This window comes from Pseudomonas sp. ANT_H4, from assembly GCF_008369295.1.
In the GTDB taxonomy this organism is placed as follows: Bacteria; Pseudomonadota; Gammaproteobacteria; order Pseudomonadales; family Pseudomonadaceae; genus Aquipseudomonas.
Genome location: NZ_VOBG01000006.1, coordinates 170497 through 284896 on the forward strand (window position 1 = coordinate 170497; position 114400 = coordinate 284896).

The 114400-nt window shown below is 59.0% G+C and carries 103 protein-coding genes and 7 pseudogenes (1 of these 110 cut by a window edge); 55 read left to right on the forward strand and 55 right to left on the reverse strand.

Annotated features, from left to right (window positions below; translation table 11 throughout):
- The first annotated feature begins 359 nt into the window (after positions 1–359).
- The 4 genes and pseudogenes from FQ182_RS10110 to FQ182_RS10125 all read left to right on the forward strand — a co-directional run.
- Positions 360–1946 (forward strand): BCCT family transporter, encoded by a 1587-nt coding sequence (locus FQ182_RS10110; protein WP_149411502.1) that lies wholly within the window; start codon positions 360–362, stop codon positions 1944–1946.
- Positions 1947–2039: 93 nt separating this feature from the next.
- Positions 2040–4049 carry a CocE/NonD family hydrolase gene (locus FQ182_RS10115; RefSeq protein WP_149411503.1) on the forward strand — a complete coding sequence of 670 codons (2010 nt, stop codon included), beginning with the start codon at positions 2040–2042 and terminating at the stop codon, positions 4047–4049.
- A gap of 84 nt (positions 4050–4133) precedes the next feature.
- Complete coding sequence (locus FQ182_RS10120) at positions 4134–5069, forward strand: LysR substrate-binding domain-containing protein (RefSeq protein WP_149411504.1); 936 nt, start codon at positions 4134–4136, stop codon at positions 5067–5069.
- A 21-nt stretch (positions 5070–5090) separates the two neighbouring features.
- A pseudogene (locus tag FQ182_RS10125) lies at positions 5091–5267 on the forward strand (MFS transporter); the annotation flags it as partial.
- 233 nt (positions 5268–5500) lie between these two features.
- On the opposite strand, the gene FQ182_RS10130 reads toward FQ182_RS10125, so the two are convergent.
- A complete protein-coding gene (locus tag FQ182_RS10130) occupies positions 5501–6631 on the reverse strand; it encodes a catalase family protein (protein ID WP_149411505.1) in 1131 nt (376 codons plus the stop codon).
- A gap of 30 nt (positions 6632–6661) precedes the next feature.
- Positions 6662–8470, reverse strand: coding sequence for a di-heme-cytochrome C peroxidase (locus FQ182_RS10135; RefSeq protein WP_149411506.1), 1809 nt, complete (start codon positions 8468–8470; stop codon positions 6662–6664).
- Positions 8471–8728: 258 nt separating this feature from the next.
- Here FQ182_RS10135 and FQ182_RS10140 point away from each other — a divergent pair, with 258 nt between their 5' ends.
- The 5 genes from FQ182_RS10140 to FQ182_RS10160 all read left to right on the forward strand — a co-directional run bounded on the left by FQ182_RS10140 (position 8729) and on the right by FQ182_RS10160 (position 11489).
- Positions 8729–9448 carry an FKBP-type peptidyl-prolyl cis-trans isomerase gene (locus tag FQ182_RS10140; protein ID WP_149411507.1) on the forward strand — a complete coding sequence of 240 codons (720 nt, stop codon included), beginning with the start codon at positions 8729–8731 and terminating at the stop codon, positions 9446–9448.
- 391 nt (positions 9449–9839) lie between these two features.
- A complete protein-coding gene (locus FQ182_RS10145; RefSeq protein WP_149411508.1) occupies positions 9840–10295 on the forward strand; it encodes a YkvA family protein in 456 nt (151 codons plus the stop codon).
- Between the two features lie 97 nt (positions 10296–10392).
- A complete protein-coding gene (locus FQ182_RS10150) occupies positions 10393–10731 on the forward strand; it encodes a helix-turn-helix transcriptional regulator (RefSeq protein ID WP_149411509.1) in 339 nt (112 codons plus the stop codon).
- A complete protein-coding gene (locus tag FQ182_RS10155) occupies positions 10728–11099 on the forward strand; it encodes a hypothetical protein (RefSeq protein WP_133099000.1) in 372 nt (123 codons plus the stop codon). The genes FQ182_RS10150 and FQ182_RS10155 overlap by 4 nt, the downstream gene beginning before the upstream one ends.
- Complete coding sequence (locus tag FQ182_RS10160) at positions 11100–11489, forward strand: tetratricopeptide repeat protein (protein ID WP_149411510.1); 390 nt, start codon at positions 11100–11102, stop codon at positions 11487–11489.
- A gap of 5 nt (positions 11490–11494) precedes the next feature.
- Here FQ182_RS10160 and FQ182_RS10165 read toward each other — a convergent pair whose 3' ends face one another.
- The gene (locus FQ182_RS10165; RefSeq protein WP_149411511.1) at positions 11495–13273 is read right to left on the reverse strand and encodes a bifunctional diguanylate cyclase/phosphodiesterase; all 1779 of its coding nucleotides are present in this window, start codon (positions 13271–13273) and stop codon (positions 11495–11497) included.
- Positions 13274–13391: 118 nt separating this feature from the next.
- Positions 13392–15473: a carboxy terminal-processing peptidase gene (locus FQ182_RS10170; RefSeq protein ID WP_178114424.1), complete on the reverse strand. Its 2082-nt coding sequence runs from the start codon at positions 15471–15473 to the stop codon at positions 13392–13394.
- Between the two features lie 138 nt (positions 15474–15611).
- On the opposite strand from FQ182_RS10170, the gene FQ182_RS10175 reads away from it, so the two are divergent.
- On the forward strand, positions 15612–16574 hold the full coding sequence (locus tag FQ182_RS10175; RefSeq protein ID WP_149411513.1) for a zinc-binding dehydrogenase: 963 nt from the start codon (positions 15612–15614) through the stop codon (positions 16572–16574).
- A gap of 62 nt (positions 16575–16636) precedes the next feature.
- Here the strand turns inward: FQ182_RS10175 and FQ182_RS10180 are convergent, their stop codons facing one another.
- The 6 genes from FQ182_RS10180 to FQ182_RS10205 all read right to left on the reverse strand — a co-directional run bounded on the left by FQ182_RS10180 (position 16637) and on the right by FQ182_RS10205 (position 21939).
- A complete protein-coding gene (locus FQ182_RS10180; RefSeq protein WP_149411514.1) occupies positions 16637–17290 on the reverse strand; it encodes an HAD family phosphatase in 654 nt (217 codons plus the stop codon).
- A 38-nt stretch (positions 17291–17328) separates the two neighbouring features.
- Positions 17329–18318: an ABC transporter ATP-binding protein gene (locus FQ182_RS10185; protein WP_149411515.1), complete on the reverse strand. Its 990-nt coding sequence runs from the start codon at positions 18316–18318 to the stop codon at positions 17329–17331.
- Positions 18315–19115 (reverse strand): ABC transporter permease, encoded by an 801-nt coding sequence (locus FQ182_RS10190; protein ID WP_149411516.1) that lies wholly within the window; start codon positions 19113–19115, stop codon positions 18315–18317. Before FQ182_RS10190 ends, FQ182_RS10185 begins: the two co-directional genes overlap by 4 nt.
- Complete coding sequence (locus FQ182_RS10195) at positions 19102–19947, reverse strand: ABC transporter permease subunit (RefSeq protein ID WP_149411517.1); 846 nt, start codon at positions 19945–19947, stop codon at positions 19102–19104. The genes FQ182_RS10190 and FQ182_RS10195 overlap by 14 nt, the downstream gene beginning before the upstream one ends.
- A complete protein-coding gene (locus tag FQ182_RS10200) occupies positions 19944–20750 on the reverse strand; it encodes an alkaline phosphatase family protein (protein WP_149411518.1) in 807 nt (268 codons plus the stop codon). Before FQ182_RS10200 ends, FQ182_RS10195 begins: the two co-directional genes overlap by 4 nt.
- Positions 20751–20862: 112 nt before the next feature.
- Positions 20863–21939: an ABC transporter substrate-binding protein gene (locus FQ182_RS10205; RefSeq protein ID WP_133098990.1), complete on the reverse strand. Its 1077-nt coding sequence runs from the start codon at positions 21937–21939 to the stop codon at positions 20863–20865.
- 350 nt (positions 21940–22289) lie between these two features.
- Here FQ182_RS10205 and FQ182_RS10210 point away from each other — a divergent pair, with 350 nt between their 5' ends.
- Positions 22290–23003, forward strand: a complete 714-nt coding sequence (locus FQ182_RS10210) for a UTRA domain-containing protein (protein WP_133098989.1) — start codon at positions 22290–22292, stop codon at positions 23001–23003.
- Between the two features lie 713 nt (positions 23004–23716).
- Here the strand turns inward: FQ182_RS10210 and FQ182_RS10215 are convergent.
- The 8 genes from FQ182_RS10215 to minC all read right to left on the reverse strand — a co-directional run bounded on the left by FQ182_RS10215 (position 23717) and on the right by minC (position 31820).
- Positions 23717–25063: an amidohydrolase gene (locus FQ182_RS10215; protein ID WP_149411519.1), complete on the reverse strand. Its 1347-nt coding sequence runs from the start codon at positions 25061–25063 to the stop codon at positions 23717–23719.
- Positions 25064–25113: 50 nt separating this feature from the next.
- Positions 25114–27273 carry a mechanosensitive ion channel family protein gene (locus tag FQ182_RS10220; RefSeq protein WP_149411520.1) on the reverse strand — a complete coding sequence of 720 codons (2160 nt, stop codon included), beginning with the start codon at positions 27271–27273 and terminating at the stop codon, positions 25114–25116.
- 73 nt (positions 27274–27346) lie between these two features.
- Positions 27347–27523, reverse strand: coding sequence for a hypothetical protein (locus tag FQ182_RS29720; RefSeq protein WP_178114425.1), 177 nt, complete (start codon positions 27521–27523; stop codon positions 27347–27349).
- Positions 27524–27630: 107 nt separating this feature from the next.
- Positions 27631–28920 (reverse strand): M18 family aminopeptidase, encoded by a 1290-nt coding sequence (locus FQ182_RS10225; RefSeq protein ID WP_149411521.1) that lies wholly within the window; start codon positions 28918–28920, stop codon positions 27631–27633.
- A 150-nt stretch (positions 28921–29070) separates the two neighbouring features.
- Entirely contained in the window at positions 29071–29706 is a 636-nt protein-coding gene (locus FQ182_RS10230; RefSeq protein WP_133098985.1) for an RluA family pseudouridine synthase, read from the reverse strand.
- Between the two features lie 96 nt (positions 29707–29802).
- Entirely contained in the window at positions 29803–30057 is a 255-nt protein-coding gene (minE, locus tag FQ182_RS10235; protein WP_003175252.1) for a cell division topological specificity factor MinE, read from the reverse strand.
- Positions 30058–30060: 3 nt separating this feature from the next.
- Complete coding sequence (gene minD / locus FQ182_RS10240; protein ID WP_133098984.1) at positions 30061–30873, reverse strand: septum site-determining protein MinD; 813 nt, start codon at positions 30871–30873, stop codon at positions 30061–30063.
- Between the two features lie 209 nt (positions 30874–31082).
- Positions 31083–31820: a septum site-determining protein MinC gene (gene minC / locus FQ182_RS10245; RefSeq protein ID WP_149411522.1), complete on the reverse strand. Its 738-nt coding sequence runs from the start codon at positions 31818–31820 to the stop codon at positions 31083–31085.
- A 121-nt stretch (positions 31821–31941) separates the two neighbouring features.
- On the opposite strand from minC, the gene FQ182_RS10250 reads away from it, so the two are divergent.
- Positions 31942–32877 (forward strand): lipid A biosynthesis lauroyl acyltransferase, encoded by a 936-nt coding sequence (locus FQ182_RS10250; protein WP_149411523.1) that lies wholly within the window; start codon positions 31942–31944, stop codon positions 32875–32877.
- A gap of 32 nt (positions 32878–32909) precedes the next feature.
- Positions 32910–34058 (forward strand): patatin-like phospholipase family protein, encoded by a 1149-nt coding sequence (locus FQ182_RS10255; protein WP_149411524.1) that lies wholly within the window; start codon positions 32910–32912, stop codon positions 34056–34058.
- A 44-nt stretch (positions 34059–34102) separates the two neighbouring features.
- On the opposite strand, the gene FQ182_RS10260 is transcribed toward FQ182_RS10255, so the two are convergent.
- From FQ182_RS10260 to FQ182_RS30185, 9 genes and pseudogenes are all read right to left on the reverse strand, one after another.
- Positions 34103–34888, reverse strand: a complete 786-nt coding sequence (locus tag FQ182_RS10260) for an outer membrane protein OmpK (RefSeq protein WP_149411525.1) — start codon at positions 34886–34888, stop codon at positions 34103–34105.
- On the reverse strand, positions 34869–35279 hold the full coding sequence (locus FQ182_RS10265; RefSeq protein ID WP_149411526.1) for a hypothetical protein: 411 nt from the start codon (positions 35277–35279) through the stop codon (positions 34869–34871). Before FQ182_RS10265 ends, FQ182_RS10260 begins: the two co-directional genes overlap by 20 nt.
- Before the next feature lie 59 nt (positions 35280–35338).
- On the reverse strand, positions 35339–36694 hold the full coding sequence (locus FQ182_RS10270) for a nucleobase:cation symporter-2 family protein (protein ID WP_149411527.1): 1356 nt from the start codon (positions 36692–36694) through the stop codon (positions 35339–35341).
- Between the two features lie 188 nt (positions 36695–36882).
- Positions 36883–38172 carry a urate hydroxylase PuuD gene (locus FQ182_RS10275; protein WP_149411528.1) on the reverse strand — a complete coding sequence of 430 codons (1290 nt, stop codon included), beginning with the start codon at positions 38170–38172 and terminating at the stop codon, positions 36883–36885.
- A 51-nt stretch (positions 38173–38223) separates the two neighbouring features.
- Positions 38224–38727 carry an ureidoglycolate lyase gene (locus FQ182_RS10280; protein ID WP_149411529.1) on the reverse strand — a complete coding sequence of 168 codons (504 nt, stop codon included), beginning with the start codon at positions 38725–38727 and terminating at the stop codon, positions 38224–38226.
- Between the two features lie 84 nt (positions 38728–38811).
- Complete coding sequence (alc, locus tag FQ182_RS10285; RefSeq protein ID WP_149411530.1) at positions 38812–39807, reverse strand: allantoicase; 996 nt, start codon at positions 39805–39807, stop codon at positions 38812–38814.
- Positions 39808–39883: 76 nt separating this feature from the next.
- Positions 39884–40399 (reverse strand): 2-oxo-4-hydroxy-4-carboxy-5-ureidoimidazoline decarboxylase, encoded by a 516-nt coding sequence (gene uraD, locus FQ182_RS10290; protein WP_149411531.1) that lies wholly within the window; start codon positions 40397–40399, stop codon positions 39884–39886.
- Entirely contained in the window at positions 40396–41322 is a 927-nt protein-coding gene (gene puuE, locus FQ182_RS10295) for an allantoinase PuuE (protein ID WP_149411532.1), read from the reverse strand. Before puuE ends, uraD begins: the two co-directional genes overlap by 4 nt.
- Before the next feature lie 207 nt (positions 41323–41529).
- Positions 41530–41619: pseudogene (locus tag FQ182_RS30185) on the reverse strand (outer membrane lipoprotein carrier protein LolA); the annotation flags it as partial.
- Between the two features lie 174 nt (positions 41620–41793).
- On the opposite strand from FQ182_RS30185, the gene uraH reads away from it, so the two are divergent.
- Positions 41794–42147, forward strand: a complete 354-nt coding sequence (uraH, locus tag FQ182_RS10300; RefSeq protein ID WP_149411533.1) for a hydroxyisourate hydrolase — start codon at positions 41794–41796, stop codon at positions 42145–42147.
- A gap of 70 nt (positions 42148–42217) precedes the next feature.
- On the opposite strand, the gene FQ182_RS10305 is transcribed toward uraH, so the two are convergent.
- From FQ182_RS10305 to FQ182_RS10315, 3 genes are all read right to left on the reverse strand, one after another.
- Positions 42218–42844 (reverse strand): LysE family translocator, encoded by a 627-nt coding sequence (locus FQ182_RS10305; protein ID WP_149411534.1) that lies wholly within the window; start codon positions 42842–42844, stop codon positions 42218–42220.
- Between the two features lie 63 nt (positions 42845–42907).
- Entirely contained in the window at positions 42908–44239 is a 1332-nt protein-coding gene (locus FQ182_RS10310) for an NCS2 family permease (protein WP_371923871.1), read from the reverse strand.
- A gap of 224 nt (positions 44240–44463) precedes the next feature.
- Positions 44464–44898: a MarR family winged helix-turn-helix transcriptional regulator gene (locus FQ182_RS10315; RefSeq protein ID WP_149411536.1), complete on the reverse strand. Its 435-nt coding sequence runs from the start codon at positions 44896–44898 to the stop codon at positions 44464–44466.
- Positions 44899–44980: 82 nt separating this feature from the next.
- On the opposite strand from FQ182_RS10315, the gene FQ182_RS10320 reads away from it, so the two are divergent.
- A complete protein-coding gene (locus FQ182_RS10320; protein ID WP_149411537.1) occupies positions 44981–46147 on the forward strand; it encodes a PLP-dependent aminotransferase family protein in 1167 nt (388 codons plus the stop codon).
- Positions 46148–46157: 10 nt separating this feature from the next.
- Positions 46158–46760 (forward strand): glutathione S-transferase family protein, encoded by a 603-nt coding sequence (locus FQ182_RS10325; RefSeq protein WP_149411538.1) that lies wholly within the window; start codon positions 46158–46160, stop codon positions 46758–46760.
- On the opposite strand, the gene FQ182_RS10330 is transcribed toward FQ182_RS10325, so the two are convergent.
- Complete coding sequence (locus FQ182_RS10330; RefSeq protein ID WP_149411539.1) at positions 46761–47672, reverse strand: LysR family transcriptional regulator; 912 nt, start codon at positions 47670–47672, stop codon at positions 46761–46763.
- Between the two features lie 129 nt (positions 47673–47801).
- Here FQ182_RS10330 and FQ182_RS10335 point away from each other — a divergent pair, with 129 nt between their 5' ends.
- Genes FQ182_RS10335 through FQ182_RS10345 form a run of 3 tightly spaced genes read left to right on the forward strand, consistent with a single transcriptional unit; the run spans position 47802 to position 50747 of the window.
- Positions 47802–49094, forward strand: a complete 1293-nt coding sequence (locus FQ182_RS10335; protein WP_133098965.1) for a CitMHS family transporter — start codon at positions 47802–47804, stop codon at positions 49092–49094.
- A 1-nt stretch (position 49095) separates the two neighbouring features.
- Complete coding sequence (locus FQ182_RS10340; protein ID WP_149411540.1) at positions 49096–50427, forward strand: acyclic terpene utilization AtuA family protein; 1332 nt, start codon at positions 49096–49098, stop codon at positions 50425–50427.
- A complete protein-coding gene (locus FQ182_RS10345; protein ID WP_133098963.1) occupies positions 50424–50747 on the forward strand; it encodes a hypothetical protein in 324 nt (107 codons plus the stop codon). The genes FQ182_RS10340 and FQ182_RS10345 overlap by 4 nt, the downstream gene beginning before the upstream one ends.
- A gap of 9 nt (positions 50748–50756) precedes the next feature.
- Here FQ182_RS10345 and FQ182_RS10350 read toward each other — a convergent pair whose 3' ends face one another.
- The 5 genes from FQ182_RS10350 to FQ182_RS10370 form a co-directional block, all read right to left on the reverse strand.
- Entirely contained in the window at positions 50757–51128 is a 372-nt protein-coding gene (locus FQ182_RS10350; RefSeq protein ID WP_149411541.1) for a glutathione S-transferase N-terminal domain-containing protein, read from the reverse strand.
- Between the two features lie 104 nt (positions 51129–51232).
- Complete coding sequence (folE, locus tag FQ182_RS10355) at positions 51233–51778, reverse strand: GTP cyclohydrolase I FolE (RefSeq protein WP_003204506.1); 546 nt, start codon at positions 51776–51778, stop codon at positions 51233–51235.
- A 78-nt stretch (positions 51779–51856) separates the two neighbouring features.
- Positions 51857–52414 (reverse strand): Smr/MutS family protein, encoded by a 558-nt coding sequence (locus tag FQ182_RS10360; RefSeq protein ID WP_133098961.1) that lies wholly within the window; start codon positions 52412–52414, stop codon positions 51857–51859.
- A 76-nt stretch (positions 52415–52490) separates the two neighbouring features.
- Positions 52491–52811: a hypothetical protein gene (locus tag FQ182_RS10365; protein ID WP_149411542.1), complete on the reverse strand. Its 321-nt coding sequence runs from the start codon at positions 52809–52811 to the stop codon at positions 52491–52493.
- Positions 52812–52950: 139 nt separating this feature from the next.
- Complete coding sequence (locus FQ182_RS10370) at positions 52951–53541, reverse strand: cysteine hydrolase family protein (RefSeq protein WP_149411543.1); 591 nt, start codon at positions 53539–53541, stop codon at positions 52951–52953.
- Positions 53542–53780: 239 nt separating this feature from the next.
- Here FQ182_RS10370 and prmB point away from each other — a divergent pair, with 239 nt between their 5' ends.
- Positions 53781–54689 (forward strand): 50S ribosomal protein L3 N(5)-glutamine methyltransferase, encoded by a 909-nt coding sequence (gene prmB / locus FQ182_RS10375; RefSeq protein ID WP_149411544.1) that lies wholly within the window; start codon positions 53781–53783, stop codon positions 54687–54689.
- 427 nt (positions 54690–55116) lie between these two features.
- On the opposite strand, the pseudogene FQ182_RS30190 reads toward prmB, so the two are convergent.
- The 3 genes and pseudogenes from FQ182_RS30190 to FQ182_RS10400 form a co-directional block, all read right to left on the reverse strand.
- A pseudogene (locus FQ182_RS30190) lies at positions 55117–55194 on the reverse strand (outer membrane lipoprotein carrier protein LolA); the annotation flags it as partial.
- A 463-nt stretch (positions 55195–55657) separates the two neighbouring features.
- Positions 55658–56461: a hypothetical protein gene (locus tag FQ182_RS10395; RefSeq protein WP_149411545.1), complete on the reverse strand. Its 804-nt coding sequence runs from the start codon at positions 56459–56461 to the stop codon at positions 55658–55660.
- Between the two features lie 101 nt (positions 56462–56562).
- Complete coding sequence (locus tag FQ182_RS10400; protein WP_149411546.1) at positions 56563–57525, reverse strand: alpha/beta hydrolase; 963 nt, start codon at positions 57523–57525, stop codon at positions 56563–56565.
- 142 nt (positions 57526–57667) lie between these two features.
- On the opposite strand from FQ182_RS10400, the gene aroC reads away from it, so the two are divergent.
- From aroC to FQ182_RS10415, 3 genes are all read left to right on the forward strand, one after another.
- Positions 57668–58759, forward strand: a complete 1092-nt coding sequence (gene aroC, locus FQ182_RS10405) for a chorismate synthase (protein ID WP_149411547.1) — start codon at positions 57668–57670, stop codon at positions 58757–58759.
- 13 nt (positions 58760–58772) lie between these two features.
- A complete protein-coding gene (locus tag FQ182_RS10410; protein WP_149411548.1) occupies positions 58773–59921 on the forward strand; it encodes an MFS transporter in 1149 nt (382 codons plus the stop codon).
- A 97-nt stretch (positions 59922–60018) separates the two neighbouring features.
- Complete coding sequence (locus tag FQ182_RS10415; RefSeq protein ID WP_149411549.1) at positions 60019–60564, forward strand: acireductone dioxygenase; 546 nt, start codon at positions 60019–60021, stop codon at positions 60562–60564.
- Between the two features lie 129 nt (positions 60565–60693).
- Here the strand turns inward: FQ182_RS10415 and FQ182_RS10420 are convergent, their stop codons facing one another.
- Together FQ182_RS10420 and FQ182_RS10425 are read right to left on the reverse strand one after the other, a co-directional pair.
- On the reverse strand, positions 60694–60972 hold the full coding sequence (locus FQ182_RS10420) for a DUF3509 domain-containing protein (protein ID WP_149411550.1): 279 nt from the start codon (positions 60970–60972) through the stop codon (positions 60694–60696).
- 110 nt (positions 60973–61082) lie between these two features.
- Positions 61083–61316 (reverse strand): hypothetical protein, encoded by a 234-nt coding sequence (locus FQ182_RS10425; protein WP_149411551.1) that lies wholly within the window; start codon positions 61314–61316, stop codon positions 61083–61085.
- A gap of 66 nt (positions 61317–61382) precedes the next feature.
- Here FQ182_RS10425 and FQ182_RS10430 point away from each other — a divergent pair, with 66 nt between their 5' ends.
- From FQ182_RS10430 to FQ182_RS10445, 4 genes are all read left to right on the forward strand, one after another.
- On the forward strand, positions 61383–63209 hold the full coding sequence (locus tag FQ182_RS10430) for a long-chain-acyl-CoA synthetase (RefSeq protein WP_149411552.1): 1827 nt from the start codon (positions 61383–61385) through the stop codon (positions 63207–63209).
- Positions 63210–63305: 96 nt separating this feature from the next.
- Positions 63306–63821 carry an ankyrin repeat domain-containing protein gene (locus FQ182_RS10435; RefSeq protein ID WP_149411553.1) on the forward strand — a complete coding sequence of 172 codons (516 nt, stop codon included), beginning with the start codon at positions 63306–63308 and terminating at the stop codon, positions 63819–63821.
- A 633-nt stretch (positions 63822–64454) separates the two neighbouring features.
- Positions 64455–64985 carry a hypothetical protein gene (locus FQ182_RS10440; RefSeq protein WP_149411554.1) on the forward strand — a complete coding sequence of 177 codons (531 nt, stop codon included), beginning with the start codon at positions 64455–64457 and terminating at the stop codon, positions 64983–64985.
- Between the two features lie 67 nt (positions 64986–65052).
- Positions 65053–65244 (forward strand): PLDc N-terminal domain-containing protein, encoded by a 192-nt coding sequence (locus tag FQ182_RS10445; RefSeq protein WP_010176042.1) that lies wholly within the window; start codon positions 65053–65055, stop codon positions 65242–65244.
- Between the two features lie 114 nt (positions 65245–65358).
- Here the strand turns inward: FQ182_RS10445 and FQ182_RS10450 are convergent, their stop codons facing one another.
- Entirely contained in the window at positions 65359–65829 is a 471-nt protein-coding gene (locus tag FQ182_RS10450; protein WP_149411555.1) for a methylated-DNA--[protein]-cysteine S-methyltransferase, read from the reverse strand.
- Between the two features lie 316 nt (positions 65830–66145).
- Here FQ182_RS10450 and FQ182_RS10455 point away from each other — a divergent pair, with 316 nt between their 5' ends.
- A complete protein-coding gene (locus tag FQ182_RS10455; protein ID WP_149411556.1) occupies positions 66146–68233 on the forward strand; it encodes an LTA synthase family protein in 2088 nt (695 codons plus the stop codon).
- 69 nt (positions 68234–68302) lie between these two features.
- Here FQ182_RS10455 and FQ182_RS10460 read toward each other — a convergent pair whose 3' ends face one another.
- Positions 68303–68455 (reverse strand): DUF3309 family protein, encoded by a 153-nt coding sequence (locus FQ182_RS10460; protein WP_003216767.1) that lies wholly within the window; start codon positions 68453–68455, stop codon positions 68303–68305.
- 330 nt (positions 68456–68785) lie between these two features.
- Between FQ182_RS10460 and FQ182_RS10465 the strand changes: the two genes are divergently transcribed.
- On the forward strand, positions 68786–69601 hold the full coding sequence (locus FQ182_RS10465; RefSeq protein WP_149411557.1) for an SDR family oxidoreductase: 816 nt from the start codon (positions 68786–68788) through the stop codon (positions 69599–69601).
- 127 nt (positions 69602–69728) lie between these two features.
- On the opposite strand, the gene FQ182_RS10470 is transcribed toward FQ182_RS10465, so the two are convergent.
- The 5 genes from FQ182_RS10470 to mnmC form a co-directional block, all read right to left on the reverse strand.
- Positions 69729–69956, reverse strand: a complete 228-nt coding sequence (locus FQ182_RS10470; RefSeq protein WP_149411558.1) for a YheU family protein — start codon at positions 69954–69956, stop codon at positions 69729–69731.
- 59 nt (positions 69957–70015) lie between these two features.
- Positions 70016–71200: an osmoprotectant NAGGN system M42 family peptidase gene (locus FQ182_RS10475; protein ID WP_149411559.1), complete on the reverse strand. Its 1185-nt coding sequence runs from the start codon at positions 71198–71200 to the stop codon at positions 70016–70018.
- A gap of 25 nt (positions 71201–71225) precedes the next feature.
- Positions 71226–72971 carry an N-acetylglutaminylglutamine synthetase gene (gene ngg, locus FQ182_RS10480; protein ID WP_149411560.1) on the reverse strand — a complete coding sequence of 582 codons (1746 nt, stop codon included), beginning with the start codon at positions 72969–72971 and terminating at the stop codon, positions 71226–71228.
- A 3-nt stretch (positions 72972–72974) separates the two neighbouring features.
- Complete coding sequence (locus tag FQ182_RS10485; RefSeq protein ID WP_149411561.1) at positions 72975–74747, reverse strand: N-acetylglutaminylglutamine amidotransferase; 1773 nt, start codon at positions 74745–74747, stop codon at positions 72975–72977.
- Positions 74748–74938: 191 nt separating this feature from the next.
- Positions 74939–76936, reverse strand: coding sequence for a bifunctional tRNA (5-methylaminomethyl-2-thiouridine)(34)-methyltransferase MnmD/FAD-dependent 5-carboxymethylaminomethyl-2-thiouridine(34) oxidoreductase MnmC (gene mnmC / locus FQ182_RS10490; RefSeq protein WP_149411562.1), 1998 nt, complete (start codon positions 76934–76936; stop codon positions 74939–74941).
- A gap of 139 nt (positions 76937–77075) precedes the next feature.
- Between mnmC and pap the strand changes: the two genes are divergently transcribed.
- From pap to FQ182_RS10515, 4 genes and pseudogenes are all read left to right on the forward strand, one after another.
- Positions 77076–78596, forward strand: a complete 1521-nt coding sequence (gene pap, locus FQ182_RS10495; RefSeq protein WP_149411563.1) for a polyphosphate:AMP phosphotransferase — start codon at positions 77076–77078, stop codon at positions 78594–78596.
- 149 nt (positions 78597–78745) lie between these two features.
- Positions 78746–79930: a thiolase family protein gene (locus FQ182_RS10500; protein WP_149411564.1), complete on the forward strand. Its 1185-nt coding sequence runs from the start codon at positions 78746–78748 to the stop codon at positions 79928–79930.
- 395 nt (positions 79931–80325) lie between these two features.
- Positions 80326–80400 (forward strand): annotated as a pseudogene (locus FQ182_RS30195) (outer membrane lipoprotein carrier protein LolA); the annotation flags it as partial.
- A 125-nt stretch (positions 80401–80525) separates the two neighbouring features.
- Positions 80526–81479 carry a DMT family transporter gene (locus FQ182_RS10515; protein ID WP_149411566.1) on the forward strand — a complete coding sequence of 318 codons (954 nt, stop codon included), beginning with the start codon at positions 80526–80528 and terminating at the stop codon, positions 81477–81479.
- Positions 81480–81580: 101 nt separating this feature from the next.
- Here FQ182_RS10515 and FQ182_RS10520 read toward each other — a convergent pair whose 3' ends face one another.
- A complete protein-coding gene (locus FQ182_RS10520) occupies positions 81581–82957 on the reverse strand; it encodes a class II fumarate hydratase (RefSeq protein WP_149411567.1) in 1377 nt (458 codons plus the stop codon).
- Positions 82958–83149: 192 nt separating this feature from the next.
- Between FQ182_RS10520 and FQ182_RS10525 the strand changes: the two genes are divergently transcribed.
- The 7 genes from FQ182_RS10525 (at position 83150) to FQ182_RS10555 (ending at position 90898) form a co-directional block, all read left to right on the forward strand.
- On the forward strand, positions 83150–83668 hold the full coding sequence (locus FQ182_RS10525; RefSeq protein WP_133098935.1) for a DUF2059 domain-containing protein: 519 nt from the start codon (positions 83150–83152) through the stop codon (positions 83666–83668).
- A 12-nt stretch (positions 83669–83680) separates the two neighbouring features.
- A complete protein-coding gene (locus tag FQ182_RS10530) occupies positions 83681–83974 on the forward strand; it encodes a BolA family transcriptional regulator (RefSeq protein WP_149411568.1) in 294 nt (97 codons plus the stop codon).
- 122 nt (positions 83975–84096) lie between these two features.
- Positions 84097–85038, forward strand: a complete 942-nt coding sequence (locus FQ182_RS10535) for a rhodanese-related sulfurtransferase (protein WP_149411569.1) — start codon at positions 84097–84099, stop codon at positions 85036–85038.
- A gap of 36 nt (positions 85039–85074) precedes the next feature.
- On the forward strand, positions 85075–85677 hold the full coding sequence (locus FQ182_RS10540) for a DsbA family protein (protein WP_178114429.1): 603 nt from the start codon (positions 85075–85077) through the stop codon (positions 85675–85677).
- Complete coding sequence (locus tag FQ182_RS10545; RefSeq protein WP_149411571.1) at positions 85670–87490, forward strand: ABC transporter ATP-binding protein; 1821 nt, start codon at positions 85670–85672, stop codon at positions 87488–87490. Before FQ182_RS10540 ends, FQ182_RS10545 begins: the two co-directional genes overlap by 8 nt.
- Before the next feature lie 95 nt (positions 87491–87585).
- On the forward strand, positions 87586–90060 hold the full coding sequence (locus FQ182_RS10550; protein WP_149411572.1) for an EAL domain-containing protein: 2475 nt from the start codon (positions 87586–87588) through the stop codon (positions 90058–90060).
- A gap of 79 nt (positions 90061–90139) precedes the next feature.
- Entirely contained in the window at positions 90140–90898 is a 759-nt protein-coding gene (locus tag FQ182_RS10555; RefSeq protein ID WP_371923872.1) for a TenA family transcriptional regulator, read from the forward strand.
- A 24-nt stretch (positions 90899–90922) separates the two neighbouring features.
- Here the strand turns inward: FQ182_RS10555 and FQ182_RS10560 are convergent, their stop codons facing one another.
- From FQ182_RS10560 to FQ182_RS10580, 5 genes are all read right to left on the reverse strand, one after another.
- Positions 90923–91849, reverse strand: coding sequence for a GGDEF domain-containing protein (locus tag FQ182_RS10560; protein ID WP_149411574.1), 927 nt, complete (start codon positions 91847–91849; stop codon positions 90923–90925).
- 338 nt (positions 91850–92187) lie between these two features.
- Positions 92188–92928: a YciK family oxidoreductase gene (locus tag FQ182_RS10565; RefSeq protein ID WP_149411575.1), complete on the reverse strand. Its 741-nt coding sequence runs from the start codon at positions 92926–92928 to the stop codon at positions 92188–92190.
- A gap of 34 nt (positions 92929–92962) precedes the next feature.
- Complete coding sequence (gene mupP, locus FQ182_RS10570) at positions 92963–93634, reverse strand: N-acetylmuramic acid 6-phosphate phosphatase MupP (RefSeq protein WP_133098926.1); 672 nt, start codon at positions 93632–93634, stop codon at positions 92963–92965.
- A gap of 4 nt (positions 93635–93638) precedes the next feature.
- Positions 93639–94337 carry a bifunctional 2-polyprenyl-6-hydroxyphenol methylase/3-demethylubiquinol 3-O-methyltransferase UbiG gene (ubiG, locus tag FQ182_RS10575; protein ID WP_133098925.1) on the reverse strand — a complete coding sequence of 233 codons (699 nt, stop codon included), beginning with the start codon at positions 94335–94337 and terminating at the stop codon, positions 93639–93641.
- A gap of 60 nt (positions 94338–94397) precedes the next feature.
- Positions 94398–95726, reverse strand: a complete 1329-nt coding sequence (locus FQ182_RS10580) for a TRZ/ATZ family hydrolase (protein ID WP_149411576.1) — start codon at positions 95724–95726, stop codon at positions 94398–94400.
- Positions 95727–95849: 123 nt separating this feature from the next.
- Between FQ182_RS10580 and mtnA the strand changes: the two genes are divergently transcribed.
- The 12 genes and pseudogenes from mtnA to FQ182_RS10640 form a co-directional block, all read left to right on the forward strand.
- Positions 95850–96926: an S-methyl-5-thioribose-1-phosphate isomerase gene (gene mtnA / locus FQ182_RS10585; protein ID WP_149411577.1), complete on the forward strand. Its 1077-nt coding sequence runs from the start codon at positions 95850–95852 to the stop codon at positions 96924–96926.
- A 302-nt stretch (positions 96927–97228) separates the two neighbouring features.
- Entirely contained in the window at positions 97229–99892 is a 2664-nt protein-coding gene (gyrA, locus tag FQ182_RS10590) for a DNA gyrase subunit A (protein ID WP_149411578.1), read from the forward strand.
- A gap of 213 nt (positions 99893–100105) precedes the next feature.
- Entirely contained in the window at positions 100106–101191 is a 1086-nt protein-coding gene (gene serC, locus FQ182_RS10595) for a 3-phosphoserine/phosphohydroxythreonine transaminase (protein ID WP_149411579.1), read from the forward strand.
- Positions 101191–102285: a prephenate dehydratase gene (pheA, locus tag FQ182_RS10600; RefSeq protein WP_149411580.1), complete on the forward strand. Its 1095-nt coding sequence runs from the start codon at positions 101191–101193 to the stop codon at positions 102283–102285. Before serC ends, pheA begins: the two co-directional genes overlap by 1 nt.
- 9 nt (positions 102286–102294) lie before the next feature.
- Complete coding sequence (gene hisC / locus FQ182_RS10605; protein WP_149411581.1) at positions 102295–103407, forward strand: histidinol-phosphate transaminase; 1113 nt, start codon at positions 102295–102297, stop codon at positions 103405–103407.
- A gap of 28 nt (positions 103408–103435) precedes the next feature.
- Complete coding sequence (locus FQ182_RS10610) at positions 103436–105646, forward strand: bifunctional prephenate dehydrogenase/3-phosphoshikimate 1-carboxyvinyltransferase (RefSeq protein WP_256666148.1); 2211 nt, start codon at positions 103436–103438, stop codon at positions 105644–105646.
- Positions 105643–106332 carry a (d)CMP kinase gene (gene cmk, locus FQ182_RS10615; protein WP_149411583.1) on the forward strand — a complete coding sequence of 230 codons (690 nt, stop codon included), beginning with the start codon at positions 105643–105645 and terminating at the stop codon, positions 106330–106332. The genes FQ182_RS10610 and cmk overlap by 4 nt, the downstream gene beginning before the upstream one ends.
- A 121-nt stretch (positions 106333–106453) precedes the next feature.
- The gene (rpsA, locus tag FQ182_RS10620) at positions 106454–108148 is read left to right on the forward strand and encodes a 30S ribosomal protein S1 (RefSeq protein ID WP_133098917.1); all 1695 of its coding nucleotides are present in this window, start codon (positions 106454–106456) and stop codon (positions 108146–108148) included.
- 330 nt (positions 108149–108478) lie between these two features.
- Positions 108479–108775, forward strand: coding sequence for an integration host factor subunit beta (gene ihfB / locus FQ182_RS10625; protein WP_048731065.1), 297 nt, complete (start codon positions 108479–108481; stop codon positions 108773–108775).
- 23 nt (positions 108776–108798) lie between these two features.
- On the forward strand, positions 108799–109026 hold the full coding sequence (locus tag FQ182_RS10630; RefSeq protein ID WP_149411584.1) for a lipopolysaccharide assembly protein LapA domain-containing protein: 228 nt from the start codon (positions 108799–108801) through the stop codon (positions 109024–109026).
- A 389-nt stretch (positions 109027–109415) separates the two neighbouring features.
- Positions 109416–110765: a Wzz/FepE/Etk N-terminal domain-containing protein gene (locus tag FQ182_RS10635; RefSeq protein ID WP_149411585.1), complete on the forward strand. Its 1350-nt coding sequence runs from the start codon at positions 109416–109418 to the stop codon at positions 110763–110765.
- Between the two features lie 234 nt (positions 110766–110999).
- Positions 111000–111190, forward strand: a pseudogene (locus FQ182_RS10640) (transposase domain-containing protein); the annotation flags it as partial.
- A gap of 5 nt (positions 111191–111195) precedes the next feature.
- On the opposite strand, the pseudogene FQ182_RS10645 reads toward FQ182_RS10640, so the two are convergent.
- Positions 111196–111335: pseudogene (locus FQ182_RS10645) on the reverse strand (IS630 family transposase); the annotation flags it as partial.
- A 278-nt stretch (positions 111336–111613) separates the two neighbouring features.
- Between FQ182_RS10645 and FQ182_RS10650 the strand changes: the two are divergent.
- The 3 genes and pseudogenes from FQ182_RS10650 to FQ182_RS10660 form a co-directional block, all read left to right on the forward strand.
- Positions 111614–112461, forward strand: a pseudogene (locus tag FQ182_RS10650) (transposase).
- A gap of 182 nt (positions 112462–112643) precedes the next feature.
- Entirely contained in the window at positions 112644–113777 is a 1134-nt protein-coding gene (gene wecB, locus FQ182_RS10655) for a non-hydrolyzing UDP-N-acetylglucosamine 2-epimerase (protein WP_149411586.1), read from the forward strand.
- Positions 113778–113982: 205 nt separating this feature from the next.
- Positions 113983–114400: the 5' portion of a hypothetical protein gene (locus FQ182_RS10660; protein ID WP_149411587.1), read on the forward strand. Its footprint extends 875 nt past the window's final position; 418 of the gene's 1293 nt are visible here — the first part of the coding sequence; its start codon is at positions 113983–113985; its stop codon lies off the right edge, out of view.

A 114400-nucleotide genomic window follows, 5' to 3' on the forward strand; every position in this document is an offset into this window, starting at 1 on the left:
GGGACGGGGTATCAAGCTCAGGCACTGATTGCGGGTGCGGGTATTAAGACGGCGTATAGATGAGTGTGCAGAAAGTCACGGTAGTGGGGTTGTTGGCGGTGGTTCAATAGAGGTGACGTAATCGTTATGACCAATAGCCTTTTTATACGCGTTCTTTACGCGGTATTTGGAGCCCCAGTCATGACCTGAGGGAATGCCCCCATACCCATTGGTCGATTGCGCCCGGTTGTGCATAAACGGTTATCTATACCCACGCGAAGACTTCAAGGCGAACCACTCGACGCAGGATGCGCGGCGTTCGCCCTCTAAAAATGGCCTGTAAAGGCAATAAAAATAGTCTGTCTGGGGAATCGCACAACATGAAATACCCATTGCGTCCGTTGGTCTTCTGGCCAACCTTTCTGATTTTGCTGGCGGCGGTAATTGCCAGTTATGTCGACCTGAATGCGTTCCTTGCGGTCAGCAAACAGCTCAATACGATGATTCTCGAAAACTTCTCTTGGCTGTTTAGCGCTGGCTCGTTTGCCATGGTGGTGCTGACGGGCATCGTCTACTTGTCGCCGCTGGGCAAGGTGCGCATCGGCGGTGAAAACGCCAAGCCCCTGCTGAGTAAATGGCGCTGGTTCATGGTCGCGCTGTGTACCACGTTGGCAGTGGGGGTGTTGTTCTGGACCACAGCCGAGCCGCTCTATCACCTGTATTCGCCCCCCACCAGCCTGCCGATCGAGGCCGGTAGCGCGGCGGCCAAGAGCTTTGCGATGTCGACGATGTTCCTGCACTGGACCATCACCCCCTATGCGATTTACCTGGTGCCGTCCCTGGTGTTTGCGTTGGTGTTCTACAACCTGCGCAGCAACTTTTCCATTGGCGCCATGCTGCAACCGTTGCTGGGCGAGCAGCGGGTCAAGCGCTACGCGGGGCTGATCGATACCCTGGCGATGTTTGCCCTGGTGGCCGGCATGGCCTCGTCCCTGGGCACCGGCGCACTAACGTTGTCCGGCGGCCTGAGCCAGTACATCGGCGGCGAAACCACGCCCTTGCGTCTGGGGCTGATCATCGCCGTGATCGTCATCACCTTCGTTGCCTCGGCCGCCAGTGGTTTGCAACGCGGCATCGTCATGCTGTCCTCGTTCAATACCTGGATCATGCTGGCCCTGGGGCTGTTCGTGCTGCTTTGTGGACCGACCCTGTACATGGTCAGCCTCGGCGTCGAATCCCTCGGTGTTTACCTCGATACCTTCTTCAGCCGCAGCCTGTTTACCGGAGCCGCCAGTGGCGACACCTGGCCGCAAAGCTGGACGGTGTTCTACTGGTCGGTGTGGTTCGCCTGGGCGCCGGTGAGCGCGCTGTTCCTCGGCAAGATCGGCCGGGGCTACACGGTGCGCGAATTTATCCATATCAACATGCTGTACCCGGCGTTGTTCACCGCAGCGTGGATCTGCATCTTCTCCGGGTGCAGCCTGTATTTCGATGCGCTGGGTGATGGCAGCTTGAACCGCGTGCTCAATGAGCAGGGCATCGAGCATGTGCTGTACCAGATGTTCCAGCAGTTGCCGGCCAGTGGCCTGATGATCGCGTTCCTGTTGTTCGTCGCCTTTATCTCGTTCGTCACCGCCGCCGACTCCAGCACCGATGTCATTGCCAACCTGTGCAGCAAGGGCGTCACCGCCGATTCCGACCTGGACGGCAACCCGGCGCTCAAGATCGTCTGGGGCGTAATCATCGGCACCGTGTCGTGGGTGATGGTGGCCTTTGTCGGCATCGACGGGGTGAAGATGCTCTCCAACCTCGGCGGCTTGCCGGGGATGATCCTGGTACTGCTGGCTAGCACCTCGTTGATCTACTGGCTGAAAAACCCGGCGTTGCTGGAGGTGAAAAACCTTGCGGTGACGACGCCGGAGCCTGGCCTGCGTGGCGCCAGCCCGTTACCGGATTTTGTCCGCTGACCGACTGATCCTGCGTGTCTTCTCATGCGTTCCAGCTTGAACGCGTGGGAGTCGTTTGCTTGCAATAACGTCTACCCGCTTCTGGAGTTACCGATGGAAATCGTTACCGAGTTTGCCCACAAGGTCCGTGAAATCGAGCATTGCCTGATCCCGCTGAGCGATGGCACACAACTGGCCGCCCGCATCTGGCTGCCGGAAACCGCAGGCGATCAAGCTTTCCCGGCGATCCTCGAATACCTGCCGTACCGCAAGCGCGACGGCACTGCCGTGCGCGATGCACTGACCCATCCGTGGATGGCCGGGCAGGGCTATGTCTGTGTGCGGGTGGACATGCGCGGCAACGGTGAATCCCAAGGCCTGATGGCCGATGAATACCTGCTGCAGGAACAGGATGACGCCCTCGAAGTGATCGACTGGCTATGCCAGCAACCCTGGTGCGACGGCAACGTGGGGATGATGGGCATCTCCTGGGGCGGCTTCAACGGCCTGCAAGTGGCGGCGCGCCAGCCCGAGGCATTGAAGGCGATCATCACCCTGTGCTCCACCGATGACCGCTTTGCCGATGACATCCATTACAAGGGCGGCAACCTGTTGATGGAGAATTTCGGCTGGGCCGCCACCATGCTCAACTTCAGCGCTGCGGTGCCCGATCCTTTGCTGATGGGCGAAGACTGGAAAGCCATGTGGCAGGAGCGCCTGGACGCCATGCCGCTGCTGGCCGAGACCTGGCTGCAACACCAGACCCGCGATGATTACTGGCGCCATGGTTCGGTGTGCGAGGACTACTCGGCGATCAAGGCGGCGGTGTATGCCGTCGGTGGCTGGGGCGATGCCTACAAGAATGCCGTGCCACGGCTGATGGAAAACCTGCCGGGTGCGAAGAAAGCGATGATCGGCCCGTGGATTCACAAGTACCCGCATTTCGCTGTGCCCAACCCGGCTATCGGCTTTTTGCAGGAGGCCAAGCGCTGGTGGGATCACTGGCTCAAGGGCATCGACAACGGGGTGATGGATGACGCCACCTGCACTTTTTACCTACAGGACGTTCTGCCACCCAAGGGCAGTTACGCCGAGCGGCCGGGTGTGTGGGTGCGGACATCGGGCTGGCCTGATCCTCAGGTTCAATGGACCGATTACAGCCTCGACGACGCGGGTCTTGCGCCGGGCCGCCAGCCATTGGCGACTGCACGCAGTGTCTGTTCGCCACTGACCACTGGCCTGCATCAAGGTAAATATTGCGCCATCTGGTTCGGTCCCGACGGCCCGACGGATCAGCGCCGCGACGACGCTCACTCCCTGTGCTTCGACTCCCTGCCGCTGACCGAGCCGCTGGCGCTGCTGGGCGACGTGCGTTTGAACCTGCGAGTGGCCAGCGATACCACCTGCGGGCAACTGGTGGCCCGTCTTAATGCCGTGGCCCCCGATGGTCAGGTCACGCAGATCACTTATGGCGTGCTCAATCTCACCCTTCGCGAAGATGTTTCCCGGGTGACACCGCCGGTGCCGGGCGAACCGATGGACGTGCAATTGAGCCTGGATCACGTCGGCATGCGCCTTCCGGCTGGCTACCGTTTGCGCCTGGCCCTCAGCACCGCCAGTTTCCCGCTGCTGTGGCCCAGTCGCGAATTGACCACCCTGACCTTGCTGCCCGAACTGCAAAGCGTGCAGTTGCCCGTTTTTACCGGCGAGGCTATAGAGTGCCCGTTCGAAGCCCCGCAATCAGCCCCGCCAGCGGCCCTGGAAGTCCTGCGCGCCGCCGTGCCGAAACGCACGCTGATGGAAGATGTCGGCAGCGGTGAAGTCTGCGTGAAGATCGAGGATGACCTGGGCGCGGTACGTTTCACCGATCATGGGTTGTCGGTGGACCAGCGCTGCACCGAGCAGTACCGCACCTTGGCGTGGGACCCGTTGTCGACCCGTGCCGATATCCAGTGGCACTACCGTGTCAGTCGTGATCAGTGGTCGGTGGAGGTGGACAGCAGCCTGCATGTGCACGCCGATGCTCAGTGGTTCTACATCGAGGCCGAGCAAGTGGCATGGGAAAATGGCCAGTGGGTGCATCGTCGCCAATGGAGCAAACGTGTAGCCCGGGTCGCGCTGTGAATGATCAAGTGGCAGGATGCCCATAAACCTGATCACCCGCTGGCGCCAGTTCATCGGTGCCAGCGCTTGCCATTGGAAACCCTCATGTCGCGCCGAAACGTCGATCTTCCACCGCTCAACTGCTTGCAGACATTCGAGGCTGCAGCTCGCCATTTGAGCTTTACCCAGGCCGCCCATGAACTGAACCTGACCCAAAGCGCGGTGAGCCGGCAGATCAAGCGCCTGGAAGAAGACCTGGCGCGCCCGCTGTTCCATCGACTGGCACTGGGCATCAGCCTGACGCCTGCAGGTGAGCGTTACTTTCGCACTATCCAGCGTTTGTTGCGCGAGCTGGATCGCGAGTCGGCCGAGTTGCGCCGCCGAGGGGCGGATCGCCAACTCACGCTGGCCAGCACGCCGACCATCAGTTCAATCTGGCTCGCCGCGCTGTTGCCCGCTTTCCAGAGTCAGCACCCGGACCTGGATATCCGCATCCTGTGCAGCGAGAGTCCGAGCCATCTGGATGTCAGCGAGTATGACCTGGGCTTGTTTTATCACCTGGATGAGCTGCCTGCGCCTCACGGCCTGGAGCTGACGCCGGTATTCGACAGCGAGCAGGTCATCACTGTCTGCAGCCCCAGCTATGTGGAGCGTCACGGGCCGATCCGCGACCCGCAGCACCTGCTTCATGCCCACACCTTGCTGATCGTCGAGGATCACTATCACGACTGGCTGACCTGGACCGACTGGTTCGTCGATGCCGGCGCCCATTACCACGCCCCGCGCCATGCCTTGCGCACCAACAGCTACCAACTGCTCATGCAATCGGCGGTGATGGGCCATGGCGTAGCCCTGGGCTGGAAAAGCCTGCTGGAGGGTGAGTTGGCGGCAGGGCGCCTGCAAATGGCCTTGCCCCACAGCATGCTCAGCCGCGGGCGCCTGCAACTGATGCAACCGCACCATCGCAACCCGCCATCGGCTGCCCGCAGTTTTCGCCAGTGGTTGCTGGCACATGCCTACACCTTGAAAACCACCTCCTGACCTGACCTTTATCGGCCTGCGCCCAAGCAGGTCACTGGCGAATACCTGGTGGACGGCGCACCGCTGCATCACGTCGTAATGCCGGAGCACCCAATGGGCGCCATGGCCGCCATGCTCGATCCGCGCGTGGACGAAATTCCCCAGGAACTGGTGATCGACGAGCCAGCGTCCGCCAGTGATCCAGGCGTGAAGAGCTGATCGGATTACTTGGCTTTTTTCTTTTTCGGTTGGCGCGTGGACAGATGGTCAAAGCAAAAGGACGCGGCGCCGAACAGCGCAATCATTGAAAGTACTATCATGCCGAGTGTTGAGCTTTCCACGGTGACTTCCTACGAGTGTGAGGGGTAGGAAGCCACGGTAGTGGCGGGGCGCCAGTGTCTCAATAGACTCGACGCAATCGTTATGATCGCCCTCGAATCTATATGAAACCTTTACAAGTTACGGCTGTGACGGTAGTCGCTGACCGCTTCGTACACCGCTTTGCGCAGTCGGTTGATCCCGCCAATCGGCCGGTGCTCTTCCAGGCCGAACCACGGGTTGAACGACTGGTTATCGCAGGCCAGGTTCAGCGCCGGCGTATCGAAATCCTGGGCCGGGATCTTGATGTTGGCGACAGTTTTATAAGGTGCATCGCTTTGCTTCCACTCGATGCTGGTGTCTTCGATCGGCATGTATTTCTGTGGATTCTGCCGCTGGATTTGCAGGACAAAACACGCCGCCACACGGTCGGTGGACAACTGCTGATTCAAGGCGCTGCGCAGGAAGTTCGGCAGGTCCTGATTCTGTTTGGGCAGGGAGTACTCCGGGCAGCTTTGCGGGTCGGGTGCGACGCGAAACTTGGCGTTGGCCGTGCCGAACTTGTAGGGCGATACGGAAAAGTAGGTGGTCTGGGTCGTACTGGCAGGCGCTGGGGCCAGGGTCGCCAGGGCGATAAACAGGTGGCGCACCTGCCAACTGCGCGGGTCGAGGCTTGGGAAGAAGGCCATGACTTTTTTGCCATCGGCCTGGGCGCCTACGTTCTGCGCGTACTCAGCAACGTCGCTGACAAAGAAGTTCGGATGACTGAACATAACGAAATCCTGTTCGCTGCGCGCCTGCTGATCGGCCAGCAGTTGCTTGCCCGGTACATCGAGCAACTTGATCGCCATGCCCCGGGCATCGCGAATGCTGTCGAACTGCGGGTAGGCGTTGCCGTTGGACAGGCGCAGGGTCGCCTGCCAGGTTTTGCCCGGCTCGGCAAAAACGCCCTGGCGCAGGGCCGGGTCGAGGTCCGCCAGCACGCTGACCTCGGCCTTCACGCAGCCGTGAGCCTTGGCATGGGCGTCGCGTAAATAACGCGTGCCCTCGCGGTGCTGATCGACGATGCGCACCGCTGTCTGAATGATGCCTTGGGTCATGGCGGCTTCCCCTGGCGGGATTTGTTCATCCGGCGACACCGGGCCGCTGTGTTGCCAGGCGAACCAGATGGTGGACAGCAACCAGCCGAGCAAGCCCAGGCCCACCAGCCACAACAGGGTCTTGCCGAGAAACGTGCCGAGGCGCAGCCAAAGTCGAGCGAGCATTGAAAAATCCTTTTTGACGAAGACGGTTGATCAGGGCAGTTGCTGTTCCAGCGGGCCGCCCAGTACTTTCAAATATTCCAGCAGCGCCCAGCGTTCCTCGGGTAGCAAGCCACGCCCGATCACGCCGTTACCCCGCTTGCCGGCACGGAATTCGTGACCGCTGTTGTGGTTGCCGGTGATCTGCGTATCGAACAGGAAGGCGTTTTTAAAGGCCCAGGTTTGATAGCCCAGGTGACGCGGGTCGTAGTCGAAGGTGCCTTTATAGAAGGTACGGCTGCGCTCGTCCTGGGGAGAGAGCAACTGGTAGATCGTCGGTACCGAGCCGTTGTGCAGGAACGGCGGCGTGGCCCACACACCGGCCAGCGGGCGTGCCTTGTAGGCGCGTAACTCGCGCACGCCAATCGGCAAGCCGTAGCCGTCCAGGCGCGGGCGTTCGGCCGGGGTGACACCGGCAGCGCGATAAGCATGCTCTTCGACGAAGGCGGTGACGTAGGCCAGCCCCTTGGCCACCGATATTTGTCGCAGGTCCAGAGGCTCGGTTGGCGTCGGGTGCAGCTCGACGTTCAACTGCGCCAATTCTGCCGGGTCCCATTGCAGGGCGCTGAGGTCGTAACGCTGGTCGGCGATGTTGCTGGCGGTACCAGGGTCGGTGCCGATCACCTCGACGGGGAGCACTTTCAGTTGCTGCACCGGGCGACCATTGACTTGGGTAACGGTTGGCTCGTGGCAGCCTGCGCAGTTTTTGCTAAACAGGGCGCGGCCTTGAGCCGCCAGTGGCTTGTCGACGACGCCGAACAGTTCTTCAGGCCAGGTGGGGGGCTTGAGCCGTTGCAGGGTTTCCTCAATCAGGTTCAAGTCGCGAACTCGCACGCTGGACGGGTAGCGCGCATCGCCCTTGAGAGGCTGGCCGGCGCTGTCGAAGAAATCCAGGGTTGCGCCCACGCCCAGGGCTTCACCGATATTGCGCGCCATGGGTTGCTGGGCCGAGCCGTTCCATTGCACCCAGTCGAAGTTCCACATGTCCCACAGTTGCGGGTAATCCACCGGGGCGTTGGCGATGCGGTAGTTGTCCGGGGAAATGGCATCGCCGAAGCTGGCATTGGCGATGCGGCCGAAGGCGTCGGTGCGGCCTGGGCCTTCTTCGGTGGGGTAGAGGCCGCGATGGGTGTCGTTCCAGGCGACCTTAAGGAAATTGTTCAGGGACTTTTTGAAGTCCTGGCGCAGCTGGCTATGTTGGGCATCGTATTCATCCCCCAGCACCGAGCGGGCGAAACGCTCGAATTTCCACGGGTTGTAATAGGTGGACGCGAGGCTGGCCACTAACGCCTGGCCGAAACTGCCACCACGCAGGGTAGGGACGCTGGAGGGCAATACGTGCTGGGCTGAACCACCGTCGATGCGTAAGGCCTGGCCCTTGAAGTGCAGCTCGCCGGTGTGGCAGGCGGCGCAAGTGATGTCTAGAAACTCGTCGTTGCTGCCGGCGTTCTTGTGTCGGGCGAAGCCGACAGGCAGGTTGCCGGGGTTTTGGGCTGTGACCTGTTGTCGCGGGTCTACCAGGAAGCCGAAGCGCGCCAGGTATTCGGGCGCGGCAAAACGTTGCTGGGAAAACGGCAGTTCCAGTGCGGTGAACCAGTCATAGCGCAGGCCCTTGACCTGAGTGCCCTGGGGCGTGAAGTAATACGTCTGGCGATCGGCCGCACTCCATTGATTCTGGTAGTGCACCTGCTCCACCGGCACGTACTCCGGCAGTTTCGGGTTGGCAACGTAATAGAGCAGCACTGCAAGGCCGACGCCCAGTAATGCGAGGGCCAGGAGTAAAACACGGGAAAAAATGCGCAAGATAACTATCCTTGTCGAGTGGTAGCGCTGTTATGTCATCACCTAACGGGTGCGGCAAGTAACCATGAGCCCTGCTCATGGACGGTTTCTGGCGGTCCCAGCATCCGTTGCAGAGCGTTGGTATGGATGAAAATGCGTTTAAACACGTGAACTTATCAGAAGTTTCCTGCTCACATGCCGGTAGCCATTGGTCGTGGCCGCCTGATAAGCTCGCGACTTTACTCGAATGCCCTTTTGGCGCATGAACAAGGAAATAGCATGAAACAGCATCGGTTGGCGGCGGCGGTGGCCCTGGTTAGCCTGGTACTTGCGGGTTGTGATTCGCAAACCAGCGTAGAGCTGAAAACCCCGGCGCAGAAAGCTTCCTACGGTATCGGCCTGAACATGGGCAAAAGCCTGGCTCAGGAAGGCATGGATGACCTGGACTCCAAAGCGGTCGCCCAGGGCATTGAAGATGCCGTCGGCAAGAAAGAACAGAAGCTGAAAGACGACGAACTGGTCGAAGCCTTCGCCGCACTGCAAAAACGTGCTGAAGAGCGTATGACCAAGATGAGTGAAGAGTCGGCAACCGCTGGCAAGAAATTCCTCGAAGAAAACGCCAAGAAAGACGGCGTTGTCACTACCGCTTCCGGTCTGCAATACAAGATCGTGAAGAAAGCTGAGGGTGCTGAGCCCAAGCCTACCGACGTAGTGACTGTTCACTACACCGGCAAGCTCACCAACGGCACCACCTTTGACAGCTCCGTGGATCGCGGCAGCCCGATTGACCTGCCGGTCAGCGGCGTGATTCCAGGTTGGGTTGAAGGCCTGCAACTGATGCACGTGGGCGAGAAGGTTGAGTTGTACATCCCATCCGACCTGGCCTACGGTGCCCAGAGCCCGAGCCCGGCGATTCCAGCCAACTCCGTGCTGGTATTCGACCTGGAATTGCTGGCGATCAAGGACCCGGCCAAGGCTGAAGCACCAGCTGCCAAGTAACACGCAGCTGAACACCCAACGCCCCGTCTCGACGGGGCGTTGTTGTTTCTGGTGCAATCGTACCTCTCAATCCCCGCAGCCCTTGTAAGACCGCCGCGATGCCATCGCAGCCTCGCTAAAGCTCGACAGCTCCTACAGTGCTTTGAATCCAGTGCAAATCCAACCGAACGTGTGCGACTGAGGGCAGTCTGATAAAAGACCTGAGTGCGGGTATCCGCAGATGCCCCCCAAGTCAATGAAATCTTGGGTTTTTTTTATATGCGCAAAAAACGCCCGATCTGACCGTGGGCCTTGTAATCCGGGCCTTGCAGCCGCGAAAATGCGCTCTGTTCACAAGGTTATCCACAACTTGTGTGGATAACCTTTTCTGTCGCCTGGAACTGGAGTGACAATGAAAGCACCCTGGAATTTCACCCGTTTCCTGCCTTTGGCCGCACGCCTTCTTGGTCGCGGTCGTTTGCCGACCCTGTTGTTCGCGGTGGCTGCCAAAGGCTCCAGCCAGGGTAACCGGCTGGGAAAGCTCAAGGACGACCTCAAGTTGCTGCAGGCGCTGTGCCTGGCTTATTGGCGCGGCGAGTACCGGGCGATCAGTCCCAAGGCCCTGGTGTCGGTGGTGGCGGGCTTGATGTACTTCCTCAGCCCCATCGATGCGATCCCGGACTTTATCCCCATGTTCGGCATGCTCGACGACATTGCCGTGCTGGCATGGGTCATGAAGACCCTGGACGGCGAACTGAGCGCTTTTCGCGCCTGGCGTGAACGCCAGCGCCCCGAAAAACTTGCGGTGGTTGAGCGCCTGCCTGACACACCGCAGCTTCTGGAGCAGGAAAACCCGAAAAAAAACTGAGCGCGTGGATTATCCCCCTGCGCTCTTTGTGGCTGTTAGGATTACACTCCTAAGGAAAGTACTTACTCAGTAAGTGTTGTGATCCTACGGGGCAGTCATGGATATACAAATAATTTCACGGGATGGCGAACCCGAATACGCGGTTTTGCCATGGGCTCAGTACCAGGCATTGTTAAAAACCGCCGGTCTGCAGCAGCCTACGACGCCTTCATCGAATATCCCCCAGGCCGCTGTCGATCAGGATTTTCGGCCATTGGCGCACCTGTCCAGCTTGCGCGAGGCAAAGGGCCTAGCCATCGAGACTCTGGCCCGCACCGTGGGTATCAGCCCGTCGTACCTGGGCTTGATCGAAAGCGGCGAACGCCAGCCGGATGCCGCCATCCGCCGCAGCTTGGCCTGGGAACTGGGTATCGCCGGTTGGAGGGATGAAGTGTGAGCGTGCGCATCAGCCGTCAACACTGGGATGGGTTGCTCAACGAACTCGACCAGGCTCGCCGCCAGCGACACCTCTTGACCTATCGCGCCCTGTTGGAGCGCCTGCAATTTCCTACCCCGGCCATGCAAACCCTGACAGCCGCCCTGGAGCATTTGGCGGCCCTGGATGCCAAGGCCGATCAACCGTTGCGCAGTTCCCTGGTGATCAGCCAGGGCGCTAGCCGCCTGCCACGTACCGGCTTTTTTGAGTGCGTCGAGCGCCTTGGTCGCTTTTGCGGGCCGTCCGATGGCGTCGCTGCCGCATCATGGCACGCATCGGAAGTGGTCCGAGTGTTTGAGTACGATTATCCTGAATCGGTGGAGGCCTGAGTGCTCTGGAAACTCAAGGCGTATGTCAGCTATTGGCTAGCGCGCAAACTGTTTCATTGGTCCTGGTTCATGCAGCAGCCCCGTGGCTGGCACTGGCTGGAAGGTCAGTTCGCGCGCATGGCCAATCTGGGGAATGTAGAGGCGCAAAGTTTCTACGGGCATATCCTGACCTTTCGCGGCCAAGGCCTCGGCGCCCGTGAAGAGGGGGTGCGCTTGCTGCGCCTGGCCGCTCAGGCCGGTGATGGCAAGGCGGCTTATCAGGTGGGCGTGTTAAGCCTGGCGGGAAGCCTGGGCAAAGCGCCGGACCCGGTGGAAGCGGCCCGTTGGTGGAAAATCGCCGCCAAGGCCGGGCATCCATTGGCGGCCATTCGCCTGGAACAGCTGGGCTGAATCCCCTACAGGGATTCTGGCTCCCCCAGTTCCAACCGCAAGCTATCAATCACATGAATGCTATACCCCGCCACATTCTTGGCGTGGTGCTTGGCCTGCGATGCCAGCTCGGCCAGTTGGCTGGCATCGAGATGCCCACAGCTCTGTGGATGCAAATGCACCACGCCAATGGACAGTGACAACAACGCAAACTCCTGGCGCACCCCTTGCCGATTCAGCGCGATAAAACAGCCAGCTTCCAGGTGTTCGCTGCGGTAAAAACGTCGGCACTGAGTCTGGAAGTCATCCACTAGTTGATTCAGCCGCTTGCGCCAATCCTGGGCACCCAACACCAGCAAAAAATCATCGCCGCCTATGTGCCCGACAAAGTCGCGGCTCGGGTCTACCCGATCGTTCAGGCATTGCGCCAGGCACAGCAGCACTTCATCGCCGCGCCCATAGCCATAGATGTCGTTGAACGGCTTGAAGCTGTCGATATCCACATAGCAGATCACCGATTCGCGCTGCTGCTGCAAGAGCCGCGTCAGGCACTGCTGGATTGGCACGTTGCCGGGCAGCAGGGTCAGCGGGTTGGCGTAGCGGGCCTGCTGGATTTTCAGTTCGGTAATCAATTTGAGCACATCAATCACCCGGCCCAGTCCCAGGTAGTTACCGTTGAGGGTGATGATGAAATCTTCTTCAATCCGCTGCCGCGCACGGCTAGTGAGCAGGCGGCTGACCTGTTGCAAGGACTGGCTCAACTCCACGGCGAGAAAGTCGTCACTCATCAAGCGGCTGATGGGCTTGCGGGCAAACAGGTCGGTGGCAAAGGGCTTGAGCAGCGCGTCCGAGAGCGAATGTCGATGCACGATGCCAATGGGCTGGCCACGCTCATCCAGCACCGCCAGTGAGTTGAGGTTGGCCTGGCGGCGAAAGGCCTCCAGCACTTGGGCGGTGGCTGTGTCTTGGCCCACCGCCGGCTGCTCGTTGAGCAGGGCGCTGAGGTCGCTGGTCTCATCGTTGAGGGGCACGATGGTGTTGTCCGGTTTGGGCAACATTAACCGTGCTTCCTGGGGCGGATGTTCCTGAGGGCGGCAGAGTAGATAACCCTGGATCAGGTCGACGCCCATTTCCGTCAGCACGGCCAGTTCTTCTGATAACTCGATACCTTCGGCGATCACCTGCGCACGGGACGCCCTGGCGATTTGCAGGATCGAGCCGACGAACTCGCGCTTGAGTGCGTCCTGGTGGATGCCATCGATAAAGTGCCGGTCGATCTTCACATAGTCCGGGCGCAACTCGGACCACAAGCGCAGGCTGGAATAGCCGGCGCCCAGATCGTCGAGGGCAATCGAAAACCCCATGGCGCGGTAGTGATGCAATGCGGTTTGCAGCAGTTGAAAATCGTCGGTCGGGGTTTGTTCGGTGAGTTCGATCACCACCTGGCTGGGAGGAATGCCGAAGTCACGCAGTAGTTGCAGAGTGCGTCCCGGTTGGTGGGCGGTTTCCAGCAGGGATTCTGGCGAGACGTTGAGAAACAGCTTGCCCGGCAGTTTCTGTTCGCTGAACCGCCTGCAGGCGCTTTGCCGGCAGGCCATTTCCAGCTCACTGAGACGCCCAGCGTGGCGGGCCACGGAGAACAGTGCGACAGGGGAGTGCAAAGGGCTGTTGGACGGGCCGCGGCTCAATGCTTCGTAACCGAGGATGCGCCGTTCGGAGAGGGAAATGATCGGTTGGAACAGACTGTGCAAACTGCCTTGAGCCAGGATGGAACCCAGGGCATTCAGCTGTTCGGTCATGGTCATGGTGTTCTCTGTCGAAAAAAAAGGACCGGATACGTTACGTATCCGGTCCTTCATTTCACGACAGAATGATGTCTATTTGATGACACTCCGGGGAGTGATCATATTAAATTGCCATCATTTACTGCTTGGCCACTGTCTTGCTGATTTTCAAGTAGTCCAGCAGAATCCGCCCGGTCTCGCTCAGGTAGGCGTCGTCTTCCGGCTTAGTTTTTTCAGGCTCGGTCGGCAGCGCATCTTCATCTTCTTTCTTCAGTTCCTTGAGTGGGTCTTCACCCTTGGCCTTGCGGCGGGTGTTCTCCAGTACAAGTTGCTGACTCTCGATGTCGCTGTGCTGCGCGCGGCGATCCACTTCATTGAGGCTGACGGTTTTCTCGGCCATCAGCTTCTTGGCCAGGGCCAGCTTGTCGCGGATAAACACGAACTCGGCATCCTTGGCGGAGCGGGCGTCATGTTCGGCCTTGAGCTGGGCCAGGAAGGGCTTGAACGGGTCCGATGCAGGCTTGATCGCAGGACGGATGGTGTCCCACGGCATGGCTTCGGGCAGGGCGCTCTCGCCGATTTCCTTGGTGTCGATGATCGACGGGAAATCGATATCCGGCAGTACGCCCTGATGCTGGGTGCTCTGCCCGGAAACCCGATAGAACTTGGCCAGAGTCAGTTTCAGTTCGCCATGGTTCAGCGGCTGAATGGTCTGCACGGTGCCTTTGCCGAAGGTCTGGCCGCCGATGATCAACGCGCGGTGGTAGTCCTGCATCGCGCCGGCGAAAATCTCCGAAGCCGACGCCGAGAGGCGGTTGACCAGCAACGCCATCGGCCCTTTGTAGAAGGCGCCCGGGTTCTCGTCTTCGAGCACGTCGACACGGCCGTCAGCATTGCGGACCAACACGGTCGGACCCTTGTCGATAAACAGGCTGGTCAGCTCGGTGGCTTCCTGCAAGGAGCCGCCGCCGTTGTTGCGCAGGTCGATGACCACGCCGTCGACTTTCTCTTTCTGTAGTTCGGTCAGCAGCTTCTTGACGTCGCGAGTGGTGCTCTTGTAGTCAGGATCACCGGCGCGGAACGCCTTGAAGTCCAGGTAGAAGGCCGGGATTTCAATTACGCCGAGTTTGTAGTCCTTGCCATCCTGCTTGAGGTTGAGCACCGATTTTTTCACGGCCTGGTCTTCAAGCTTCACGGCTTCACGGGTAATCGAGACGATTTTGCTGGTCTGGTCGTTTGGCGCGTTGCTGTGAGGAATCACTTCCAGGCGTACCACGGTGCCTTTTGGTCCACGGATCAGCTTGACCACTTCGTCCAGCCGCCAGCCGACCACGTCGACCATCTCTTTGTCGGCCTGGGCTACACCGATGATCTTGTCAGCCGGAGCGACCTGCTTGGTCTTGTCCGCCGGACCTGCCGGCACCAGGCGCACGATCTTGACCTGGTCGTTATCGCTCTGCAGGACGGCACCGATGCCTTCCAGGGACAGACTCATATTGATATCGAAATTTTCCGCGTTATCTGGTGACAGATAATTGGTGTGCGGGTCGTAGGACATCGCAAAGGTGTTGATGTAGGCCTGGAAGATATCTTCGGCACGGGTCTGATCCAGACGCGCCAACTGATTCTTGTAGCGCTTGGTCAACAGCTCTTGAATCGCTTTAGGTTCTTTACCGGCGATCCTCAAGCGCAGGACTTCATCCTTGACGCGCTTGCGCCACAGGTCATCCAGGGCGGCGGTGCTGGTCAGCCAAGGGGCGTCCTTGCGATCCACCAGCAAGGTTTCCTTCTGGGTGAAGTCGAGCTTGTCGACGCCTTTGTTCAGCTCACCCAAGGCGAAGTCCAGACGCGCTTTGACGCGGTCCAGGTAACGCTTGTAGATGGTGAAGCCGGGCTGCAAATCGCCGCTTTTGAGGAAGTCGTCAAACTGCGTCTTCCACTTATCGAACTCGGCAATGTCGCTGGCCAGGAAGTAGCTGCGCGAGGGATCCAACAGCTTTAGGTAGCTGTCATAGATGATCACCGAGCGCGCATCGTCCAGCGGCGGTTTGCTGTAGTGGTGACGCTTGAGCAACTCGACGACGTTAAGGCTGGCAATCACCTCGTCGCGATCAGGCTGAAGTTTGTCCCAGCTGTTGGCTGCGAACGTATTGGTCGACAGTGGCAACAGGCCGAGGCCAATGAAAAGAGCGAGGGCGGTGCTGGGGAACAAATGCTTCATGCTGATTCGACGCGGGGGCAATTGATAACGCATATTAGGCCGTCTTTGAAGTCGCCGGTTCCATATGGGCCGGTCGCATAATGCAAAAAGCCCGGCGCTACAGCAACGGGCTCAGTCCAGACTCACTATGGAGGCACTGTGAAAGCATTGCAAGGCGTTGACGGTCATGTGGAGTGGCTTGAAGAACCAAGTCCTACGTGCGATGTAGGGCAAGTGCGCATTCGCGTGGCAGCTGCTGGATTAAATCGGGCCGATTTATTACAACGGTCGGGGCTTTATCCGCCACCGCCCGGCGCCAGCCAAGTGCTGGGCCTGGAGTGTTCCGGGGTGATCAGCGAAGTCGGTGCCGGCTCGTCCTGGCAGGTCGGTGAGCGGGTTTGCGCGCTGTTGGCCGGTGGCGGCATGGCCGAGGAAGTGGTGGTCGACGCGCGGCATGTGCTGCCTGTGCCGCAAGGTTTGTCGTTGATCGAAGCGGCGGCGTTGCCGGAGGTGTACAGCACCGCCTGGCTCAATCTGTTCCAATTGGCGGCGCTCAAGCCTGGTGAAAAGGTGCTGTTGCATGCTGGCGCCAGTGGCGTGGGTTCGGCGGCGATCCAGCTGTGCAAGGCCTTTGGCAGCCCGTGCTGGGTCAGCGTAGGCTCGGCAGAGCGTCTGGCGTATTGTGAGGGCCTGGGCGCCCAGGGCGGTGTGGTACGTACTGATGGTATCGAGAGCCTCAATGACTTCGGCCCGTTCGACGTCATCCTTGATCCGGTGGGCGGTAACTACGCTGCGCTGAACCTCAAGCTACTGGCTCGCGACGGTCGTTGGGTGCTGATTGGCCTGATGGGCGGTCGCGAGGCCCAGCTGGACCTGGCCCAGGTGCTGGCCAAGCGTGTGCAAGTGCTGGGGTCGACTTTGCGCAGTCGTGATGATCAGTTCAAGGCCGATTTGTTCAGCGATTTGAGCCAGCATGTCTGGCCGCTGTTTGCCGAGGGGCGCTTGAGCCCGCAACTGGCCAAGACATTTCCGATCAAGGATGCCGAAGGGGCGTTTGCCGAATTGGCGACCAACCAGATTTCCGGGAAATTGGTGTTGGTGATCGACGAAACCTTGAACTGACCCACTAATCGGGAGCCGGAATTATTGTGGCAAGGGGGCAAGCCCCCTCGCCACAGGGGGTTTCAGATCCAGTGATGAATCGGCCAACCGGCCTTTACAGCATGCTCACGTAACACCGGGTCTGGATTCACCACCTGCGGGTGATCCACCTTGAGCAACAACGGCAAATCATTACGCGAGTCGGAATAGAAGGACGCGCCTTCCAGGCTCTCGCCTTCCTTATCCAGCCACTCCAGCAAGCGGGTGATCTTGCCTTCGCGGTAGGTCAGTACACCCACCGTATTGCCGCTGTACACGCCATGTTTGACTTCCAGCTCAATTCCCAGCACTTCATCAATGCCGATACGCGCCGCAATCGGCGTGACCAGATGGGTACCCGAGGCTGAAATCACCAGGATACGGTCGCCGTTCTTGCGGTGTTGGGCGATGGTCTTGGTGGCATCGCTGTAGATCAGCGGCTCGATGATGTCTTCCACCCACGGCTCAACCAAATGCTCGATTTCTTCCGGGGTGCGGCCAATCATCGGCTCCAGGCTGAAGTCCATGAAGACCTCCATGGCCAACTCGCCCTTGCTGTAGGCGTCCATCAGTTCGTTGTTCTTGCGCATGAACGATTCCGGGTCGACCCAACCCAGCCGGCCCATCTGCTCGCTCCAAAGGGTCGCGCAGTCGCCGTGGATCAGGGTGTCGTCCAGATCAAAAATTACCAAAGCCATCAGTCTTTCTTCCTCAAATCGTCCGAATCCTCAATCCCTCAGGCTACCTCACATAGAGCGCTGGGATCGATGGAGAGTGCCAAGCGTACTCCGTCAGGGTGCAAGTCGTCTGCCGAACGGTTGAGCACGTCCACCACCAGTTCCACGCCTCGGGCTTCGACGCGATAGCGGATCACGTTGCCCAACAGGCTATGGCTGCGCACTAGAGCGTCGAGTTCACCACTGCGGCTTAGCTCAATGGCTTCCGGGCGAATGGCGATGCGCCCAGCGATGGGCCGCTGCAAGAGCTTGCTGGCCTTGTCGGCGTCCAGCAGGTTGTAGTTGCCGATAAAGCCGGCGGCGAACACGTCAACCGGCGCGGTGTAGAGGGTTTCGGCATCGCCGCTCTGGACGATCTTGCCCTGGTTCATCAGGAAGATGCGGTCGGACATGACCAAGGCTTCTTCCTGATCATGAGTCACGAAAATCGTCGTCAGTCCCAATTCGCGCTGGATCTGGCGGATCTGCTCGCGCAAATGTTTGCGAATCCGCGCATCGAGGGCCGACAGCGGTTCATCCAGCAACAGCAGGCGCGGGCGAGTGACCAGCGAACGGGCCAGGGCTACGCGCTGGCACTGGCCGCCGGACATCTGGTGCGGATAGCGGCCGGCGAGGTCTTTCAGTTCCACCAATTGCAGCACTTCCTGCACACGTTTGTGGCTGTCGTCAGCGTTGACCTTTTGCATACGCAGGCCGAAGGCGACGTTTTGTTCCACCGTCATGTTGGGGAACAGCGCGTAGCTCTGGAACACCATGCCGATATGACGCTTCTGCGGGCTCAACGGGACGATGTCCTGGCCGTCCAGAAGAATTTGCCCACTGTCTACCGACGTCAGGCCGGCGATGCAACGCAGCAGCGTGGACTTGCCGCAACCTGAGGGGCCGAGCAGCGTGACGAACTCGCCCTTGGCGATTTCGCAATTGATGTCGCTGAATACTGGGGTCCCGGAATAGCCTTTTTGCAGATGCTGGACGCTGACGAAGCTCATTGGCTTTTGTCCTTGTTCAAGATGTTGGCGGCCCAGGTCAGCAGCAGCACGAAGAAGAAATAGGAGATCACCAGAGCGCTGGTGAAATGGCCGCTGCCGTTACGCATGTTGTTGAGGTACACCTGCAGGGTTTCGTAGCGGGTGCCCACCAGAATGTTGGCGAAGACGAATTCGCCGAACAGGAACGAGAACGACAGCAGCAGCGCCACCATCAAGCCCTTGCGCAGGTTCGGCAGCACCACCAGGAACGCCGCCTGCCAGGTGCTGGCACCGAGCAGTTGCGCGGCATCCATCAAGTCTCGAAGGTTGATGGCCTGCAGGTTATTGGTGATCGCCCGGTACATGAATGGCAACGCCACGGTGAAGTAGCAGCCGACCAGAATCCACGGCGTGCCGACCATGGCAAACGGCCCGGAGCCATACAGCTGCAACAGCCCCACCGACGACACCACCGGCGGCACCGCGAAGGGGAGCAGGATCAGGATGTTCATCAGCGCGTCGAGCCGGGGAAAGTGGTAATGCACCACGAACAGCAACGGCAGGATCAGCACCACCGACAGGATCAGCGCGCCAACACACACCAGCAGCGATTGGCCAAAGGCATTGAGAAAGCGCGGGTCGCTCCACAGCTGCAAATACCATTTGAAGGTAAAGCCTGAGGGCAGGATGGTCGCCGACCAACTGCTGGAGATGGAATACACCAGGGTGCCGAGCAGCGGCAGTACCAGGATTGCAAACAGTAGATAGACCACTACCCGATGGTAGAGGGCGGCCGACCCGGCTTCAGCGCGAGACATGGTAGCTCCTCTTGAGCAGCAGTTGGTGCACCACCGTGACCACGGTCATCAGCGCCACCAGCACTACAGCCAGTGCGCTGGCCATGTTCGGGTCCAGGGAGATATCGCCGGAAACCATCGCCGCAATACGGATCGGCAGCACGTTGAAATTGCCGGTGGTCAGCGCATAGACCGTGGCGTAGGCGCCCAGGGCGTTGGCCAGCAGGATCACGAAGGTGCCCAGCAGCGCCGGCGCCAGCACCGGCAAGCCGATATGCCGCCAGAACTGCCAGCCGTTGGCCCCCAGCAACGCCGCGGACTCGCGCCAGTCTTCGCGCAGGGCGTCGAAGGCGGGGTAGAGCAGCAACACGCCGAGGGGGATCTGGAAGTAGGTGTAGAGAATGATCAGCCCGGTCTTGGAGTACAGGTTGAAGTCCTGAATGATCCCGGCCTGCTTGAGCATGATGGTGATGCTGCCGTTGAACCCCAGCAGGATGATGAAGGCAAAGGCCAGGGGCACGCCGGCGAAGTTGCTGGTCATATTGGCGAAGGCGGTGACGAAGTTGCGCAGCGGCCCATCCACCCGCCGCAACGAGTAACTGCCCAGCACGGCGATGATGATGCCGAATACGCTGGAGTAGAAACTGATCTCCAGGCTGTACTGGATTGCCTGCAGGTAGAACTTCGAACTGAAGATCTTGGTGAAGTTGGCCAGGCCCCAGCCGAATTCTTCCGATTGCAAGCTGTTGACCAGCACCCAGAACAGCGGCGCGATCTGGAACACAATAAAGACAATGGCAAAGGGCACCAGACACAAGGCAGCCAGCCACTTGCCACGGATCACTGAACTCACGTCAACAGCTCCCGGCACACAGGTTTGTCATGGGCAACGCCGAGCAGAGCGCAGACGGTACCGCACAGTTCGGTTTGTTTGGGGCGGGCCTGGGGATCGAGACTGAACGCATCGCCCAGGACAAACAGCGGTACTTCGCGCTCTTCGGGCAACAGGCCGTTGTGGGAGCGGTCGTTGTTCATGCCGTGGTCGGCGGTCACCAGCACCTGGTAACCGGCATCGAGCCAGCCTTGCAGGTAGTCGGCGAGGATAATGTCGGCCGAGCGCGCACTGTTGCGGTATTGCGGGGTGTCGAGGCCGTGCTTGTGGCCGGCATCGTCGATGTTCATCGGGTGCACCACCAGGAAGTTCGGTGCATGTTTGAGACGCAGATGCTCAGCGTCGGCAAACAGGTGGGAATCGGGGTAGTGGTCACTCCAGTAGAAGTGCCCGTGCTGGATCGCCAGGGTCTTGTCGTCGGTATGCCGATCCCGTGCGGCGTTGAACGGCGAGCGGTTATACAACTCGCTGACCCAGTGGTAAGCCGCCGCCGCTGTGGTCAGGCCCGCGTCGGTGGCGTAATGAAAGATGCTGCGCTGGTTGGACAGGCGCGAGACGTTGTTGTGGACGATGCCGCTTTCAATCGGTGGCACGCCGGTGAGGATGCATTCGTACAGCGGCCGCGACAGGGCCGGCAGTTCACATTCCAGTTTGTAGAGTGCTGCGCGTCCTGCGCCGATATAAGCCTGAAGGTGCCCCATGGCATGCCGGGCAACCTCGTAGTTCAGGCCGTCGAGCACGACAAGGATGACGTTGTGCTTCATAGGGGCTGGGACTCCGCGACAGATGGGCTTGATTAGGTTTGGCTGCAGGAACTGGATCAAATGTGGGAGCAGGCAAGCCTGCTCCCGCACTGACCGAGTTCCAGGGCAAGCCTTATTGCATATTGATGATGACTTCTTCCTGCCACTTCTGCGGCAGTGCCTTGGAGGTTTTCTCCCAAGCGTCGGCATCCTTGATCGGTTGTGGGTTGGCGGCGGTGTATTGCTCGGAAGGGATCAGGTTCTTGGCAATGTCGGCAGGCAGTTTCAGGTCTGTTTCAGCACGAATCGGGCGGGCGTTGCCGCGCGCCAGATTGAGTTGGCCGGCATCGCTGAAAATGTATTCGCGGGTCAGTTTGGCGGCGTTCGGGTGTTTGGCGTATTTGTTGATGATGGTGGTGTAGCCCGATTTCACCGAACCATCGGAAGGGATCAGCACCACGTAGTCATCCGGATTGGCCATCTTGGCCTTGTAGCTCAGGCCGTTGAAGTCCCAGACCACGCCCACTTCCACTTCACCTTTTTCCATGGTGGCGATGGTCGGGTTGGCCAGCGACAGGCGACCTTGCTTGGCGATATCGGCAAACATCAGCAGTGCCGGCTGGATGTTCTTTTCGTCACCTTTGAAGGCGATGGCTGCTGCCAGTACGCCGTTGGCAGCCTGGGCCGCAGTGCTAACATCACCGATGGAGACCTTGTATTTGCCGGTCTTCAGGTCGGCCCAGCTGGTAGGTACGTCGGAGCCGTGCAACAGTTTTTTATTGACAATGAAAGCGATGGTGCCGGTGTAGGCCAGCGCCCAGTTGCCGTCCTTGTCTTTCGCCCAATCCGGAACCTTGTCCCAGGTGCTCGGCTTGTACGGCTGGGTGACGCCTTGTTTCACCGCAATCGGACCGAAGGCCGCACCGACGTCGCCGATGTCGGCGCTGGCGTTGTCTTTTTCCGCAGCAAACTTGGCAACTTCCTGGGCCGAACTCATGTCGGTGTCGATGTGCTTGAGGCCGTAGGTCTTGGCCAGGTCTTCCCAGGTGCCCTTCCAGTTGGCCCAGTCATCGGGCATGCCGACGCTGTTGATTGCACCTTCCGCTCTCGCGGCGGCTTCAAGGGTTTTCAAATCGGTATCAGCAGCCATGGCGGCGGTGCACATGGCAATGGTCGAGCCTAACAGTGATGCCAGGAAAAGCTGTTTCATCCGAAGCTCCTTTGGGCGTTTTCAACGCTGCGTTTTTATCGACGTTTGCGGTGGTGTTGGTCTAGGTCAGCAATACCTGAGCCAATTTAGGCCCGGTGGATGACAGTTTCATGTCTGTGTCGTTTTTTGCTGCCTAGCATAGGCGGTTTCCGGGTAAGCGTAGACCATGCCCAAGTGCCCGGAAGCCTTGGACTTGGCCGATGTATTGCAGGTCTTGGGGAGGAACGTCGCAAGGCGCTGTCATCTGTCGGTCATGTGCAATGCCTAGGCTTGCTTGCAGTGACAGCGACGAATTTCAGGGATGCTTTTGCACCCAGACAGTGCTGGTCTAGTCCAGATAGGTAACGTTGATGCGTGATGAGGCAACCAAAGCGGTGACGACCATTGGCCTGGCGCTGCAAGAGCAGATCGACCACGGTCTGCTGCCGCCCGCCAGCAAACTGCCCGCCGAGCGCAAACTCAGCGAGTTGTTTGGTACCACCCGGATTACCGTGCGGGAAGCCTTGTTACAACTTGAGGCCCAGGGGCAGATTTATCGCGAGGAGCGCCGGGGCTGGTTCGTCTCGCCGCCCAGGCTTGCGTACAACCTGATGCAGCGTAGCCACTTTCACGCCATGGTCAGCGCCCAGGGCCGGGTGCCTTCCACTGAAGTGATTTCGGCGCGCCTGCAACCGGCTTCGGCGGCGGTGTGTGCGTGGTTGCAGCTGCCGGCGTTGTCCAGCGTGATTCAGATTTGCCGGGGACGCAGGATTGATGGGCGGTTGGTGTTGTATGTCGAGCACTACCTCAACCCGCAATATTTTCCGGGGATTCTGGAGTGTGATTTGAATGAGTCGATGACTGAGTTGTATGCGCGCGATTATGACTTGCACTACGGGCGGGTGCGCTTTGAGATTGTTCCCACGTCTTTGCAGGTTGAAGCTGCGGCTGCTTTACGGGTTTCTGTTGGGAGTCCGGGCTTGCGGATTGCTCGGGTCAATTACGATCAGCATGAGCGGTTGATCGACTGTGACCTTGAATTTTGGCGCCATGATGCGATTCATGTTGGGGTGGATGTGGTTTGAGCGCTGGCCTGGAGTTTGCGGTCGTCCGGGGGGATACATATCTGTTGCTGCGGTAACGGCCACCTAGGGTTACGACCTTACGGCGTGTCACTTTCGAAAAGCCGGAGTGCCGGCCCTGACGAAAGTAGCCAAAACGCTTCTACCCTACCTATCGGCGCCTTGCCTCGCCTAGGCTCGGCGTGCCCTCACTCCGGTTTTATGGGTAGGCAGATCAAGAGCCAGCGCCATCCGCTTTTCTGTAGGCGCGAGGGACGCCTAGTTCTTGCTCGCGAAGAACCTGAGAGCACCGCGGTGATTCAGGAAACCAGCGTCATCGTTAACCACCATCGTCGGAACGCCGTCCGGAGCAAGCTAGCTCCAGGTGGCAGTGAATCCGCTCTTGCTCCTCACCACTCAGGTCGGCTACCAGGCCGCCGTGCTTTTGATCTTGATCTTAGGCGCCCCGTTAACCACGATGGCTGAACGCAGGCATTGATCCGTGGGTAAACCGGCAGGACGCCGGTTTAGCCGCGCTGGGCCAAGGATGGCCATCGCGGCGGCCCACGGAGCAATGCCGGAGTGAAGGCATGCCGAGCCTAAGCGAGGCACCAAGTGGTGGGGGCAAGAGCGCTTTGGTTACTTTGCCGCTTTTGCAAAGTGACACGCCGTAAGGGCGTAACCCTAAGCAGCCGTTACCGCAGCAACGGATATGTCCCCGCAAAATCCCCCACCCCTCAAGGCCGCGCATTCTCATACAGATAATCCGTAGCCAGTGAAGCCAGCGTCCTCACCCCCACCACCAACGCTGATTCATCCACAAAGAACCCCGGATTATGATTCGGCGCCGCCTTGCTCATATCCTGATCCCGCGGCGTCACCCCGAGGAACACAAACAACCCCGGCGCCTCCTTGGCATAAAAGGAAAAGTCCTCGGCCCCGCCTACCAGCGGCCCCTGGACCACATCACCGTTGGCCGCCCAGCGCAGGCTCGGCAGCATCTTCTCCGTCAGCGCCGGGTTGTTGATGGTAGGATCGTACTTCTCAATGATCGTCACCTCAGCCTTGGCGCCGCCACTTTCAGCAATCTTCTCCACGGTCTGGCGCACATCGGCATGCAGTTTCTGGCGGATGCCATAGTCGTAGGAACGAATGGTGCCGCTCATCTCCACGGACTCGGGGATGATGTTATAGCGGGTGCCGCCATTGATCGTACCGATGCTCACCACCGACGGAAATGAAGATATATCGGTACGTCGGCTGACCACCGTTTGCAGGCCGACAATGGCTTGCGCGCCCACGGTGATCGGGTCGATACCGTCCCATGGTCGTCCGGCGTGGGTCTGTTTGCCGAGGATCTTGATGCGCAGGTCGTCAGAGCTGGCCAGGGTCGGGCCCGGGCGATAGGCGATGCGACCGGCGGGAACGCCTGCCCACACATGCAGGCCGAATACCGCGTCTGGCTTGGGTGATTTCATCACGCCTTCTTGCACCATCATTTTCGCGCCCCAGGTGTTTTTGCCGTCGGGGATGAAGTCGCTCGGGCCTTCTTCAGCAGGCTGGAAGTAGAACACCACGGTGCCGGGCAGGCGGTCGCGCATGCCGGTGAGAATTTTCGCCGTGCTCAGCAAGATCGCGGTGTGGGCGTCGTGGCCACAGGCGTGCATCACGTCGACTTCCTTGTCCAGGTACACGCCTTTGGCTTTCGAGGCGAAGGGCAGGTCGGAGACTTCCTTGACCGGCAGCGCGTCCATGTCGGCACGCAGGGCGACGGTCGGGCCGGGCAGGGCGCCTTTGAGGATGGCGACCACGCCGGTGCGGGCAACGCCGGTTTTCACTTCCAACCCCATCTCCCGCAGTTGCTTGGCCACAAGCTCGGCGGTGCGTTTTTCGGTGTTGCCCAGTTCAGGATGGGCGTGGATGTCGCGCCGGGTTTCCAGCAGGGCGGGCTCGAGAATTTTCGCTTGGGCGGCGATTTCTTCCCGGGCGCTGTCCTGGCCGCTGCTGGCGGCAATCACCGCACTGCTGGCGACGCCACAGAGCAGGCCGAATACCCATTGATGTCTAAAACCGGTTAAGCGCATAGGGACTTCTCCATGGTTATTGTTGTTGGTCTGCGGCCGTCTGGTGGCGCTTACTCTTTCTCCTGGGCCCCACCCGCCGCCGTCACCACCTGCACACTCAAGCGCGGTGTCGCCAGGTCCAGCCCGGCTTCGTCCAGATGCCGCTTGAGGGACAGGTTGAATGCCCGCGACACTTCCCACTGCTTGATGGGCGCGGTCTTGAAGCGTGCGCGAAGAATCGCGCTGCCGGACTCGAAACTTTCCACCCCCTGGATCTCCAGTGGCGACCAGATGTTGCGCCGCTGCAGCGGGTCGTTGCGCATTTTCTGGCCAACATCGCGCATCAGCTTGATGGCGTCGTCGATTTCCATGTTGTACGGAATGGCCACCCGGAAGATCGCGTAACCGAACTCTCGGGAGTAATTCTTGATGCTTTTGATTTCACTGAACGGGATGGTGTGGACGATGCCATCGATATCCCGCAGGCGCACGGTGCGGATAGTCAGGCCTTCGACGGTGCCGAGGTGGCCACCGACGTCGACGTAGTCATCAATGGCCAGGGAGTCTTCGATGATGATGAACAGGCCGGTGATCAAGTCTGCCACCAGGGACTGCGCGCCGAAACCGATGGCCAGGCCGATCACGCCGGCACCGGCGAGCAGCGGCGTGACGTTCATGCCCATGTTCGCCAATGCGACGATGGCAGCAATGATAAAGATCGTCACGAACAGCACGTTACGAATCAACGGCATCATGGTTTGCGCACGGGCGTTAGCCAGGCCTTTGCGCGAGCGGGTCAGGGCGTGGTGGATCGCGGTGTCGCTGAGGATCCAGATCAGCCAGGCGAACAACAGTGTGCCGGCGAGGCCGAACAGCTTGACGCTGACTTCATGGCCATCGCCTTCGGTAAAGCGAATCAGCGATAAGCCCCAGACCCGCAGGCCCAGTTCGATAAACACCAGCCACACCAGCAGGTGGGCGAGGGTGTAGACGAAGCTTTTCAGGCGCTCGGAATACAGTGCGTGGCGTTTGTGCCCGCGCTGCGGTTTGAGTGAATGACGGCGCACCAGGCCGTTGATCACCATGCACAGCACCAGCAACACTGTGCAGAGCAAGGATTGGCGCAGCGCGGTACTGGTATCGCCCGCGGAGACGAAGGTGGCAAACAGCGAGATGCCCACCAGCAGCAGCGCCGGCAGGTACCAGAAGGTGCCGATGATTGAGAGGGTGTCGCTCAGGGCGCGGCGGGTCAGGCGCCGGGACAGTGGCTGGTTGCGGATCAGGTGGGCGATGGGGCGGCGAAAGCGCAGGATGAACACGCCGGTGGACAGCGCGGCCATTACATTGGCGACGGTCGAAGCGGTATGGGCCAGGTGCGCGCCCAGGCTGTCGGTCAGGCGCGGGTCGCTCAGGGCTTCGCCGAAAGCAGCAAAGCTACCGATCAGCCACAGCGGGCGAAAGGCCTGGTGGCGCAGGATGTACAGTGCCCGACGGCGGTGTGGGCCATCCAGTACGGAAAACGCTACCACGCAGATCGCCGAGAAACAGGTGCCCACCACCAGGGCGTAGGCCAGCACCATCGCCAGGGATTTACCCAGGGACGACGGCAGCGCGTAGCTCAGGTAAACGGTGATCACCAGGGCGATCATCCACGGACCCAGCTTGCGCAGGGCAAAGCGCAGCATGTCCCAGGTCTTGGGGTGTTGCGGCAGTTCTTCGGTAAGGCCGAAGCGCATCCGCACCCGAGAGCTGAGCCAGATCAGCGCGGCGGCCAGCAGGCTCCAGAGCATCAGAATCATGGCAAAGCCAAAGATAATCGGCAGCCACTCACTGGTCGGCAGCATCAGTGCGGCCAGTTCATCCTCGGCCTGGTTAACCTCGTTGGACCAGCGGCTCAGCGGGCTGTTGGCACCGGAGAACTGTTGCTCAAGGCTCGCCAGGGTGCCGCCAATAAGGCCGAGCACGCCTTGCTCGACGGCGGGTTGGGCTTTTTTTGTGGTCTCGCGCAGCTTCTTCAGATCGTTCAGCAGCTTGGTGCGCTGCTGGTCGTTTTCCAGGGTCTTGATGACTTCGTCCAGGGACTGCCCCAGCGGTACATCGGCCTGCGGTTGGGTTTTAGCAGTGCCGCCCAGAATGCCCGGTAAACCGACGGCCTGGGCTGGGGCCATGGGCAATAGGGTCAGCAGGCAAAGAAGCAGGCAGTACGGCAGGGTAAACAGACGGGCAAGCACGAGGCGGTCAACCTTGAAAACGACAGATTGACCGAGTGTACGAGGCGGCTATGCCCAATGCGAGTGCATTTGTTTATTCGGCGAGTTTGGCGAGGATCTTGTAAACCACGGTGCCGAGGATCAGCAGCATGCCGACCCACATGCCAAACACACCGACATTCTTGTCGCGGAAGTTGAAGCCGACGGCTAGCAGGATCATGCCCGTGAGGATAGGGATAAGCATGGCGTGGAAGGCTTGCATAGTGATCATCGGGCGACAGCCTTGTCGAAGAGGGATGCAGATAAGTCTAGGCGGGTTTGTGGTAAGTGGAGTTGATGTGTGTCAGAAAGGAGGGAGCAAGCTCCCTCATCATCCGATCACGGCAAATCGCGACTCGCGTAAAACGCGCTCAACACTTTCACCAGGTGCGCCAAATCATGGCTGCCGCACAACTCACGAATCGAGTGCATGGCAAAGGTTGGCAGGCCGATGTCCACGGTGCGCACGCCGAGGTGACTGGCCGTGATCGGGCCGATGGTTGAGCCGCAGCCCATATCGCTGCGCACCACAAAGCTTTGCACCGGTACTTCTTCGGCCATGCACAAGTGGCGGAAGAACCCGGCGGTCTCGCTGTTGGTGGCGTAGCGCTGGTTGCTGTTGACCTTGATTACCGGGCCTGCGTTGAGTTTTGGGCCGTGGTTGGCGTCGTGCTTGTCGGCGTAGTTAGGGTGTACGCCGTGGGCGTTGTCGGCGGAAACCAGCAGCGACTTCTGGATGGTGCGTACGAATTCATCACCTTCGGGCAGCAGGCGACGCAGGGTCTGTTCCAGCATCGGGCCGTCGGCACCGCAGGCGGAGCAAGAGCCAACTTCTTCGTGGTCGTTACACACCAGCACGCAGGTTTCTTCGGTCTCGACAGTCAGCAAGGCTTGCAGGCCGGCGTAGCACGACAGCAGGTTGTCCAGCCGCGCGCCGGCGATAAAGTCGCCGTGCAGGCCGATCACAGCCGCGCTTTGGGTGTCGTAGAAACTCAGCTCATAGTCGAGGACCACGTCGGCGTTCAGGCCATGCTCGCGGGCCAGTTGGTCGGTGAGCACGGCGCGGAAATCCACGCGCTCGTCACCGGCAAACTGCGCGAGGATTGGCGGCAACTCGGTCTGGGCATTGATCGCCCAGCCCTGGTTGGCTTCACGGTTCAGGTGAATGGCCAGGTTGGGGATGATGGCGATAGGCAACTTGAAGTCGATCAGTTGGCTTTCGACCTTGCCGTCCCGGCGGAAGGTGACGCGGCCAGCGAGGGACAGGTCGCGGTCGAACCACGGTGCCAGCAGCGCGCCGCCGTAGACTTCCACGCCCAACTGCCAGAAGCCCTGGCGTTGTAACTCCGGTTGTGGCTTGACCCGCAGGCACGGGCTGTCGGTGTGGGCGCCAACCAGGCGGATGCCGTCTTGCAGGGGCGAATGGCGGCCAAGCTTGAAGGCGATGATTGAGGAGTCGTTGCGGGTCACGTAGTAGCGGCCATTGGCCTCGGTGGTCCAGGTTTCGCGCTCATCAAGGCGCTGGAAACCAGCTGCTTCCAGGCGCTGGGCGAGGGCGGCAGTGGCATGAAAAGGGGTAGGGGAGGCCTTGAGGAAGTCGATCAGGCCTTGGTTCAACGCTTCGCGCATAAGTAACTCCAGACAGCAATGGCGCGAGTTTACCGTATTGGCCCAGGATTTGGCGCGAAGCTGCTTTTTGAAGGACAACGCAAAATCAATGTAGGAGCTGTCGAGCCTCGCTAAAGCTCGACAGCTCCTACAGTTGATTTCATTTTGACTTTAGAACGGTGCAGGGCACTCAAAGCGCAAGCGCTCGCCGCTTTGCGGATGGGTAAAGCTCAACATACTGGCATGCAGGCACAGGCGCGGCCACGCAGCCAACGCCTGCTCATGGGCATACAAGCCATCGCCGAGCAATGGATGCCCGATGGACAGCATGTGCACTCGCAATTGATGCGAGCGCCCGGTAATCGGCGTCAGTTCCACCCGGCACCAGTCCCCGCAACGCTCCAGGACTTTCCAGAAGGTCAGGGCGTTCTTGCCGAACTCATGGTCCACCACGTGCCGGGGCTTGGTCGGCGGATCGTAGCGCAGCGGCAGGTCGATGCTGCCGCTGTCCAGTTCCGGTTGGCCCCAGCACAGCGCGGTGTAGGTCTTTTCAGTTTCGCGGTCGTGGAACTGGCGAGACAGTTCACGGTGGGTATCGGCATCCCGCGCCAGCAGGATGATTCCCGAGGTTTCCCAGTCCAGTCGATGGACGATGCGGGCTTCGGGGTAGCCGTTTTCCTGCAGGCGGGTGATCAGGCAGTCCTTGTTATCGTCGGCCCGGCCGGGCACGGACAGCAACAGGGTAGGCTTGTTCACCACTAGGACAGCGGCGTCCTGGTGAAGGATATGGACATTGGACAGCGGCATTAAAACAGCCTCGTAACAAATGCCAACGGCGGCTCGGCCACCTCGACCCCGCATGGGGTCAAGGTTTCCGAGCCGCCGTGGCGACCGCCTTTTCGATCAACGATCAGGCAGGGTGATATTGAGTTCCAGAATCGAGCAGCTGCCGTCGTTTTCCAGAGCGACATGCACATCATCGTTGCCGATATTGACGTACTTGCGAATCACCTCTACCAGTTCCTTCTGCAAGGCTGGCAGGTAATCCGGCGTGCTGCGTTGGCCGCGTTCGTGCGCCACGATGATCTGTAGACGCTCTTTCGCTACCGACGCGGTGCTTGGCTTTTTATTGGCGCGAAAGAAGTCAAGAAATTTCATTGTTTAGTTGCCTCCAAAAATACGCTCGAAGAATCCCTTCTTCTGTACATCGAGGAAGCGATGTTCCACGGTCTTGCCCAGCAAACGATCGACGGCATCGCTGTACGCCTGGCCGGCGTCGCTCTGGTCGTCGAGAATTACCGGGACGCCCTGGTTGGAGGCCTTGAGCACTGCCTGGGATTCTGGGATGACGCCCAGCAGGGTCACTGCCAGGATGTCCTTGACGTCTTCAACGCCAAGCATTTCGCCTTTGCTCACGCGCTCCGGGTTGTAGCGGGTCAGCAGCAAGTGTTCCTTGATTGGCTCTTCGCCTTTCTCGGCACGGCGGGATTTGCTGGCCAACAGGCCCAGCATGCGGTCCGAGTCACGTACCGAAGACACTTCCGGGTTGGTCACGACGATGGCTTCATCGGCGAAGTACATCGCCAGGTGAGCGCCGGTCTCGATGCCGGCCGGGGAGTCGCAGACCACGTACTCAAAGGTTTCCTTGAGATCCATCAGGACTTTTTCCACGCCTTCCTTGGTCAGCGCTTCCTTGTCCCGGGTCTGGCTGGCGGCCAGTACATACAGGTTCTCAAGGCGCTTGTCCTTGATCAGGGCCTGGCTCAGGGTCGCTTCGCCGTTGACGACATTGACGAAGTCATACACCACCCGGCGTTCGCAGCCCATGATCAGGTCGAGGTTACGCAAACCGACGTCGAAGTCGACGATGACTGTCTTGTGGCCGCGCAGAGCGAGGCCGGTACCAATAGCGGCGCTGGTGGTGGTCTTACCCACACCACCCTTGCCGGATGTAACCACGAGAATCTTGGCCAAGGTGTTTCACCCCTAAGGAAAAAGGACTTTTAGCCCCTGAAAAACATCTCTTGAAACCCGCTGCAGGCGGACAGTTTGTGTAGGAATAAGCTGAAAAAGGTGCGGTTTACCGGAAGTAAACGCCACCTGCTGATTATTCCCACTCAAGTTTTGCCGTTTTCGCTGTGCTATCAGAGTTTAGAGATGCTTGGAAAATGCGGCAGTATCCGTTAAAGACGAATGATGTTCAACACATCACCCGACAGGCTGATTTGTACCCCGGCCCCCCACAGCGGATCACGGCGCAAATCTTCTGAAACCTTGTACTGGCCTGCGATGGACACTAGCTCAGCGGTCAATTGCTGGCAAAAAATACGGGCCTTGGTGTCACCTTTGATACCGGCCAGTGCGCGACCGCGCATGGGGCCGTATACATGGATGTTGCCATCGGCGAGAAGTTCCGCTCCGGGACTGACCGGGGCGATCACCACCAGGTCACCGCCCTGGGCGTAAATTTGCTGCCCTCCGCGTACGGGGGAGGTGATGATCTTTGTAGGCTTGATCATCGGTTCCGGCGGTTTTTCCGGTTTTTTCTTCACGTCGCCTTCCCGCGGGTCGATCGCGCGCTCGCGGGCACCGGACGGTGGCAGTACTGGCAGTTCAATAGCGATGGCTGCTGCAATGTCTTCAATACGGTTGGCACGAATGGCCAGGGTGCGCAGGCCATGTTGACGGCACACACGCATCAATCCAGGCAGGTCAACCGCGCCCTGGCTGGCTGGCAGTTTGTCCAGGGCCAGCACCAGCGGGGCGTTGTTGAAGAAATTCGGCGCCAGGGCGACCTTGGCGGCGAGCTGGCGGTCCAGGGCATCGAGGTCATTGCGGGCTAGTTCCAGCACGGTAATGGCGAGCATGCTGCCTTTGAGCTGGAACACGGGATCTTGGTCTAGCGGGTCGGTTTGGCTCATGGTCGGCATTAAAGCGGCTTGTCACGAAAAGTGTCGAGACTTATAACGAGAACATCCGCAAGCCGCAAGCCGGGTCGAACCGTTGTAGAATGCGCGGCCCTTGTCTTTACCGGAATCTGTAATGGATCGCCCGCGTTTTCGAGCTGTATTTTTTCACCCGCGGTTTTGGCTGTTATGGCTGGGACTCGGTCTGCTGTGGCTGATCGTGCAGTTGCCGTATCGGGTTTTATTGGGGATTGGCCGCGTCCTGGGGGCGGGGATGTATCGGGTGGCCGGTGAACGTCGGCGTATTGCCGCGCGAAACCTGGAGCTGTGTTTCCCGGAAAAGTCCGCCAAAGAGCGTAAACATTTGCTTAAGGAAAACTTTGCTTCCACCGGCATAGCCTTCTTCGAGATGGCCATGAGCTGGTGGTGGCCCAAGCCGCGCCTGGCGCGCCTGGCCCATGTCGAAGGCCTGGAACACCTCAAGCAGGCCCAGCTTGAAGGCAAGGGCGTTATTCTGATGGCCCTGCATTTCACTACCCTGGAAATCGGCGCCGCCTTGCTGGGGCAGAAGCACACCATTGATGGCATGTACCGCGAACACGGCAACCCGTTGTTCGACTTCGTCCAGCGCCGTGGCCGCGAGCGGCATAACCTCGATTCCCTGGCCGTGGAGCGTGAAGACGTGCGCGGCATGCTCAAGCTGCTGCGGGCCGGCCGAGCGATCTGGTATGCACCGGACCAGGACTATGGCGCCAAGCAAAGCATCTTTGTGCCGTTGTTCGGCGTTCAGGCGGCGACGGTCACTGCCACCAGCAAGTTCGCCCGCCTGGGCAAGGCCTTGGTGGTGCCCTTTACCCAGGAACGCCTGGCTGATGGTAGCGGTTACCGCCTGGTGATCCATCCGCCGTTGACCGACTTCCCTGGCGAAACCGACGAAATCGACTGCCTGCGCATCAACCAGTGGGTTGAAGCCTCCGTGCGCGAATGCCCCGAGCAATACCTGTGGACCCACCGCCGCTTCAAGAGCCGGCCACCGGGCGAACCGAAACTGTACGAAAAGCGCCGCCGTTGATTTGTAGCCCTTAAGCACCATGGAGTGATGCAATGCGTTCAGCGGAACCGGTCACAGGATTGATTCTTTCCGGCGGCGGGGCGCGAGCGGCCTATCAAGTGGGTGTGCTGGCGGCGATTGCCGAACTGCTGCCGCCGGGTGCAGCCAATCCATTTCCGGTGATTGTCGGCACGTCGGCGGGGGCGATCAATGCGGTCAGCCTGGCCAGCGGTGCCATGGACTTCAACACTGCTGTGGAGCGGTTGACCGCGTTTTGGCAGGGCTTTCGCAGCCACCTGGTACTGCGCAGCGACTGGCCTGGGGTGATCCGCCAGGCGAGCCGATTCGTCACCCACAGCCTGTTGGGCCTGGGCGCGCAGGTGCCGGTGGCGCTGCTCGACAGCTCTCCGCTGCGGGATTTGCTGCTCGATAAACTGCAACTGGAAGGCATCGACCACGCCATCCGTCACAAACAACTGCACGCTGTTGCGGTGACCGCCTTCGGTTACGAGTCGGGGCAGGCCGTGACTTTCTATCAGAGCGGCGGCACCATCGATGCCTGGCTGCGTCATCGACGCATCGGCCTGCCCACCCAATTGACCGTTGAACACCTGTTGGCCAGTTCGGCCATCCCGTTGCTGTTTGCGCCGGTCAAGCTCGATCAGGAATATTTCGGTGATGGCGCCGTGCGCCAGTCGGCGCCCATCAGCCCAGCGCTGCACCTGGGAGCGACTCGGGTGCTGGTCGTGGGCGTCAGCGGCAACCCGCGTAGCCCAGACCCGCAAAAGCCCTTACAGCGCAGTTACACCGGTCAGGAACCGACCCTGGCGCAGATCGGCGGGCACATGCTCAACAGCACGTTCATCGACAGTCTGGAAAGCGATATTGAGTTACTGGAGCGCTTGAACCATTTCAGCCATCTGCAACCTGCTGACAGCGCCATCCACGGTCTGTCGCCGGTGGAAGTGCTAGTGATCGCGCCGAGCCAGCCCATCGATGAAATCGCCGCCCGTCATCGCCAGGAATTGCCGGCAGCGTTGCGCCTGTTTTTGCGTGGTCCGGGGGCAACCAAGACCAGTGGGGCGGGGGTGCTCAGTTACTTGCTGTTCGAGGCGGGGTATTGCAGCGAGTTGATTGAGTTGGGAAGGCGGGATGCGCTGGCCAAACGCGAGGAGTTGCAGCGGTTTCTGGGCCTTACCTGATCCCCTGCACGAGCGGGTAGGCTCGCTCCTGCAGGGGGGAACCATCAAAAGTGATACTTGACCAACAGACTCGCCGTGTCCTGATTGGTCTCGAACGCGCCTGAGTCCTGGATTCCGTACTTGTTCTTCCAGTAGTCGTATTCAACACCGACATACAGCTGTTTTTCGCCCCAGCTCATCGCCTTGCCCAGGTCATATTTGATCTGCGGGTTGATGTGCAGGTTGGCGTGGTAAGTGCCGCGGGCGTTCTTGTCGTTGTCCACGACCCAGTCGATAAAGCCGTCGATCAGCACGTTGGAATTGCCCACCGGGATGGTGTAGGCCCATGCCGGGGTGATCTGCCAGATGCCGTCACCTGGGCGATTGCCTTCGGTCTGGCGCTGGTAGAAGTTCAACTGGAAGTAGTCGAAGCCGGGGATCGCCAGGTCGAAACCTGGGCCCAGCAAGTAGGACTCGTTGTCGCCTTCGCCGAACTCGTAAGTAAACGCCAACAGCACATCCTTGATCGGCCCGAATGACAGGTCGGTGTCGAAAATCTTGCCAAACGACAGGCGTGGGCTGAACTCGCCGTAGTAAGTGCTGGGGCCGACGTTGCCGTCTTCCTTGCCGTTATAAAAAATACGGTCGAGGAAGAAGAAGTTGTCGCCGTACTTCCAGGCATCGGCATGCTCGAAGGTGACGGTTTGCTGGATCTGCGGGTTAACGGTGAAGTTCTTGCCCCACAGATAGGTCAGGCTGTTGTTCTGCCACTGCAGCAGATCGCCAGCAAGTGCCTGGCCCCCGGCCAGCAGGGACCCTGCCAGCATCAGGCTATTGACGGTACGTTTCATTCGGTTGCTCCCGAGTTAAAGTTTTGTGTTTTTTTTTAGGTAAAACGCTCTGGTTTGGCGTTTTTTTGGGTGCTGCAAAAATCGTCTGTTCGGTCAGCTTTAATGCTTTTAGCAAGAGCTGCGCCAAGGTGTTTAAAAAGCCAATAAAACCCCGTCGGCTGCGATAAACGCAGTCGAATCCAGAGGTTTTTTGCACACTATAGCTGCGGACATGGGGCCGGGATAAGTTGGCCTTGCAGTCAGCTTTTACATTCGCTGTTTTTTTTTGAGTTGACTTGAGCTGGCGCGAAGAATACTGGCTACCGTGCCTTGGCTCAAGTGCGCCGTTACGGAGCGCGTGGGGCGAGAACAGGGCACGGCGTGAGGCCGGCCCTGGGTGAATGGCGTGCATGGTCTTGCTCCCTGATCGTTCTTATTGTTGTTGTGACGCCGGGTGAGCTGTTTTCTAAATCAATGCTGGTGGACATGTTCAGAGGCCGCAGCCCGTTCGGCTCCGCCCAGGATGTTGAACAACAGGTTCAGTGACAACGCGCTGATGGTGGCCATGGCGATGCCGCTGTGGGTAATCGGGCTCATCCACAGCGGCAGTTGCGCGAAGAACTCCGCACGCACCACCGGAATCAAGCCCATACCGATGCTCACGGCTACCAGCAACTGGTTGCGACGGTCGGCGATGTCGGCTTCCTGGAGAATTTTGATCCCGGTGGCCGCCACCATGCCGAACATGGCGATGGATGCACCACCGAGTACGGCAGGTGGAATCGATGCCACCAGGTACGCCGCCTTTGGCAACAGACTGAGGACGATCAAAAAGCCCCCGGCGACGATCGTCACCGAACGGCAGCGCACACCGGTCATCTGCACCAGGCCGATGTTTTGCGCGAAAGAGGAGTGGGTAAAGGTGTTGAAGAACCCGGCAAAAAACGATGCGCCGGCATCACACAGCAGTCCGCGCCGCAGCATCTTTGGCGTGACTTCCTGGTCGGTGATCTTGCCCAGGGCGAGGAACATCCCGGTGGACTCAACGAAGATAATCACCACCACCAGGCACATTGACAGGATTGGCGCCAACTCGAATTTCGGCATGCCGAAATGCAGCGGCGTCACCACTTGCAGCCACGGCGCCTGGGCCATGCCGCTGAGGTCGACCATGCCAATCATCCCGCACAGCCCGTAACCCACGGCCATGCCGATCAGCACCGAGATATTGACCCAAAACCCGTGCATGAAACGGTTGATCAGCAGGATGGTGACCAGCACCAACGCGGCAATCGCCAGGTAAATCGGCGAGCCGAATTGCACCGCAGCAGCACCGCCACCGGCCCAGTTCACAGCGACCGGAAACAGGGATAAGCCGATGGCTGTGATGACTGTGCCCGTCACCAGCGGAGGGAAGAAACGCACCACCTTGGACATGAACGGCGCAATCACCATGCCGAAGAACCCGGCGGCGATTGTCGCGCCGAAGATCCCTTGCAGGCCGATGCCGGGCATGCCGGCCATGGCCACCATGCTGCCGACGGCGGCGAAACTGGCGCCCATCATCACTGGCATGCGGATGCCCACCGGGCCGATGCCGAACGACTGGACCATGGTGGCGATGCCTGCCACCAGCAGGTCGGCGTTGATCAGAAAAGCGATTTCTTCACGACTCAAGCCCGCGGCTTGTCCGATGATCAAGGGCACTGCCACCGCGCCGCCGTACATCAGAAGGACGTGTTGCAGGCCTACCAGGATCAGTTGCAACAGGGGTAGCCGCACCATGGCGGGTGCGGCAGGAATCTGCGGTTCGGCTAACTCGGACATGCAACACCTCGGATCTTTTTTATTTTTGTGTTGTTTGGCATTCAATTGCCATTGGAGCTGTTCGCGACCTCTGTAGGCACGAGCTTGCTCGCGAAAAACTCAAGGGCACCGCGTTCATTCAGGATGGGCGCGTTATCGTTGACGATCTTCGCGAGCAAGCTCGCTCCTACAGTGGATGGTGCACATAGCTAGTTAGTGCGGGCTCCTTGATTGATCCAGGTGCCAATCAAATTCCGTTCCTGCTGGGTCATCTGGGTAATGTTGCCCAGCGGCATGATCTGGCTCGCCACCGCCTGTGCCTGAATCCGTGCCGCTTGTTGCTGGATCTGCTGCGGCGTATCAAACATCACCCCGCCTGGTGCAGCGCTGAACAGCGGGCTGGTGGGCTTGGCTGAATGGCACACGGCGCAACGTTCTTGAATCACGCTGTGCACCTTGCCGAAGTCCGTCGAAGCCTGGGCCGGTGCTGGATCAGCAGCGGGTGCAGGTGCTGCGGGTTTGGCGCCGCCGCCCACTGCGGTTTCCGGCAATGGTTGGTATTGGAGGGTGGTCGCAGCCTTGGCCACGTCCGGTGCAGTCGACACCGGCTTGGGGCCGGTGACGTAGGCCAGGCAAATCATCGCCAGGGCGCCGACCGGCAGGGTCCAGGCGTATTTCTGGCTGTTATGACGGGTGTTGAAGTAGTGGCGCACCAATACTGCCGCCACCGCGATCCCGGCCAGGATCAGCCAGTTGTATTGGCTGCCATAGGTGCTCGGGAAGTGGTTGCTGATCATGATGAACAGCACCGGCAAGGTGAAGTAGTTGTTGTGCCGTGAACGCAACAAACCCTTGGCCGGCAGCGACGGATCAGGGGTGCGGTTTTGCGCGATCGCCGCTACCAGCGCCCGTTGGGCCGGCATGATGATGCGGAACACGTTGCCGACCATGATGGTGCCAATGATGGCGCCGACATGCAGGTACGCACCGCGACCGCTGAACACTTTGCTGAAGCCGTAGGCCGCGCCGATCAACAGCACGAACAGGATGAAACCGAGCAGGGCAGGGCGCTTGCCCAGGGCCGAGTCGCAAAGAAAGGAGTATATGAACCAGCCCGCGAACAATGAGCCAATGCCCAGCAATACGCCTTCGCTGCCGCTGAGACTGCTGCCGGGGGCAAGCAGGTACAGCGTCGGGTTGAGGTAGAACACCACGCACAGCAAGGCTACGCCTGACATCCAGGTGAAGTAGGCCTCCCATTTGAACCAGTGCAGGTTGTCCGGCATGGTCGGCGGGGCCAGTTTGTATTTTTCCAGGTGATAGATGCCACCACCATGGATCGCCCACAAGTCGCCGGACAGGCCGTCCTTGGGGTTGACGCGGTTCAGGTTGTTTTCCAGCCAGACGAAGTAGAACGAAGCGCCGATCCAGGCGACGCCAGTGATCATGTGAACCCAGCGCACGCTAAGGTTCAGCCATTCCATCAAATGTGCTTCCACAGTCTTTACCTCTCGCTTGTCACCCTTGTTGTCAGGTGATCAGGCCTTCTCTTATTGGTGGGGGGCAAGGATCAACTGCTCATCCTCTTTGAAAAAATGCTCATCGCAGTTATTGCCTGTGCCACTGCGATCAACCACCAGGAAGTCATCCCGCTTTTCGATCGTCAGCACCGGGTGGTGCCAGACGCCGCGATGGTAATTAATGCCCTGCCTGCCGTTGGTGACGAAGGCGCGGACCAAGCCTGATACAGGTTCATCGCCAAGTGGCGCGACCACGATCAGAAAGGGATTGCCGAGCAGCGGTATGAAAGCCTGGCTGCCCAGCGGATGTCGCTCCAGCATGCACACGGTCAACGGCATGTCCTGCGCGTCGGCGCGGAAGATGCTGATGATCGCCTTGTCCTCAGGCGTGGCCGTTTCTACGTCGGCCAGCCGGTGGAAACGCATGGTCGAACCGTTGTTGATCATGAAGTGATCGCTGCCGTCGGTTTCGATGACGTCTCCGAAAGGGGCGAAGGCTTCTTTGGTCAGGGGTTCGATCATCAGTGTGCGCATGGCTGTCTCTTAATCTGTTTGGTTGTTGATGGATCTTTGTAGGAGCAAGAACTAGGCGTCCCCCTCGCTCCTACAGACTCAGCATTACTTCGAAACCTTGCCAAGAACCCGCAAGCGGCTCACGCCACCATCCGGGAACACATTCAGACGAATGTGAGTGATTGGGCCCAGTGCCTTGATCTGCTCGGCGAAGCTGTGTTCGGCATGCATTTCCAGTTTCTGCGCCGGCAGCAGTTCGCGCCAGAACAGCGATTGGGTTTCGATTTGGCTGTCGGTGCCGCCCTTGACGAACGCGCCCTGGATCGAGCAAGTGTCCGGGTAGTTGCCTTTGAAGTGCAGGGTGTCGACGATGATTTTTTCGATCTCGCCCGGATGGCCCAACGCGACGATCACCCAGTCATTGCCAGGTGTGCGACGACGAGCGGTTTCCCAGCCGTCGCCCATGTTGATGCCACGGCCTGGGTTGAGGATGTTGCTCATGCGGCCGAAGTGTTCATCGGAGCATGCCAGGGCTCGACCGCCATTGAGTGCGGCAGCCAAGTCAACCTGTTCGTTGTCGCCCACAGCGGACCAGTCGCGAAACGGAATACCGTACACACGCAGACGTGCCACGCCGCCATCCGGGTAGATATTGAAGCGCAAGTGGCTGAACGCCTGGTCGTTGCTGATCTCGTGGAAGTGATGGCTGTTGCCTTGCAACTCAACAGCCGACAGCACTTCAACCCACTGGGTGTTTGCATCCGGCTCGCCGGAGGCCAGGAAGCACGCTTCCAGCGAGGCCGACGGCGGGTAGTTGCCGGTGAAGAATGAAGTGTCGATGTCCACGCCTTTGATCGAACCCGGCACGCCCAGGCGGATCACCGCGCTGTCGTAGCCTTCGAAGCGCTTGCGGCGTGACTCCCAGCCGTCCATCCACTTGCCGTTGTCATCGAAAACGCCCTCCTTCCACACGGCCGGGGTCGGCTGGAACAGACGGTTGGCGTCAGCGAACCAGTCATCGGTCACCGAGATGATCTTGGTGCCCAAACGGGCGTCGGCCAGGTTGACGAACTTCTCGAAAGGTACGGGTTGCGTTTTCATTCTTCTTGTCTGCCTTAAATTAAGTGGCTTGGGATGCTCGCCAGGCCCTGGGCGCTGATCGCTCGGGCCAGGTCTGCTAAAGGGTCAGTAATCGGAACAACGCGATCTTGTTGATCTCGGCCAGCGCGCACTTGAACTCGGTGTCTGTCGAGTTGTGGATGCGGGTTTCGAATGCCGCGAGGATCTGATGCCGGTTGCTGCCTTTTACCGCCATGATGAAGGGAAACTTGAACTTGGCCTTGTAGGCGTCGTTCAGCTCGGTGAAGCGAGCAAACTCGTCGCTCGAGCATTGGTGAATACCCGCGCCTGCCTGTTCTCCAGTGCTGGCCGCGGTAAGCTGGCCCTGGACGGCAGCTTTGCCGGCCAGGTCCGGGTGAGCGTTGATCAGGGCCAGTTGGCTTTCGTGATCAGCGCTCAACAGGATGTCGCTCATGCGTTGGTGCAGGGTTTCGATCTGATCGATCGATGCGTCCTGGCCCAGGTCGAAGGCCTTTTCGGCCACCCATAGCGAATGTTCGTAGATGTCGGCGAAGGCGGCGACAAACTCATCGCGGCTCAGGGTCGAGGGTTTCAAGGTCTGGAAGGTGCTCATTTGGCCGCTCCCTGAAAAGGATGGGTTTGGTGCCAGTGGCGGGCAATGTCCACACGGCGGGTGAACCACACCTGCTCATGGCCCTTGGCGTATTCGATAAAACGCTTGAGGGCGGCCAGGCGTGCCGGGCGGCCGATCAGGCGGCAATGCAGGCCGATGGAGAGCATTTTTGGTGCTTCGCTACCTTCGGCGTACAGCACATCGAAGGCATCCTTGAGGTATTCGAAAAAGTCATCGCCCTTGTTGAAACCCTGGGCCTGGGTGAAGCGCATGTCATTGGTGTCCAGGGTGTAGGGGATCACTAGGTGCGGCTTGCCGGTAGGGTTGTTGGGTTCCCAGTAGGGCAGGTCGTCGTCATAGGTGTCGCAGTCGTAGAGGAAACCGCCTTCCTCCATCACCAGTCGTCGGGTGTTGGGGCCGGTGCGCCCGGTGTACCAACCCAGTGGGCGTTCGCCGGTCAGTTCGGTGAGGATGCGGATAGCTTCGAGCATGTGCTCGCGCTCCTGGGCCTCGTCCATGTGCTGGTAGTCGATCCAGCGATAGCCATGGCTACAGATCTCGTGGCCGGCGGCGACCATGGCGCGGATCACATCCGGATGGCGCTGGGCGGCCATGGCCACGGCGAAGATGGTTAGCGGGATATCGAATTCTTTAAAGAGTTTGAGGATGCGCCACACGCCGGCCCGGCTGCCGTATTCGTAGAGCGACTCCATGCTCATATTGCGCTCGCCTTGCAGCGGTTGCGCCGAGACCATTTCCGAGAGGAAGGCTTCCGACTCTTTGTCGCCATGCAAGATATTGCGCTCGCCGCCTTCTTCGTAGTTGAGTACGAACGACAGGGCGATACGGGCCTTGCCCGGCCAGTGAGGGTGAGGAGGGTTACTGCCGTAACCGATCAGGTCGCGTGGATAGTCAGCGCTCACTGCAGTCTTCCTTCTTGTTCGTGGTAGCAATGGTGTGGCGGCCGGGCAGCGAAAAGACTGAGTGGCGTCACAACGATGAATGATTGTATACAACTTATCTCCAACTTTGTAAGCCTGAATTTCTGCATTTTTTCCGAACGGCCTACCTTGTACGGTATTGCAATAAACCTGCCTGACTGGTCAGCTAAATCAAAATAAACACTCCTTTACTGTAGGAGCGAGCTTGCTCGCGAAAAACCTGAGAGCACCACGGTAAACCCGATGCGCTGCGTCATCGTTGACGATTTTCGCGAGCAAGAACTAGGCGTCCCCCTCGCTCCTACAGAAACGATGTCCATGCCATAAAACTGGTCTGTTGAATTTATTGTGTACAATTTTTTTAGAAAGTGTCTTAATTAGCTATCGCCGGCTTATTTCATGCCCTGAAAAGGTGCGGCTTCTTTCTCACCAACTTCGGAAGGCTCGCGACCCATGGGACGACTGACCACACATGTATTGGACGCCGCACATGGCTGCCCAGGCAGCGCCATCAAGGTTGAACTGTACCGCGTCGAAGGCACGCAACTGGAGTTGGTGGTCAGCACGCTGACCAACAACGACGGCCGTTGCGACGCACCGCTGCTGCAAGGTGACGACTACCGCAGTGGCGTCTATCAGTTGCAGTTCAGCGCCGGCGATTACTACCGCGCCCGTGGCGTGCAATTACCTGAACCGGCCTTTCTTGACGTGGTGGTACTGCGTTTTGGTGTCAGCGCCGAACAGGACCATTACCACGTGCCCTTGCTGATTTCGCCTTACAGCTACTCGACCTATCGCGGTAGCTGAGTCGTCACCTCGCTTCATACCCCACGCTCTTCGTTGGTTTCGCCCGCTCACACTGCGGGCTTTTTTTTGGCTAGCGGCTCAATAATGAGGCCGCCCCCGCGCCGCTGAATAACCCCGCGCTGATCCGGTTGAACCAGCTCTGGCCCTTGCCACTGCGCAAATACCGCGCCGCGCCATGGGCACCCAGGCCGTAGGCCAATTTGCACAGCAGATCCAGGACAGTCCAGGTGGCAATCATGATCAGCAACTGCGGTAGAAACGGTTGCTGGCTACTGAGGAACTGCGGCAAAAAGGCGGCAAAAAACAAGATGTCCTTGGGGTTGCTCGCACCTAGCACAAAGGCTCGGCTGAACAGGGCGCGAAAGCGTGGAGTCGGCGTGGCTTCAGGTACTTCGGCGCCATGGGCCGGTTGGCGTGATTGCTGCCAGCTCTGCCAAGCGAGGTAGAACAGGTACAGCGCACCGACGATTTTCAGGGCGCTGAACAGTTGCTCAGAGGCCAGCAACAAGGCGCCCAGGCCCAGGGCCGAAGCACTTAGCAGGCAGATCGAGGCAAACACCCCGCCGAGAAACGCAGGGTACGAACGGCGCAGGCCGTAGTTCAAGCTGTTGCTGATCATCAGCAACGACAGTGGGCCTGGGATTAGAATCACCACCAGCGCAGCGCCGCTGAACAGCAGCCAAGTTTCCAGACTCATTGCATTCCTCCATTCGTACAAAAGCCCCACCCGACGGGGTGAGGCAGGATCACGTGTGCAGGCCTACAGGAACGCAAACTTGGCGATGAAGATCGCGCAAAGAACCCACAGGCTGACGGAAATTTCCTTGTGTTTACCGGTACCGGCCTTAAGCACCACGTAGGTGATAAAGCCTAGGGCGATGCCGTCGGCAACGGAAAAGGTCAGGGGCATCATGATCGCCGTGACAATTGCCGGAATGCTGTCAGTAGCGTCGTCCCAGTTGATGTGAGCCATGCCGCTCATCATCAGCATCGCCACATAGATCAAGGCCCCAGCGGTGGCGTAAGCGGGAATCATGCCAGCCAGCGGAGCAAAAAACATCGCCGCGATAAACAGCACGCCCACGGTCACCGCCGTCAGCCCGGTGCGCCCACCGGCTGCCACGCCCGCCGCGCTTTCCACGTAGCTGGTCACCGGCGGTACGCCGACCATGGCGCCGAACACGCTGGAGGCGCTGTCGGCTTTCAGGGCGCGTGACAGGTTTTCGATCTTGCCGTGCGCATTCACCAAGCCTGCCCGTTGTGCGACGCCCATCAGCGTACCGGCGGTGTCGAACATGTGTACAAACAGAAAGGCGAATACCACGCTGATCATGCTGACATTGAAGACACCCATCACATCCATCGCCATCCAGGTCGGCGCCAGGCTCGGTGGGGCGGCGACAATACCTTTATATTGCACCAGGTCCAGGCCCCAGCCGGCGAGCGTCACGGCGATGATGCTGATCAGGATCGCGCCGAACACACGGTGATAGCTGAGCACCGCGATCAACAGAAAACAGATGGCCGCCAGCAGTGGGGCAGGTTCATGCAGGGAGCCAAGCTTGATCAGGGTGGCCGGGCTCTCGACGATGATGCCAGCGGTTTTCAGGCCGATGACGCCGAGAAACAGCCCCACCCCTGCGCCCATGGCGTGACGCAGGCTCACCGGGATGCTGTTGAGCAGCCATTCACGGATGCGCGACAGGGTCAGGATCATGAACAACACGCCGGAGATGAACACTGCTCCCAGCGCGGTTTCCCAGGTGTAGCCCATGGTGCCGACCACGGTGTAGGTGAAAAACGCATTCAGGCCCATGCCTGGCGCCAGGCCCACCGGCCAGTTGGCGTACAGGCCCATCAACAGGCAACCCAGGGCAGCGGCGATACAGGTGGCGACGAACGCCGCACCGTGATCGATGCCTGCGTCGGCCATAATGTTGGGGTTGACGAAGATGATGTAGGCCATGGTGATGAAGGTCGTGAGGCCGGCGATCAGCTCGGTCTTCACTGTGGTGCCATGCAAGCTGAGTTTGAACAGGCGTTCCAGCCAGCCGTGCTTCGTGGCGCAGAGGTGCGGCGAGGCGAGGTCCAGCGGGGCTTCGGATTTGCGGCTTTCCACAGCGAGTACTCCTCAAGAGTTTTATTGTTATTTCCAGCGCCGGACACATGAGTGGGCAGCGGCGCTTTGAGGTACGTCAGGCTTGCGGGTTTTGTTGACCATTAGGTCAGGAACTCGCACGAAGCGAATTATGCTTTTGTATACAAATAAAGCAAATAATGTTTTATATTTTTTGTGCGAAAGAGATGAAAGGCAATTCAGGATTGGCCGCTCAGTGCTTTGTTCACCGCCAACCAGCCATTCACCGCCGTCTCCCCGGCGTCGGCAAACGCCCGTTGCAACAGCTTCACCTGTTCGCGGCGCAAGGATTGTTCGAAACGCAATCCTTCCTCGGTCAATTCCAATAGGCGCTTACGCTTGTCGGTCTCGCAGGCGACGCTGTTCACCAAGTGCATTTCCTGCAGTTGGCGTAGCGGCATGTTTAACGCTTGCTTGCTCACGCCGAGCAATTGCAGCAGTTCTTTCACGCTCAAGGCTGGGTAACGGGCGATAAAAAACACCACGCGCTGGTGCACGCGGCTCAAGCCCCGGCGTTCGAGCATTTCATCGGCCTTGGCGGTAAAGGCCTGGTAGCCGAAAAAAAATGCTTCCATGGCCGCTTGCTGGGTGGTCTGGTTTTTAAGGTCAAGCATATTGACGTATCTACCCGAGTCATCGTAATTTCGGTCAACCAGTTTGACGTATTCTTCCCTGGCTTTGCTACCGGTGACCTCTATGGCTTTCTCCGAACGTGTCTCGCGCCTTAAAAGTTCCTTGATCCGTGAAATCCTCGCGGCAGCCCAGCGGCCAGAGGTGATGTCCTTTGCCGGTGGCCTGCCGGCCGAAGCCATGCTGCCCAAGCTTGATTGGGAAGACATGCCGCTGAGTATCGGCCAGTACGGCATGAGCGAAGGCGAGCCGCAGTTGCGTGAACTGCTGGCTGCCGAGGCGCGGGCGTTGGGCGTGCAGTGCGAAGCCAGCCAGGTGTTGGTGGTCAGTGGCTCCCAGCAAACCCTGGACCTGGCGGCCAAGCTGTATATCGACCGAGGCACGAAAGTCCTCCTGGAAGGGCCGACCTACCTGGCGGCGTTGCAGACTTTCCAACTGTTCGGCGCCGATTGTCTGACGGTGCAGCTTGAGGCCGATGGCCCGGATCTGGCGGCCCTGCGCAACAGTCTTGAACTGCACCGCACTGCATTCATCTACCTGATCCCGACCTTCCAGAACCCGTCGGCGGTGCGCTACAGCGAAGCCAAGCGCGACGCGGTGGCGGCGTTGCTCGATGAATTCGGCGTGACACTGATCGAAGACGAACCCTATCGTGAACTGACCTTCGACGGCGGCAGCGCCCGGCCGATTGTCAGCCGTTTGAAGAAAGCCAGTTGGGTCTACACTGGGACCGTGTCCAAGACCTTGCTGCCAGGTCTGCGCGTCGGTTACCTGATCGCCAGCCCCGACCTTTTCCCCCATCTGCTCAAGCTCAAGCAGTCTGCGGACCTGCACACCAATCGTGTCGGCCAATGGCAGGCGATGCAGTGGATTGGCACTGAAAAGTACCAGCAACATCTGGTTGAACTGCGCAGTTTCTATCGGGTTCGCCGCGACGCATTCCAGGTGGCGCTGGAGCGGCATTTCGCTGAATTGGCCGACTGGCAGGTGCCCCAAGGCGGATTATTCTTCTGGCTGACCTTGAAACAGCCGCTCGACACCCGCACTTTATTGGATCAAGCGCTCGATCAGGACGTCGCGTTCATGCCCGGTGAACCGTTCTTTTCAGAGCCGGACCAGCATCACGGTCATTTGCGGCTCAATTTCAGCCACATTGACCCGCAGCGCCTGGACGAAGGTCTCAAGCGTCTCGCTGCGGTGGTCCGCCAAGCACAGCTCGCGCAAGCGGCATAAGGGGAGCCCCATGTACAAGGTTTATGGCGATTACCGTTCGGGCAACTGCTACAAGGTCAAATTGATGCTCAACCTGCTGGGTATCCCGTACCAGTGGGTGGACGTGGATATCTTGAAAGGCGACACCCAGACCGCCGAGTTCCTGGCAAAGAACCCCAACGGCAAGATCCCGGTGCTGGAACTGGAAGACGGCACTTGCCTGTGGGAATCCAACGCGATCCTCAACTTCCTGGCCGACGGCAGCGAATTCCTGCCAACCGAACCGCGCTTGCGCACGCAAGTGCTGCAGTGGCAGTTTTTCGAGCAGTACAGCCATGAACCGTACATTGCAGTGGCGCGGTTTATCCAGTCTTACCTGGGGCTGCCGGAAGATCGCCTGGAGGAATACAAGACCACCCATAAAGGCGGCTACAAGGCCTTGAAGGTCATGGAAAGGCAGCTGCAATCCACGCCGTACCTGGTGGGCGATCAGTATTCCATTGCCGATATTGCCCTGTATGCCTACACCCATGTCGCTCATGAAGGTGGTTTTGACTTGAGCCCTTATCCGGGCGTGCAGGCCTGGCTGAAACGAGTGGCCAGCCACCCGAAACATGTGGCGATGCTGGACTGATCAAAAACCTAAATGTGGGAGCGGCGTTGTGCCTGATAACTCTTCATTGAGCAGCTCAAAACAGCGCAACGCCGCCGGGCTCAACCGCATCCCACTGCGACTGATCAAGCCAATCTCCCGGTTCACCCCAGGATGATCAATGTTGATCCGCTTCAACCCCTCCAGACTGTCCGCCGCCGACTCCGGCAAGATACTGATCCCCAACCCCTGACGCACCAGCGCCAATACTGTCGACATGTAATTGGCCTCCATCCCTGCCAGCATCGTCAGCCGGTGCTCGTCGAACAGTGCGTCCACTTGCTCGCGCACGCTGCTGTCGCGGCCGGTGAGGATGATCGGCTGGTCGGCCAGTTGCGCCAGGGTCAGTTGAGTGTGACGGGCAAGGGGATGGTCCAGAGGGACGAAGGCACACAAACGATCATTGAGCACCGGTACAAAATCCAGGCCGTGACTCAGGCGCGCCCTTACGCCAATGCCGAAATCCACGTCCCCCGAGCGCACTTGAGCATGAATGCGATGGGCCACCAGGTCGTGCAGGCGCACTTCAATCGCGCTGAAGCGCTCTCGAAACAAACGCAACACCGGAGGCAGGGCGCCGGCGCAGACCGAAGGTAGGGCGGCGATGGTCACCACGCCGCGGCGCAAGGCAGCCAAGTCCTGGGAGCCACTGACGATGTTGTCCAGGTCCAGCAGCAGTTTCTCCATCGGCCCCCGCGCATCCAGCCCGGCGGTGGTGATGCTGACATGGCGCGGGCTGCGGTCGAGCAGAGCGACGCCGAGCCAGTCTTCCAGCTGTTGCACCTGCACCGTCAGCGCCGAGGGCGATAAATGCAACTCGTTGGCGGCCTTGGTAAAGCTACCGGTGCGAGCGACAGCGAGAAACGCCTGGATATGCTGGATCGAATTTCTCATGATTGGTTTTCCGAGCATTCTGTTTTTATGGATGTGGACTACTTAATATTCCAATTTACAAAGAGTAACGTGGTTCCAATACTCCGGGGAAAACAATAGCCGGCGAAAACGCCGTTCTGGAGCTGCCCCATGCTCGCTACCCTGGGTGTCATTACCATCCTGAGTCTGCTCGCTGCCGTCATGAGCAAACGCCTTTCGCCACTGGTTGCCCTGATCGCCTTGCCGATCATTGCCGCGCTGCTCGGCGGTTTCGGCCTGCAAACCAGCGCCTTTATCATCACCGGTATCAAGAACGTCGCCCCTGTGGTGGGCATGTTTGTGTTCGCGATCCTGTTCTTCGGGATCATGACCGATGCCGGCATGCTCGATCCGATCATTGACCGCATCCTGCGTACGGTTGGGACGCGACCTACACGAATTGTTGTCGGCACTGCGACCCTGGCGTTGCTCGTGCATCTGGACGGCTCCGGCGCAGTGACCTTCCTGGTGACGGTGCCAGCGATGCTGCCGCTGTATACCCGGCTGGGTATGGATAAGCGCATCCTTGCCTGCGTGGCAGCGATGGCCGCCGGGGTCAACTTCCTGCCCTGGACCGGCCCGGTGCTGCGTTCCTCAGCGGCGTTGCATGTGCCGGTGGCGGACCTGTTCCAGCCGCTGATTCCGGTGCAGATCGTCGGCCTGATCTTTGTTTTTGCCTGTGCCTGGTGGCTTGGCCGGCGTGAAGAAAAACGCCTGGGCCTGGGCGCCGGCTCGACCGTCGACACGGTACCGCAACGTGTACTCAGCGACGATGACATCGCCTTGCGTCGCCCACGGCTGTTCTGGGTCAACCTGGTCCTGACGGTACTGGTGATGGTGGTGATGATTGCCGGTTGGGTCGATCCGGTGGTGATGTTCATGCTCGGCACCGTGCTGGCGTTGTGCATCAACTACCCCAATGTCGACGCCCAGCGCGCGCGGATCGATGCTCATGCAAAAACCGCCCTGACCATGGCCAGCATCCTGCTCGCCGCCGGTGTGTTCACCGGCATCATGCAAGGCACCGGGATGCTCAAGGCTATCGCCGAAGTAGCGGTGGCGCAGATTCCCGCCGGTCATGGCAAGTTGATTCCGGCGGTGGTGGGTTTCCTGTCCATGCCGTTGAGCATGCTGTTCGACCCTGATTCCTACTATTTCGGCGTGATGCCGGTGATCGCCGAAGTCGGCAAGGCCCTGGGCGTCGATCCGCTGCAAGTGGCCCAGGCCTCGTTGCTCGGTGTGCACACCACTGGCTTCCCAGTCAGCCCACTGACGCCCGCAACCTTCCTGCTGGTGGGCCTGTGCAAGATCGAACTGGCCGATCATCAGCGCTTCACCATCCCTTTTCTGTTTGCCGCGTCGGTGTTGATGACCCTGACCGCGTTGCTCTTGGGAGTGTTTTGAGATGAAAACCTTACGCATCGGTTCTGGCGCCGGCTATTCCGGCGACCGCATCGAACCTGCCGTGGAACTGGCCGAGCAGGGCGACCTGGATTACCTGGTCTTTGAATGCCTGGCCGAACGCACCATCGCCCTGGCCCAGCAGGCACGAATCAGCGATCCACAGGGCGGCTACGACCCGCTGCTGAGCGAGCGCATGCGTCGTGTGCTGCCTTTTGTCGGCCAGCACACAGGGCGTCGGCGCTTGCGGGTAATCACCAACATGGGGGCCGCCAACCCGCTGGCCGCTGCCGTTGAAGTGCGGCGGGTCGCCAACGAATTGGGCCTGAGCCTCAAGGTGCTGGCGGTGGTCGGCGATGATGTCCTGGAAGTATTGCGCCGCCATCCGGAGCAGTTGCTGGATAACGGTCAGACCTTGGACTCATTGGGCGACCGATTGATTTCCGCCAATGCCTACCTGGGCGCTGAAGGCATTATTGCCGCCTTGCAGGCCGATGCTGACGTGGTGGTCACCGGACGCGTGGCTGATCCGTCATTGTTCCTCGCGCCGCAGATGTTCGAGTTTGGCTGGGCCGTTGATGACTGGCAGCGCTTGGGGCGTGGCACGCTGGTTGGGCATTTGCTGGAGTGTGCCGGCCAGGTCAGCGGTGGGTATTTTGCTGATCCAGGTTTCAAGGATGTCGAGGATCTGGCGCGGCTGGGTTTTCCCCTGGCCGAGATTGATGCCGACGGCGCGGCGCTGATCACCAAGGTCCAGGGCTCGGGCGGGCGAGTCAGCCGCGCGACCTGCACTGAACAGTTGATCTATGAAGTCCACGATCCAGCCGCGTATCTGACCCCGGACGTGTGTGCGGACTTTTCCCTGGTGTCCTTTGTCGAGGAGGCCGTGGATCGAGTGCGGGCTTATGGCGCCGAAGGGCGGCCACGCCCTGAGCAACTGAAAGTCAGTGTCGGCTACCTGGATGGCTGGATCGGTGAGGGGCAAATGTCCTACGGCGGTCCGGGAGCTGTGGCTCGGGCTCGGTTGGCTCGGGATGTGGTGCTCAAGCGCTTGGAACTGACGGCTGTCAGGATGCAGGACGTGCGCGCCGAACTGATCGGGGTTGACTCTCTGCATGGTCAGCGCAGCGATGCAGAGCCTTGGGAAGTGCGCCTGCGGGTCAGCGCTCGCTGTGAAGAGCGCAGCGAAGCAGTGCGCGTCGGTAATGAAGTGGAAACCCTTTACACCAACGGCCCTTCCGGCGGCGGCGGTGCCAGTAAAAGCCTTCGCCAAGTGGTCGCGGTGGCGTCGTTGCTGCTGCCGCGTAGCGCGGTCAACCCGAGGATTGAGTCATGAGCCTGGTCAAACTGCACACATTGGCCCACTCCCGTACCGGGGATAAGGGCGACACCTCGAATATCTCGATCATTGCCTATCGGGCCGAGGATTATCCGCTGTTGTGTGAGCAACTGACGGCCGAGCGGGTGGCGGCGTATTTTGCGCCGTTGCTGGAAGCGGGTGCAGCGCCGGTACGGCGTTATGAATTGGCGAATGTACAGGCGCTGAATTTCGTATTGCCGGGGATCTTGCGAGGCGGGGTGACACGTTCCCTGGCGCTGGATGCCCATGGCAAGTGCCTGGGCTCCGCGCTGCTGGATTTATCCATTCAAGGGTAGAGCAGGGCTTCAGGCCGCCGCAAACCGCTTGTCCAGATAATCGATGATCACCTTGGAGTCATACATCCAGGTGGTCTGGCCGTTCTCTTCAATGCGCAGGCACGGCACTTTGATCTTGCCACCCTGTTCCAGCAGAGTCTGGCGATCCTGCTCATTGTTCTTCGCGTCTTTCAATGCCACTGGCACGTTCAGACGGTGCAAGGTACGGCGCGTCTTCACGCAGAACGGGCAGGCGTGGAACTGATACAGGGTCAGGGCCTTGGCCGACTGGTCGACCACCGCCTGGGCATTGGCCGGGCGCTGTTGTTTGCGCGGGCGGGTGATGAAGTCGACAAAGATGATGACTTGGCCGAGGCCTATTCGAAGCGCTTTGACTAACACGGTTAAAAACCTCTTGCCCATGAACGAAGGGGCGGCAGCTTACCTGATTTTCGATAGACGAAAAAAAACCGGCGATGAATGCCGGTTTTCTTTTGTGCAGCCTGTTATTTGATCAGGCTGAGAAACTCGCTACGGGTCGCCGCGTTTTCGCGGAACTCACCCAGCATCACCGACGTGATCATCGACGAATTCTGTTTCTCCACACCGCGCATCATCATGCACATGTGCTTGGCCTCGATCACCACGGCCACGCCCAGGGCACCGGTCACCTGCTGAACGGCATCGGCGATCTGGCGGCTGAGGTTTTCCTGGATCTGCAGGCGGCGGGCGTACATGTCGACGATACGCGCGACCTTCGACAGCCCCAGTACTTTGCCGCTGGGGATATAGGCGACGTGGGCCTTGCCGATGAACGGCAGCAAGTGGTGTTCGCACAACGAGTACAACTCGATGTCCTTGACCAGCACCATTTCACTGTTGTCGGAGCTGAACAAGGCACCGTTGGTGACTTCTTCCAGAGTCTGTTCATAACCGCGGCAAAGGTACTGCATCGCCTTGGCGGCACGTTTTGGCGTGTCGAGCAGGCCCTCGCGGGAGACGTCCTCGCCGAGTTGGCCGAGGATCGCGGTGTAATTCTGTTCCAGGGACATGAAACTACCTGTGGGATTTTCGCAAAGTACAAGGGTACGGTGGCCGACACATCGCTGCAAGCCTGACGATGGCACTTGTTACTCGTCGCGCCCTTCCATCATCGTGCGCTTGAGCATCACATACACCGCACCGGCACCGCCGTGGCGCGGCTGGCAGGAGGTAAAGCCGAGCACCTGGGAATGCTGGCGCAACCAGGTGTTGACGTGGCTCTTGATCATCGGCCGCTTTCCATCCAGGCGCACAGCCTTGCCGTGGGTGACGCGCACACAGCGGATTTCGAATTTAGTGGCTTCGGCAAGGAAGGCCCAGAGGGTTTCACGCGCTTTTTCCACGGTCATGCCGTGCAGGTCGAGGCTGCCCTCGAACGGAATCTGGCCAACCTTGAGCTTGCGCATCTGGCTTTCCTGGACGCCATCGCGGGCCCACATCAGCTCATCTTCGGGGCCAACGTCGATGACGAACTGATCGGACAGGCCGTCCACCGTGGTGGTATCCATCCGCACTGTGGCTGCTTGGCGCAGCTTGGCGATCTGCGCACGGTCGGCCTTGGGTTTGCCGGTTTCAGCGCGCTCGTGCTTGATGGGCTTGATGCCTTGAGTCGCGCTTTTGAACAGGGAAAAATCGTCGTCTTGCATGTCAGCCTCCGCGAAGGGCGGGCAGTTTACCCAAATCGAGGCGCCAGAGGCGGGACAAAACGCTATCAGTGTCTTTTCAGTCGTGTTTTTTCATCAAGTGCGAAGCGATGCTCAACTCCAGCGGCTGACGCATGCGCCGCCGGCAACGGCGCCACAACCACACGCCAACCCACAGGATCAACAGGCCAATCACCAGCACTACGGCAGAACCGCCCGGGCTGGCATTCAGCTCGCCAAGGGCCGGTGAGTGTCCCAACAGACTTGCGGCCCCGGCCATTGCCAGCAACACGCCCAACATCGTCAAAAGCGCGGCAAAGCCGGCGCCCAGACGCAGACGCCAGTTGCTCGGACCCTTGGGGCGCAAGCGACGAGCGTCAAAACCATCGGATATCTTCATTCCGACCTTTCCTCAAGGGTATCGGCCCTTCGACCGGAAGATGGACAGGTTGTTCCGGGTGCAGAGGCAATTGCAGCAAATGAGAGGCTTTTGCGGATGAGCGGGGCCGCAATGGCTGCACCGCTCATCGATAGGTCGATCAGATCAGATCTTTGGTCAAGGCGAGTGTGGCGAAGTTGTCGGCCATGATGGCCATCTCGGTTTGCTGCACATGCTCGGCGCTGAGGATACCGCCCTTGTAAGGCAGGTCGCGGGTGGCGCAGGCATCTTCCACCAGGGTGCAGCGAAAGCCCAGGTTCTTCGCCGCGCGCACAGTGGTGCTGACACTGGAGTGGCTCATGAAACCGCAGACAATCAGGTCCAGGGAGCCGAGGTCCTGCAGGCGCTTTTCCAGGGCCGTGCCATGGAAGGCGCTGGGTAGCAACTTGCCGATGATGGTTTCGTCACCTTCAGGCTCAAGCCCCGGGATGAATTCGCCGCGCTCGCCCTGTGGGTCGAACAGACCGCCTACGGTGCCCAGGTGGCGCACATGGACAATCGGACGCCCGGCGTTGCGTGCCGCAGCCGTCAGTTGTTTGATGTTTTCGACAGCTGCTTCCATGCCCGACAGGGCAAGGGGGCCGCTCAAATACTCTTTCTGGGCATCGATGATCACAAGGGTCGCGTGGCCCAAATTGGCCGGTGCGTAACCACGACCGCTGAGTTGAAACATCGTCTTTGGAACGGACATTCTGGGGCTCCTGTGAGTGGGGCTTTTGCGACATTGTCCTCTGGCTGAGCGCTTCTGTGAATCGCTACCATCGTAAGGTACGCCGTTGTTGGCCTACAGCCATGTCAAGAGGGTGCGATGTGTAACAGAAAGAAGCACAAGCGGATGAAATTCGACGTACGGTGAAGGTTTTTCGTACATCGTCCGTACAGCTTAAGGCTGTTAGAATCGCCAGTCGTTTTTTCCAGGAGCTTGCCCCCGTGATCACTTCTCGCCTGCGCACTTTGCGCGACCACATCCGTTGGGCTGTTAGCCGTTTCCATGGGGAAGACCTGTTTTTTGGCCATGGCACCGACAATGCCTGGGACGAAGCCCGGCAACTGGTGCTCGGCGCCTTGCACCTGCCGTGGGAAATTGCCGACAGTTATCTGGACTGCAACCTGGAAGAGGATGAACTGGTCAATCTGCAGTGCATGCTCAAGCGCCGGATTGAAGAGCGCATTCCTACCGCCTACCTGTTGGGCGAAGCCTGGTTTTGCAGCATGTCGTTCATCGTCGATGAGCGAGTGCTGATCCCGCGTTCGCCGATTGGCGAGCTGATCGAAAACCGCTTCGAACCTTGGTTCGCCGTACCGCCAGCGCGCATTCTCGACCTGTGCACCGGTTCCGGCTGCATCGGCATTGCCTGTGCCTACGAGTTCCAGGGCGCCGAAGTGGTGCTGGCGGACTTGTCGTTCGAAGCGCTGGAAGTGGCCAACCAGAACATCGAGCGTCATGGCGTCGATGAGCGGGTCTACACCGTTCAGGGCGACGGCTTCGACGGCCTGCCGGGCCAGCGTTTTGACCTGATCGTTTCCAACCCGCCCTATGTTGATGCTGAAGACTTCGCCGACATGCCCGACGAATACCAGCACGAACCCGAACTGGGCCTGGCCTGCGGTGAAGATGGCTTGAACCTGGTACGGCGCATGCTGGCCGAGGCGGCGGATCATTTGACCGAGAAAGGCTTGTTGATCGTCGAGGTGGGCAACAGCCAGGTTCATGTCGAGGCGCTATACCCCGAGGTGGATTTTGCCTGGCTGGACTTCAAGCGGGGCGGGCATGGGGTGTTTATGCTCACCGCCGAACAGTGCCGGCAGCATCAGGCGGTGTTTGCCTCAAGGGTTTAACCTTGCTCACTGTAGGAGTCGAGACACAAAATGTGTGGCTTGCCTGCGATAGCGATGGATCGGTCAATATTGAAGTCGACTGTCACCCTCTTGTCGCGGCATGGGTATCGTTCTAGGGGGCGATGGAGTACATATCCGTTAGCTCGGTCATGGCGGCTTAGGGTTACGCCCTTACGGCGTGTCACTTTGAAAAGCCCAAAGTAACCAAAGGCTCCTGCCCTACCTATCGGCGCCTCGCCTAGGCTTGGCGTTCCCTCACTCCGACATTGCTCCGTGGGCCGCCGCGATGGGCCATCCCTGGCCCAGCGCGGCTAAACCGGCGTCCTGCCGGTTTACCCACTACGCAACGCCTGCGTTCGGCCTCTGGTTTTATGGGCAGGCAGATCAAGAACCAAATCAAAAGCCAGTGCCTGCCAATCGGCTTTTCTGTAGGAGCGAGCTTGCTCGCGAAGAACCTGAGGGCACCGCGGTGATGCAGGATACCAGCGTTATCGTTAACGACCATCGCGAGCAAGCTCGCTCCTACAGTGGGCAGTGGATACGCTCTTGCTTTTCACCACTCAGGTCGGCTACCAGGCCGCCGTGCTTTTGCTTTTGATCTAAGGCGCCCCGTTAAACCACGATGGCTGAACGCAGGCATTGAGCCGTGGGTAAACCGGCAGGACGCCGGTTTAGCCGCGCTGGGCCAAGGATGGCCCATCGCGGCGGCCCACGGAGCAATGCCGGAGTGAGGGCATGCCGAGCCACAGCGAGGCACCGAGTGGTGGGGCAAGAGCGCTTTGGTTACTTTGCCGCTTTTGCAAAGTGACACGCCGTAAGGGCGTAACCCTAAGCAGCCCTGACCAAAATAACGGATATGTACCCAGCCCGCCGCCCCATAATCCTGTCCGCAACAATGTGTAGACACCCATGCTCATCGCAGGTAAACCACATACATTCAACTCGATTTCTTCAGTGCAAATCAGTTGTCAGCGATGCGTCGCAATCCAGATCAACAACCCCGCCTGAAACACCGTAAACGCCACCAGGCAAGTAATGGTGAAGCGCAAACCGCTGTCTTCGCGCTTGAACTTGATGACCTTTTCCTCTTCCTTGCGCAGCCTCACTTCCTGCTCCGTCAGGTTCTGCTCGGCTTGCTGCAGCATCTGCGCCGCCTCGAGGATTTCCACGAACTGCAGCTTTTCGGTGTTCCAGCTGTCCAGCAGGTCGCTGACCTTGCCCGGTTGCACGTTGCCCTTCAAATGCTGGACATCGGCGTAGGCCACATCAAAGCCCTGGATACGCAGGAAGTGATCACGCCGAAGGCGCGTGGCTTCGTTTAAAGCATCCTTGTTCGCCAGGTCGACACCGTCGACGCGATAGTGCGACCACTTCTTTTTCGCCCAGGCGACACCCTGTGCCACCAGGAAGCGACCGATGCCACGGTTGGCCGGTTCGATCTCCAGGCTGTTGCCGGGGCCGAAATGCACCCGCTGGGTGGCGTGTTCAACCCAGATATCCAGGTGATTCTGTTCGCGCCGCACTCGTTGCCCGGGCAGTTGGATGACCATGCGTAGCAGGCTCTGGTCCTTGTTATTGCGTTCGGCGTAGCCAAATTGAACAAAGCGCAACGGCCGCACGCCGGTGGCGCGATCGGTTGCCAAGGGCGCCAGGCGCAGCATCTTGAAGTGTTCGGCCTGAACCTCCGCCCACGGCAGCGCAGCCGCTGCGGCCGCTTCGGTTTCAGCGGGGGTTTCGGCGGGAGATTCCGGTATTGCGTCGGTGTTCGTCATTCGGTGCGATCCTGTCCAAGCCCCTGCGAGTCGACAGTCTTTTTGCTGTTGACCCTGTGCTTATCGGCCGCTTTATTCAGGACTGGAGGGCAAATGCTAGCTTAACTGGGGCGAAGTCCGTCGATAAAGCGAATCAGGCGGGTACCCAGCTCAGCAGCGAGAGGCAATTGCGGGTTGTTGTAGGAGGCCAATTGCTGTTTCACATCGTTGGGGACGATACGCATCACATGGTTCATGCCTTCGATCACTGTCAGCTCGGCATCCGGTTTGGACACCTTGAGCTTCTGCGCGTCAGTCACGCCCACTTGCAGGTCGTTGGTGCCCTGGATGATCAGGGCCGGCATCGTCAGCTTGGCAAACGCGGCCGAAGGATCGGCGCGGAACAGGCTGATCAGATAAGGCTGCACGCTGGGCCGGAAAATGCCCTCAAGCGGGCCGGGTACATCGGCGTCCACCTGACCAGACTTGAGGTGGTCGAGAATCTGGTTGCTGCGCAGCAACAGGGCCGGGGGCAGATGGTCAGCCAGTTGCTGGCGGATCACCTGGTCCACCGGGCGGGCGCTGCCGGACAGGGAAATCACCCCGGCGGGATTGAGTTGCGGGGCGGCGAGGGCGGCCACCAATGCGCCTTCGCTGTGGCCCAGCACAATCAGCGGCCCCAGGCGCGGGTCGGTTTTCAGCAGTTTGCCCCAGGCGACGGCGTCGGCCACGTAGGCGTCCAGGGTCAGGTTGCGCTCATCGGGTGTTGCCGCGAGGCTCGCGGCCACGCCGCGCTTGTCATAGCGCACGCTGGCGATGTTGTGTTTGGCCAGCACCCACGCCAGGCGTTTGAGGCTGTCGTTGCGTGCGCCATCGGCGCTGTTGCCGTTGCGGTCGGTGGGCCCTGAGCCGGCAATGATCAGCACCACGGGCACCGGGCTGTCGGATTTGGGCAGCAACAGCGAGCCAAACAGCTCGCCGCTGCCGGTGTCCAGGCTGATGGGCCGTTGCAGCACGACAGGGGAGGCGGCGAAGCCAAGGCTGGAAAACAGGGTGAGGGTCAAGAGCAAGACTCGAAGCATCATCGCGCCATCATGAGGAAGGTGCCGGTTGGACCAACGTCTACCGGTAAGGTTTCGAGGATGAACTACTGAGAGAGCCTGCGTATACTGGCGCGCTTAGTTATCACGGTTGAGTTATTTCAGCTGATTTCACGGAGCGCCCTGCATGTCCGGCAATACCTACGGCAAGCTGTTCACTGTCACCACCGCGGGCGAAAGCCATGGCCCGGCGTTGGTCGCCATTGTCGACGGCTGCCCGCCGGGCCTTGAGCTGTCCCTGGAAGACCTGCAGCGCGACCTGGATCGCCGCAAGCCCGGCACCAGCCGCCACACCACCCAGCGCCAGGAGCCCGACGAAGTCGAAATCCTCTCCGGCGTGTTCGAGGGCCGCACCACCGGTTGTGCCATCGGCCTGTTGATCCGCAACACCGACCAGAAGTCCAAGGACTACTCGGCTATCAAGGACCTGTTCCGCCCGTCCCATGCCGACTACACCTACCATCACAAATACGGTGAGCGCGATTACCGTGGTGGCGGTCGCAGTTCGGCGCGGGAAACTGCCATGCGCGTCGCAGCCGGCGCCATTGCCAAGAAATACCTGGCCACCCAGGGCATCGTCATTCGCGGCTACATGAGCCAGCTCGGCCCGATCGAAATCCCGTTCAAGACCTGGGACAGCGTTGAAGAAAACGCCTTCTTCAGCCCCGACCCAGACAAAGTGCCGGAGCTGGAAGCCTACATGGACCAATTGCGCCGGGATCAGGATTCCGTCGGCGCCAAGATCACCGTAGTCGCCGAAGGCGTGATGCCGGGCTTGGGCGAGCCGATCTTCGACCGCCTGGACGCCGAACTGGCCCATGCGCTAATGAGCATCAACGCGGTCAAGGGCGTGGAAATCGGCGCCGGTTTCGCCAGTGTTGCCCAGCGTGGCACCGAGCACCGCGACGAACTGACGCCTGAAGGGTTTGTCAGCAACAACGCTGGCGGTATTCTCGGCGGCATTTCGTCCGGCCAGCCCATCGTTGCGCACCTGGCGCTCAAGCCAACGTCGAGCATCACTACGCCGGGGCGCTCCATTGATGTTCACGGCAACCCGGTGGACGTGATCACCAAGGGTCGCCATGACCCGTGTGTCGGCATCCGTGCCACGCCGATTGCCGAAGCAATGATGGCTATCGTGCTGATGGATCATCTGCTGCGCCATCGCGGGCAAAATGCCGATGTGCGTGTGAGCACCCCGGTGTTGGGTCAGTTGTGACGGTCTGACGGCCGTGGCAGCGCTTGCGTACTGGCGGCTCTCCAGCTTCTACCTGTTCTATTTCGCCCTGCTCGGATCGACAGCGCCCTTCCTGGCGCTGTATTTCGATCACCTCGGGTTTTCCAGCGCGCGCATCGGCGAGTTGGTAGCCATCCCCATGCTGATGCGCTGCGTGGCGCCCAATATCTGGGGCTGGCTGGGGGATTACACGGGTCGGCGCCTGGCCATCGTGCGGTTTGGCGCAGTCTGCACTCTGTTGAGCTTTTCGCTGATCTTCATCAGCAAGTCCTACGCCTGGCTGGCGATGGTCATGGCCTTGCACGCCTTCTTCTGGCATGCGGTGCTGCCGCAGTTTGAAGTGATTACCCTGGCGCATTTGCAAGGCCAGACCTCGCGCTACAGCCAGATCCGCCTGTGGGGCTCCATCGGTTTTATCCTGGCCGTGGTGGCCCTGGGTCGCCTATTCGAAGCCTTGAGCCTGGACATTTACCCGGTGGCGATCGCGGTGATCATGGTGGGTATCATCGGTGCCAGCCTGTGGGTGCCCAATGCCCAACCGTCGACCCAGGGCAATCGCCTGGCCGCCGATGGCTTCTTGCGCCAGCTAAGCAGCCCCGGGGTAATGGCGTTTTATGCCTGCGTCGCGCTAATGCAAATGAGCCACGGCCCGTATTACACCTTCCTGACCCTGCACCTTGAACATCTTGGCTACAGCCGTGGCGTGATCGGCCTGCTCTGGGCCCTGGGGGTGGTGGCGGAAGTGTTGATGTTCATGGCCATGAGCCGGATTCTGACGCGCTTCTCAGTGCGCCGCGTGCTGATCGCCAGTTTTCTGCTGGCGGCGATGCGCTGGCTGTTGCTGGGTTCGTTTGCCGAGTTTTTCTGGGTGCTGCTGTTTGCCCAGGTCTTGCACGCCGCTACTTTCGGCAGTTTTCATGCTGCTGCCATTCAGTTCGTCCAGCGTAGCTTCGGCGCTCGCCAGCAAGGCCAGGGACAGGCGCTGTATGCCGCCCTTGCCGGCACCGGAGGCGCGGTGGGCGCCTTGTATTCGGGGTATAGCTGGAACCTGCTGGGGCCGACCCTGACCTTCAGCATTGCCAGCCTCGCGGCCCTCGCGGCCGCTGTGATCATGGCTGTTCGATTGCCAGAGGAGCGGCCATGAGCCGTGGTGATCAAGAAGCAGCCTTGCGCCTAATGATTTATACCGCCCGACCGGACCTTGAAGTGCCGAACGGTGGTGCCGACCGAGGAACCCTTTCATGAGCAGTCTTTTCGTTTACCACATCAGTACCCCGGATACGCCGAACAAGGTGCTGACCCATTTCGACGATATCGCATCCACGCTGGCCGAGCAGGGCGTGGGTTTTGAACGTTGGCAAGCCGCTACCAGGATCGAGGCGGGCGCCAGCGAGGCCGACGTGATTTCGGCGTACAAGGCACAGATCGACACGCTGATGACCAAGGGCGGCTACGCCTCGGTGGGTGTGCTCAGCGTCAACAGCGATGATCCGCAAAAAGCTGAAATTCGCGCGCGGTTCCTCGACGAACACCGCCATGGTGTCGACGAAGTCCGTCTTTTCGCTGCGGGCCGTGGGCTGTTCAGCTTGCACATTGGTGACTACGTCTATGCCGTGCTGTGTGAGAAAAACGACCTGATTTGCGTACCCGCCGGGACGGCTCGCTGGTTCGATATGGGCGAGGAACCGCGTTTCGTGGCGATCCGCCTGTTCAGGGGTGCCGAAGGTGGAGGTGAGCACTTAACTGGCGACGATATCGCCAATGGTTTCCCGCGTCTGGACGACTGACGCTTCTGACTACTGCCTCACCGGCAACGGTCAAGTTTCATCTGTGAAACATCTATTGCAAATAATGCGGTAAAAAAAAACGGGCCGTGATGCACGGCGGCATCACGACCCGATAAATGAAACGTGCGCTTATGCCGAGTGGTAGGTCGGCAGGGCAAAGCGATGCTGGCTTTGCAACATCGAAATCTGCGGCAGTTCGCTGGCTTGTTCGGCCAGGTCACGACGGATGGCGCTGATGACCCACGTCAGTTGATCGGCCGTGTGCAACTGCTGGTAAGAGATCGAGCGCTTGATTTGCTTGCCTTCGCTGTTGCGCAGGGTCAGCAGGATGCCACCGTCAGGACGGTCCTGGGTGGTGACGTCGAAATTGGAGAACACAGAAGAAAACTTATCTTGGATCAGGCTCATGTCTATCAGCTCCGTTAGCTCATGATTGGCAAGCGTGGAGTGATAGGTGCAGTGATTGTGCCAGTATCCTTATTTACTAAAAATCGTTATAAATCAATGGTTTGTAATTTTTACGGATTTTTGGATTCGTGCAATCTGCATGAATGGCCATCGTGCATCCTGCATTTTGCTTTGTTCAGGCGGGCATTTTGCCATTGCCGGACAAGGCAGGACATCCATACCGACCACCCAATGGCGGTATAAATTCCCTTTATTCGTTTGCCGCTGATCCGGGATACAAAACTTTTCAAATCCTGCGTGTACAGCCAAAGAATGGCTGGCGTATTTTCTTGCAAGGCATTCATCGTTAGTCCTACAGGGATGGATGGCCAAGGATCATACGAATAATAAGAAAAAGGACGTTCCCGCTCATGAGCCATCAGCAAAGTGACATGATTACCTGGGGCATGATGTTGCGTAAGGTGCCCACTATCGTCCGGGCCTTGCCAAGGCTGGTACGCGGCATCCGCGTCGCTAACATCACCGACCTCAACCAGCCTTGCGGGCTGGGCTTCACCTTCGAACAGGCCACCCTGCGCAACCCCGATGGCGTCGCGTTGCTGTATGGCGACCGGGTGCTCAGCTACACCGAGGCCAACCAGCAGGCCAACCGCATTGCCCATTATCTGCTGGAGCAGGGCATCGGCAAGGGCGACGTGGTGGCGCTGTTCATCGAAAACCGTCCGGAACTGTTGTTGACCGTGCTGGCTGTGGCCAAGGTCGGCGGCATTTGCGCCATGCTCAACACCGCACAAACCCACGCGGTGCTGGTACACAGCCTGAACCTGGTCAAGCCGGCGGCCATTGTCGTGGGGGCAGAGCTGGTCGCGGCCTACACGGCCGTGCGCGATCAGGTGGCGATTGACCCGGCGCGAATCTGGTTTGTCGCCGAGCAGCTCCAGACCCCTGCGCCGGGTGGCTACGTCGACTTGATGGCGGCCAGCGCTGGAGCCTCGGTGGGTAATCCGGCCAGCAGCCAGCAGATCTACTTCAACGACCCTTGCTTCTACATCTACACCTCCGGCACCACGGGCCTGCCCAAGGCCGGCATCTTCAAGCATGGTCGCTGGATGAAATCCTCAGCCAGCTTCGGCACCATCGCCCTGGACATGGGGCCCGATGACGTCATGTATTGCACCTTGCCGCTGTATCACGCCACAGGCTTGTGCGTGTGCTGGGGTTCGGCGATTGCCGGGGCGTCGGGATTTGCCATCCGCCGCAAGTTCAGCGCCAGCCAGTTCTGGGACGATGTACGTAAATTCAACGCCACGACCCTGGGATATGTCGGTGAACTGTGCCGTTACCTGATCGACCAACCGCCCAGCGCACACGACCGGGACAACCGCGTGGTGAAAATGATCGGCAACGGCCTGCGCCCTGGAGTCTGGGCACAATTCAAGGAGCGTTTCGGCGTCGATCACATCTGCGAGCTGTATGCCGCCAGCGACGGCAATATCGGCTTCACCAATGTGTTGAATTTCGATAACACCATAGGCTTTTCCCTGATGCACTGGGCGCTCGTGGACTACGCCCATGACACCTGTGAGCCGATTCGCGGCAGTAACGGATTTATGCGCGAAGTGCAGAAGGGCGGCCAGGGTCTGCTGCTGGCCAGGATTGACGACAAGGCACCGTTTGATGGCTACACCGACCCCGAGAAGAACCGTAAGGTGGTGCTCAGCGATGTATTTGAAAAGGGCGATCGCTATTTCAATACCGGTGATTTGTTGCGCAGCATCGGTTTCGGCCATGCGCAATTTGTCGACCGCCTCGGGGATACCTACCGCTGGAAAGGCGAAAACGTCTCCACCACCGAAGTGGAAAATATCTTCCTGCAACACCCGCAGATCGCCGAAGCGGTCGCTTACGGCGTTGAGATCCACAACACCAACGGCCGGGCCGGGATGGCGGCGATTACCCCGTCTGAATCCCTGGCCGCCCTGGATATGCGGGCGTTATTGCAGTTCGCCCATGGCCAACTGCCGTCCTATGCCGTGCCGTTGTTCCTGCGGATCAAGGTGAAAATGGAAACCACCGGCACCTTTAAATACCAGAAGGTGCGGCTCAAGGAAGAAGCGTTCGACCCGGCCAAGGTCGGTGGCGATCCGCTGTACGCCTGGTTGCCGGGCTCCGATACCTATGTGCCCGTGACCGGCGACATGCTTGCGGATATCCAGTCCGGAAAGTTTCGCTATTGATTGTGCCTATGGCCGCGGTGAGGAAAAAAGGGGTGACAGGTTTGGCGGCGCTCGGGAAACTGAGCGCCTTACGAAATGCCAAACAGGGAGCCACAGATGACAGACCAAGCCAAACAAATGACCGAAGAAGAAGCTGCCGAGTTTGCCGAGCAGGTCTTCGACGTGGCGCGCAAGGGCGATGCAGCCTTGCTCGCGGCACTGCTGGCCAAGGGCTTGCCGGCCAATCTGCGTAACCACAATGGTGACACCCTGTTGATGCTGTCCGCCTACCACGGCCACGCCGATGCGGTGAAAGTGCTGCTGGAATTTAAGGCCGATCCGCAGATTGCCAACGACAAGAACCAGTTGCCGATTGCCGGTGCGGCGTTCAAGGGCAACCTGGATGTGGTCAAGGCGCTGATCGAAGGCGGTGCCCAGGTTGAAGGCGCATCCGTCGATGGTCGTACTGCGTTGATGATGGCTGCGATGTTCAATCGCACCGAGATGGTGGATTACTTGATCTCCAAGGGCGCCAACCCCAAGGCAACGGACGCCCAGGGCGTTACCGCGCTGGCCGCGGCCCAGACCATGGGCGCAGTGGATACGGCGGCGCAGTTGCAAAAACTGGTGTAGGCGTGGCGTGGCGTAATGTCTTGCACGGTCACATGTGGGCAGGCTGGGCTGGGTTGGGTTGGGTTGGGTACATATCCGTTATTTTGGTCAGGGCGGCTTGGGGTTACGCCCTTACGGCGTGTCACTTTCGAAAAGCGCGAAAGTAACCAAAGCGCTCTTGCCCCACCACTTGGTGCCTCGCTGTGGCTCGGCATGCCCTCACTCCGGCATTGCTCCGTGGGCCGCCGCGACGGGCCATCCTTGGCCCAACGCGGCTAAACCGGCGTCCTGCCGGTTTACCCACGGATCAATACCTGCGTTCAGCCATCGTGGTTAACGGGGCGCCTAAGATCAAAATCAAAAGCAAAAGCACGGCGGCCTGGTAGCCGACCTGAGTGGTGAAAGGCAAAAGCGGATCTCTTGTGCGAGGGGGACGCCTAGTTCTTGCTCCGGGCGGCGTTCCGACGATGGTCGTTAACGATGACGCGGGCTTTCTGAGTGAGCGCGGTGCCTGTAAGTCCATTGCCGGCAAGCCCCAGCCATCGGCAACCTCAAGAGATGTGTAGATACCGGCCAAAACTGGAATTGTTGCCCTCCATAGACCAGTGTTATCTTCGCGCCCTCAAAATCAGCCTCAGCCACAGGATTCGCCCCATGAAAACCGCACTCGTCGAACTCATCAACAAAATCAGCTCCGGCTGCATGAGCGAAACCGAGATCGTAAAAGTGGCCGACGAAGCGGCTCAGGCGTTTGCTGATCCCGAGGCGTTTTTGACGGCCAACCCGGACATCAACTACGACGATACTTTTCCGATGCCGTTGGGTGAATGGATTGTCGTCGGAAGCCTGCCGGATACGGTGCTGTTCCAGGCCGACACTTATCAGGACCTGTTCGCCCAGATCGTCGCCTCCTTCGGCCCCGGCGTGGCGTTCAATCTCAAGTCCAAGCAGCTTGCTAAAACCGAGGCGCTCACCGCGCTGAACCGCATCCAGATCCAGATGAGCGCCATGAACCCGGAAAACGGCGGCTATGTGTTGATGAACTTCAGCCAGTTGCTCGATGACGAGATTCAGATCGTGCTGGTCTATGGCAACGATGTGCCACGGGTGCTGGAGTTGTGTGCCCAGGTTGGCATCAAGGGCGAGCCTTCCCTGGAAGCCCTGCGGGTTGCGGTCCACGTCTGAAATAATACGGAACCCTCGTCACGGCGAACTATCCTAAAGAGGCAAGCCCTCACTTAGGAGCGACACCATGGGTTCCACTTTTAATGGTCTGATCGGGTTGATCATCCTGGCGCTGGATATCTGGGCGATCATCAACGTGTTCAAAAGCGGCGCCGGCACCGGGGCAAAAGTGCTGTGGATCCTGTTGATCCTGCTGCTGCCAGTGTTGGGCTTGATCATCTGGGCGATTGCCGGGCCACGGGGCAATGTGCGGATCTGACTGACAACTCTGCAATCCCTCCCGTAGCAACTGTCGAATGAAACGAGGCTTCGTTTGCGGTGTGTCAGGCCGTCCGCCGGACGCAGCCTCGTTGTACGAGCGGCGCAGTGTTGTTCAAATCAACCAACTGCCTTCCAACTCCAGCAGTTTCAACTTGTTTTCAATCCCCCCACCGTACCCCACCAGCGTTCCATCACTGCCCACCACCCTGTGGCAGGGAATGATGATGGAAATTGGATTGGCGCCATTGGCAGTACCTACGGCGCGAATGGCCTTGGGGTTGTCCAGGTGCCGGGCCTGCTCGCCATAAGTCCAGGTACGCCCGTAAGGAATCAGCAACAGTGTTTGCCAGACCTGCTGCTGGAATGGCGTGCCCACTGGTGCCAGGGGTAGCTCAAAGACTTCTCTTTTGCGGGCGAAGTATTCATCAAGCTGGCGGCACACCTCGTCCAGCTCATTCGTTGCCGGGGACCATTGCGCCTGGACATGCTCCTGGTGGATGTCCATGTACAACACGCGCAGCCCCTGTTCGTCCGCTGCCAAAAGCAGCGGGCCGAGAGGGCTTGGGTGGTAGCGATAAAACATGCGGGGCAATCCACAAAGGCAGGTCGGACTCAACGATAAAGCCTGAACGGTTTTTTGTGTATCGAGATATTCGCTGTACGAAATTTTCACATTCCATCCAAGACAATTCGCCGGCTTTATTCTCTCTGCCAAGGCTCTAAGCTGGCATCTGCAACGGTGGGCAAGCAGGGCGCGGTCAGTAATCAATGGCGTAGATGCTGTTGATCGGGCACCATTTGCCCCCCCGCGTCAGCACTCGACCTCGATTGGTATGGGCGAGGGCTGCACGCCGCTGCATTATTTCGCAACTTAAACTTCCAATGGGTCCTGAAACGACATGGCAAACCCGGACGCCCTGAGTCAGCAGCGAGCTTCTAATCGCTTGCTGCAACCGACCGTCAAATCCCATCTGGCTTACACGCTGCTTTGCGCTCTGGTCATGATGGTGATGTTCTCCCTGCTGCGCCTGGCGCTGCTGGTGTACAACCGCGAGATGATCCTCGACACGCCGGCCTCGACCTTCCTCGAAGCATTCGCCAACGGCCTGCGCCTGGACCTGCGCCTGGTGGTGTACCTGAGCATCCCGCTGATTCTGGCGCTGTTCAGTGTGCGGGCCATGGCCGCTCGCGGGTTCTTCCGGTTCTGGCTGACCGTCGCCTCGAGCATCGCCCTGTTCCTGGGCCTGATGGAGATGGACTTCTACCGCGAGTTCCACCAGCGCCTTAACGGCTTGGTGTTCCAGTACGTGAAAGAAGACCCGAAAACCGTGATGAGCATGCTCTGGTACGGTTTCCCGGTGGTGCGTTACCTGCTGGCCTGGGCCTTGGGTACGCTGATCCTGAACATCGCCTTCAAGGGCGCCGATCGCGCCACCCGGCCTCGTGGCCCGTTCAGCGGTGGCACCGTCGGCACCCGCCAAGTGGCGCCGTGGTACACCCGCATCGGCGTGTTCGTGGTCTGCCTGCTGATTGCCGTGGTTGCCGCCCGTGGCACGCTTCGCCAGGGCCCGCCGCTGCGTTGGGGTGATGTCTACACCACCGATTCGAACTTCGCCAACCAGCTGGGCCTCAACGGCACCTTGTCGCTGATTGCCGCAGCCAAGGCGCGATTCTCCGAGCATCGCACCAATGTTTGGAAGGCCACTCTGGAACAACCCCTGGCCACGCAGACTGTGCGGGACATGCTGGTGATGCCAGACGAGAAACTGGTAGACGCCGACACCGCCGCAGTGCGCCGTGACTTCACGCCACCGGCCGAGAAAACCCTGCCAATCAAGAACGTCGTCGTGATCCTGATGGAAAGCTTCGCCGGTCACTCGGTGGGCGCCCTCGGTCGTCCGGGCAATGTCACGCCGTACTTCGACAAGCTGTCCAAGGAAGGCCTGCTGTTCGACCGCTTCTTCTCCAACGGCACCCATACTCACCAGGGCATGTTCGCCACCATGGCCTGTTTCCCGAACCTGCCAGGCTTTGAATACCTGATGCAGACTCCGGAAGGCAGCCACAAGCTGTCCGGCTTGCCGCAATTGCTCAGCGTCCGTGATTTCGAAGACGTGTATGTCTACAACGGCGACTTCGCCTGGGACAACCAGTCTGGCTTCTTCAGCAACCAGGGCATGACCAACTTTATCGGCCGCAACGACTATGTCGACCCGGTGTTTTCCGATCCGACCTGGGGCGTATCTGACCAGGACATGTTCAACCGTGGCCTGGAAGAGTTGAAGGCCCGCGAAGGCGGCAAGCCGTTCTATGCATTGCTGCAAACCCTGTCCAACCACACACCGTACGCCTTGCCAACGCCATTGCCGGTCGACAAAGTCACCGACCGTGGCAGCCTCAACGACCATTTGACGGCCATGCGCTACTCCGACTGGGCCCTGGGCCAGTTCTTTGAAAAGGCCCGCAAGGAGCCGTACTTCAAGGAAACCTTGTTCGTCATCGTCGGTGACCATGGCTTCGGCAACGAGCAGCAGATCACCGAAATGGACCTGGGTCGCTTCAACGTGCCGATGCTGATGATCGCGCCGGGCATGCAGGAAAAATTCGGCGAGCTTGACCACACCGTGGGTACGCAGATCGACATCGTGCCGACTATCATGGGCCGCCTGGGCGGTGAAACCCGTCACCAGTGCTGGGGCCGTGACTTGCTCAACTTGCCGGAAGGCGACAAGGGCTTTGGCGTGATCAAGCCTTCGGGCAGCGACCAGACCGTGGCCTTGCTCACCGCTGACCGCGTACTGGTCCTGCCCAAGGAAATGCCGCCCAAACTGTGGCAGTACGAACTGGGCGCCAACCCCACCGGCAAAGTGATTCCTGAATCGCCTGATGAGGCACAACTCAAGCAAAAACTTGAGGCGTTCCTGCAGACCGCTACCAAGAGCCTGCTGGATAACACGGCAGGTGTAGTAGACGGTATGCCGGACTAAATAACGGCGAATAAAAAGAGGCCTTCTTCAAGGCCTCTTTTTTTACATCTTTTTCAGTGTGTAGACGCTTTATATCTTGCCGAGCAACAACAGAATCAGCAGCACTACCAATACGGTGCCGAGAATACCCGACGGCCCATAACCCCAGTTGCGGGAGTGTGGGAACACTGGCAGACCGCCGACCAGCAGGAGGATCAGAATAATGATAAGAATGAGGCTCATATTTTGTTTTCCTTATTAGTCTTCTGAAAAGACCCGGTTGTTAAGTCATAGGCCCGACACTTTAATTCGGACGCCTTAATAATTCCGACCCCTGCGCTCAGCAGAAAATTCCCTATTTTTTTAAAGCTTTTTGGTGGGTGGCTTATTTCTTTTAACGTTGTAGTAGTGGCGTTTTCCAAGTTTAAAAAGATTGAACTTCCATGATTTCCAGTCCTTCGACCCGCCCCGCGGTTTGCCCGTGGCATTCAGCACTCTGATGGTGCGTGGGTGCACTAAAGACCTTCGCTACACTGCGGCTCACTTCTTCTGTGAACCACAAGGCTACTTCCTATGCAAAATCGCATGATGATCACTGGCGCCGGGTCTGGCCTGGGACGCGAAATCGCGCTGCGTTGGGCCCGCGAGGGTTGGCAACTGGCCTTGTCGGATGTCAGCGAGCAGGGCCTGCAAGAAACCCTGAAGCAGGTACGTGAGGCCGGTGGTGATGGTTTTATCCAGCGCTGCGATGTGCGCGACTACAGCCAACTGACGGCTTTCGCACAGGCTTGTGAAGAGAAACTGGGCGGTATCGATGTGATCGTCAACAACGCCGGTGTGGCCTCTGGCGGTTTCTTCAGCGAACTGTCCCTGGAGGACTGGGACTGGCAGATCGCAATCAACCTGATGGGCGTGGTCAAGGGCTGCAAGGCGTTCCTGCCGCTGCTGGAAAAGAGCAAGGGCCGCATCATCAACATCGCCTCCATGGCAGCGCTGATGCAAGGCCCGGCCATGAGCAACTACAACGTGGCCAAGGCCGGTGTGGTGGCGTTATCGGAAAGCCTGCTGGTGGAACTCAAGCAACAGGAAGTCGGCGTACATGTGGTGTGCCCGTCGTTCTTCCAGACCAACCTGCTGGACTCCTTCCGTGGCCCGACCCCGGCGATGAAAGCCCAAGTGGGCAAACTGCTGGAAAGCTCGCCTATCAGCGCCGCCGAGATTGCTGACTACATCTATCAACGGGTGGCCGAGGGTGAATTCATGATCCTGCCTCATGAGCAGGGGCGGATGGCCTGGGCGTTGAAGCAGAAGACCCCGCAGTTGCTCTATAACGAGATGACGGTGATGGCGGACAAGATGCGGGCCAAGGCCCAGTCGGCGAAGGGGTGATATTGCAGGTCAAGCCATTACCCTGTGGCGAGCGGGTAAACCCGCTCGCCACAAAAGCTACGCAGCATTTAAGAAACGTCCGCGATGTCAAAAAAATCGTCATTCTTCTGTTACCGGAGTCCAATCCCTAGTCAAACAAATGCTTGGGCACATCGTGCTTGAGCATCAACTGGCATTGCTCACTCTCGGGGTCGAAGATGATCAGTGCCTGGCCTTTGGTCAGCGCTTGGCGCACCCGCAATACACGGGTTTCCAGGGGCGTGTCATCGCCATTGTCGGTGCCGTCGCGGGTGACGAAGTCTTCGATGAGGCGGGTCAGGGTGTCGACTTCAAGTTGGTCGTAGGGGATCAGCATACAAGCCTCGGTTCAGGAATCCCGGCGATGCTACTTCGCCGGGATCATTGTTGCCAGTATCAGGACTTTTGACCGACCAAACTATCCACCGACGGCACCCGGGTGTCGCTCTCCATCTGCGTCTCGTGTTCCAGTTGATGGCTGAAGCGGTCCAGGGACCCTTGGGCCGGTTGCGCGTCGCTGGCAAATACCGGCGGGCTGAGAATGTAGGCGCCCAGCAGGCGACTCAACGCCGCCAGGCTGTCGATATGGGTGCGCTCATAACCATGAGTGGCGTCGCAGCCGAATGCCAATAGGGCGGTGCGGATATCGTGGCCGGCAGTCACCGCCGAATGGGCATCGCTGAAGTAGTAGCGGAACAGGTCGCGACGCACCGGCAGTTCGTTGTCCGACGCCAGGCGCAGCAAATGCCGGGACAGGTGATAGTCATACGGCCCGCCGGAATCCTGCATGGCCACGCTCACCGCATGCTCGCTGGAGTGTTGCCCTGGCGCGACCGGGGCGATGTCGATGCCGACGAACTCGCTGACATCCCAAGGTAATGCCGCTGCCGCACCACTGCCGGTTTCCTCGGTGATGGTGAACAGTGGATGGCAGTCGATCAGCAACGGCTCGCCGCTGTCGACGATGGCCTTGAGTGCGGCCAGCAGTGCCGCGACACCGGCCTTGTCGTCCAGGTGGCGGGCGCTGATGTGTCCGCTCTCGGTAAATTCCGGCAATGGATCGAAGGCGACGAAATCGCCGATGCTGACCCCCAGCGAGTCGCAATCGGCCCGGGTGGCGCAGTAGGCGTCCAGGCGCAACTCGATGTGGTCCCAACTGATGGGCATTTCATCCACGGCGGTGTTGAACGCATGCCCGGAAGCCATCAGCGGCAACACGCTGCCGCGTATCACACCGTTGTCGGTAAACAGGCTGACGCGGCTGCCTTCGGCAAAACGGCTGGACCAGCAGCCTACCGGTGCCAGCGTCAGGCGGCCATTGTCCTTGATCGCACGCACGGCGGCGCCGATGGTGTCCAGGTGCGCGGACACGGCGCGGTCGGGGCTGTTTTTCTGGCCCTTGAGGGTGGCGCGAATAGTCCCGCGGCGGGTCATTTCAAAGGGGATGCCCAGCTCCTCAAGACGCTCGGCGACGTAGCGCACGATGGTGTCGGTAAACCCGGTAGGGCTGGGAATGGCGAGCATTTCCAACAGCACTTTTTGCAGGTAGTTAAGATCCGGTTCGGGGATGGTTCGGGTCATAAAGACTCCTTGGATTCGGATCAGCTCAGCTTGAAGGCTGACTATGGGGGAACAACAAATCCACAAACTTCTCAGCCGTCGGCTGCGGCTCATGATTTGCCAGGCCCGCGCGTTCGTTAGCTTCGATAAATACGTATTCCGGCTGGTCAGCCGCCAGCACCATCAGATCGAGCCCGACCACGGGAATGTCTAGGGCTCGTGCAGCGCGCACGGCGGCGTCCACCAGGGTGGGGTGCAAAATGGCGGTCACATCCTCCAGGCAACCGCCGGTGTGCAGGTTGGCGGTACGGCGCACCGACAGGTGTTGGCCGGGCGTCAGGATGCTGCTGTAGTCGTAGCCGGCGGCATGAAGGGTGCGTTGGGTTTCATCATCCACCGGGATTTTGCTTTCGCCGTCGGTGGCAGCCTGGCGTCGACGGCTCTGGGCTTCGATCAAGGCGCCGATGGTGTGTTGGCCGTCGCCGATCACTTCTGCCGGGCGGCGAATCGCGGCAGCCACCACGTCAAAACCGATCACTACAATGCGCAGGTCCAGGCCTTCGTGGAAGCTTTCCAGCAACACCCGACCATCGAACTGGCGCGCCGCTTCAATGGCTTTCTGCACCTCTTCGATAGTCTGCAAATCCACCGCCACGCCTTGGCCCTGTTCGCCATCCAGCGGCTTGACCACGATGCGCCGGTGTTCGTCGAGAAACTCCAGATTCTCGTCGGCACTCCCCGCCAACTGTTGCGCCGGCAGGTTAAGCCCCGCGGCCTTGAGCACCTTATGGGTCAGGCTCTTGTCCTGGCACAAGGTCATGCTGACGGCGCTGGTCAGGTCGCTCAAAGACTCCCGGCAGCGCACCCGGCGCCCGCCATGGCTCAAGGTGAACAGGCCCGCATCGGCATCGTCTACTTGCACATCAATTCCGCGTCGATGGGCCTCCTCGACGATGATCCGCGCATAGGGATTGAACCCCGCTTGTGGCCCCGGCCCGAGGAACAGCGGCTGGTTGATGCCGTTCTTGCGTTTGATGGCGAAGGTGGTCAGCGGCCGAAAGCCAAGCTTGGCGTAGAGACTTTTCGCCTGACGGTTATCGTGCAATACCGACAGGTCAAGGTAACTCAGCCCACGGCTCATAAAGTGTTCGATAAGATGGCGCACCAGCACTTCGCCGACCCCGGGCCGGGTACATTGCGGGTCCACCGCCAGGCACCAGAGGCTGCAGCCGTTTTCCGGATCGTGAAAGGCTTTCTGGTGATTGAGGCCCATGACGCTACCGATCACTGCGCCGCTGTCTTCATCCTCGGCCAGCCAGTACACCGGCCCGCCTTGATGGCGTGGGGTCAGCAACGCCGGGTCCACCGGCAACATGCCGCGGCCCTGGTACAGCTGATTGACCGCCTGCCAATCCGTCTCGCTCTGCACGCGGCGAATGCGAAAACCGCGAAATACCCTGGTCGCCGGGCGGTAGTCGCTAAACCACAGGCGCAGGGTGTCGGAGGGATCAAGAAACAACTGCAGGGGATCAATCCCCAGAATTTGCTGGGGCGCCGCCACATACAGGGCGATATCCCGTTCCCCAGGCTGCTCGTTGAGCAACTCCAGGGCCAGGCTCGCTGGGTCGGGAAAGGTATGGCCGATCAACAGCCGGCCCCAGCCGCAGTGCACGGCGACAGGCTCGGGGCCCAGTTCGCTGCCATCTTCGGCGAAGCGGGCTTGCAGGCGCTCATAGGAGGGCGCCTGGCCCCGCAGCAAGCGTTGGCTGTAAGCCGTGGCATGAGGTTTCATGAATCAGATTCCTTGTTCGCTGAGCCACAGGTTCAGTGCCGCCAGTTGCCACAGCTTGGAACCGCGCAACGGGGTCAATTGGCCTTGGGGGTCGGTGAGCAAGCGGTCAAGCATTGCGGGGTTGAACAGGCCGCGATCCTGGCTCGGGTCCAGCAGCAGATCGCGCACCCAGTTCAAGGTATCGCCCTGCAAGTGCTTGAGGCCGGGCACCGGAAAGTAGCCTTTCTTGCGGTCGATGACTTCGCTGGGAATCACCCGTCGCGCGGCTTCCTTGAGCACTTGTTTGCCGCCGTCCGGCAGTTTGAATTTACCCGGCACACGGGCCGACAATTCCACCAGGCGATAGTCGAGAAACGGCGTGCGCGCCTCCAGACCCCAGGCCATGGTCATGTTGTCCACGCGCTTGACCGGGTCGTCCACCAGCATCACCGTGCTGTCCAGGCGTAGGGCTTTATCCACAGCTGCTTCGGCGCCGGGCTGGGCGAAATGCTCGCGCACGAAGTCACCGGCGGCGTCATTGGCCGTCAGCCATTGTGGCTGGACGGTGGCGGCGTAGTCATCGTAGCTACGGTCGAAAAACGCATCGCGATAGGCGCCATACGGGTCGCTGGCGCCATCCACCTGCGGGTACCAGTGGTAACCGGCGAACAGTTCATCGGCGCCTTGGCCGCTCTGTACCACCTTGCAATGCTTGGCCACCTCCCGAGACAAGAGGTAGAAGGCGATGCAGTCATGGCTGACCATCGGCTCGCTCATGGCGCGAAAGGCTGCCGGCAATTGCTCGATGATCTCGCTTTCGGCGATGCGCAATTGGTGGTGACGAGTGCCGTAGTGCTTGGCGATCAGGTCCGAATACTGGAACTCGTCGCCACGCTCGCCACCGGCGTCTTCGAAGCCGATGGAGAAGGTCGACAAGTCCTGCACGCCGACTTCTCGCAACAGGCCTACCAGCATGCTGGAATCGACGCCGCCCGAGAGCAGCACACCGACATCCACTGCTGCCCGTTGACGAATGGCCACGGCTTCGCGGGTGCTGTCGAGGACACGGTCTGTCCAGTCTTCCAGGGTGAGGTTGGTTTCGTCGGCGTGGGGACCGTAAGGCAGGGTCCACCAGGTTTTCTGTTCGGTCTTGCCATCCGCGTCGATGCGCATCCAACTGGCCGGCGGCAACTTTTCAATGCCCGCCAACAGGGTGCGTGGTGCAGGCACCACGGCGTGGAAGTTCAGGTAGTGGTTGAGCGCAACCGGATCAAGGATCGGGTTGATATCGCCACCCTTGAGCAACGCGGGCAAGGCCGAGGCGAAACGCAGGCGCTGGCCGGTGCGCGACAGGTACAGCGGCTTCACCCCGAGGCGATCACGGGCGATGAACAGGCGCTGGGCATCACGCTCCCAGATGGCGAAGGCAAACATGCCATTGAGCTTGGGCAGCAGCGCCTCGCCCCAGGCGTGATAGCCCTTGAGCAACACTTCTGTGTCACCCGCGGAATAGAACGCATAGCCCAGTGCTTCGAGTTCGGCGCGCAGCTCCGGGAAGTTATAGATTGCACCGTTGAACGCCAGGGACAGGCCCAATTGGGCGTCGACCATCGGTTGGGCGGAGCCGTCCGACAGGTCCATGATTTTCAGGCGTCTATGGCCCAAGGCAATAGGCCCTTGGGCATGGAAGCCCCACGCGTCAGGTCCGCGAGGGGCCAAGTGATGGGTGATTCGTTCCACCGCTGCCAGGTCGGCAGGTTGGTGATCGAAACGTAATTCTCCAGCTAATCCGCACATAAATTCCTTACCGGTTTTTCCGTTGGGGAGGGGTAAAAGTGCATCACGACAAAATGTGTGGGCACCCAGAGACTGACCCGAGTGCATTCAGGGAGTTTTAGAACAATCAGTTATAAGGCAAAGGGCCGCAGCCTCGCGGAACCTGCTCGGCGGGCTGTGGGGCCTGTGCTTGGGGGGCGGTGCGCGACAGATTACTTTTGCGTTTTTGTGACATTGCTGCGAATCAGCGCCCGTATGGCGAATCGATTCGGATGACAGGCCTCGGCCACGTTTCTGGGCAAGGGCAGCGGTTCATTGTCCAGCCACGCCGCCAGCAGTTCGCCGGACAACGGCGCGGTGATCAGGCCCCGTGAGCCATGGCCACTGTTGACGTACAGGCCGTCCAGCCATGGGCAGGCAACGTCTGGTGTGTGGCGGGCATCCTTGCGCAGGGCGTCATAGGCTTGGGCAAACGCCGGAGGGTCGGCCAGTGGCCCGACGATGGGCAAATAGTCCGGGCTGGTGCAGCGAAAAGCGGCGCGCCCCGCGAGGGTTTCGGGGGCGAGGGTGTCGGCCTGCAGGCGCTGCGCCAGATCCGGGGAAATCTCCTGCAGCAGCGCCAGGTTGCCGGCGTGTTCGGCGGCGCTGGGCGTCAGGTCATCGCTCTTGAAGTCGAAACTGGCCCCCAGGGTGTGCTCACCCAGGCGCGGCGGTGCGACATAACCTTCGGCACACACCACGGTCGCCAGTTGCTGACTCGCTACCGTCTGTGGCAACCGGGTGATTTGCCCGCGAATGCGCTTGAGGGGCAGCTCGGCGCTGGCGGTAAAACGCTTGACCTCGGCGGCACCCGCTAACACCACCACCGGCGCGCTGGCCAGTAACTGCTCACCGTCCCAGGCCTGCCACTGGCTTTCGACCTTGCGTAGCTCAAGCACCTCGTGATGGACCAGAACATCGATGCCCTGTTGCCCTGCCTGCCATTGGCAGAGCGCTGGAGGGTGAACCCAACCGCCTTCGGGGAAAAACATCCCGCCGTGCTCCAGAGCAATACCGGCACGAGCCTGGGCCTGGTCTCTGTCCAGCAGATGCAACAAATCGGCCGTAAAGGCCTCGGCCAGTTGCGCCTGACGCTCGGCCTCCTTGGCATTGAAGGCCAGTTGCAGCACGCCACAGCCGTCCCAGTCCACGCCGCGTTGCAGGTGTTCCAGCAGGCGCCGGGTATGACCGAATCCGCTGACAATCATCTGCGACAGCGCGGTGCCATGGGCGGACAGTTTGAGATAGAGCACCCCTTGCGGGTTGCCTGAGGCTTCCTGGGCCAGGCCGTCATGGCGCTCCAGCAGACTGACCTGCCAACCCCGCGCCGCGAGACTGGCAGCACTGGCGCAACCGGCCAGACCGCCGCCGATCACCAGGGCCCGTCGCTCGCCGTTGATCGCTGGCGGGCGGGCGAACCAGGGCTTGATCGCGGCAGGCGCAGGCGTATCGGCCGGCCAACCGAGAAATTCTCCCCGCAGGATTTCCCACTTATGGCCGATGCCCGGTGTGCGCTTCATCTTGAACCCGGCGCCATTGAGCAGGCGCCGTACCCACCCGGTACTGGTGAAGGTGCTGATGGTCGAGCCCGGCGCCGCCAGCCGCGCCAGTTCGGCAAACAGCTCGGCGGTCCACATGTCCGGGTTTTTCGCCGGGGCAAAACCGTCGAGAAACCAGGCGTCGACCTGTGCGTCCAGTTGCGGCAATTGCTCCAGGGCATCGCCGATCAGCAACGTCAGGGTCACGCGACCGTTATCCAGCACCAGGCGCTGGAAGCCTGGGTGAATGGCGATGTACTGCGCCAGCAACTGATCGGCAAAAGGCTTGAGCTGCGGCCAAAGGGCCAGGGCCCGCTGCAGGTCGGCGTGGCTGAGCGGGTACTTTTCCACGCTGACAAAATGCAGGCGGGCGCCTTGCACCGCGTGTTGTTCAAACAGCTGCCAGGCGCAGAGAAAGTTCAGCCCGGTGCCGAAACCGGTTTCGCCAATCACCAGCCTGCCACCTGCGGGCAAGGCGGCGAAGCGTTCTTGCAGGCGGTTCTGCTCGATGAATACATAGAGCGTTTCTTCCAGGCCCGATTGGTCGGAAAAGTACACGTCATCGAAGACCCGCGAGCGCGGGCGTCCCTGATCATCCCAGTCGAGCTGGGCATTGGGCAGTACTGGGTTCATGGGCAACTCGGCAAAGGCAAGGCGGCTATTCTAGCCGATCCCACACCAGGCAATTGATCCACGGCAAGTGCCATGGAATTGCCCTCCCGCCGTGGTGCCCAATCCGCTAGTCTTGACCCATCTTGGAAGGGAGTCGCCCATGTTTGAATCTGCCGAAATTGGTCACGCCATCGACAAAGAGACTTACGACGCCGAAGTACCGGCCCTGCGCGAAGCCTTACTGGAAGCTCAGTACGAACTGCAACAGCAAGGTCGGTTCCCGGTGATCGTGCTGATCAACGGCATTGAAGGCGCCGGCAAGGGCGAAACGGTCAAGCTGCTCAATGAGTGGATGGACCCGCGACTGATTGAGGTGCGCACCTTCGACCAGCAGACCGACGAAGAGCTGGCCCGCCCACCGGCCTGGCGCTATTGGCGACAGTTACCGGCCAAGGGACGCATGGGGATTTTTTTCGGCAACTGGTACAGCCAGATGCTCCAGGACCGGGTTCATGGGCAGATCAAGGACGCGCGGCTGGACCAGGCCATTGCCGGCGCCGAGCGCCTGGAACAAATGCTCTGCGATGAAGGCGCACTGATCTTCAAGTTCTGGTTTCACCTGTCCAAGAAGCAAATGAAGGCCCGGCTCAAGGCCCTGCAGGATGACCCGCTGCACAGCTGGCGCATCAGCCCGCTGGACTGGCAGCAGTCCGAGACCTACGGCAAGTTCGTGCATTTCGGTGAGCGGGTATTGCGCCGCACCAGCCGCGACTACGCGCCTTGGCATGTGATTGAAGGGGTCGATGCGCATTATCGCGGGCTGACCGTTGGCAGGATCCTCCTGGAAGGTTTGCAGAACGCCCTCAAGCGGCTCAAGGCCAAGGCCAGCGGCATTAACCCTGCGCCGCTGCCGTCTTCTGTCGACCAGTTGAGCCTGGTGGGCAGCCTGGACATGACCTTGCGCCTGGAAAAGGACGACTACGAAGAACAACTGATTACCGAGCAGGCGCGGCTTTCCGGCTTGATGCGCGACAAACGCATGCGCAAGCACGCGTTGGTGACGGTGTTCGAGGGCAACGATGCGGCGGGCAAGGGCGGGGCGATCCGTCGTGTCGCCGCCGCCCTTGATCCACGTCAGTACCACATCGTGCCGATTGCCGCGCCCACCGAGGACGAGCGTGCACAGCCTTACCTTTGGCGCTTCTGGCGGCAAATTCCGGCGCGGGGCATGTTCACCGTGTTCGACCGCTCCTGGTATGGCCGAGTGCTGGTGGAGCGGATCGAAGGGTTCTGCACACCGGCTGACTGGATGCGCGCTTATGCCGAGATCAACGACTTTGAAGAACAGTTGAGCGACGCCGGCGTCATCGTCGTCAAGTTCTGGCTGGCCATCGACAAACAGACCCAGCTGGAACGCTTTCAAGCTCGGGAAGAAATTCCCTTCAAGCGCTTCAAAATTACTGAAGACGACTGGCGCAACCGCGACAAATGGGATGACTACCGGGCGGCGGTGGGCGATATGGTTGATCGCACCAGCACTGAGATTTCACCCTGGACGCTGGTGGAGGCCAATGACAAACGCTGGGCGCGGGTCAAGGTGCTGCGCACCATCAACCTGGCGCTGGAGGCGGCGTTCGAGCGGTCTGACAAGCACGACAAGAAGAAAGGCAAAAAGAAGTAGTCGGGCCGACGCTCGCCACAGGGTATGGGTTCACCATCAAAATAGTTGTCCGTACTCGTGACATACGCGGGGTGAATGATTGTCGCGGTTCGTGAGGGCTGGATCTATGCTCGGTCCATCTCTCAATAACCACAATAATGAGGTAGCCCATGCGTGAAGTAGTGATCGTCGACAGCGTGCGAACCGGCCTGGCCAAGTCCTTTCGCGGCAAGTTCAACCAGACTCGCCCCGATGACATGGCCGCCCATTGCGTCAATGCCCTGCTGACTCGCAACGGTATTGACCCGGCCAGCGTCGAGGATTGCATCGTCGGCGCCGGCTCCAACGAAGGCGCCCAGGGCTACAACATTGGTCGCAATGTGGCGGTGCTGTCCCGTCTGGGCACTGGCACCGCTGGCATGACCCTCAACCGTTTCTGTTCGTCGGGCTTGCAGGCCATTGCCATCGCCGCCAACCAGATTGCTTCTGGCTGCAGTGAGATCATCGTCGCCGGCGGTGTCGAGTCCATCAGCCTGACCATGAAAAGCGTGAACACCGACAACCTGATCAACCCGTTGCTCAAGGAGCAGGTGCCGGGCATCTACTTCCCCATGGGTCAGACCGCCGAAATCGTCGCCCGTCGCTATAACGTCAGCCGCGAAGAGCAGGACCTGTACGCCCTGCAAAGCCAGCAGCGTACGGCGCAGGCCCAGGTCGATGGTTTGTTCGACGATGAAATCGTGCCGATGACGGTCAAGTACAAGGTGGAAGACAAGAATACCGGTGAGGTGCAAATTCTTGATGGCGTGGTGGACCGCGACGACTGCAATCGCCCGGATACCACCCTGGCCAGCCTGACCGGTTTGAAGCCAGTATTTTCCGAAGACGGATCGGTGACGGCGGGCAACTCGTCGCAGTTGTCTGACGGGGCCTCGATGACGTTGGTGATGAGCCTGGAAAAGGCACTGGAACTGGGGCTCAAACCGAAGGCATTTTTCCGTGGTTTTACCGTCGCCGGTTGCGAGCCGGATGAGATGGGCATTGGTCCGGTGTTCTCGGTGCCCAAGTTGCTCAAGGCGCGGGGGCTTTCGGTGGCGGATATCGACCTGTGGGAGCTCAACGAGGCCTTTGCTTCGCAGTGCCTGTATGCACGCAACCGGCTGGAGATTGATAACGCCAGGTACAACGTCAACGGCGGCTCGATTTCGATTGGTCACCCTTTTGGCATGACCGGGTCGCGGCAGGTCGGGCACTTGGTGCGTGAGTTGCAACGGCGCAATCTTCGGTATGGGATCGTCACCATGTGCGTGGGCGGCGGGATGGGGGCGACGGGGTTGTTCGAAGCGGTGCGTTAGTCGGGGGCCTCGGTTGGGTTGGGTTGGGTGTATATCCGTTGCTGCGGTCATGGCGGCTTAGGGTTACGCCCTTACGGCGTGTCACTTTGAAAAGCCCAAAGTAACCAAAGGCTCTTGCCCCACCACTTGGTGCCTCGCTGTGGCTCGGCATGCCTTCACTCCGGCATTGCTCCGTGGGCCGCCGCGATGGGCCATCCTTGGCCCAGCGCGGCTAAACCGGCGTCCTGCCGGTTTACCCACGGATCAATGCCTGCGTTCAGCCATCGTGGTTTAACGGGGCGCCTAAGATCAAGATCAAAAGCACGGCGGCCTGGTAGCCGACCTGAGTGGTGAGAAGCAAGAGCGGACCCCATGCCACCTGTAGGAGCGAGGGGGACGCCTAGTTCTTGCTCGCGATGGTCGTTAACGATGACGCGGACATCCTGAATCACCGTGGCGCCCTCAGGTTCTTCGCGAGCAAGCTCGCTCCAGAAAGGCGGATGGTGCTAAGCCGCCATGACCGCAGCAACGGATATGTACTCAATCACAAATACCTATCCCCGATCCGCACATCCCCTAGAATGCAGCCTTTATTTCTCTGATATCCGGGGCACTCATGCACATATCTTCCGGCCGCTGGGTCTACGGTTTATCCCTGGCCCTGTTGACCGCGCTGCTCTGGGGCATTCTGCCGATCAAGCTCAAACAAGTGTTGCAGGTGATGGACCCGATCACCGTGACCTGGTTTCGCCTGACGGTTTCCGGTGTTTGTCTGTTTGTCTATCTCGCCGCTGTCCGGCGTCTGCCCAGCTGGCGGTCCCTCGGCCCGCGCGGTGGCTGGCTGGTGGCAATGGCCGTGTGCGGGCTGGTCGGCAACTACGTGCTGTATCTGGTAGGGCTAAAAATGCTGAGCCCCGGCACCGCACAACTGGTGGTGCAGGTGGGGCCGATTTTTCTGATGATCGCCAGTGTCTTCATCTTCAAGGAGCGCTTTAGCCTGGGGCAGGGCATGGGCCTGCTGGTGCTGATCATCGGTTTTGCGTTGTTCTTCAATCAACGCCTGACGGAGCTGTTGACGTCCCTGGGAACCTACACTGCCGGGGTACTGACTATTCTCCTGGCAACCACGATCTGGACCTTCTATGCCTTGGGCCAGAAGCAATTGCTGACGGTATGGAATTCATTGCAGGTGATGATGGTGATCTACCTGTGTTGCGCCTTGCTAATCACACCGTGGGCGCAGCCCATGCAAGCACTGCAACTGAGCCCGTTGCAAGGCTGGCTGCTGCTCGCGTGCTGTTTCAATACGCTGATTGCCTACGGTGCATTTGCCGAGGCCTTGGCCCATTGGGAAGCATCGCGGGTCAGCGCGACCCTGGCGATGACGCCTTTGGTGACCTTTGTCGCGGTGGCTTTGGCGGTGTGGCTATGGCCTGACTATGTGCATGCCGAGCAGATCAACGCCTTGGGTTATGGCGGAGCGTTGCTGGTGGTGCTGGGGTCGGCGACGGTAGCGTTGGCGCCTTCGTTGTTCGCCGGGCTCAAGGCCCGGCGAGCACGCTTGATGTAGGAGCGAGCTTGCTCGCGAAGGTCGTTAACGATGACGTAGAAAACTTGACACCCAACAGCGCTCTCAGGCTTTTCGCGAGCAAGAACTAGGCGTCCCCCTTTCTACAACATGTTTTCCGGGCGCACCCACTGATCAAACTCTTCATCGGTGAGATACCCCAGCGCCAGCGCCGCTTCCCGCAGCGTCAGGCCTTCGGTATAGGCCTTCTTGGCAATCTGCGCTGATTTGTCGTAGCCGATATGTGGGTTCAGCGCGGTGACCAGCATCAAGCCCCGTTCCAGGTGTTCGGCCATTTGCTCGGCATCGGGCTCAAGACCGGCGATGCAATGCTCCTGGAAGTTGCTGCAACCGTCGGCCAGCAAGCGGATCGACTCCAGCAGGTTGTGAATGATCACCGGTTTGTACACGTTCAACTGCAAATGACCTTGGCTTGCGGCAAAACCGATGGTTACGTCATTGCCCATCACCTGGCAGGCCAGCATCGACAAGGCTTCACACTGAGTCGGGTTGACCTTGCCGGGCATGATCGAACTGCCCGGCTCATTGGCCGGTAACTTGACTTCCGCCAACCCCGCACGTGGGCCGGAACCCAACAGGCGCAGGTCGTTGGCGATTTTCATCAGCGCCACCGCCAGGGTTTTCAGGGCGCCGGACAAGGTAGTCAGCGGCTCATGACCCGCCAGCGCGGCGAACTTGTTCGGCGCAGTGACAAACGGCAGGCCCGACAGCGCCGCCAACTCAGAGGCAATCGCTTCACCAAAACCGTGTGGCGAATTGAGCCCGGTGCCGACGGCGGTACCGCCCTGGGCCAGTTCGCAGACAGCAGGCAGGGCGCTGCGAATGGCCCGTTCGGCGTAATCGAGTTGCGCGATGAAGGCCGAGACTTCCTGGCCAAAAGTAATCGGTGTTGCGTCCATCATGTGGGTGCGACCGGTCTTCACCAGCTTCATATGGCGCGCTGACAACTCTGCCAGGCCGCCGGACAACTCGCGGATCGACGGCAATAATCGCTGATGCACCGCCTGCACTGTGGCAATGCTCATGGCGGTGGGGAAGCAGTCGTTGGAGCTCTGGGAACGGTTGACGTGATCGTTGGGGTGCACCGGGCTCTTGCCGCCACGAGGCTTGCCCGACAGCTCGTTGGCGCGGCCGGCGATCACTTCGTTGGCGTTCATGTTGCTCTGGGTGCCGCTGCCGGTCTGCCAGACCACCAGGGGGAACTGGTCGTCATGTTGGCCGTCGAGCACCTCGTCGGCGGCCTGTTCGATTAGCCGTGCGATATCGGCGGGCAGGTCGCCATTGCGGTCGTTGACCCGTGCTGCGGCTTTCTTGATCAGGGTCAGGGCGTGCAACACGGCCAGAGGCATGCGTTGCTCACCAATGGCGAAATTGATCAGCGAGCGTTGGGTCTGCGCACCCCAGTAAGCGTCATCCGGGACTAGCACTTCTCCCAGGCTGTCAGTTTCGATACGGCTCATCGGGCACACTCCTTCGGGTCGGTTTGCGCAGTTTAGGCCGTGATGGGGCTGAGGGGTTCCCTAAAAGACTTTTCATCGGATTCAAGCCCGCAAAACCAGGCCCTGTAAGGCGTGGGGTTGAGCCGCAGCGTTTTTTAGGTGCAGAATGGTCGCCCCTGGGGTCTTACCTCGCCTGCTAGAAAAGGAAACTCGATGACTCGTCTTCGTGCCATCTGTACCGCGGTAGCCCTGGTATGTGCCAGCGGCCAGGTTTTTGCCGATACCGCCAGCCATAACGCCAGTGCCGAAGCCTTCCTTACTCTGGCCCATGCTGACAAGCTGGGTACCCCGGTGTACATGCAAGTGCAGCAAATGTTCGCCCAGCGTTTCGAACAGACCAAGGCTCCGGCCGCCAAGCAAACCGTCCTGGACACCTACCAGGCCAAGGCCAACACCGCCCTGGACCAGGCTATCGGCTGGAACAAGCTCAAGCCGGACATGATCAAGCTCTACACCAGCAACTTCAGCGAATCCGAACTCAAGGACCTGGTCGCCTTCTACAAGTCGCCACTGGGCAAGAAAGTCCTGGAAAAAATGCCACAGCTGACCCAGCAATCGGCCCAGTTGACCCAGGCCAAACTGGAAAGCGCGGTACCGGTGGTGAACAAGTTGTTGGAAGACATGACCAACGAACTGACGCCAAAAGCAGCAGCACCAGCCAAGAAGAAGTAAGCGGAGCCAGGAATGACCATGCAACAGCGTATCGAATCGGCACTCGTCGCCCTGAGCCCGCAACACCTGAGCGTGCTGGATGAAAGCCACATGCACAGCCGTGGGTTGCAGACTCACTTCAAGGCTGTGCTGGTCAGCCAGCAGTTCGACGGGCTCAACCGCGTCAAGCGCCACCAGAAGGTCTACGCCACCCTGGGAGACCTGATGGGTGAGTTTCATGCGTTGGCGCTGCATACCTATACGCCTGAAGAATGGGCGAAAATCGACGTAGCCCCGGCCTCGCCGACCTGCGCTGGCGGGCACTAACCGATGAGCCGGTGTTTCTGACACCGAGCATTTGCTAGAATCCGCAACGCGCCGCTTAGACGGCGCGTTTTTTTTGCATCCGGTTCACCCTTTACGAGGGTAGCCACCTGGAGAGAACACCCATGACTCACCCAATCGTCGTGGCGGCACTGTATAAGTTCGTCACCCTCGAAGATTACGTCGCCCTGCGCGAGCCGCTGTTGCAGGCGATGGTCGACAACGGCGTCAAAGGCACTTTGCTGATCGCCGAAGAAGGCATCAACGGCACTGTTTCCGGTAGCCGCGAAGGCATCGACGGGCTGATGGCCTGGCTCAAGAACGACCCACGCATGGACGACATCGACCACAAAGAGTCGTACTGCGACGATCAGCCGTTCTACCGCACCAAGGTCAAGCTCAAGAAAGAGATCGTGACCCTGGGCGTCGAAGGCGTCGACCCCAACAAAAAAGTCGGCACCTACGTCAACCCGCAAGACTGGAATGCCTTGATCAGCGACCCAGAAGTGTTGCTGATCGACACCCGTAACGACTACGAAGTGTCCATCGGCACCTTTGAAGGTGCGATCGACCCGAAGACCACCAGCTTTCGCGAATTTCCCGACTACATCAAAGCCAACTTCGACCCGGCCAAACACAAGAAAGTCGCCATGTTCTGCACCGGCGGCATTCGTTGTGAAAAGGCGTCGAGCTATATGCTCAGCGAGGGCTTTGACGAGGTCTATCACCTCAAGGGCGGCATCCTCAAATACCTCGAAGAGGTGCCTTTGGAAGAAACCAAATGGCAGGGTGACTGCTTTGTTTTCGATAATCGGGTGACCGTGCGCCATGATTTGAGCGAAGGTGACTACGATCAATGTCACGCCTGCCGCACACCGGTTAGTGTAGAGGATCGCCTATCCGAGCATTACGTGGCCGGCATCAGTTGCCCCCATTGCTGGGATAAGCTCTCCGAGAAGACCCGTCGCAGTGCGACCGACCGACAAAAGCAGATTGAACTGGCCAAGGCCCGCAATATGCCGCACCCGATTGGCTACAACTACAAGCAATCATCCACCGAGACTTAAGTCATGTCCGTGCGCCTGCTCTATGTAATGGATCCGATGTGCTCCTGGTGCTGGGGTTTTGCCCCGGTGGCCAAGGCGCTGGTTGAGCAGGCCCACGCCGCCGGCGTTGAGTTGCACCTGGTGGTGGGCGGTTTGCGCACTGGCAGTGGCGCGTCGCTGGAGCCAACCACTCGGCGCTACATCCTGGAGCATTGGCAGGCAGTAGCTGAAGCCACCGGCCAGCCGTTCAAGCTGGACGGCGCCTTGCCCGACGGTTTTGTCTACGATACCGAGCCGGCCTGTCGCGCCTTGGTCACGGCCCGAAGCCTGGCGCCGGATTGCGCCTGGACCTTGCTCGGGCTGATCCAGCAGGCATTTTATGTCGAAGGCCGCGACGTCACCCGTGCCAACGTGCTGGTGGAACTGGCCGAGACCGCTGGTGTGCCGCGCATCGAATTTGCCGAAGCCTTTGATCGTGCCGAACAGCATGCTGCCACGGCTGCCGATTTTACCTGGGTCCTGGACCTGGGCATCGCCGGTTTCCCCACCTTGCTGGCCGAACGAAACGGCCAGTTGGCCTTGCTCACCAATGGCTACCAGCCGCTGTCCGAGTTGTCACCATTGCTCGGTCGCTGGTTGGAGCGCGCCGCCTGTGCATGATCAGCCCGACAGCACTGAGCAATCCGAACGAGTGGATCGGCTGACCTGGGCGCAAGTCCGTCGCTTGGCCCTGCATCACAAGAAATCCTTGTGGACCGCCAATGGCGTTGCCGTCTTGGCAACCCTGTGCAGCGTGCCGATTCCCTTGTTGTTGCCGCTGTTGGTGGACGAAGTCTTGCTGGGCCATGGCGACGCAGCCTTGAAGGTGATGAATCACGCGCTCCCATCGGGCTGGCAGCAAGCCGCCGGTTATATCGGCCTGATGCTGCTGGTGACACTGTTGCTGCGCTGCGGCGCCCTGGTGTTCAACGTAGTGCAGGCGCGTTTGTTTGCGCGGTTGGCCAAGGACATCGTCTATCGCATTCGCGTGCGGCTGATCGAACGGCTCAAGCGCATTTCCCTCAGTGAGTACGAAAGCCTGGGCAGCGGCACCGTCACCACCCACCTGGTTACCGACCTTGATACGTTGGACAAGTTTGTCGGCGAGACCCTGAGCCGGTTCCTGGTGGCCATGCTGACCCTGGTGGGCACTTCCGGGATACTGATGTGGATGCATTGGAAGCTGGCGCTGTTGATCCTGTTGTTCAACCCGCTGGTGATCTACGCCACGGTGCAATTGGGCAAGCGGGTCAAACACCTGAAAAAGCTGGAAAACGACAGCACCTCGCGGTTTACCCAGGCCCTTACCGAAACCCTCGATGCCATTCAGGAAGTGCGCGCCGGCAACCGCCAGGGATTTTTCCTCGGGCGCCTGGGTCAGCGTGCCCAGGAAGTGCGGGATTTTGCGGTCAACTCCCAGTGGAAAAGCGATGCGTCCAGCCGCGCCAGTGGGTTGCTGTTTCAGTTTGGCATCGACATCTTCCGTGCGGCGGCGATGCTCACCGTGCTGTTTTCCGACCTGTCCATCGGCCAGATGCTCGCGGTGTTCAGCTATCTGTGGTTCATGATCGGCCCGGTGGAACAACTGCTGAACCTGCAATACGCCTACTACGCGGCGGGCGGTGCGCTGACGCGGATCAATGAACTGCTGGCGCGCGCCGACGAGCCGCAATATGCCGGCGGCGATGACCCGTTTGTGGGGCGTGAAACCGTGGGTATCGAAGTGCGCGGCCTGAACTTCGGTTATGGCGAGGATTTGGTGCTCGATCAGCTAAATCTGGTGATCGCGCCGGGAGAGAAAGTGGCCATTGTTGGTGCCAGCGGCGGCGGTAAAAGTACCCTGGTGCAACTGTTGCTGGGGCTTTACACGCCGCAGTCGGGCAGTATTCGTTTTGGTGGCTCGACCCAGCAGGAGATAGGCCTTGCGACCATTCGGGAGAATGTCGCCGTCGTGCTGCAGCACCCGGCGCTGTTCAATGATACCGTGCGTGCCAACCTGACCATGGGCCGTGAGCGCAGCGATCAAGCGTGCTGGCAGGCCCTTGAAATTGCCCAGTTGGATGCGACGGTCAAGGCACTGCCCCTGGGCCTGGACAGTGTAGTGGGACGTTCCGGGGTGCGATTCTCTGGTGGCCAGCGTCAGCGGCTGGCCATTGCGCGGATGGTCCTGGCGGAACCGAAAGTGGTAATCCTCGACGAAGCCACGTCAGCCCTGGATGCGGCGACCGAGTACAACCTGCATCAGGCGCTGGCGCGGTTTCTCAGTGGCCGTACTACACTGATTATTGCTCACCGTTTGTCGGCGGTGAAACAGGCCGATAGGGTGCTGGTATTCGACGGCGGGCATATCGCCGAAGATGGCGACCACCAGCAACTGATTGCCGACGGTGGTCTTTACGCCAAACTTTATGGCCATTTGCAACAAGTGCGCTAAATCGTTTCCGGACATTCATTCGCAGTCATCGAATTTAGCCTAGGCTGTGCTGTCAGGAGCGGTTTTCACTCGCCTGTGCTGGTGCAAGGGACCTCATGAAGCAAAAGCGGACTCTCGGAGTAACTCTCGAAACGCCACGGTTGCTGGGCATCATCTGGCCCTTTATCGCGGTTGTGCTGCTCCAGGCATTGTTAGGTTGTGTCAGTCTCTACATGCTTTCGGCAGTGCGGGGCTATGTGGCTGGCGAAAGCCTGTGGTCCAAGGGCCAGAAAGACGCCATCTATTACCTGACCCTGTACGCCGACAACCGCGATCAAGCCACCTTCCTCAAATACCAGAACGCCATTGCCGTGCCTCAGGGAGGCCATGAGCTGCGGGTCGCCCTTGACCGCTCCAGCCCGGACCTGACCGGGGCGCGCCTGGGCATTCTCAAGGGTGGAAACCATCCCGACGACGTGTCGAACCTGATCTGGCTGTACCTCAACTTCCGCCATTTCAGTTACCTGGAAAAAGCCATCGAACTGTGGACCATAGGCGATGGTTACTTGGTGCAACTGGATGACCTGGCGCAGGAGATGCACCGGGCAATCATTGCCAATCAGGCGAGCAGTGATGATATCCGGGGCTGGAAAGAACACATCATCGCCATCAACGAAGAGGTGACGCCGGCCGCCAAGGCTTTCAGCGATGCCTTGGGTGAAGGCTCGCGGGTAATTCTGCGCTTGCTGTTGATCACCAACCTGGCCACGACATTGGGGCTCATCGCCCTGGCGCTGTTGCGCACCCGTAAGCTGCTTGCCCAGCGCCATGCGTTTGCCGATGCTTTGCAGGTCGAGAAGGAGCGGGCCCAGATCACCCTTGAATTCATCGGTGACGCCGTTATCACCACCGATGTCGACGGTGCCATCGCCTACATGAACCCGGCAGCGGAGTCGCTGACGCACTGGAGGGCGGCCCAGGCTCAGGGTTTGCCCTTGGGGGCGTTGTTCAACCTGCTGGATGAAAATGCCCAGTCTGATGATTTTACCCTGATCGAACACATTCTTGGTGGCCAACTCAGTGGCGGCAGCGAGCATTCAAAACTGATCCAGCGCCTGGACGGCAGCACGGTTTCGGTGACCTTGGTGGGCGCGCCTATCCGCAGCGCCGGCAAGGTCAGCGGCGCGGTGCTGGTGCTGCACGACATGACTCAAGAGCGCCAATACATTGCCAATCTGTCCTGGCAGGCGACTCATGACGCCTTGACCGGGCTGTCCAACCGCCGTGAGTTCGAATACCGCCTGGAGCAGGTGCTGCACAGTGTGGGACGCCAGCAAACGGGGCGGCATGCCTTGATGTTTCTCGATCTGGATCAGTTCAAGCTGGTCAACGACACCTGTGGTCACGCCGCAGGGGATGAGTTGTTGCGACATATCTGTGCGTTGTTGCAATCCGACCTGCGCGAGGGCGACACGCTGGCCCGCCTGGGTGGTGATGAGTTTGGCATTTTGCTGGAAAACTGCCCGGCAGAAGTGGCCGAGAAGATCGCCGAAAGCCTGCGCCATACCGTGCAAAACCTGCATTTTGTCTGGAAGGGACGGCCTTTTGTCACCACTGTCAGCATCGGCCTGGTGCACATCTCGCAAACCCCTACCACCCTTGAAACGTCACTGCGGGCTGCGGATATGGCCTGCTACATGGCCAAGGAGAAGGGCCGTAACCGGGTGCAGGTCTATCACGCCGATGACTCGGAGTTGTCCCTGCGTTTTGGCGAGATGGCGTGGGTGCAGCGCTTGCACATGGCGCTTGAGGAAGACCGTTTTTGCCTGTATGCCCAGGAGATCGCGCCGCTCGGTCGTACCGATCCTGGCGATGGCCATATTGAGATCCTGCTGCGCCTGCATGATGAGGCCGGTCGGATCATCTTGCCCAACAGCTTTATTCCTGCCGCGGAACGCTATGGCCTGATGACTTCGCTGGACCGTTGGGTGGTGGAGAATGTGTTCAGGGTCATTGCCAAGTGCATGATCGAGCGCCCAGGCCGGCCCATGGCCATGTGTGCGATCAATCTGTCAGGCATAACCATTGGTGATGAAGACTTTTTGGGCTTTTTACGTGAGAAGTTCAAGGCTTACAGCATTCCTCCACAAATGATTTGTTTTGAAATTACTGAGACCAGTGCTATTTCAAATCTCGGAAGTGCAATTCGTTTTATTAATGAACTCAAAGAGTTAGGTTGTCACTTTTCCCTGGATGACTTCTGCCCCGGAATGTCCTCATTCGCTTACCTTAAACATTTACCTGTAGACTTCCTGAAGATCGATGGAAGTTTCGTAAAAGATATGCTGGACGACCCGATTAACCGCGCTATGGTCGAAGTGATCAATCACATCGGTCATGTCATGGGTAAATGCACAATTGCCGAATTTGTCGAGACACCGCAAATCGAACAAGCCTTGCTTGAAATTGGTGTGGACTACGCTCAGGGCTACCTGATTGAGCGTCCGCAATTGTTTACCTTTGACAGTTTGCAGTGTCGACCTGTGCGACCGCAGCCTCTGTTATTCAAGGCGCCCGGCACGTTCCGCTGAAACATTCGCTGGTCTGTATACATCACAAATCAAAAGGAGCCCGACAGTGATCGACACATTCAACAGAACCGGCCCGCTTATGGAAGCCTCAAGTTACCCAGCCTGGGCTCAGCAATTGATCCAGGACTGTAGCGAGAGCAAGCGCCGGGTTGTCGAACACGAACTGTACCAGCGCATGCGCGATAACAAGCTCAGCGCCAAGACCATGCGTCACTACCTGATTGGTGGGTGGCCGGTGGTTGAACAGTTTGCGTTGTACATGGCACAAAACCTCACCAAGACCAAATTTGCCCGTCATCCTGGTGAAGACATGGCGCGGCGCTGGCTGATGCGCAATATTCGCGTGGAACTAAATCACGCCGATTATTGGGTGGACTGGGCACGTGCCCATGGTGTCAGCCTGGAAGCGTTGCAAGCGCAGAACGTGCCGCCTGAGCTGCACGCACTGAGTCATTGGTGCTGGCACACCAGTTCGGCCGATTCGTTGATTGTTGCCATTGCTGCCACCAACTATGCCATCGAGGGTGCCACTGGGGAGTGGTCTGCGCTGGTGTGCTCAACAGGTGTCTACGCGGCGGCCTTCCCTGAGGACGACCGTAAGCGTGCAATGAAATGGCTGAAGATGCATGCCCAATACGATGACGCCCACCCATGGGAGGCGCTGGAAATCATCTGCACCCTGGCCGGGATGAGTCCGAGCAAGGCCCTGCAGGTTGAGTTGCGCCAGGCAGTGTGCAAGAGCTACGACTATATGTACCTGTTCCTGGAGCGTTGCATGCAGCTGGAGAAAGCACCGGTTGCCCGCGAGCGTCAGGCGCTGGCCACCAGCGAAGCCTGACAACGGAGTGTGGCGGGGTGGCGGTTACCCCGCCATTGCCAGCCGGTTGCGGCCTTCGCGCTTGGCCACATACAAGGCATTGTCCGCCCGGCGCAACAGGCTCTCGGCGGACTCTCCCGGCAACAAGGTCGAGCAACCCAGGCTTACTGTCAATTCGATACGCGTTGTTTGCGCCCAGTAATCCTGGGCCTGCGCCGCCTGGCGCAGTCGCTCGCCGACCATGGCCGCAGCATCCCGGCCGGTATTGGACAGCAGGATCAGAAACTCTTCCCCGCCAAAACGAAACACCATGTCGACATTGCGCAACTGACTCTTGATCGAGGCCGCAACAGCCTTGAGTACCTTGTCGCCAGCGGCGTGGCCGTGGCTGTCATTGATAAGCTTGAAGTGATCGATGTCCAGCATCAGCAATGACAGCGGATGCAAGTGCCTGCGGGCCATATCGATTTCCCGCTGCAGGGTCTGGTCCATGGCGATGCGGTTACCGGTTTCGGTCAGCGGATCACGCAGGGCGCTGCGGGTTGCAACGCGATACAGCAGGGCGTTACGCATGGGGAAGAGCAGCGTTGCCAGCAGCGACTCCAGGTTGCCCAGCTCCTCTTCCGTGAAACGCTGGTTGCGTCGAAATACCAGTTCCCCGAGATGCTCGCCCTGATGGCTCAGGGTGTAGCTCACCGAGTGATGGCCGCGCTGGCCGTACTCCAGGCGCAGGTCGCTGGTTTCGTGACGATATTGCAGGGCATCCAGTGGCACCAGCCTCTGAATTTCCCGAAAGAACAGGCCAAGAATGCGCTCTGGTTCCAGGCTGGTCTGCAATTGCAGGTTCAGTTGCTGGCGAAGCTGAGCAATGGTGGTGGGGCGTTGGGCTAGGAGGGAAGGCTGACCAAAGCCCAGGCGTTGCAATTTTTCACTGTCGAAGTCAATTGCGTTGGTCTGGGTCGGTGTTTTCATAAGCTGATGGCCTCTAAGCACATAACGCTGTCTTACAGGCTGGATGAGAGCAGTGATTGCCCAGCGACTGACTGTTCCCTCAGTTGCGTAAAACATGAGTAACAGTCTAGTCCGCTTTGCCGGGGGTGATAACCCCTGCTCCCATGCCGTACATCTTGTCGGGGCACAACCTGTTTGAAACAGATTGGAGCGAAATTCGTGCCATTTCGTTCAGCTTATAAAAAATCGTTTTGATTCAAGCGGTTGGTAGCAGGAGCAGGCAACAAGCAAAAGACGGTTTATTGACGAAAGGGTTGCAGGCGCCAGCGAACCGTCTCCTGCACCCGTGGGGATGAGGCTTATTGTGCGTCGAACGCCTGTCCATTGATGCCAGTACTGTCCGGACCCATCAGGTACAGGTACACCGGCATGATGTCTTCAGGCGTCGGGTTGTTGCTCGGGTTTTCTCCAGGGTAGGCCTGGGCGCGCATGCTGGTGCGAGTGGCGCCGGGGTTGATGCTGTTGGCGCGCACGGGGGCCACAGTGTCGACCTCGTCGGCCAGGGTTTGCATCAGGCCTTCGGTGGCGAATTTCGACACCCCATAAGCGCCCCAATAAGCACGGCCCTTGCGGCCAACGCTGCTGGAGGTGAACACCACCGACGCGTCCAGGGACAGCTTGAGCAGTGGTAGCAGGGTGGCGGTGAGCATGAACATCGCATTGACGTTGACGTGCATCACCCGCATGAAGTTTTCGCCCGACAGCTGTTCGATTGGCGTGCGCGGGCCGATGATCGAGGCGTTGTGCAGCAGGCCGTCGAGGTGGCCGAATTCGTTTTCGATCATCGCCGCCAACTCATCGTATTGATGGGGCAGGGCGGTTTCCAGGTTGAACGGAATCACCACTGGCTGTGGGTGGCCGGCGGCTTCGATTTCATCGTAGACCTGGGTCAGGTTGGCTTCGGTCTTGCCCAGCAACAGCACGGTAGCGCCGTGAGCAGCGTAGGTTTTCGCCGCCGCCGCGCCAATCCCGCGACCGGCACCGGTTATCAGGATGACGCGGTCTTTGAGCAGTTCTGGGCGTGCGCAGTAATCAAACATAAACAACCTCAACAGAATTCTTGTAGGAGCGTAATCAGCAGCTGCAAAGCGCGTTATCCAGCACCTTGCGCAGCTCCAGCGGATGATCCACCACCACATCGGCGCCCCAGTGGCGTGGATTGTCATCGGGATGAATATAGCCGTAGGTCACGGCCGCGGTTCGGGTGCCGGCGTCGCGCCCCGACTCGATATCCCGCAAGTCATCACCGACGAACAACACGCTGGCCGGGTCCAGGTCGAGCATCTTGCAGGCCAGGATCAGCGGCTCAGGGTCCGGTTTGCTGTTCGTCACATGGTCCGGGCAGATCAGTAGCGCTGAGCGCTGAGCCAGCCCCAACTGCTCCATGATCGGCTCGGCGAAGCGCAGTGGCTTGTTGGTGACCACGCCCCAGATCAGCTTGGATTTTTCAATGTCCGCCAGCAGTTCGGCCATGCCGTCGAACAGTTTGCTGTGGATCGCGCAACCTTTGAGGTAGCGTTCCAGGAACTCCAGACGCAGTTCTTCAAAACCTGGGGATTGCGGGTCCATGGAAAAGGTCACGGCGACCATGGCCCGGGCGCCGCCGGAAATTTCATCACGAATATGCTGGTCGGCAATCGGCGCCAGCCCACGGTCGGCGCGCATGGCCTGGCAGATGGCGATAAAGTCCGGCGCGGTGTCCAGCAGGGTACCGTCCATGTCGAAAAGAACCGCTCGCAACTTCATCGGCTTATTCCTCTCGCAGGGTCTGGATCATGTAGTTGACGTCAACGTCGCTGGCCAGCTTGTAGTGCTTGGTCAGTGGGTTGTAGGTCAGGCCGATGATGTCCTTGACGGTCAGCCCGGCCTGGCGGCTCCAGGCTCCCAGTTCGGAAGGGCGGATGAATTTCTTGAAGTCGTGGGTGCCGCGAGGCAGCAGCTTCATGATGTATTCGGCACCGATGATCGCGAACAGGTAGGCCTTGGGATTGCGGTTGATGGTGGAGAAAAACACCTGGCCACCCGGCTTGACCATACGGAAGCAGGCGCGGATTACCGACGAAGGATCAGGAACGTGCTCCAGCATTTCCAGGCAGGTGACCACGTCGAACTGCTCAGGCATTTCCTCGGCCAGGCCTTCGGCGGTGATCTGCCGGTACTCTACGCTGACACCGGATTCCAGTTGGTGCAGTTGGGCCACGGCCAGCGGTGCTTCGCCCATGTCTATGCCCATTACGGTGGCACCGCGCAGTGCCATGGCTTCGCTGAGAATGCCGCCGCCGCAACCGACATCCAGGATCTTCTTGCCAGCCAGGTTGACGCGTTCGTCGATCCAGTTGACCCGCAGCGGGTTGATATCGTGCAGGGGCTTGAACTCGCTTTCGCGGTCCCACCAGCGATGGGCCAGGGCCTCGAATTTGGCGATTTCAGCGTGGTCGACGTTACTCATGGGGCATCCTCTAAAATCTGACAAAACAGTTGCCGGCCCTGAACAGGCTCAGGGCCGGCGTTATTCGGTGTGTCCGCTGATGCGTTGGCCCCAGGCAACGGCTGTGGCGCACAGCTGTTGTTCATCCATGCGGGTCAGTTGCCGGTCGTCTAGCAATTGCTTGCCTGCGACCCAAAGGTGTTTCACGCAATCGCGTCCGGTGGCATATATAAGCTGCGAGACGGGGTCGTAGATCGGTTGTTGCGCCAGGCCCGAGAGGTCGAACGCCACGATGTCTGCGGCCTTGCCGACCTCCAGTGAGCCGACTTCGCTTTCCAGGCCCATCGCCCGGGCGCCGTTGAGTGTAGCCATGCGCAAGGCGCGATGGGCATCCAGGGCGGTGGCCGAGCCGGCAACAGCTTTGGCCAGCAGGGCGGCGGTACGGGTTTCGCCCAGCAGGTCCAGGTCATTGTTGCTGGCGGCGCCGTCGGTGCCGATTGCTACATTGACACCAGCCTGCCACAAACGCTCCACCGGGCAGAAGCCACTGGCCAGTTTCAGGTTCGATTCCGGGCAGTGGATGACGCTGCTGTTACTTTCTACCAGCAAAGCCAGGTCGTCATCGCTGATTTGGGTCATGTGAACAGCCTGGAAGCGCGGCCCAAGCAACCCCAGGCGAGCAAGGCGGGCCAGTGGGCGCTCACCGAGGTGCTCCATCGACTGCTGCACTTCGAAGGCGGTTTCATGCACATGCATATGGATTGCAGCGTCTAGTTCCTCGGCGATTATCCGGATTTTTTCCAGGTTTTCATCGCTGACGGTGTACGGCGCATGAGGCCCGAAGGTGATCTTGATCCGCGGGTGATGCTTAAGGTCGCCGAACAGTTCGACAGCCTGGCGAATGGCCTCGTCGGCATCGCTGGCGCCGGGAATCGGGAAGTCGAGGATCGGGACGGCAATCTGCGCGCGGATGCCGCTGTTGTGGACCCGCTCGCTGGCGACTTTCGGGAAAAAGTACATGTCTGAGAAGCAACTGATACCGCCCTTGATTTGCTCGGCGATAGCCAGATCGGTGCCGTCGCGCACGAAGGCCTCGTCGACCCATTTGGCTTCGGCGGGCCAGATGTGCTTTTCCAGCCAGGTCATCAGCGGCAAGTCGTCTGCCAGGCCGCGAAACAGGGTCATCGCCGCGTGGCCGTGAGCGTTGACCAGGCCTGGACTGAGTAGCATGCCCGGCAGTTCACGGACTTCAGTGGCGGCCAGTTTCAGTGCCATCGACCGTGGGCCGACAAACGCGATACGTCCGTCGCGGATGCCCAGGCCGTGCTCCTTGAGTACCACGCCTGCGGGTTCGACAGGTACCAGCCAGGTTGGCAGCAGCAAGTCGAGCGGGGCAGCAGTTGGCGTCATCGATGGCGTCTTCCCGAGTTGTGATAGGCAAGGCTGTTATAAAGAGGGGCGAAGTATACCCGAGCGTCTTGGCTGGCGGATCGCTATAATCGGCGGCTTTTGTTCATGAGTGCGGGGTGAGGGATGCGCGATCGACTGTTGGCTGCGGAGAAGGTGAAGGCCATCGACTGGCGTGATGGCACACTGTATCTGCTCGATCAACGCATTTTGCCGTTCGAGGAAACCTGGATTGCCTACACCAGCGCGGCCGGTGTGGCCGAGGCGATTCGCTCTATGGTGGTGCGTGGCGCACCGGCCATCGGTATCAGCGCTGCCTATGGCATGGTGCTGGCAGCCCGGGCCCGCATCGCCGAGGGCGGTGACTGGCAGGCCGCGTGGGAAGAGGATTTCGCTCTGCTGGCCGATTCCCGTCCCACGGCAGTGAATCTGTTCTGGGCCTTGAGTCGCATGCGCGACCGCCTGGATCGCCTCAAGGAGCATGCCGACCCGCTATTGGCGCTGGAGGCCGAAGCCATCGCCATTCATGAGAGCGATCGCGAAGCCAACCTGACCATGGCGCAATTGGGGGTCGACCTGATCCGCAAGCACCAGGGCAATGCCCAGGCGTTTCTCACTCACTGCAACGCCGGGGCATTGGCGACTGGCGGTTTTGGCACGGCCCTTGGGGTGATTCGTGGGGCATTTCTGGAAGGCATGGTCGAGCGGGTCTACGCCGACGAAACCCGGCCATGGCTGCAGGGTTCGCGGCTGACCGCGTGGGAATTGGCCATTGAGGGTATTCCGGTCACGCTGAATGCCGATTCTGCCGCCGCGCACATCCTCAAGACCAAGGGCGTGACCTGGGTGATTGTCGGTGCTGATCGCATTACCGCCAATGGCGATGTGGCGAGCAAGATCGGCACTTATCAGTTGGCCTTGTGTGCCATGCACCATGGTGTGCGTTTTATGGTGGTGGCGCCCAGTTCCACCATTGATATGAGCCTGGCCAGTGGTGAAGACATCCCGATTGAAGAGCGAGATGGCCATGAATTGCTGGAAGTGGGCGGCCAGCGGCTCGGCGCTGATGTGGATGTATTCAATCCGGTATTTGATGTGACGCCGGCTGACCTGATCGATGTCATCGTCACGGAAAAGGGCATCGTCGAGCGGCCGGATACGGCGAAGATGGCCCGGTTGATGTGTCGCAAGCGGCTGCATTGAGTCTATCTGCCTTCAAATTTCGCCTGAATCTACCTCTGAGCCCCTCTCGTCGCCCTCAAGCCTGTCATCCATCAACTTACTATGCTCCATGCGCATCAGGGGGATAGGTGCGTGGCGGCGATTGTGATAACATTCGGCGGTTTCCAGGGTCACCCCAAGGGGTGGTCTTTACTGCGCAGATCCGTGTCATAACTCGTTGATTTGTCGTAAGTCGTTGTCAGGCACCATGCCGGCGGCGGCGAGCTTCGTTCGTCCTATATGGATGTGACGAGGTTTCACCCGAAAAAGGAATCAGGCTTCTCATGGGCGAACTGGCCAAAGAAATCCTCCCGGTCAATATCGAAGACGAGCTGAAACAGTCCTACCTCGACTACGCGATGAGCGTAATTGTCGGTCGGGCACTGCCTGATGCGCGCGATGGCTTGAAGCCCGTGCACCGGCGTGTGCTGTTCGCGATGAGCGAGCTGGGTAACGACTGGAACAAGCCGTACAAGAAATCTGCCCGTGTTGTCGGTGACGTGATCGGTAAGTATCACCCTCACGGCGACACTGCGGTGTACGACACCATCGTTCGTATGGCCCAGCCATTTTCCCTGCGCTACCTGCTGGTAGACGGCCAGGGTAACTTCGGCTCGGTCGACGGCGACAACGCCGCAGCCATGCGATACACCGAAGTGCGCATGACCAAGCTGGCGCACGAGCTGCTGGCTGACCTGCACAAAGAAACCGTGGACTGGGTGCCGAACTACGACGGCACCGAAATGATCCCTGCGGTCATGCCGACCCGTATTCCCAACCTGTTGGTCAACGGCTCCAGCGGTATCGCCGTGGGCATGGCCACCAACATTCCGCCACACAACCTCGGTGAAGTCATCGACGGTTGCCTGGCCCTCATCGACAACCCTGAGTTGACCATCGATGAGTTGATGCAATACATCCCGGGCCCAGACTTCCCGACTGCTGCGATCATCAACGGTCGCGCCGGCATCGTCGAAGCCTACCGCACCGGTCGCGGTCGCATTTACATGCGGGCCCGCTCGATGATCGAAGACATCGACAAGGTCGGTGGCCGTCAGCAGATCGTCATCACCGAACTCCCTTACCAGTTGAACAAGGCGCGTCTGATCGAGAAGATCGCCGAGCTGGTTAAAGAGAAGAAGCTTGAAGGTATCACCGAGCTGCGCGACGAGTCCGACAAGGACGGTATGCGCGTCGTGATCGAGCTGCGTCGTGGCGAAGTGCCAGAGGTGATCCTCAACAACCTCTATGCCCAGACCCAGCTGCAAAGCGTGTTTGGTATCAACGTCGTTGCGCTGATCGATGGCCGCCCACGGATCCTTAACCTCAAGGATCTGCTGGAAGCCTTCGTGCGTCACCGTCGTGAAGTCGTAACCCGTCGTACCGTATTCGAACTGCGCAAGGCCCGTGAACGTGGGCACATCCTTGAAGGCCAGGCGGTTGCCCTGTCGAACATCGATCCGGTCATCGCCCTGATCAAGGCTTCGCCGACCCCGTCGGAAGCCAAGGAAGCGCTGATCAAGATGCCGTGGGAATCCAGCGCCGTTGTGGCGATGGTTGAACGTGCCGGCGCCGACTCCTGCCGTCCGCAGACCCTGGACCCGCAATACGGCCTTCGCGAAGGCAAGTACTACCTGTCCCCGGAACAGGCCCAGGCCATTCTGGAACTGCGCCTGCACCGTCTGACCGGTCTGGAGCACGAAAAGCTGCTGGCCGAGTACCAGGAGATTCTCAACCAGATCGGCGAGCTGATCCGCATCCTCAACAGCGCCGAGCGCCTGATGGAAGTGATCCGCGAAGAGCTGGAAGTGATCCGCGCCGAATACGGCGATGTGCGTCGCACCGAAATCCTCGATGCCCGTCTCGACCTGACCCTGGGTGACATGATCCCGGAAGAAGAGCGCGTCGTGACCATTTCCCACGGTGGCTACGCCAAGACCCAGCCGCTGGCTGCGTACCAGGCCCAGCGTCGTGGTGGTAAAGGCAAATCGGCTACCGGCGTCAAGGATGAGGACTACATCGCTCACCTGCTGGTTGCCAACAGCCACACCACGCTGTTGCTGTTCTCCAGCAAGGGCAAGGTGTACTGGCTGAAAACCTACGAAATCCCGGAAGCGTCCCGCGCTGCCCGTGGACGTCCGCTGGTCAACCTGTTGCCGCTGGGTGACGGTGAATACATCACCACCATGCTGCCGGTCGACGAGTACACCGAAGGTCACTACATCTTCATGGCTACCGCTGGCGGTACCGTGAAGAAGACCCCGCTGGAATCCTTCAGTCGTCAACGCAGCGTGGGCCTGATCGCCCTGGAACTAGACGAAGGCGACGTGCTGATTTCCGCGGCCATCACCGACGGCGAGCGTGAAGTCATGCTGTTCTCCGACGGCGGCAAGGTTACCCGCTTCAAGGAATCCGACGTTCGCGCCATGGGCCGTACCGCCCGCGGTGTGCGCGGCATGCGCCTGCCAGAAGGGCAGAAGCTGATTTCCATGCTGATCCCGGAAGAAGGCAGCCAGATTCTTACCGCATCGGCCCGTGGTTACGGCAAGCGTACCGCCATCAGCGAGTTCCCAGAGTACAAGCGTGGCGGTCAGGGCGTTATCGCCATGGTCAGCAACGATCGCAACGGCCGTCTGGTCGGTGCAGTCCAGGTGCTCGACGGCGAGGAAATCATGCTGATTTCTGACCAGGGCACCTTGGTGCGTACCCGTGTTGGTGAAGTGTCGAGCCTGGGACGTAACACCCAGGGCGTGACCTTGATCAAGCTGGCCAGCGACGAAACCCTGGTTGGCCTGGAGCGTGTCCAGGAGCCATCTGAAGTTGAAGGCGAAGAGCTGGAAGGCGAAGACGGGGTTGAGTTGCCGGACGAGGTGATCGCAGGCGCTGATGACGGCGTCGACGAGCAACCACTCGACGCTGCCGCAGACGAAGAAGAACCGCAGCAATAAGCGGACAAGCAGGGGGCGGATGAAGATTCGCCCCCTTGTTGTTTGTCCTTTATGAAACAGAACGCCTCCCCCCTGTAGGAGCGAGCTTGCTCGCGAAGATCGTCAACGATAACGCGGGATGCCTGGCGCCCCTTGCGCTCTCGGGTTTTTCGCGAGCAAGCTCGCTCCTGCAGTATTTGATTTCAGTCCCACCAGATCAGAGCGAGATTGGATGTGAGCAAGAGAGCCTATAACTTCTGTGCCGGTCCTGCGGCGCTTCCTGAAGCAGTCCTGCAGCGCGCGCAGGGTGAACTCCTCAACTGGCATGGTAAAGGCCTCTCCGTGATGGAAATGAGCCATCGCAGCGATGAGTTCGTGTCCATTGCTACCAAGGCTGAGCAGGATCTGCGCGACCTGCTGGACATCCCTTCAAACTACAAAGTGCTGTTTCTCCAGGGTGGCGCCAGTCAGCAATTTGCCCAATTGCCACTGAACCTGCTGCCGGAAGACGGCACCGCTGACTATATTGACACCGGTATCTGGTCGCAGAAAGCCATTGAAGAAGCGTCGCGCTACGGCAACATCAATGTGGCGGGTAGCGCTAAGCCCTACGATTACTTCGCCATTCCTGGTCAGAATGAGTGGAAGCTCACCAAGGACGCGGCCTACGTGCACTACGTGCAGAACGAGACTATTGGCGGCCTGGAATTCGATTGGGTTCCAGAGGTCGGTGATGTTCCGCTGGTGTGCGACATGTCGTCGGACATTCTCTCGCGTCCTATGGATATCTCCCGCTTCGGCATGATCTACGCCGGTGCGCAGAAGAACATCGGCCCGAGCGGTATCCTGGTCAACATCGTCCGTGAAGACCTGCTGGGTCATGCCCGTTCGCTGTGCCCGACCATGCTCAACTACAAGGTCGCGGCCGACAACGGCTCGATGTACAACACCCCGCCGACCCTGGCCTGGTACCTCTCCGGCCTGGTGTTTGAATGGCTGAAAGAGCAGGGCGGTGTCGCCGCCATGGGCAAGCTCAACGAAGAGAAGAAGCGCACGCTGTACGACTTTATTGACGCCAGCGGCCTGTACAGCAACCCGATCAACATCCCTGATCGCTCGTGGATGAACGTGCCGTTCCGCTTGGCTGATGATCGCCTGGACAAGCCGTTCCTGGTCGGTGCCGAGGCGCGTGGCCTGCTGAATCTCAAGGGCCATCGCTCGGTGGGTGGCATGCGCGCCTCCATCTATAACGCTGTCGACATCAACGCCGTCAACGCGCTGGTGGCCTACATGGCAGAGTTCGAAAAGGAACACGGCTAATGTCTGAGCAAGAACTCAAGGCCCTGCGCGTACGCATTGACAGCCTGGACGAGAAAGTCCTGGAGCTGATCAGTGAGCGCGCGCGGTGCGCCCAGGAAGTTGCACGGGTGAAAATGGCCTCCCTGGCTGAAGGCGAAGTGCCGATATTTTACCGTCCTGAGCGTGAAGCCCAGGTGCTCAAGCGCGTGATGGAGCGTAACCAGGGGCCGTTGGGCAACGAAGAGATGGCGCGGCTGTTCCGTGAAATCATGTCCTCGTGCCTGGCTCTTGAGCAGCCGCTGAAGGTGGCTTACCTCGGCCCCGAAGGCACCTTCACCCAGGCAGCGGCCATGAAGCACTTTGGCCATGCAGTGATCAGCAAGCCGATGGCGGCGATCGACGAAGTGTTCCGTGAAGTGGCAGCCGGGGCGGTGAACTTTGGCGTGGTGCCGGTGGAAAACTCCACCGAAGGCGCGGTCAATCACACCCTCGACAGCTTCCTTGAGCACGACATGGTGATCTGCGGCGAAGTCGAGTTGCGCATCCACCATCACCTGCTGGTGGGTGAAAATACCAAGACCGACAGCATCAGTCGCATCTACTCCCACGCCCAGTCCCTGGCCCAGTGCCGCAAGTGGCTGGACGCCCATTACCCGAATGTCGAGCGCGTGGCGGTGTCCAGCAACGCCGAAGCGGCGAAGCGGGTCAAGGGTGAGTGGAATTCGGCGGCGATTGCCGGCGATATGGCGGCCGGCCTCTACGGGTTAACGCGCCTGGCCGAGAAAATCGAAGATCGCCCGGATAACTCCACGCGCTTTTTGATGATCGGCAGCCAGGAAGTGCCGCCTACTGGCGACGACAAGACTTCGATCATCGTCTCCATGAGCAACAAGCCCGGCGCGCTCCATGAGCTGCTGGTGCCGTTCCACGACAACGGGATTGACCTGACGCGAATCGAGACTCGTCCTTCGCGCAGCGGTAAATGGACGTATGTGTTCTTTATCGACTTCGTCGGCCACCACCGCGACCCACTGGTCAAGAGTGTGCTGGAGAAAATCAGTCAGGAGGCCGTAGCACTCAAGGTGCTGGGCTCTTACCCGAAAGCGATTTTGTGAGGCTTTAACATGAGTGGCAACTTCCTCGCCCTGGCGCAGCCGGGCGTGCAACAACTGTCGCCTTATGTTCCGGGCAAGCCTGTGGACGAGTTGGCGCGTGAGTTGAATCTGGACCCAGCGAACATCGTCAAGCTGGCCAGTAACGAAAACCCGCTGGGTCCAAGTCCCAAGGTATTGGCGGCGATTCGTGAAGAGCTGGCTGAGCTGACCCGTTACCCTGACGGTAATGGTTTTGCCCTCAAGTCCCTGCTGGCTGAAAGCTGCCGGGTGGAGCTCAATCAAGTCACTCTAGGCAATGGTTCCAACGACATTCTTGAGCTGGTAGCGCGCGCCTATCTGGCGCCTGGCTTGAATGCGGTGTTCAGTGAGCACGCCTTCGCCGTGTATCCGATCGTTACCCAGGCAGTAGGTGCCGAGGCGCGGGTGATTTCGGCCAAGGACTGGGGGCATGACTTGTCGGCCATGTTGGCGGCTATCGATGGCCAGACCCGCGTGGTGTTTATCGCCAACCCGAATAACCCCACCGGCACCTGGTTCGGCGCCGAGGCGCTGGACGATTTCCTGCAAGACGTACCGGAGCACGTGCTGGTCGTCCTGGACGAAGCCTATATCGAGTACGCCGAAGGCAGTGACCTGCCGGACGGTCTGGACTTCCTCGCGGCTTATCCGAACCTGCTGGTCTCGCGGACCTTCTCCAAGGCTTACGGCCTGGCGTCGTTGCGGGTCGGTTACGGGTTATCCACCGCCGTTGTCGCCGATGTACTGAACCGTGTGCGCCAGCCATTCAACGTCAACAGCCTCGCCTTGGCGGCGGCATGTGCGGCGCTGCAGGACGCTGATTATCTGGCTGAAGGTCGCCTCATCAACGAAAGCGGGATGCGTCAGTTGCAAGAAGGCTTTCGCGAGTTGGGCCTGGGTTGGATTCCTTCCAAGGGCAACTTCATTTGCGTCGATCTCGGCCAAGTGGCTGCGCCGGTGTTCCAGGGCTTGTTGCGCGAGGGCGTGATCGTGCGTCCGGTGGCCAACTACGGTATGCCGAACCACCTGCGCATCACCATTGGTTTGCCGGCTGAAAACAGCCGCTTCCTTGAGGCGTTGGCCAAGGTTCTGGCTCGTGGTTGATGTCACTGCATTGCAACCTGCTGTGCCTATGGTCGGTCGCCTGGTGGTGGTCGGTCTGGGATTGATCGGCGGCTCCTTCGCCAAGGGGCTGCGTGAAAGCGGCCTGTGCGGCGAAGTGGTCGGTGTGGACCTAGACCCGCAATCGCGCAAGTTAGCGGTTGAGTTGGGTGTGGTGGATCGCTGCGAGGAGGATCTGGCGGTGGCCTGTCAGGGCGCTGATGTCATTCAGTTGGCAGTGCCGATACTGGCCATGGAGAAGATGTTGGCGTTGTTGGCTGGCATGGACCTGGGGCAGGCGATTCTGACCGACGTCGGCAGCGCCAAGGGCAATGTGGTGCGTGCGGCGCGGCTGGCCTTTGGTGGTATGCCGGCGCGGTTCGTTCCCGGGCATCCGATTGCCGGCTCCGAGCAGAGCGGGGTAGAGGCGTCCAATGCGCAGCTGTTTCGTCGACATAAAGTGATTCTGACGCCGCTGGATGAAACCGATCCGACGGCATTGGCGGTGGTCGACCGGCTTTGGCGTGAGCTGGGGGCGGATGTCGAGCATATGCAGGTCGAGCGCCACGATGAAGTGTTGGCGGCGACCAGCCATTTACCGCACTTGCTGGCGTTTGGCCTGGTGGATTCGCTGGCCAAACGCAACGAAAACCTTGAGATTTTCCGTTACGCCGCCGGTGGCTTCCGCGACTTTACCCGGATCGCCGGCAGTGACCCGGTGATGTGGCACGACATCTTCCTCGCCAATCGCGATGCGGTTTTGCGTACCCTGGATACCTTCCGTAGCGATCTCGATGCCTTGCGCGACGCGGTCGATGCCGGAGATGGGCATCAGTTGTTGGGCGTGTTCACCCGTGCGCGGGTGGCGCGGGAGCATTTCAGCAAGATTCTGGCTCGCCGGGCTTATATGGATGCCGCTGTAAACGCGGATGACATGGTTTTCATAGCCAGCCCTGGTGGTCGGCTGAGCGGGCGGGTCCGTGTGCCGGGTGATAAATCGATCTCCCATCGCTCGATCATGTTGGGCTCGCTGGCGGAGGGTATTACCGAGGTCGAGGGTTTTCTGGAGGGCGAAGATGCCCTGGCGACCTTGCAGGCTTTTCGCGACATGGGGGTAGTGATCGAAGGTCCGCACCATGGGCGCGTGACTATCCATGGTGTTGGTTTGCACGGCCTGAAGCCGGCGCCAGGCCCTATCTATCTGGGGAACTCAGGCACTTCCATGCGCTTGTTGTCCGGTTTGCTGGCGGCGCAGAGTTTTGACAGCGTCTTGACCGGCGATGCGTCGCTGTCCAAGCGGCCGATGAGTCGTGTGGCCAAGCCTTTGCGGGAAATGGGTGCAGTCATTGAGACGTCTGCTGATGGGCGGCCGCCGTTGACCATTCGCGGTGGTCAGGCACTCAAGGGGTTTACCTATACGCTGCCGATGGCCAGTGCCCAGGTTAAATCCTGCCTGTTGCTGGCCGGGTTGTATGCCGAGGGTAAAACTTCAATCACTGAGCCTGCTCCGACCCGTGACCATACCGAGCGGATGTTGCGTGGCTTCGGCTATCCGATGAATGTCGAGGGGGCTACGGCTTCGGTTGAATCAGGGCATGTACTGACCGCTGCTCATATCGAAGTGCCGGGCGATATCTCGTCTTCAGCGTTTTTCCTGGTGGCAGCTTCGATCGCGACAGGCTCCGAGTTGGTGCTTGAGCATGTGGGCGTCAATCCGACCCGTACCGGAGTAATCGACATCCTGCGTCTGATGGGCGCCGACATCACCCTGGAAAACCAGCGGGAAGTGGGTGGCGAGCCGGTAGCTGATTTGCATGTTCGAGCGGCTTCGCTGAGAGGGATCGAGATTCCCGAGGCGCTGGTTCCGCTGGCTATCGACGAATTCCCTGTGCTGTTTGTTGCCGCTGCGTGTGCCGAAGGTCGAACAGTCCTGCGCGGTGCGGCAGAGTTGCGGGTTAAGGAGTCAGATCGTATTCAGGCCATGGCCGACGGTCTGCTGGCGCTGGGCGTGAAGTGTGAACCGACACCTGATGGGATTATCATTGATGGCGGCCTGATAGGTGGCGGTGAAGTGCACGCTCATGGCGATCATCGGATCGCCATGGCATTCAGCGTGGCCTCCCTTCGAGCTGCGGCGCCGATCCGTATCCATGACTGCGCCAATGTAGCTACATCTTTTCCGAATTTTCTTACACTGTGTGCCCAAGTCGGCATTCGTGTTGCCCAAGAGGCTCAATTGTGAATATCAAAGCACCGGTGATTACCATCGACGGGCCAAGTGGCTCGGGCAAAGGCACTATCGCCGGCATTCTGGCCAAGCGCCTGGGCTGGTGCCTGCTGGATTCCGGGGCGTTGTATCGCCTGCTGGCATTTGCAGCGCGCAACCATGGCGTCGACCTGACCAACGAAGAGTCCCTCAAGCTGCTGGCGGCTCACCTCGACGTGCAGTTCCTCGGGGCGACGGAAGGTCATCCGCAACGCATTATCCTGGAAGGGGATGATGTGACCGATGATCTGCGTAACGAACAGGTCGGCGCCTGGGCTTCCCAGGTAGCCGTGTTGCCGGCGGTACGCGACGCGTTGCTGCAGCGCCAGCGGGCATTTCAGGAGCCGCCGGGCCTGGTGGCCGATGGTCGCGACATGGGCACGGTGGTGTTTCCCGAGGCGCCGCTGAAGATTTTCCTGACCGCCAGCGCCGAGGAACGAGCTCGTCGTCGTTACTTGCAGTTGAAGGGCAAAGTCGATGGTGTTAGTCTGTCGAGTCTGCTAGATGAGATCCGTGCACGCGATGAGCGTGATACCCAGCGTGCGGTAGCCCCGCTTAAGCCGGCGGCTGACGCCATACAGCTGGATTCCACGGAGTTGTCCATCGAGCAGGTACTGGAACGCATCTTGAGTGAAATCGCTATTCGCGATATCACCGGGTGACTTAGAAGGAGCGCAGGGGACCAGTCTTAGTCCTGCCTTTCTTCTCTTATATGAACGTAACCCACACCGTCTGGGGTGTGGCAGATGGGCGTCTTCTTCGCCCTTATCAACAGGAATTAAAATGAGCGAAAGCTTTGCGGAACTCTTTGAAGAAAGCCTAAAAACCCTGAACCTTCAGGCTGGCTCCATCATCACCGGTGTTATCGTTGATATCGATTACCAAGCTCGCTGGGTAACCGTTCACGCTGGTCTGAAGTCTGAAGCACTCATCCCGCTTGAGCAGTTCTACAACGACGCTGGCGATCTGACTATCAATGTCGGTGACGAAGTTCACGTTGCGCTGGACTCGGTTGAAGACGGCTTCGGTGAAACCAAGCTGTCCCGTGAAAAAGCCAAGCGCGCTGAATGCTGGATTGTTCTGGAAGCAGCCTTCGCAGCTGAAGAAGTGGTCAAGGGCGTTATCAACGGTAAGGTTAAAGGCGGCTTCACTGTCGACGTTAACGGCATCCGTGCGTTCCTGCCAGGTTCTTTGGTCGACGTTCGTCCAGTGCGCGACACCACGCACCTGGAAGGCAAAGAGCTCGAGTTCAAGGTCATCAAGCTCGACCAGAAACGCAACAACGTTGTCGTTTCCCGTCGCAGCGTCCTCGAAGCAGAGAACTCGGCCGAGCGTGAAGCTCTGCTCGAATCCCTGCAGGAAGGCCAGCAAGTCAAAGGTATCGTCAAAAACCTCACCGATTACGGCGCATTCGTCGATCTGGGTGGCGTCGATGGCCTGCTGCACATTACCGACATGGCTTGGAAGCGTATCAAGCATCCTTCCGAAATCGTCAACGTTGGCGACGAGATCGATGTAAAGGTTCTGAAGTACGATCGTGAGCGCAACCGTGTCTCCCTGGGCTTGAAGCAGCTGGGCGAAGATCCATGGGTCGCTATCAAGGCTCGTTACCCAGAAAGCACTCGCGTTACCGCGCGTGTTACCAACCTGACCGACTACGGCTGCTTCGCTGAGCTGGAAGAAGGCGTGGAAGGCCTGGTACACGTTTCCGAAATGGACTGGACCAACAAGAACATCCACCCTTCGAAAGTCGTACAAGTCGGCGACGAAGTGGAAGTTATGGTTCTGGACATCGACGAAGAGCGTCGTCGTATCTCCCTGGGCATCAAACAGTGCAAATCTAACCCATGGGAAGATTTCTCTGGCCAGTTCAACAAGGGCGATAAAATCTCCGGCACCATCAAGTCGATCACCGATTTCGGTATCTTCATTGGTCTGGACGGCGGCATCGACGGCCTGGTTCACCTGTCCGACATCTCCTGGAACGAAGTGGGCGAAGAAGCTGTTCGTCGCTTCAAGAAGGGCGACGAGCTGGACACCGTTATCCTGTCGGTTGACCCAGAGCGCGAGCGCATCTCCCTGGGTATCAAGCAACTGGAAAGCGATCCGTTCTCCGAGTACGTTCAAGAGAACGACAAAGGCGCAATCGTTAAAGGCATCGTGAAAGAAGTTGACGCTAAAGGCGCCATCATCACTCTGGCCGACGATATCGAAGCGACTCTGAAAGCCTCCGAAATCAGCCGTGACCGCATCGAAGATGCACGTAACGTTCTGAAAGTTGGCGAAGAAGTAGAAGCCAAGATCATCAGCGTTGACCGCAAGAGCCGCGTAATCCAGCTCTCCATCAAGTCGAAAGACGATGCTGAAGAGAAAGAAGCAATCCAGAGCCTGCGCGATAAGCCAGCTACCTCTGAGCCTGCTGCTGGTCCTACCACTCTGGGCGACCTGTTGCGTGCACAAATGGAAAAACAGAACTAAGTTCTGTCCGACCATAGAAAAAGGGCGACTTCGGTCGCCCTTTTTTGCGCCTGAAATTTGAGCTGCCTGGCGCTCATGCAGCCGTAAGGCATGCTCGGCTCGCTGAGAGTCGCTACAGGCTACGATCCCCTGTTCTGTTGTGGTCTTGGTGCAAAAGGCGCCGGCGGCTTTAGGTGATTGCTAAAGCCTGCGGTGTGTCCGTTCCTGGTTCCTGCACTTCCCGACATAGTCTGTGCAAGATAAGTCAAGACGCAGGCTGTTCAAATTCCTCCGGTCATGCTAAAACCTTCGGAGCGCTTTTCCTAGCTGCTTGAAAAAGAAGGGAAAAATATGACGAAGTCGGAGTTGATCGAACGAATTGTCACCCATCAAGGGCTGCTCTCATCCAAGGATGTCGAGCTGGCCATCAAGACCATGCTTGAGCAAATGTCTCAGTGCCTCGCCACTGGCGATCGAATAGAGATCCGCGGCTTTGGCAGCTTCTCGTTGCACTACCGCGCTCCTCGCGTGGGTCGCAACCCAAAAACCGGCCAGTCCGTCAGCCTCGACGGCAAATTCGTGCCCCACTTCAAGCCGGGCAAGGAATTGCGCGATCGAGTGAACGAAGACGAAGAAGACGACGTCTGAGTTTTTTGGGATAGGAGAAGTTTATGCGCGGTGTTAAACGCGTTGCCATGGTACTGACTGTCTTGATCATCGCCTTGGTGATCCTGGCGTTTGTACTGGAAAATCAGCAGGCCGTTGCTTTAGCGTTTTTGGGGTGGAGTACGCCGCAGATGCCGGTTTCGGTGTTTGTTACGTTGGCGTTGATCGTCGGTATGCTTTTAGGGCCTTTCCTAGGTTTGCTGGTTAAGCGTGCGGTCGTCACAAGCAGATAGCGCAGGAGCGTTGATGGTGGTGTCAGTGATGAATGACCGTTTGTCGCCTGGGGAGGGTGTATAACGTTCTCTGATGGCTCTCCCCAAAAATCTGGCTGAGGCAGCAAGGGGCTATTCTGCTTTACCGGATTATTCTCGAACCACAGCTTCATCGCACCCTCACTTAGGGATAACTCCTATTTAAATAGGAATTGCCTTCCAGGCCTGTCAAGTCTTGCAATGTGACGGAGAGATGGCAAAATGCAACCTGTTCTCGATAACAGTCATTTTGTGTGCCCAAAGCCCAGCAGCGACGCTTGGTTTTGTTGGCTGATCGTCTAAATACAAGAAACCCACAAAATCGTCTGCATAACGAGCCCGCAGTTTCTCTTTGAAGGCAGGTTTTTGTTGTGAGTAGTAGTTTCCGTGTGCCCCCGGTTCCGCCGTCTGATGAAATTGACCTTGTTGCGCTTTTTCAAGCGGTGTGGCGACAGAAAAAACTTATTATGTGTGTGACTACGGGATCGGTACTCATCGCGACTGTGTACGCATTTTGGGTTACCCCTGAATACCTGGTCAGTAGTGTATTGCGACCGGCTGCAATCAATGAGTTGGATGCGCTGAATCGCTCCGAAATTTACCAACTCCCCCCTGGTGAAGCGCTAATCAAAGTAGGGGCTTCTCTTGAGTCCTACGAAACTCGCCTTGGGTTTTTCAGGGAAAATCAGAAGCTATTTAGCAGATTCGAGCGTCCAGGGAGAACCTTGGAGCAAAGCTTTGAAGCGTTCAATCATAACTCTATCAACCTCGTCCTCCCCGATGCTAAAAAATCTGACTCTCTAAACACTTACATCAAGCTTGAGATGAGCTATCCGAAGGGGGTCGATGGCGTCGCTATTCTTAACGGTTTTGTAGATTACGCAATCGCCATTGAGCGCGAGCAAATTGCTGCTGATATGGACGTGATCATCAAAAACCGTCTAAATGAGATATCAGGCAAGCTAGATGCTGCTCGCTCCAACTACGATACTGAAAAAGAGGCAAAGATCGCGTCGTTGCATGAATCCGATAATCTGAAGCGCTCCCAGTTACTGGATGAGCTGAAAGCACTACGCGTTCAGCTAAAAACCCAACGAACTGATCGTATGGCACAGTTAAATGAGGCGATCGAGATTGCTAAGTCTCTTGGTATAAAAAAACCAACTACGCCTTCCTCTCTGGGTGAGGCTGGCCGAAGTTCTCAGGCGGTGATGCGCACAGAAGTAAATAATCAGCAAATTCCGCTGTATTTTATGGGGTTTGATGCGCTGGAAGCGGAAAGGGCTGCTCTGGCGTTACGAAAGTCAGATGACTTTACCGAAGGACGAATCGCGCAGATAGCCAAAGAGCTTCAGTTGCTTGAAAAAAATCGCGAGGTTGAAGTTCTCAACCGACGGGAAAATGAAGATTTGTTTCTTAGTGGCGTGCAGCCATTGCGTGCCGAAGTGGCACGCTTGCGCAATCTCAATATCGATATGAGCCGCTTGAAACTGGTGACAATTGACAAGCAGGCTCTTGAGCCCCTGGGGCCAGTCAAGCCTAAAAAAGCACTTATCCTTTTGGCCGGTTTGGTACTGGGCTTGATGCTGGGGCTGGCATTCGCGCTGATACGTCATGCGACTCGTGGCCGCAATGCCAGCATCGTGACTTCGCCATCGTTGCCTCACCACCTTGGAGACTACTCAAAAAAAGCTGCGCTTTCCACGAGTGAAAGGTCATGAGAAGGTTTCGGCTGGTCTAGGAGCCTGTCGGACTTAATTCGGCAAGAGGCTGTAGAGCGCGATCACGGTGTTTTTTGACAAGGCGTCGTTCCTTACATCTGATCAGCTGGAGCGGCACTAGAACAGTGTGTTGCCGCGCCTGACCCTCTGCTGAGTGACTCTGTAGGGTGCGCTTTCTACCGTTTACACGGCGCGGCTGGGCGCAGGTGATCGGGTCTAGCTACCGACTACGTCATCAGGTCGATAGCTATAGGTAAGAAAATCTGGTTATTTACCAGTTCAGAACGCGTCGTGCGGCGGCGATTCAGAGTTTGCTGGCGACCGCCAAGTTGAACGGTATCGAGCCGAGTACATGGCTGAAAGATACACTGGAAAAGCTACTGGCTTGGCCCAATAGCTGGCTGGATGAGTTACTGTCGTTGAGAATCGTCCATATACGCTGGGCGCTGGCCGGTGAAATGCCAGCAACTCGAGCCATGCTTCGACAGCACCAACGTGAGTGTCTTGCTCAAAAGTTCGCTTCAGCGCTTCGGCCGGAAAGGATGGCTTGCGACCACGTCCGGGCAGATCACCTCCTTGGTTAGTTTATCAGCCGAGCAGTACCGTCAGCTAAAAGGTGAGGTGCATAGCATTTTCAGGGTTGATGCGTGCTGCGGCATTGTAAGCAGTGACCCTCGCAGGTAGTCATGCTCAACGTCGGCGTATCCTCGCTTTTAGGCCAGTATTGGAGGTGGGCTTCCATGAATTCCGTCAGCAGCGATATAGGCTATACCCTTAAGGAAACTCTGAAAAAGATTTCAAAATTTGGTGAAATACCCATCTCACACGGACCGAACGGTTGAGCCCCGATGAAACAGATGTCCTTCGCCGATGCCGAATATGCCGGCAAACGTAAGCAGACCTGCCGCGAGCGCTTCTTGATCGAGATGGATCAGGTGGTGCCCTGGGAAGGGGCTGATTGCTTTGATCGAGCCGTACTACCCAAAGGGGGAAGGTGGTCGTCCGGCCTGCCTATCCATTGATGGCGATGTTGCAGGTTCACCTGATGCAAAACTGGTTCGGTTACAGCGATCCGGTGATGGAGGAAGCGCTCTACGAAACTACGATCCTGCGCCAGTTTTTCGGGCTGCATCTGGATAGAATTCCTGACGAAACCATGATTCTTAACTTCCGACGTCTGCTGGAAAAACACGAGTTGGCAGGCGGGATTTTGCAGGTCATCAACGGCCATCTGGGCGACCCTGGCCTGCTGTTGCTCAGGGCACAGTGGTCGATGCTGAACCCTGCTTGGTACATAGCTTTGTGGGTACGGCGGCGAATATGGCGGATGTGACACAGGTCGATCAGTTGGCGCACGGTGAGGAGACCTACGTGTGCGGCGCTGCAGGTTACACCGGTATGGACAAACGCCTGGAACAAGATGATCTGGTCAATTGCTGCACGGCCCAGCCGGTACAAAAAACACGGCAAGGAAAGTTTGATCAGTCAGGTGTACCGCAAGATCGGACACGCGAAAGCGCAGGTGCGGGCCAAGGTTGAGCACCTATTTTGAGTGATCAAGCTCCAGTTTGACTATACGATAGTACGCTTTCGTGGCTTGTCAAAAAGCATCGTGCAGCAGACCACACTATTAGCGTTGTCGAATCTGTGGATGGTGCAAAAACGGTTGATGGGCATGGGTGAGGTACGTCTGTAATGCGGGCTAATTGCTCTGAAATAGCGCGATTAAAGGAAAAAGTCATGAATTAAGGACAGGAAAGGCCTGTTTCTCGACCAATACACGGTTTTGAGCCTCAATCAGCGAGGGCCTTAAAAAACGATGAGTATTTCAGATCTTCCCTAGGTAATATCAGTAAGTATTTTATTTGGAGTTTAAGCGTGAAAACATTGTGCGTATTTGGTACTCGTCCTGAGGCGATTAAGATGGCGCCATTAGTTTTGGCATTGTCGGCGGATGAGCGTTTTGAAGCTAAAGTTTGCGTTACTGGTCAACATCGCGAAATGCTAGATCAAGTGCTTGATTTATTTGGTATCGAACCAGATTTCGATCTAAATATCATGCGGCATGGGCAAGATTTGACAGATGTAACCACCGCAATTTTGCAAGAAATTAGACAGGTTTTTGCAGACTTTAAGCCAGATGTAGTAATAGTACACGGCGACACTGCTACAACTTTCGCCGCCAGCTTGGCTGCCTACTATCAGCAAATCCCCGTTGCACATGTAGAGGCAGGTCTGCGGACTGGTAACTTATATTCTCCTTGGCCTGAAGAAGCAAATCGCAAGCTGACCGGTACGTTGGCTGCGCTCCACTTCGCGCCTACAGAAACTTCGCGAAATAACCTACTGAAGGAAGGTATCGATGCGAGTAAAATATTTGTTACAGGGAACACCATCATTGATGCTTTACTTGATGTGGTAAAGAGGCTGGACGAAGACTATGCGTTAAAAAATAAAGCGGCAGAACCAGTGTCTTTTCTAATTCCTGAACGAAGAGTGATATTGGTTACGGGCCATCGCAGGGAGAGCTTTGGCCTAGGATTTGAGCGAATTTGCCAAGCTCTACGTGAAGTTGCACTGAGTCATCCTGATATAGATATTGTGTATCCGGTACATTTGAACCCGAATGTACGAGAGCCGGTGAATAGGCTGTTGAGTAATGTCAGTAATATTTATCTGATTGAACCGCTTGATTACCTTCCTTTTGTATACTTGATGAGTAGGTCCTACTTAATTCTTACGGACTCTGGTGGCATTCAAGAGGAAGCTCCGTCGCTTGGTAAACCCGTTTTAGTAATGCGAGATACAACTGAGCGGCCTGAAGCAATTCAAGCGGGTACAGTGAAACTAGTTGGGACAGACTCGAAAACCATAGTTGATGCTATAAAAGGGCTACTTGAAAATGACGATACCTATTGCCAAATGTCGTATGCATATAACCCATATGGTGATGGGAATGCTTGTGGGAAAATTATTAACGTGCTACTTGATATGCGAAAAAAAAGTCAATAAGTTAAGCACCATGATTAAGAATAATGTGTATTTCAATTCGAAATTAAACATAAATCCAGTAGTTTGAAATGGTTTGGGTTACGTCCGCTGAGGCATGAACGAGAGACTCGGCATTCCTCCAGCTGACACATGATTGCTGTTAAATATAATCGTGGGAGATATTGTATATCTTTAATAAATGGAATCCTAATACAAGGGATATATGATGAGTTCGATAGCACTATTTCTTTCAGCTTTGCTAGGTGGGCAGCGCTATTTCTTTAGCGAAATTTACGCCTACGCATGCTTGATTCCATTTTTGTTGGCTATCTCTAATTGGCGTGGACATAAACCTCGAAACACCTATTTGGTGCTTTCTGTTTTTTTGACAATTGATATCACTGCTGGGGTATACGCTGGGACTCCAAGTGTCGTGAGATATACGATTTACATCGCTGCAATAGTGGCTTTATTGGCAGGGTTTAAATTTAATTTGCGTGCATTAGTAATGGCCAGCATATTGTTTTGCTTTTGGATGACGATGTCTGTAATTAACTATGAGGTATTCAGTTGGGAGCAGCTTTATAGAGATTTACAAATATTCTTAATTTTTTTTATCGTGCTGGTGCGTGCGGAAAGCTCGA

What these genes read in the sequence shown, in the direction of transcription:
- FQ182_RS10110 (WP_149411502.1), top strand. Translation starts at nt 360, where the DNA reads ATGAAATACCCATTGCGTCCGTTGGTCTTCTGGCCAACCTTTCTGATT.
- FQ182_RS10115 (WP_149411503.1), top strand. Translation starts at nt 2,040, where the DNA reads ATGGAAATCGTTACCGAGTTTGCCCACAAGGTCCGTGAAATCGAGCAT.
- FQ182_RS10120 (WP_149411504.1), top strand. Translation starts at nt 4,134, where the DNA reads ATGTCGCGCCGAAACGTCGATCTTCCACCGCTCAACTGCTTGCAGACA.
- FQ182_RS10130 (WP_149411505.1), bottom strand. Translation starts at nt 6,631, where the DNA reads ATGCTCGCTCGACTTTGGCTGCGCCTCGGCACGTTTCTCGGCAAGACC.
- FQ182_RS10140 (WP_149411507.1), top strand. Translation starts at nt 8,729, where the DNA reads ATGAAACAGCATCGGTTGGCGGCGGCGGTGGCCCTGGTTAGCCTGGTA.
- FQ182_RS10145 (WP_149411508.1), top strand. Translation starts at nt 9,840, where the DNA reads ATGAAAGCACCCTGGAATTTCACCCGTTTCCTGCCTTTGGCCGCACGC.
- FQ182_RS10150 (WP_149411509.1), top strand. Translation starts at nt 10,393, where the DNA reads ATGGATATACAAATAATTTCACGGGATGGCGAACCCGAATACGCGGTT.
- FQ182_RS10165 (WP_149411511.1), bottom strand. Translation starts at nt 13,273, where the DNA reads ATGACCATGACCGAACAGCTGAATGCCCTGGGTTCCATCCTGGCTCAA.
- FQ182_RS10170 (WP_178114424.1), bottom strand. Translation starts at nt 15,473, where the DNA reads ATGAAGCATTTGTTCCCCAGCACCGCCCTCGCTCTTTTCATTGGCCTC.
- FQ182_RS10180 (WP_149411514.1), bottom strand. Translation starts at nt 17,290, where the DNA reads ATGGCTTTGGTAATTTTTGATCTGGACGACACCCTGATCCACGGCGAC.
- FQ182_RS10185 (WP_149411515.1), bottom strand. Translation starts at nt 18,318, where the DNA reads ATGAGCTTCGTCAGCGTCCAGCATCTGCAAAAAGGCTATTCCGGGACC.
- FQ182_RS10190 (WP_149411516.1), bottom strand. Translation starts at nt 19,115, where the DNA reads ATGTCTCGCGCTGAAGCCGGGTCGGCCGCCCTCTACCATCGGGTAGTG.
- FQ182_RS10200 (WP_149411518.1), bottom strand. Translation starts at nt 20,750, where the DNA reads ATGAAGCACAACGTCATCCTTGTCGTGCTCGACGGCCTGAACTACGAG.
- FQ182_RS10205 (WP_133098990.1), bottom strand. Translation starts at nt 21,939, where the DNA reads ATGAAACAGCTTTTCCTGGCATCACTGTTAGGCTCGACCATTGCCATG.
- FQ182_RS10210 (WP_133098989.1), top strand. Translation starts at nt 22,290, where the DNA reads ATGCGTGATGAGGCAACCAAAGCGGTGACGACCATTGGCCTGGCGCTG.
- FQ182_RS10215 (WP_149411519.1), bottom strand. Translation starts at nt 25,063, where the DNA reads ATGCGCTTAACCGGTTTTAGACATCAATGGGTATTCGGCCTGCTCTGT.
- FQ182_RS29720 (WP_178114425.1), bottom strand. Translation starts at nt 27,523, where the DNA reads ATGATCACTATGCAAGCCTTCCACGCCATGCTTATCCCTATCCTCACG.
- FQ182_RS10225 (WP_149411521.1), bottom strand. Translation starts at nt 28,920, where the DNA reads ATGCGCGAAGCGTTGAACCAAGGCCTGATCGACTTCCTCAAGGCCTCC.
- FQ182_RS10230 (WP_133098985.1), bottom strand. Translation starts at nt 29,706, where the DNA reads ATGCCGCTGTCCAATGTCCATATCCTTCACCAGGACGCCGCTGTCCTA.
- minE (WP_003175252.1), bottom strand. Translation starts at nt 30,057, where the DNA reads ATGAAATTTCTTGACTTCTTTCGCGCCAATAAAAAGCCAAGCACCGCG.
- minC (WP_149411522.1), bottom strand. Translation starts at nt 31,820, where the DNA reads ATGAGCCAAACCGACCCGCTAGACCAAGATCCCGTGTTCCAGCTCAAA.
- FQ182_RS10250 (WP_149411523.1), top strand. Translation starts at nt 31,942, where the DNA reads ATGGATCGCCCGCGTTTTCGAGCTGTATTTTTTCACCCGCGGTTTTGG.
- FQ182_RS10255 (WP_149411524.1), top strand. Translation starts at nt 32,910, where the DNA reads ATGCGTTCAGCGGAACCGGTCACAGGATTGATTCTTTCCGGCGGCGGG.
- FQ182_RS10260 (WP_149411525.1), bottom strand. Translation starts at nt 34,888, where the DNA reads ATGAAACGTACCGTCAATAGCCTGATGCTGGCAGGGTCCCTGCTGGCC.
- FQ182_RS10265 (WP_149411526.1), bottom strand. Translation starts at nt 35,279, where the DNA reads ATGCACGCCATTCACCCAGGGCCGGCCTCACGCCGTGCCCTGTTCTCG.
- FQ182_RS10270 (WP_149411527.1), bottom strand. Translation starts at nt 36,694, where the DNA reads ATGTCCGAGTTAGCCGAACCGCAGATTCCTGCCGCACCCGCCATGGTG.
- FQ182_RS10280 (WP_149411529.1), bottom strand. Translation starts at nt 38,727, where the DNA reads ATGCGCACACTGATGATCGAACCCCTGACCAAAGAAGCCTTCGCCCCT.
- alc (WP_149411530.1), bottom strand. Translation starts at nt 39,807, where the DNA reads ATGAAAACGCAACCCGTACCTTTCGAGAAGTTCGTCAACCTGGCCGAC.
- uraD (WP_149411531.1), bottom strand. Translation starts at nt 40,399, where the DNA reads ATGAGCACCTTCCAGACCTTGAAACCCTCGACCCTGAGCCGCGATGAG.
- uraH (WP_149411533.1), top strand. Translation starts at nt 41,794, where the DNA reads ATGGGACGACTGACCACACATGTATTGGACGCCGCACATGGCTGCCCA.
- FQ182_RS10305 (WP_149411534.1), bottom strand. Translation starts at nt 42,844, where the DNA reads ATGAGTCTGGAAACTTGGCTGCTGTTCAGCGGCGCTGCGCTGGTGGTG.
- FQ182_RS10315 (WP_149411536.1), bottom strand. Translation starts at nt 44,898, where the DNA reads ATGCTTGACCTTAAAAACCAGACCACCCAGCAAGCGGCCATGGAAGCA.
- FQ182_RS10320 (WP_149411537.1), top strand. Translation starts at nt 44,981, where the DNA reads ATGGCTTTCTCCGAACGTGTCTCGCGCCTTAAAAGTTCCTTGATCCGT.
- FQ182_RS10325 (WP_149411538.1), top strand. Translation starts at nt 46,158, where the DNA reads ATGTACAAGGTTTATGGCGATTACCGTTCGGGCAACTGCTACAAGGTC.
- FQ182_RS10330 (WP_149411539.1), bottom strand. Translation starts at nt 47,672, where the DNA reads ATGAGAAATTCGATCCAGCATATCCAGGCGTTTCTCGCTGTCGCTCGC.
- FQ182_RS10335 (WP_133098965.1), top strand. Translation starts at nt 47,802, where the DNA reads ATGCTCGCTACCCTGGGTGTCATTACCATCCTGAGTCTGCTCGCTGCC.
- FQ182_RS10340 (WP_149411540.1), top strand. Translation starts at nt 49,096, where the DNA reads ATGAAAACCTTACGCATCGGTTCTGGCGCCGGCTATTCCGGCGACCGC.
- FQ182_RS10345 (WP_133098963.1), top strand. Translation starts at nt 50,424, where the DNA reads ATGAGCCTGGTCAAACTGCACACATTGGCCCACTCCCGTACCGGGGAT.
- folE (WP_003204506.1), bottom strand. Translation starts at nt 51,778, where the DNA reads ATGTCCCTGGAACAGAATTACACCGCGATCCTCGGCCAACTCGGCGAG.
- FQ182_RS10360 (WP_133098961.1), bottom strand. Translation starts at nt 52,414, where the DNA reads ATGCAAGACGACGATTTTTCCCTGTTCAAAAGCGCGACTCAAGGCATC.
- FQ182_RS10365 (WP_149411542.1), bottom strand. Translation starts at nt 52,811, where the DNA reads ATGAAGATATCCGATGGTTTTGACGCTCGTCGCTTGCGCCCCAAGGGT.
- FQ182_RS10370 (WP_149411543.1), bottom strand. Translation starts at nt 53,541, where the DNA reads ATGTCCGTTCCAAAGACGATGTTTCAACTCAGCGGTCGTGGTTACGCA.
- FQ182_RS10395 (WP_149411545.1), bottom strand. Translation starts at nt 56,461, where the DNA reads ATGACGAACACCGACGCAATACCGGAATCTCCCGCCGAAACCCCCGCT.
- FQ182_RS10400 (WP_149411546.1), bottom strand. Translation starts at nt 57,525, where the DNA reads ATGATGCTTCGAGTCTTGCTCTTGACCCTCACCCTGTTTTCCAGCCTT.
- aroC (WP_149411547.1), top strand. Translation starts at nt 57,668, where the DNA reads ATGTCCGGCAATACCTACGGCAAGCTGTTCACTGTCACCACCGCGGGC.
- FQ182_RS10415 (WP_149411549.1), top strand. Translation starts at nt 60,019, where the DNA reads ATGAGCAGTCTTTTCGTTTACCACATCAGTACCCCGGATACGCCGAAC.
- FQ182_RS10420 (WP_149411550.1), bottom strand. Translation starts at nt 60,972, where the DNA reads ATGAGCCTGATCCAAGATAAGTTTTCTTCTGTGTTCTCCAATTTCGAC.
- FQ182_RS10425 (WP_149411551.1), bottom strand. Translation starts at nt 61,316, where the DNA reads ATGAATGCCTTGCAAGAAAATACGCCAGCCATTCTTTGGCTGTACACG.
- FQ182_RS10430 (WP_149411552.1), top strand. Translation starts at nt 61,383, where the DNA reads ATGAGCCATCAGCAAAGTGACATGATTACCTGGGGCATGATGTTGCGT.
- FQ182_RS10435 (WP_149411553.1), top strand. Translation starts at nt 63,306, where the DNA reads ATGACAGACCAAGCCAAACAAATGACCGAAGAAGAAGCTGCCGAGTTT.
- FQ182_RS10440 (WP_149411554.1), top strand. Translation starts at nt 64,455, where the DNA reads ATGAAAACCGCACTCGTCGAACTCATCAACAAAATCAGCTCCGGCTGC.
- FQ182_RS10445 (WP_010176042.1), top strand. Translation starts at nt 65,053, where the DNA reads ATGGGTTCCACTTTTAATGGTCTGATCGGGTTGATCATCCTGGCGCTG.
- FQ182_RS10450 (WP_149411555.1), bottom strand. Translation starts at nt 65,829, where the DNA reads ATGTTTTATCGCTACCACCCAAGCCCTCTCGGCCCGCTGCTTTTGGCA.
- FQ182_RS10455 (WP_149411556.1), top strand. Translation starts at nt 66,146, where the DNA reads ATGGCAAACCCGGACGCCCTGAGTCAGCAGCGAGCTTCTAATCGCTTG.
- FQ182_RS10460 (WP_003216767.1), bottom strand. Translation starts at nt 68,455, where the DNA reads ATGAGCCTCATTCTTATCATTATTCTGATCCTCCTGCTGGTCGGCGGT.
- FQ182_RS10465 (WP_149411557.1), top strand. Translation starts at nt 68,786, where the DNA reads ATGCAAAATCGCATGATGATCACTGGCGCCGGGTCTGGCCTGGGACGC.
- FQ182_RS10470 (WP_149411558.1), bottom strand. Translation starts at nt 69,956, where the DNA reads ATGCTGATCCCCTACGACCAACTTGAAGTCGACACCCTGACCCGCCTC.
- FQ182_RS10475 (WP_149411559.1), bottom strand. Translation starts at nt 71,200, where the DNA reads ATGACCCGAACCATCCCCGAACCGGATCTTAACTACCTGCAAAAAGTG.
- ngg (WP_149411560.1), bottom strand. Translation starts at nt 72,971, where the DNA reads ATGAAACCTCATGCCACGGCTTACAGCCAACGCTTGCTGCGGGGCCAG.
- FQ182_RS10485 (WP_149411561.1), bottom strand. Translation starts at nt 74,747, where the DNA reads ATGTGCGGATTAGCTGGAGAATTACGTTTCGATCACCAACCTGCCGAC.
- mnmC (WP_149411562.1), bottom strand. Translation starts at nt 76,936, where the DNA reads ATGAACCCAGTACTGCCCAATGCCCAGCTCGACTGGGATGATCAGGGA.
- pap (WP_149411563.1), top strand. Translation starts at nt 77,076, where the DNA reads ATGTTTGAATCTGCCGAAATTGGTCACGCCATCGACAAAGAGACTTAC.
- FQ182_RS10500 (WP_149411564.1), top strand. Translation starts at nt 78,746, where the DNA reads ATGCGTGAAGTAGTGATCGTCGACAGCGTGCGAACCGGCCTGGCCAAG.
- FQ182_RS10515 (WP_149411566.1), top strand. Translation starts at nt 80,526, where the DNA reads ATGCACATATCTTCCGGCCGCTGGGTCTACGGTTTATCCCTGGCCCTG.
- FQ182_RS10520 (WP_149411567.1), bottom strand. Translation starts at nt 82,957, where the DNA reads ATGAGCCGTATCGAAACTGACAGCCTGGGAGAAGTGCTAGTCCCGGAT.
- FQ182_RS10525 (WP_133098935.1), top strand. Translation starts at nt 83,150, where the DNA reads ATGACTCGTCTTCGTGCCATCTGTACCGCGGTAGCCCTGGTATGTGCC.
- FQ182_RS10530 (WP_149411568.1), top strand. Translation starts at nt 83,681, where the DNA reads ATGACCATGCAACAGCGTATCGAATCGGCACTCGTCGCCCTGAGCCCG.
- FQ182_RS10535 (WP_149411569.1), top strand. Translation starts at nt 84,097, where the DNA reads ATGACTCACCCAATCGTCGTGGCGGCACTGTATAAGTTCGTCACCCTC.
- FQ182_RS10540 (WP_178114429.1), top strand. Translation starts at nt 85,075, where the DNA reads ATGTGCTCCTGGTGCTGGGGTTTTGCCCCGGTGGCCAAGGCGCTGGTT.
- FQ182_RS10550 (WP_149411572.1), top strand. Translation starts at nt 87,586, where the DNA reads ATGAAGCAAAAGCGGACTCTCGGAGTAACTCTCGAAACGCCACGGTTG.
- FQ182_RS10555 (WP_371923872.1), top strand. Translation starts at nt 90,140, where the DNA reads ATGGAAGCCTCAAGTTACCCAGCCTGGGCTCAGCAATTGATCCAGGAC.
- FQ182_RS10560 (WP_149411574.1), bottom strand. Translation starts at nt 91,849, where the DNA reads ATGAAAACACCGACCCAGACCAACGCAATTGACTTCGACAGTGAAAAA.
- FQ182_RS10565 (WP_149411575.1), bottom strand. Translation starts at nt 92,928, where the DNA reads ATGTTTGATTACTGCGCACGCCCAGAACTGCTCAAAGACCGCGTCATC.
- mupP (WP_133098926.1), bottom strand. Translation starts at nt 93,634, where the DNA reads ATGAAGTTGCGAGCGGTTCTTTTCGACATGGACGGTACCCTGCTGGAC.
- ubiG (WP_133098925.1), bottom strand. Translation starts at nt 94,337, where the DNA reads ATGAGTAACGTCGACCACGCTGAAATCGCCAAATTCGAGGCCCTGGCC.
- FQ182_RS10580 (WP_149411576.1), bottom strand. Translation starts at nt 95,726, where the DNA reads ATGACGCCAACTGCTGCCCCGCTCGACTTGCTGCTGCCAACCTGGCTG.
- mtnA (WP_149411577.1), top strand. Translation starts at nt 95,850, where the DNA reads ATGCGCGATCGACTGTTGGCTGCGGAGAAGGTGAAGGCCATCGACTGG.
- gyrA (WP_149411578.1), top strand. Translation starts at nt 97,229, where the DNA reads ATGGGCGAACTGGCCAAAGAAATCCTCCCGGTCAATATCGAAGACGAG.
- pheA (WP_149411580.1), top strand. Translation starts at nt 101,191, where the DNA reads ATGTCTGAGCAAGAACTCAAGGCCCTGCGCGTACGCATTGACAGCCTG.
- hisC (WP_149411581.1), top strand. Translation starts at nt 102,295, where the DNA reads ATGAGTGGCAACTTCCTCGCCCTGGCGCAGCCGGGCGTGCAACAACTG.
- FQ182_RS10610 (WP_256666148.1), top strand. Translation starts at nt 103,436, where the DNA reads ATGGTCGGTCGCCTGGTGGTGGTCGGTCTGGGATTGATCGGCGGCTCC.
- rpsA (WP_133098917.1), top strand. Translation starts at nt 106,454, where the DNA reads ATGAGCGAAAGCTTTGCGGAACTCTTTGAAGAAAGCCTAAAAACCCTG.
- ihfB (WP_048731065.1), top strand. Translation starts at nt 108,479, where the DNA reads ATGACGAAGTCGGAGTTGATCGAACGAATTGTCACCCATCAAGGGCTG.
- FQ182_RS10630 (WP_149411584.1), top strand. Translation starts at nt 108,799, where the DNA reads ATGCGCGGTGTTAAACGCGTTGCCATGGTACTGACTGTCTTGATCATC.